Here is a 115,343-nt window from a genome sequence, read left to right on the forward strand (position 1 = left end):
GTCGATGAAGCTACACCGATGTTTATCAGTGTTACCGAACTCCTGAGCCATTTATCAGAAATGTCCCCTGAGTGGCTCCAACATATTTACTATGCCGCAGCTAGCTGTAGCGATGAACTGATTTTAGAGTTACTCAAGCAAATTCCATCAGATAATAGTCAAGTTTTCAAAGTTCTCCGGGATTTAGCGAATAACTACCAGTTTGAGAAAATCATGGAATTGACTAAAACAAACGTAGAATGAATCACGAGCATTTAGACCTTAATAAAAAAGATATTTTGATCATTGACGATATGGCGGATAACCTCCGGGTTTTATCGTCGATCTTGACAAGGGAAGGGTATAACGTTCGTAAAGCCTTGAACTGGCAAATGGCACTGACCGCAACTCAAACAGTATTACCGGATTTGATTCTACTTGATATTATGATGCCAGAAGTAGATGGCTATGAAGTTTGTCAGACCTTTAAAGCTTGGGAGCTAACAGCCGATATTCCGGTGATTTTTATTAGCGCTTTAGATGATGTTTTTGACAAAGTTAAAGCCTTTAAGGTAGGTGGTGTAGACTACATCACCAAACCTTTTGAGTTTCAAGAAGTTTTAGTGCGCGTGCAAAATCAACTGGCATTGAGGTCGGCGCGATTAGAAATATTGAAGCTAAATGTCGAACTGGAAGATCGGGTAAAACAGCGGACTGGGGAGCTAGAAAAAACTCTCCAAAAACTCCAAGAAGAAATAAATTCCCGCCAGAAATTGCAAAGTCAACTGTTAGACATAGCGCTGCATGATTCCCTGACTGGATTACCAAACCGAGTTTTGTTTATTAGGCGACTAGAAAATGCTTTAAATCGGGCAAAGCAAGAATCTAGTTATCAGTTTGCACTCCTTTTTTTGGACTGCGATCGCTTCAAAGTTATCAATGATTCCCTTGGACATCTGGTGGGAGATGAATTGCTGATAGCCATCGCTTCTCGCCTGCAAGCATGTCTGACACCTATTAATACTCTAGCACGACTGGGCGGTGACGAATTTGGAATTATCTTAGAAGATATCACACATATCAATATGGCAATCCAAGTTGCCGAACAAATTCTGCAACAGCTATCACTCGCTTTTAAGCTGTCCAGATATGAAGTATTTATGAATGCCAGTATTGGGATTAGTTGGGGCAATAAAGATTACGAGCGCCCAGAATATTTGCTGCGGGATGCTGATACGGCAATGTATCGGGCTAAGGCTCAAGGAAGAGCCAAATATCACGTTTTCAATCCAGCGATGCATCAAGAAGCTATTCAGCTTTTAGAGTTAGAAAATGATCTGCGAAGGGCTGTTGAAAGACAAGAATTCCTCGTTTATTATCAACCAATTGTTTCACTGACTACAGGCAGAATTTCTGGATTTGAAGCCTTGGTGCGCTGGCGACATCCGATTCGCGGTCTGGTTTCTCCCATAGAATTTATTCCTGTGGCAGAAGAAACAGGTTTGATTAATGCCATCAATACTTGGGTATTACAGTCAGCTTGTCATCAACTCAGCATTTGGCAACATCATCCAGTGACACCAGAACCTCTAACTATGAGTGTCAATTTGAGTGCTAGGTTATTTTCACAGCCTAATTTAGTAGATCAAATTGACCGAATAATTTATGTAAATAACATAAATCCTGCATACTTAGAATTAGAAATTACAGAAAGTGTAATTATGGAAAATTCTAATGCAATTGCAATAATTCTTCACCAACTAAAGCAGCGAAAAATAAAGTTGATTATGGATGACTTCGGTACAGGATATTCCTCTTTAAGTTACCTACACAGCTTTCCTTTGAATGCACTCAAAATTGATAAATCTTTCGTTAAACGTATGCAAGAAAACAAAGAGGATATGGGGCTAGTACCAGCAATGATTGGCATTGCTAACTCAATGGGAATGAGTGCGATCGCAGAAGGTGTCGAAACACAAGAACAGTTAGCCCAATTAAGAACTTTAAACTGTAATTTTGCTCAAGGATATTTGTTTTCTAAACCCATAGAAGAACAATTGGTTACTAAGTTACTTGCCGCAGCACCTCAATGGTAAGTAGGTGGGCGCTAAAAAATATAACTAGATTAAGAAATGTAAATCGCTTAAAAGCTGATATTAAAAGTGTTTCTGGCGCTTTACATAAATTTACACAGTTCGGTTTAATTGTGCCTACTTACTTAGCTATCAAATAACACTTGGAAAAATTTAATTTTTGACGCTCGGCTAGATAATCTGCCTGTATTATCTACTATACTACTGTAACCGGGCTATCAAGTTCGCAAAGCTCCTAATTGACTAATAGCTGTGGTAGTCGCTAAAACTCTCCAACCACTGTGGGAGTTAGACTATAAATACAAGTATTCTGGTGAAATTGATAAGAATTTTTTAGGATTATTTAAAACAAGTATTTACTATACTCAATTATTATAAATATAGCTTTTTATACATAATGCATTTAAATCAAACTAACCATTATAAAAGAAATATTTTGGTGGTCGATGATACGCCAGATAATTTGCGGCTTTTATCGGCAATGTTGACTGCACAAGGTTTTGAAGTTCGCAAAGCCTTAAACGGTAAAATGGCACTAACTGCTTGCCAAATGGTTTTGCCAGATGTGATTTTGCTGGATATCAAGATGCCAGACATGGATGGCTATCAAGTTTGTCAACAGCTGAAAGCTGACGAGAAGACTTGTGAAGTCCCAGTAATTTTTATTAGCGCCCTGGATGATATTGTAGATAAAGTAAAAGCCTTTGATGTTGGTGGTGTAGATTATATTGCAAAACCTTTTCATGGGGCAGAGGTTGTCTTGCGAATTGAAAATCAGATTAATTTACGTTTGCTTCAAGTTCAACTGCAAGAAAAAAACTTTTTACTCCAACAAGCTCTTGACGACTTGAAAGCCTCTCAAGTTAAACAGATTCAGAGCGAAAAGATGGTGGCACTGGGACAGTTAGTGGCTGGGGTTGCTCATGAGATTAATAACCCTATCAGTTTTATTTATGGGAATCTCCAATATGCTGGTCAATATGTGCAAGACCTAATTAATCTGATTGAAGCTTATCAACAGGAATATCCCAAAGCCACATCAAAAATTCAGCAAATAGCTAAAGATATAGACCTGAATTTTATGATTACGGATCTGCAAAACCTGATAGGTGCAATGTATAGAGGATCTGATCGCATTCGGGAAATTGTACTAGCGCTACAACACTTTTCTCGGCATGATGAAGCACAGATGAAGCGGGTAAATATCCATGAAGACATCGAAAACACTTTGGTGATGTTACAACATAGACTCAGGGAAACAGCAGACCATCCCGCAATTGTTGTAGTGAAAGATTATGGTAACTTGCCCCTAGTCACTTGTTATGCAAGTGAATTAAACCAAGTACTTATGCATCTGTTGAATAATGCTATTGATGCAATAGAAGAGGGAGTGGGGAGTGGGCTTGCCGTGAGCGTAGCCGAACGGGAGTGGGGAGTGAGGAACCAATCTTCAGAAAAGGAAGTGGGGAGTGGGGGGTGGGGAGTGGGGAACCAATCTTTTACTCCCTACTCCCTACTCCCTACTCCCCAAATTCGGATTCACACAGAGTTAACAGGCTTGAACATGGTCAAAATTGCGATCGCAGATAATGGCCCTGGTATTGAAGAGTCGTTGCGATCGCGTTTATTTGACCCATTTTTTACCACAAAACCTGTGGGCAAAGGTAGTGGGCTAGGGTTATCGATTAGTTATCAAATTATTGTGCAAAAACACCGAGGACAGATTACCTGTAACTCATCTGTTGGCAAAGGAGCAGAGTTTGCGATCGAAATTCCCATCGAGCAACAAGAGCGTTAGCCAACAGCAAACTCGGTAAATTGTCGTTTGAAGGGGGAATCAAAGTTTAACTGCTGATGGATACGTTGTGTCACTAATCACTCTGACAGGGTTAACGGCAATTGAACTGTGAACGTTGTCCAGCCCTGAGAACTGGTAACTTCAATTGTGCCTTGGAGATATTCTACTAACTTCTTCACTAATGCTAAACCTAATCCTGTACCGCCATGTTCCCAGCGATCGCTTTGAGGAATTCGGTAAAACGGCTCAAAGATTCGAGATTGTTCTTTTTTAGGAATTATTACCCCAGAATTGCTAATTGTGATTTGAAAGTAGGAAACTTGAAGATTATCTAATACACCAGATTCAGCATCCTCATTTATTAGACTTTTTGTGGTGTCGATTACCCGAACATTCACCATAATCTGTTCATCAGGAGGAGTATATTTACAAGCATTGTTGAGTAACTCTGAGACAATTTCGGTTAAGCTAGCCAAGTCTGAAATTAAAGGTGGTAAATTTGGAGGAACACTAACTTGCAAAGTCTGTTGCCTAGCTCCAGCCCTTTCACCAAAATACTCGGCAACGTGAGGCAGCCAGGTTTGAAGTTGAATTGAAGTTAATTCCAACGGATAGACATCTGCATCAATCATTCGCATATACAGTAAATTGTCTACTAAATCTAGTTCTTGTTCGCACTGTTCACGCAGGATAGTTAAGTAGCGGGCTACAGATTCAGATGGGGAAAGTGCGTTTGAATTTAAGATACCCTGCCGATCAAGAATATTTTCTAGCACGGAAATGGTCATTTTGATGTTTGACAAAGGCGTTCGCATTTCATGAGAAGTGGTTGCGAGAAAATCCTCTTTCAACTGGTTTAGCCGTTGGAATTCTGCCACTTGAATTTCTAGTTGTTGGGCACGTTCATCTGCGAGATTTTGTTCTTCGGTTAATCGTCGTTGCGTGTCATCCCGAAAAACTAGTACGGCTCCTGTAATTACACCATTATTATTTCTCAGAGGAGTAGCGCTATCAGCTACTGGTATACTTGTCCCGTCTCTAGCAACTAGTAAGATGCGACTGCCTAGATAGATAGTAGTTTCTTGTTGCAGAGCTGCGATAATTGGATTTTGAGCGGGGATCTGAGTTTGTTCATCAACGAGCTTGAACACCTCGGTTAACATTCGTCCCTTGGCTTCATTCCATCGCCACCCTGTCAATGCTTCAGCTACCTGATTTAGATACTTAATGGTTAACTGAAGATCGACTACGATCACCCCGTCCCCCATTCCTCGAAGCACAGAACTCAAAAATTGTTCGTGTTCATAACGATTGAGTGCTGTTTGAATGGCAACGTAGAGTTCTTGCTCTTTAATTGGTTTGAGAATATATCCAAAGGGGGATGTCAGCGTTGCCCGCTCTACAGTACTTTTATCAGAATGTCCTGTGACGTAGATAGCAGGAATTTGCAAATTCTGCCAAATTTTCTCTGCTGCCTGTATACCATCTATTTCACCCCGTAACCTGATATCCATTAAAATCAGGTTTGGGCGTAATTCGGTTGCTTTTACAATTGCCCCTTCTGCGGAATCGGCTATATCTAAAACAGTGTATCCCAGAGACTCTAAACTTTCTTGCAAATTAATCGCAAGAATATATTCGTCTTCAACAACGAGGATTCTAACTGTCTGCTTTGTATGTATGTTTGATGGGATGTCAATTGTGTTCATGCACGGCTGTTTGTAAAAGTAATTTTGAACTGTGTTCCGTGGTGAGAGTCAATTTCGAGCTTTCCCCTCAGTTGCTTGACTAAACCTTGGACAAGGGTTATGCCAAGTGTTTTAGCCTTTTTGCTATCAAAATTTTCAGGTAAACCAATGCCATTATCTCGAATAATCAGTGCCAAAGTAGACTCGGATTCTTGATAAAACTTAACCTCAATTTCCCCTCTACGATTACCAACAAAGGCGTATTTCAAAGCATTGGAAACCAGTTCATTGATAATCAAGCCACAGGGAATGGCGGTTTCGATGTCGAGGCTAGCATTATCAACTTGAATCTTCAGTTGAATTTGGCTAGAACTGACGTTATAGGAATCAAATAAATGAGTTGTTAAATCTGGGATGTATTGAGCGAAATCAATATCAGCGAGGTCTTCAGAGCGGTATAACTTTTCATGAACCAAGGCAATGGAGGCAATGCGGTTTTGGCTATCGCGCAGAATAGGTGTCACCAGAGGATCTTGTGTACGTCTGCACTGCATTTGCAGCAAACTGCTGACAATTCCTAAATTGTTTTTCACCCGATGGTGAATTTCCTTAAGTAATACCTCCTTTTCTTTCAGAGAGGCTTTGATTTTTTCCTGCGTTTGCTTATGCTCGGTGATGTCTTGTTGGACAGCCACAAGGACGCTTCCATACTCAGGATGCTCAAAAACGGAAGCTTTCGCCCTACACCAGAACGGAGTACCATCTTTTTTAACATTATAAACTTCATAAGTGGACTCACCGTGTTGCAAGACAGCAGTCCTAATCGCCTGGTAAACTTCTTCAGGTGTAGTATGTTCGTCACCGTAGTTGACAATCGACACATGCTGACCGATTAATTCACCAGGTTCATAGCCAAACATCTGCTCAAATTTAGGATTAGCGTAGACAAACACGCTATCTGTGGCATGAATTAGGCAAATTCCCTCTGCCATATTACGGGTAATCACTGCTTGTAGTTGTAACATTTGTTCAGCGCGTTTGCGATCGCTGATTTCAACTACAACAATGCCCATACTAATGGGTTGATCGGCTTCAGACTGAATCGGAAAGTAGGAAGCTAGCCAAGTTCTGATTACACCGGGCAGTTTTGGAGTTTCGCCACTGATCTCAAAATCCAGAATCGCTTCACCCGTGGTTAAAACATGTTCAAAGATCGGTTCGAGCCTTGGTGTCAAATCAGGGACAATCTCGCACAGAGTTTTGCCAATATGCTCGGCTGCGGGAATGCCATTAATTTCTGCTAATGCTTCATTAATCAATGAGAAACGCAGATCCCCATCCAGAATGGTTATACCAACGGGTGCGCTATTGATGAAGCTATCCAATAACTTTTGCTTGTGAGCCAGTTCTCGCTCCAAAATCTTACGTTCTGTGATGTCGATCGCCACCCTACCCACTAGCTTTTGTGCAGACAATCCTAGAATCGGGAACTTATATACCAAGAACTCTCCAAGGGTGCCGTCTGGTCGGGAAGCAACTTCGATCGCCTCAATTACCTGATTTGTCTGTATAACTGTCTGGATGTGATCAAAATGCTGCCGAGCAATTTCATCTGGGTAGAGATCAAAAATGGATTGTCCAATCACCTGTTCGGGTAGTAATTTAAATATCCGCAGGTATGTTTGGTTTGAGTAAAGTACACGCCCGTCCGCATCAGCGATCCAAGCTAGCACGGGGCTATTGTCCATAAATGCCTGGAACCGGGCTTCACTTTCTTGCAGGGCTGCTTCTGCTTGCTTGCGATCTTCTGCAACACGCTTAAACGCAGTGATATCCGTGACTCGTACCAGGTTCATCACATTGCCAGCGACTGTGATTTGTTTGGCTGCTATGTTTCCCCAAAAGGATTTGCCCTGCTTGGTAACATATTCAATTTCTCGACTCCAAAACCCTTGCTGGTTCATTTCTTCAGTTATGGAGGTTAACTCATCAGGGGTGAACTGTTGTTTTTGCAGAGTGTGACCTTCAATATTAGTGAGTTCAGCTTTGCTAGAGGCTGCAAATAGCTTTACTGCTTGATCGTTACAGTCAGTGGTGAGTAAAGTTTCTGCATCCACAAGAAAAAGCGCATCAGCAGATTCATTATAAACAGCTTCTAGAAGATCACGACTACGAATGATTTCTAATTCAGTTTGTTTTCGTTGTGTAATATCTAGGATAGATCCTAACAACTTAACTGCATTCCCTTGGGGATTATAAACTATCTCTGCTTTCGCCTCAAGGTAGCGGACTGAGCCATCGGGTCGGACAATTCGATACTCAATATTGAAAGGGGTTTCTTGGGCAATCGCCTGTTCAAAATTGGTCTGGAACAGTTCTCGATCCTCTGGGTGAACCATCTGGAGGAATTCTGCCTGGGTGGGTTCGCTTTGAGTTGGATTTAGACCAAAAACGCGAAAAGTTTCCATTGACCAGGAGCGTTTTTTAGTTTCTAAGTTCCATTCCCAACTGCCGATATGGGCGATCTGTTGAGTAGTGGCTAGCTGCGCTTCACTTTGTTGGAGTTTTTCCTCAGCTTGTTTGTGTTCGCTAATGTCCCCAAGTGAACCGACCAATCGAACGGGATTTCCTTGTTCATTCCAGATAGCTTTTGCCCGCGATCGCACCCAGCGATAACTGCCATCCTTGCACCGCAGACGATATTCAAGGTTATAATCGGCAACTTGCCTAAGCAAATAAGCTTTTTGTGCAGCTATGACTCTGGTATAATCATCAGGATGAATGCGAATACTCCACTCATCATCACAATTGCTAAGTTCGTTAGGTTCATATCCCAAAATTGTGAACCAACGCTCAGACCGGAAGGTTTGATTCGTAGATATGTCCCAATCCCAAATTCCTTCATCAGTACCTGCGATCGCTAATTGCCAACGTTCTTCACTTTGACGCAATATTTCTTCACTGCGCTTGAGGTCGGTGACATCTACCACCAGTCCATCCCAAGCCACACGCCCATTTTTCAACTGACGTGGTGTAGAACGGAAATGAAACCATTTGAGTTTACCACTGGGCGTTCGGATTCGCAGTTGAATATCAAACACAGACAGATTCAGGCGGGACTCTGCAACGGCTGTCCGTAGGCGGGGGATATCCTCTGGAATAAACTGGCGATAAAGCAGAGATGAATCTTTGAGTGCATCTTCTGCCTTGACTTCCATCAGTCTTTCAATTCCCTCACTCAGGTAGGAAAAGCGATCGCTACCATCCAATTCGCGGATTACCCGATAAACTGCGCCATTAGGCAGATTATCTCCAATCAAGTACAACATCACTTCACGCTCAGACAAGGCAAGTTCTGTTGCTTTGCGTTCGGTAATATCTCGTCCTTCTGGAATCAACAAAACGACTTCACCCGTCTCATTTTGCTGCGGACGCAGTGAAAAATCGATTGTTGCTACTCGGTTATTTGCGCCGAGAACATCAACTTCATAGCAGACAAACTCCCCTTGAGCTGCACGAGCGATCGCTTGTTTTAATTCTTCTTGAGTTTGAGGTGAAATCGTCCACCAGTGTGCTTCCCAAAAAGGGCGATTAATCACATCTTCAAGCTTAAGCCCGCCAAAAGTGAGCGCAGTCTGGTTCGTCTCTAGTAAAATGCCATCTGGCGTTAGCAGTCCTGTGAATTGGAAAGTGTTATAGAATACACGGAATCGGCAATCGCTTTCCTGTAGTGCAGTAGTGCGTTCCTCCACTTTGGCTTCTAACTCGGCCTTGAGGGTTTGCAGGTTGTGGTAGAGTTGGGCTTGTTGGATAGCGATCGCTAGTTGCACCGTCAGTTGGTTGAGAAATTCTACCTCAAATGTTTGCCATTGGCGGGGGGCAGAACATTGATGCACGATGAATAGTCCCCATTCAACTGCTGAAGTCCCTTGGTTATCTAACAAAATGGGGACAACTAAATTCGCCTTGATTTGAAACTGTTCCAAAAGTTGAATATGGCGATCGCTTAAACCCGCTTCGTAGATGTTCGTCGCTGCCCAGATTTTTCCTTGGTAGTATTCTTCCCCTTGGCTTTGCTGAAAATCGGTATTTTCAATCTCCAGTCCCAAGGTTGGTGTCCATTGGGATAATACCGACTCAGCTATGACTTTACCCCCCATTTGATGAGTAAATTGATACACTAACACGCGATCAGCCTTGAGTAACTGGCGGGCTTCTTTGACACTCTTAGCGAAGATATCTTGAAACTTCAAGGACTTGCGAATATCAAGAGCGATCGCTCCAATTAACTTTTGTTGTTCCTGTAGCTGTTTTAGGTGCTGCATTAGCTGTAATTGTTAGCTTTTAACCTACGTACAAGCGCCCAATCCCCCATGTCCAATGCCCAATGCCCTGAATCAAGAAATCCGGACTTTTTCTTGATCGCGGACTACTATTTTTAGTCGCATAAACGCATAATAGAATAGTGACTGATCTGTTCGCCCCTTTACAATCTCTCAAGCAAGGTGACTGGTTCAAGCTGATCTGCGGAGCCAGCTTCCAGCATTTACCGGCAGTCAGAAGTTTAACGTTAGCCTATACTTTGGCGGGCGCTGACTGCATAGATGTTGCAGCTGATCCAGCAGTGATTGCAGCGGCGCAAGCAGGGCTACAAGTAGCCAAATCTCTGGCTACGGATGCCCAAAAGCGAGGCTTTAGCTACAAAGGTAACTCACCCTTTTTGATGGTAAGCCTGAACGATGGAGAAGACCCCCATTTTCGGAAAGCAGAATTTAATCCTACTGAGTGTCCTACAGACTGCCCTAGACCCTGTGAACGGATTTGTCCGGCACAAGCAATTGTGTTTAACAAAGAAAACTTTTCCGGAGTAATATCAGAAAAGTGCTATGGCTGCGGTCGTTGTATACCAGTTTGCCCATATAGTATAATTGATACAAGTTCATATATGTCAACGCCGGGAGCGATCGCGCCATTGGTAATGTCAACGGGAGTAGATGCCGTAGAAATCCATACAAAAGTTGGGCGGTTGACAGAATTTGAGCAATTATGGCAGGCAATTTCACCGTGGGCTGATCAATTAAAGCTACTAGCTATCAGCTGTCCCGATGGCGAGGGGATGATTAACTACCTAAGAGCAGTATATGACCTGATTGCCCCACTCAAGAGTGCCTTAATTTGGCAAACCGACGGCCGTCCTATGAGTGGTGATATTGGCGATGGCACCACAATAGCCTCGGTGAAATTAGGGCAAAAAGTTTTGGCAGCTAAGTTACCGGGATATGTGCAGTTAGCAGGCGGCACTAATAGTTATACCGTTGCTAAGTTAAAGGCAATGGGACTACTGAAGAGAGCAGGGGGAGCAGGGGGAGCAGGGGGAGATGAGGGAGCAGGGGGAGCAGGGGGAGATGAGGGAGCAGGGGGAGATAGGGAAGTAAATTCTTCTTCATCCCCCTCATCCCCCTCATCCCCCTCATCCCCCTCATCCCCCTCATCCCCCTCATCCTCCATCGCCGGGGTCGCCTACGGTAGCTACGCCCGCGTACTGCTGTCACCAATTCTCGAACAGTTAGAGAATAAGGAGGTAAGTAACACCAATGTGCAAGCGAATCTTCGCCTCGAAGAAAATGACGTATTACTTTGGCAAGCTGTAAAACTTGCCCATTCTCTCGTTTCCCAGATCAAGTCACAGCAGGAGCGTTAATTGCTCGTTTCGGAAAATTACCCAAAGCGGGTTCTCCTGCACGCAAATGTCCTCGCTATCTCTAAAAACGTCACCATAGAAAGCATGACGATTACAGACGATCTCCAAAAGTTATTAGACATTTTGCCCCAAGACCTGCAACAAGTACTAGAGAGTCATCCCAAACGAGATAGTTTAGTAGAAGTGGTCTTGGATTTGGGCCGTCGCCCAGAGGCTCGGTTTCCTAATCAAGCTGAGTATCTGAGCGAAGTACCCGTTACTCAAGAACAGATAGATGATTGTATTCAAAGAGTTGGAATCTTTGGCGGAGATAATCGAGCAGGAATTGAGCAAACTTTGCATCGGATCAGCGCCATCCGCAACCGCACGGGTAAGATTATTGGCTTGACTTGTCGCGTTGGTCGAGCGGTATTCGGAACCATTGGCATGATCCGCGATTTGGTAGAAACTGGTAAATCGATTCTCATGCTGGGGCGTCCAGGCGTGGGCAAAACTACTGCCTTACGGGAAATTGCCCGTGTTTTGGCGGATGATCTGCAAAAGCGAGTGGTGATTATTGACACATCTAACGAAATAGCTGGGGATGGTGATGTTGCTCACCCCGCCATTGGTCGCGCTCGGCGGATGCAAGTGGCTCATCCAGATCAACAGCATCAGGTGATGATTGAGGCAGTGGAAAACCACATGCCAGAAGTCATTGTCATTGATGAAATTGGCACAGAACTAGAGGCTTTAGCGGCTCGTACTATTGCGGAACGGGGTGTACAGTTGGTCGGTACTGCCCACGGGAATCAGATCGAAAATCTGATTAAAAACCCCACCCTGGCTGATTTAGTTGGGGGTATCCAAGCTGTGACGCTGGGAGACGATGAAGCTAGACGGCGAGGTTCTCAAAAGACTGTTTTGGAGCGGAAAGCCCCTCCTACCTTTGAAATTGCTGTGGAAATGTTGGAGCGCCAACGCTGGACAGTACACGAAAGTGTTGCTGACACAGTAGATAATCTGCTGCGGGGGCGTCAGCCTACCCCACAAACGAGAACCGTTGATGACCACGGTAAAATCGCTGTTACAAGGCAGTTAGCTGTTGTTAACGGTCGCGGTGGACAGCTAGCGACAGTGGAAGAATCTTTCCCACCGGCGCGACCTTCTAATGGCTGGCGTTCATCTGGACAAATGGTAGCACTGCCGCAATTGCCTGTAGAGCGGGTAACTGGACGCAGTGAATTTGACCGTTTGCTGGATGAATCCTTCAATTATTCTGACAGCATTGATTTGGATGCTGCTACTAGACAGCCAGGGCCGAATGGTGAAGATTTGCCACTGCACGTTTACCCCTATGGCGTTAGTCGCCATCAACTAGAACAGGTAATTAGCGTGCTAACTTTGCCCGTGGTATTGACAAAAGATATAGATAGTGCTGATGCAATTTTAGCACTGCGATCGCACGTCAAAAACCACGCCAAATTACGCCAAATGGCCAAAGCCCGTCATGTACCGATCCACATGATTAAGTCCAGCACCATACCCCAAATTACCCGTGGTTTGCGGCGGTTGCTGAACATGGACGACCCGGAAATGGCCGATGACCTAGAATTGCAACTGTTTTTGCACAATGGTAGCGATGATGAGATGGATGCCTTGGAAGAAGCTAGACTTGCTGTTGAGCAAATTGTGATTCCAAAAGGACAGCCAGTGGACTTATTGCCGCGTTCTCCCCAAGTTCGCAAAATGCAGCATGAGTTGGTAGAACATTATCGCCTCAAGTCGCATAGTTTTGGCGAAGAACCAAACCGCCGCTTACGGATTTATCCGGCATAACCTCACCCCCAGCCCCTCTCCGTTGACGTAAGCCTGCCGTTATGCATAGCGGAGAGGAGAGTCAATACATAAAAGTTAGTTTTGCCTGTTAATAATAGAAAACTTGATAATTTCAAAATTTTTATGTATTGATGCAGCATCAAACTTAAGAGAGGAGTTTTCACCATGAAAATACAAAGCCTATTTACCGAAAATTAGGGGTCTAGCGTTCACAACGTCGAGTTTCCAGAAAGGTAAAAGGTTCAAAAAATAGGGTTAAGGCAAGACAGATTTTAGGAAAACGCCACCTCAAAATAAGTAGACAACGTAAAGACCACGCTGTAAAACTAGCGCGGTGCGTAGTTCAGTCTAACGACTTGATAGCCTACGAAGATTTGAGGATTAAAAATATGGTGAAGAATCATTGTTTGGCTAAGTCCATTAACGATGCATCCTGGTATCAGTTCCGTGTTTGGCTTGAATACTTTGGTAAAGTGTTTAAACGAGTCACGGTTGCGGTTAATCCGCAATACAGTAGTCAAGAATGCTCTAGCTGCGGTGGAATTGTTCAGAAAACTCTATCTAGCAGAACGCATGTATGTTTGTGTGGTTGCGTCATGGATAGAGACGAAAACGCAGCGAGAATAATCCTTAGTCGGGGATTGGGTACGGTAGGGCATACCGGAACCTTTGCGGCGATCGCTTGCAACGCTTGGGGAGATGAAGCCTCTACTCAATCTGGGGAAACCCTGATTCAGCAAGCTATGTCGTAGATCCAAGAATCCCCGTCCATTTATGGCGGGGAGTGTCAAAGGCTTTATCCAAGGACAAGTGATTGAGAAGGTTGCCACTTTTGAAGATATTGCCCTGTTTGAAACACCCGATTTGCTCAACTTGGTGCAGTTGACCGAAAAGGGAGTACAACGACTTCCAGAGCTTTGTCTTAGGCTGGTGACGATGTTAGAGGGAATTTTTATCTTCATTCCAGCCATACTCCTTTCGGTGTCCCTTGCTTGGTGGGTACCACTAATTTTGTTTATCTGCGTTATCCCTGCTATGTATGTAGAAAGAAAATACCGTAAGCAAGTTTGGAGAGTAGAAAAAACCCAAGCGAGTGTTCTTCGGGAAATGAACTTATATAAAACGGTTTTAACTGGGGAGACATACGCTAAAGAACTACGTTTGTTTAGCTTACAACCCTTACTTTTAGAACGTTGGCACGGACTTTACCGTACCATTTTTAAAGCAATGGAACAGATTCGCCGTCGGGGGACAACGGCGGTTATTAGTTGGTCTTTACTCAGTGGCTCAGGCTTTGCATTAACTTATGTGTACGTAGTTCAGGGAGTGCTAGGTGGAACCCATACTTTAGGGGATTTAGCACTTTACACTGGGGTAATTTTAGAAGTGCGTCGAAGTTTGGATAATTTGATGTCTGGCGGGTCAGAGTTATATAATATTGCACTGGCAACAACGCCCATTTTCCAGCTTTTAGAGTTAGAGCCGCAATTATCCCGTTCTCATTCAGAGTTGCAATCAAAGTCAGTCACAAAGGCATGGGGAGAAGTCAGGGAATCGGCTGTTAACAATGGGAACTTTGAAAGAAATGGCAAAAATTCATCTGCTCATCGGCAAGCTTTATCAGGTCTAAATGCAACTGAGTATGAAGCATCACAGACAGGTCTTGATATCAAAAATCTGTCCTTTACCTATCCGAATAGCGATAGCGCAATCTTGAAAAACATCAACCTAACGATTCACCCCAACGAAATGATTGTACTAGTGGGTGAGAATGGTGCTGGTAAGACCACATTAGCAAAGCTATTATGTCGCCTTTATGATCCTAGCCAAGGTGCGATTATTTGGAATGGGCGGGATTTACGCTCGCTCCCCTTAGAAGATTTGCGATCGCGGATTGACGTAGTTATGCAAGATTACGCTCGCTTTCCGACTACTGTACGAGAAAATGTTGCCTTTGGGAATTTACCGAAAATGCAGGATGATGACGCTATTACAGAAGCGATCGCTGAGGCTGGTTTGGCTAGAGTAATTGAGAAGCTAGATCAAGGCTTGGAAACCCTCTTAGGCAAACAGCTAGAAGGCGGTATTGATCTATCAGGGGGACAATGGCAGAGATTAGCGATTGCTCGTGCTTTATTGCGACTGTCTCCAGCCGAACTACTCATACTTGACGAGCCAACAGCGAACCTTGATCCGAAAACAGAACATGAGATTTACAACATTTTGCGTACTCTGGCGAGGGGAAGAATAGCCGTTGTAGTTAGCCATCGCCTCGCCTTGGCAAAACTAGCAGACCGAGTAGTAGTACTAGAACACGGTCAAATTATCGAGGTAGGCACTCATGACGAACTCATAGCATTAGGCGGACAGTATCACTTAATGTTTACTCGTCAAGCTAGTAGTTATAACTGAGTCGAGAATGGGGACTTGTACTGAGCGTTCGCGTAGCGTCTCGTAGAGAAGCCGAAGTAGTGGGGAGTGGGCATTGGCGTCAACTTAAGCTCAAACGCTTGTCCCACATACGCATTACCCCTCCCCTTACCAAGGGGAGGGGCGGTTTTGGCTTTAGACAAAACCGGGGTGGGGTAATGCGGATCGTAATGGTAAGTGAATGAACTCAATATTATGTCTTGACAAGGGTTTCACGTTAAGTTGACACCTATGGGGAGTGAGGGGCAGGGGGAAATATTATTGCTTCGACCTCTGAACTCGCAACTTCGACCTCTGAACTCGCAACTTCAACCTCTGAACTCGCAACTTCAACCTCTGAACTCGCAACTTCAACCTTTGAACTCGGAACTTCGAGATTGAAACTCGGAACTTCGACCTTTGAACTCGGAACTTCGACCTTTGAACTCGGAACTTCGACCTTTGAACTCGGAACTTCGAGATTGAAACTCGGAACTTCGAGATTGAAACTCGGAATTTGGCGTTACTGAGTGGAAATATGAATTTGTAAGTAGCACTTTTTTATTCAAATTCAGCAACTTGGGTTATTTAGTTATTGTTCCCCATGCCCAATGCCCAATGCCCCATGCCCAATGCCCAATGCCCAATGCCCAATTTTTATTCTGGTAACTGATATTGCCCAACAATACGCTTGGCAAACTCTGGAACGTGCGCTTCTAATTTCTCAGGATGATTTCGCTTTACATACAAATAATTCCGAGTAAAGTGAGAATCAATGGAAAACCGCGCATATTCTAAACCCTTGGGGCCGATTTTTTCGATCACCACACCCATCAGTTTTGCTGCCCACATCGGCAGGGTAACGCCTTTATCGTAAGCGGGAATACTTTGCTGTACAGCTTCCTTCCGGTTGCCTTTAGACGTTACTGGTTGGGTGTCTAACTGGTCTTTCACTAAATCCAGCATTTCCTTACCAGTGTCATTTCTAACTACAATCCACTGCCAGCCGAAGGGTGCGCCCATGTAACCAACAACTAAATCGGCTAGGGAGTTGACGTAATCAAAGCAACTCATACAGGATGGGGCAAAGACATCTTTGAGTTGGTTTGTCTTCAAGCCAAAGAAAGGTACTGTTTCTGTTGAGCCATCCTCATGTTTGAAGTGAACCCGGAAGTCTTGCATGAACTCGTAATGCACAACTGTCTCAGGCGATCGGCTGGTGGTTTCTAAGAATTTTTGCAGTCCAGCGCGGTTAACATTATCTACGCAGGGCGTACCCAAAACATACAGCTTTTCTAAACCAAGTTGTTTTTCTACGGCTCGTAGCGCCTGGATTTGGCAACCAACACCAATCACTAATAGCCGTTTCATCCCCGATTTTTCTATCTGTTCCAACACGGAAAGGTTCGGAGAAAGAGTTGGTTTATTTACCCGCGCTGCTAGTATTTCTTCTGGGGTACGGGCGATGACGGGCATGGGTTGAAAGCGGTCTTCCTTGGTATTTTGCACACAGACGACACCTTCAACTATGCCGCGATTGAGCATTTCAATGGCAATGCTGCTAACAATACCCGTCCATTGTGCGCCTTCGATGGGCTGTTGTTTCCGCGCTGCCATCATGTCTTGGTGAACACCAAAGTAGAGTTCATCAGGGTTGTCGAGATGGCGCGATCGCGTGTGCGTTTCTTCTTCAAGTTCGCCTATCTGCTGATTAATAAAAGCGCAGGCTTCCTTGACATAGTGAATATAGTATGTGTCGCATAGTCCGCACTCGCTACAAAGTTCTTTAGCAGGGCGGCGGCTGGTAGATTTTAAGGCTCTGGCTTTTTTGTGAGGAGAAACTGAGGTCATATAAATTTTTTGTTTTATCCAGGAATCGCTTTTATTACAATACCTTCACTCGCTATGAACTTAACGATAGAGATTGAACAAGAAGAGGATGGACACAATAAGCAGAAGTGATTGGTTCTCCTGGGTCAAGATCATTAGTTGAGCAAGCTATAATTTGCTTAGATTAAAGGTGATGTATCCTTATGCTGACGCTTGAGCAAATTGAGTCCGCGATTCTCCAACTGTCACCTAACGAGTATCAGAAGCTCCTTGAATGGTTTGCTGATTTAGACTATCAACGGTGGGATGAACAATTAGAGAAAGACATTGCTGATGGCAAACTGGAAGCTTTTGCACAAGAGGCGATCGCTGAGTTTGAGACAGGGAACTGTCGAGCAATTTGATGCATTACACAACTCATCGATTATAAATAAGGATGAAAATGCGATCGCCTATGCATTTTTTATTCAAGTTCGCCTATTTGATAAAAGCGCAGGCTTGCTTGACATAATGAATATAGTATGTATAGCACAGTCAGCGATCGCTACAGAGTTCTTTAGCAGGGCGGCGGCTGGTAGGTTTGAGGGCTTTAGCTTTTTTGTGCTTGTTAGAATCAACTGAGGTGATATAAATTTTTTGTTTTATCCAGGAATCGCTTTTATCAAGATTCGCGGAAAACCCCATCCGCCTATGCGGTGGGGAGGATGTCAATACAATACCTTCACTCGCTATGAACTTCACGATCGAGATTGAACAAGAAGAGGATGGACGCAATAAGCAGAAGTGATTGATTTTCCTGGTGTACTGGCTTACGGGCAGACACGAGAAGAAGCAGTTGCTATAGTTCAAGTCTAACCATTATCTTAAGGCAGTGTTCGCTCACTCTGAAAAATTACTTACGTGTAATCAATCCGAGTTAAACTAATTATTACCTAGATCCAAGAGATGAAAGAATAGTTTTTATGACAATTGCGACAAAGATATCGGTAGCTATTGCTGGAGCAGCACTAGTAACACTTTCGACATTTGATGTAGTACAAGCACAAACCGTAATATTAGAATCGGCATCGCTTGGTTCTACTGGAGTATTTGGAGGATTTGCTGTTAACGCAGATAACTTCTTAGGCTGGAGGTTTCAAGTAGATAGCACGCTTCAAGTTACAGAGATTGGGGGACACTTTTTTACATTTACAGAGCCTAATTTTGGCAACGGTAGTATTTTTGGAGCTATTGTTCCGTTAAATACCTCTAATGCACTCCCAAAAGGAACTCCATTTTTACTAGAAGAGGTTTTAAGTGCAATCACATTTAATCCGGGTTTTCCCAGTATAGATGTAGCTGTTCCACTGTCTGTGAGGCTGGCACAAGGCAATTATGCTCTTGTCTTTGGTAGCGGTCTATTTGGCGCATCTGGTCTAGGTGCGATGCCATTTAGTAATCCTGAGTTACCTGGAACAACTTTTGATTCTTACTTTTCATGGAATGGTACTGGTTGGGAAAATAACGGTACTTCTAATGCCGGCGTTTCTGGCATTCGATTTTTTCTCAAAGGTCAGTTAGTTACTCACACCAATATTCCCGAACCTTCTTCCATATTCGGGATGCTTTTACTGAGTACCTTATGCACATTTTCAGTCCTTAGGTTTAGACACAAAGCTGATAACACTGCTATCAGCATCAAGTAGTAAGCTGATTGTCATTCATTTTTCCAGGATGATTCGCTTGTAGTAATGGCTTCAACCCTGGTTTTATTTTTATACAGCAGAATTCAGGAGTCAGAATTCAGAACTAAAACACGCTTTATAGCTGGCTTTGAGACGAATCGTTGTGTACTTCACCAACTTGAAATCTGCTGTAGCTTTTTTGGTTAGATGCGATCGCATGAAATAATCTTGTAATGCAAAGTGCGAGACTAGCTCCCCGATTTATTTAATAAGTCGTCGCCAGTAGCAGCAGAGACGGTATTATCAAACTTTGGAACCTGCACACTGGGGAATTACTACAAACTCTCTCTGGGTGTAGTCCTGTTGCTTTCAGTCCTGATGGCAAGACGCTGGTAAGTGGCGATAATGGCGGAAGCATCAAGATTTGGAGTCAAATGCAAAGCTTTGATAAGTTTACTCTCGACTCTGTGCTATCTGGGGAATGGTGGGAAGTCTTGGGTGTAAATCAGAGGTATCATCCCAAAGATGTCAAACTTGCTTACCTTCGATTAGCAAGATTGTATCCATCCTGATGTCAATAGTTCTGCCGTCGTAGTAGATATCGCAAAAACCTCTATGCAAGCAATTAATCAAGCTTATAAAGAATTCCAGGAGCAGTTAAACGCTCACAAATGTCAGTAGGGTAAAATATATAACTCTTCAGAAGTATTGACATCTTGACTTTTTCAAGCATTTATCTTGCATATTTTGACAAAACGTTATAAATTATTAGAATATAGGGGAATAATCTGACTTCTTAGTGTCAAAAACTAATCCTGCTCAAGTAAATATACTGCAACCAGTTTTAACTTCATGCAAATCCTAAACAGCACTGAAGATATGTTTTTATTTGGTAAAGCAAAGATTCTGTACATGAAACGGAACAATAAATAATCTAAAAATATATCTTGTGTGACTGTTTTTAAAATCATGTTACTGCTTGCGGTGAGGAACAACAACTATAATTCACCAAAAGAGTAATCCATTATAAGCAAATTAACTAGTAATAAAGCTGCATTTTCAGCAGATTTATTTGTTCTTAGTTGATTAATTTTTCTCAAAATTATATTTGCTATTCAAAGAATCGTTTTTGTTATGCTGAGAATGGCAAAAATAATAAATGAAGACGCATCTACCACAAATTCACAATCCAAATGGAGCTATTCTGGCGATGCACGTAAACGAATTGGAAACTACTGAAAATTTAAAAGAAGTCGAAGAAGCGTGGCGAACACTAGAAAAATCAATTCTCTATTATCAGGGTCGCCCCGTTGGGACGGTAGCCGCTTATGATGCATCTGTAGAGGCTCTCAATTATGACCAGTGCTTTGTTCGGGATTTTGTCTCTTCAGCTCTAATTTTTCTAATCAAAGGTAGAACAGATATTGTTCGCAATTTCTTAGAAGAAACCTTAAAGTTACAGCCTAAAGAAAGGGCATTAGATGCCTATAAGCCTGGACGAGGATTAATCCCAGCTAGCTTTAAAGTTGTATCAGACAATGGGCAAGAATATTTAGAGGCTGATTTTGGTGAACATGCGATCGCTAGAGTTACACCCGTAGATTCTTGCCTATGGTGGATTATTTTGTTGCGTGCTTATGTAGTCGCCACAAAAGATTTTTCTCTAGCCTATCAACCTGAATTCCAAAATGGTATCAGGTTAATCATGGAAATCTGCTTGGCGAATCGTTTTGATATGTACCCAACGCTGTTGGTTCCAGATGGTGCTTGTATGATTGACCGTCGTATGGGCATTTATGGGCATCCTCTAGAACTACAAGTTCTCTTTTACACAGCATTGCGTGCATCTCGGGAACTGCTAATTTGCCAAGGGAATTCCGATATTGTTGCAGCCATTGATAACCGATTGCCTCTTTTATGCGCTCATATTCGCCAGCATTATTGGATAGATATTAATCGCCTGAATGCAATTTATCGCTTCAAAAGTGAAGAATATGGCAAGGGTGCTATTAATCTGTTCAACATATATGTAGATTCTGTTCCTTATTATGAATTAGATAAGTGGCTGCCAAAAAAAGGTGGTTATCTAGCAGGTAATGTCGGGCCGTCGCAGCTAGATACTCGCTTCTTTTCACTCGGAAACTTAATGGCAATCATTTCAGACTTAGCCACCGAAGAACAGTCACAAGCGATTATGACTCTCATTGAGGATCGATGGGATGATTTGGTGGGAGATATGCCAATGAAAATTTGTTTCCCAGCTTTAGAACATGAAGAATACAGAATTGTAACTGGATGTGACCCCAAAAATATCCCCTGGTCGTATCATAATGCTGGTAGTTGGCCAGTTTTAATGTGGATGTTAGCGGCGGCGGCGGTGAAAACTAACAGAACAAGTCTTGCACAAAAGGCTATTGAAACTGCCCAAGGACGCCTCAGTACAGATGAATGGCCAGAATATTACGACGGTAAGAAAGGGCGACTAATTGGCAAACAAGCTCGGAAATATCAAACTTGGACAATTACTGGGTTCTTATTGGCAAAAGAACTGATGGCAAACCCCACTTATTTACCATTAATCAGCTTTGGTAAATTACCAGCAGAACAGGTTTCTAGAGCATGTGAATTTGAAATCGCTAGTGTAGACCCATATATGTCTTGATAGCAAAAAATGCTGTGTCTTGCAATGGCAGACACAGCATTTTTCAAAATAGGGTAAGGAAAAATTTAGGCTTTAGCTCCAGTGTTGTTTTGCTGTTTGCGCTTCAGGACAGAAGTAGCGCCGAAAGCACTGAATGCTAATAAACTCAATATAGAAGCGGGTTCGGGAACACTTTTTCGTGTACTAGAAAAAGTACCAGCTTGAATAAACACAGCGGAATCGAAACTAGAATCCCCCGCATCTGCAATTGCAAGCTTGATTTTATGTCTTCCTGCGGCCAGTCCCTTAGCCTGAGCAGTAAATACATTGGTGAAACCGTCATATTGGATATTGAAAAATGGCCCACCATCTGACAGATCGTTGTTGTTGTAAAATACAGGATTCTGAGCGTTTGTACCTAACGGATTGCCACCATTGACATTGCTAATTGAAACTGGCGTGCCGGTTACAGGGAGCAGAGCAATGTTTTTCCCATCTAAAAAGAAACCAAACACGTCATTATACCTACTATTGGAGTATTCGTTATACTCTTCCGATGCAAAGACGTAATTGAAAAAGAGATCGCCCGTATCCGAAGTAAAATCAAATGTGAGAACACTCGCATCTTGAGTGCTAAATCCAGGATTCAAGCGGTTTAAGTCAGTATCTCCTAACAAACCATTATTACCTGTTGCGCTGTCCTGATTATTTGGCCCGGGGGCAAGAGTAGCATTGCCAGAAGTCAGAATGATACCCTTGTCAATGCCAATTCCTGAGGACAAGCCGTCTGTGAAAGTTCCAGATCCAAGTGCTGCACCGTTGTATGTTAGATTCAATACTGTGATACCAGAACTCAAAATGTTATTAACTAAAACATTGGGATCGGTGGTAGTCGTTATATTGATAGCTTGAGCAGGAGCAGTTAATAGCCCTATACCAAACAGAGTGAATACGCCTTGTTTCCAAAATTGAGTCAATGAGTTCATGATATTTTTCCTGAGAAAAAAGTAGCCTTTAACACATGAAGATACACGCGATTAAATACGTAAAAATTTCTACGTAAAATCGCCAGTAACCCGTTTAGCGGCAGATGGTGCAGTCACAGACATCTATACTGATGATCATGACTTAAGTCTTTAATTTTGCTTTTATTTTAAATGTATGATTTTTGACGCACTATTATTAAGTAACCCCTTCATATAGCTTACAGATGTTTTTTTTTATACGGTCGAATTTATATGTAGATTCACAGAATAATTACAATGTCTTCAAACAAAAAATATACTTTATTCAAAGAATATTCACATGTAAGCGTGGCTCTTCAGTAATGGTGTAGTCTCAAGTACTGAGTAGCCATGAACCTAAATAAATATTTCCATGACAAACCCCCGTCAACTAGCTTTTATCGCCCTGCGAGATGTTCACAAGGGGGCTTATGCTGATGTTGCCCTAGACAGAGTACTGCAAAAAGTTAATTTGGCTGATAACGATCGCCGCTTGCTGACAGAATTGGTTTATGGGAGTGTCAGAAGGCAGCGCACTCTTGATACTCTCATCGATCAACTCGCCAAAAAGAAATCTCACCAACAACCACAAGACCTCCGCACCATCTTACATCTGGGTTTCTACCAACTGCGCTATCAAGAACGTATTCCCGCCTCAGCTGCTGTTAATACCACCGTCCAACTCGCTAAAGAAAACGGTTTTTCTGGACTCACGGGTTTTGTTAACGGTCTATTACGACAGTATCTTAGAAAAGCAGGGGGAGCAGGGGGAGATGAGGGAGCAGGGGGAGCAGGGGGAGATGAGGGAGCAGGGGGAGCAGGGGGAGCAGGGGAAGAAAAAACTCCCTCATCCCCCTCATCCCCCTCATCTCTCCACACCGATCCGTTACAACTTCCAGAAAACCCAGTGGAACGCTTGGGTATTTTACACAGCTTTCCAGACTGGATTATTCAAGTCTGGTTAGAACAACTGGGTTTGGCTGACACAGAACAACTGTGTGAATGGATGAACCAATCACCAACAATCGACTTGCGTATCAACCCACTTCGCACTTCCATCGAAGAAGTTGAGGCGGCTTTGCAATCTGTTGGTATTTTGGTGAAACGGATTCCTGATTTACCCCAAGCTTTACGATTTATTGGTAATAGTGGGTCAATTCAAAAACTACCTGGTTTCAAAGAGGGTTGGTGGACTGTACAAGATAGTAGCGCCCAACTGGTAAGTCATTTGCTCGACCCCCAACCAGGTGAGGTGGTAATTGATGCCTGTGCTGCACCAGGGGGTAAAACAACCCACATCGCTGAGTTAATGGCAGATAAGGGTAAAATTTGGGCTTGCGATCGCACTTCTTCTCGTCTTCGCAAACTCCAAGAAAATTCTCAACGGCTGAATTTACAATCTATTCAAATTTACATTGGTGACAGCCGCCACTTCAACCAATTTCAAAACACCGCAGACCGCGTATTACTGGATGCTCCATGTTCTGGGCTAGGAACCATGCACCGTCATGCTGATGCTCGTTGGCGACAGACACCAGAATCTGTCCGGGAACTTTCGGTGCTGCAAAAAGAATTAATAACACATACATCAACTTTTGTCAAACCTGGTGGTGTACTAGTTTATGCCACCTGTACATTGCATCCAGCAGAAAACGAAGAAGTAATTTCGGCATTTTTAGCTGAGTCACCTGATTGGCAAATTGAGTTTCCAAGCGGCTTTGAGTTGCCTGCTTCTGCATATAGCACACCTCAAGGTTGGTTTAAAGTCTGGCCCCATCGACAGGACATGGATGGCTTTTTTATGGTGCGCTTAAGAAAAACCAATAATTCCGAGTGAATACTGTTTGGGATTGTACGATTTGGTGGAGGCCTGAATCTACCAGAGGAGGCAGCAATGGTTACACCTTCCAATGTCAAAAACTTAGTTAAAATCCTGATTGGAGCCGCCTGGATCGATGGCAGAATCCAACCAGAAGAACGGCAATATCTCCGCGAAATAGCTCAAGCAAAAGGTTTGGCTAACGATCCAGAAATTAAGCCTTGGCTGTACGAATTCGTTCCTGTACAGCCAAAAGAATGCTATGACTGGGTGCGTGAGTATTTAGGCGATCGCCCCAGCCTTGAAGATTGTGAAAATCTAATTGAAGCCATCAGCGGCTTAATTTATAGTGATGGCGAGGTTGCCGTCGAAGAAGCTAGACTCCTGACCCAATTGCAGGATATAGCGAAGCCGAATGATTCAACTCAACCGGCTCACACTGCACTTCTCAAACAAATTCAAAAGCTTTACCACCGTTGGGTTGACGTGCAAAACTAATCATAGTCAAAAGTCCATAGTCTAATAATTAATGACTACTGACTAATGACTAATGACTAATGACTAAATTATGACTTCGGATCACCCAGACCCGGAGTTTCTTCTTTATCAACCTTAGGCACAAAATCAGGACGTTCTTTGCTTTCCCAACCTGCGGGGCGTTTAGAGTTGTACCAAGCTATTGAACCAATGGTTACAGCAGCAACAAAACCAACGACATACACCAAGGTGAAAGCAAAAGGAAAATGACCGCCACCTGTTGCAACTGAATCTGCTGCCTGCATCAATATATGCATGAGTATATTCTCCAATGTTAAGTAACACTACTTGACACACTATAGAATGAGCGTATCACTTAACATCCCTCTGGAGTTTAGTTTGAGTAACTTCATATTGCATAGAAAAGGGCAAAAGGGGAGAGGGCAGGGGGCAGGGGGGATGAGGGGGATGAGGGAGATGAGGGGGACAAGGAGAATAACCAATGCCCAATGCCCAATGCCCAATGCCCAATGCCCAATGCCCAATGCCCAATGCCCGATGCCCGATGCCCGATGCCCAATGCCCCATGCCCAATGCCCACTCCTCATTCATTAGAAGGTCTAAGTCTATCCCGCCAGGATGGCTGTGATGATGAAGAACCTGAAGAACCAGAACTATTGGCGGGAGAGGAAGATCGCCGACTTCTTCGAGGCGGGGGAGAAGAAGAATCAGATTCTACTCTTCTAGATCGCCGCCGTGGACGTGATGATTCTGAGGAAGAGTTATTGGAACTTGATTCTTGGGTGCGATCGCGCCTTCTCCGTCTTGGGGTATAATTACTTGATTGCTGTTCTTCTTGAGAATAGCTCCTCCTCCTACGTCTCCTAGATGAACCACTCTCTTCAGAATTTCTAGCACTTTCCCTTTGTGAGTCATCATCAGAGGAAATAGAACGATTTAGCACTTGTTTGGGCTTGATTGACTGGGCTTTGATAGTGCCTTTACGACCTTCTAACTTGGGACGTTTGGGAAACTTTTCTACGGGCATCCCTTCTGCCGCTTTTTCCATAAATTCGTGCCAGGTGTAAGCCGCACTACCACTGCTGCCGTCTGTAGGGCGGTTGTCATCGTTACCTAGCCAAACCCCTGTCACCATCTGGGGAATGTAGCCAATAAACCATAAATCACGGGCTTCGTCCGAGGTGCCTGTTTTGCCAGCAACTGGTCTATTACCTAATTGAGCAGCAGCACCAGTTCCCGCTTCTACGACGTTGCGTAACATCCAAGTCATAATGGCGGCACTGTCAGCGTCAAGGGCCCGTTTTGACTTAAAATCAGCTGACCAGATCACCTTGCCTTGGCGGTTGAGGATGCGGGTAATACCATGAGGTTCTGTATGCAATCCAAGAGTTGCAAAACTGCCATAGGCGCTAGTCAATTCCAACAGATTAACTTCGTTTGAGCCAAGAGCCAAGGAGTACGTGGGCTTGAGTTCAGATTTTATCCCCATATCATGGGCAAGTTTAATCGTTGGCGTAAATCCCACATCAATCAACACCTTCACCGCAATAATATTAATAGAGCGGGTGAGGGCATCTCGGATGTTCATAGAACCCCGAAACCTTTCACTATAGTTTTTCGGTTCGTAGCCGTCTACGACAAAGGGCGCATCTTCATAGGCATCGTAGGGGCTTTTACCGCTAGCGATCGCAGTAGCATATACAAACCCTTTAAATGTCGATCCTGGCTGCCGTTGTGCCTGAGTAACCCGATTAAACTGGTTTTTACCAAAATCTTTTCCCCCAACCATTGCCTTAATTTCGCCGTTACGGGGGTCAATGGCCACCATTGATCCTTGCTTAAAGTTTTCCCAGCTTCCTTGATTTCGCAGCGTTTTGGCAACCGCCTCTTCTGCGACTTTCTGCCAAGTCGGGTTCAGCGTGGTTTCTACTACTAATCCCTCACTTTTTAGCACGTTAGCAGAAACATACTTCGGCAATTCTTTTTGGATGTAGCTGGTAAAGTAGGGTGATTCTACTTGCAGTCGCTTGGGTAAACTGGTTTTGAGAGTCAGGGGTTCTTGGACTGCTGCTTGCCTTTGTTCTGGCGTAATTATTTTATCTTCTTGCATCCGTAGCAATACCAAGTCCCGTCGCCGTTTCGCCGTTTCTGGATTCTTGTCTGGGGCGTATAAGCTAGGAGCAGGAGCTAATCCAGCAATCGTTGCCATTTGGGCTAGAGAAAGCTCGTCTGGCGTTTTACTAAAGTATACCCAGGATGCATCTGCCACACCATAAGCTCCACCTCCCAAATAAACCAGATTCAGGTAACGCTCTAAAATCTGATCTTTGGTTAATTCATTCTCCATTTTTTGTGCTAGGCGGATTTCCTTGAGTTTGCGCCAGATTGTCTGTTCTTGTTTCAAAAACAGAATCCGCGCTAGCTGTTGGGTGATGGTGCTAGCACCTTCAACCACACCTTGCGATCGCAAATTATTCAAACCCGCTCTGGCAATCCCTTGTGGATCAAATCCGTTGTGTTGCTTAAATCTTCTATCTTCTGAGGCGATGAAAGCTTTTTTTAAAGTATCTGGTATTTGTTCGAGCTTTAGCTGTTCTCTGGCCGTTTCACCTTGTTGTTGTAATATAGTTCCATCGGCGGCTTTGATGGTCAGTGTTTGCTCTCTAACTACGGCATTCAACTCTGACTGATCTGGCAAAGTCCGATCAATTAAACTGATGCCGTAGATTAAGGCAACGATACCACCACCTAAACCCAAGCCTGCCCAAAACCAGATGCGACGATAGAGTGGTTTACCGCGAGTTGCCTGATTGGCCTTCATCCTAGATGGGAAAATTTTCATTTGCTCAGTAACTGCCTCGCCTGCGCCAGATGTGCTGGTGGTGAGCTTCTCATTTGTTCCTCCTTGTCAGAGTCACTCAAATTAGTTGGTCTTTGCTTGAACCAGGAGGTAAGCTTCCCCACGTCAGTTCCTCGCTCAAAGTAGTAACTGTATAACCACCATTAATCAGCTTTGGGGTTATAGCACTACATCTGTGTTAGTATAATATCCTATAAAGAATTAACTAAATTCACCATAAAATAATGTTTTTGAGATTTGGTTAATTTAGTTTTGTAAAAACACTGCAATTTTGATATCTGAAATTATTGGCATTTTCTGGAATAGATGTATAGATGTACTGAAGTATTGGCAAAGACAGCCCGAAAACAACTTAGTTAAGGAGAGTGCGATGCTTAAGGCGAGGTACGCCGAAGCAAAGCCAAGAAGAAGCGCCGTTGCCCTTGGTAGTAATATCGGCGATTCACAAACAATTTTAGAAGCAGCTATAGAAACTTTAGCTCAAACGCCAGGTATTTTCTTAGAAGCCAGATCCAATTGGTACCAAACCAAAGCTGTGGGGCCACCACAGCCAGATTACCTAAATGGCTGCGTCACATTGCAGGTAGAAATCCTACCCCAGCAGTTATTAGAAATTTTGTTAGGAATTGAACAGCAATTTGGGCGTGTGCGTCAGGAACGCTGGGGGCCACGAATCCTGGATTTAGATTTGTTATTATTTGATGACATTATTCTGGATACACCAAATCTCCAGATTCCGCATCCACGAATGCGGGATCGGGCCTTTGTGTTAGTTCCACTGGCAGAAATTGCCCCAGATTGGATAGAACCAGTATCCGGGTATGTTATTAAAGAACTGCTGAAAGAGGTAGACTGTTCTGATGTACATTTATTGATGGGTAATTAAAAATACCATCCTTAAACGCAGAAGAACGCTGATTTCACCTCTGTATTCACAGATAATCAGATTTTATTATGCCATTAGGTAGAGAATTACCACAATTACTAAGACAACGCCTGTTTTATAAAGGACGCAAATTTGATTTTGAAGTTAATCGCTTGCGTTTGCCTAATAAATCAGAAGGAGAATGGGAATGTATTCGTCACCCTGGTGGCGCTCTAGCTGTGCCGGTGACGCCAGAGGGTAAACTTGTACTCGTGCGCCAGTATCGTTTTGCAATTCAGGGACGCATATTAGAATTTCCGGCGGGAACTGTAGAACCAAATGAAGAACCTTTAGAAACGATACAGCGTGAAATCGAAGAAGAAACTGGCTATAGTGCCAAAAAATGGGACAAATTAGGCGAATTTTTCTTAGCTCCCGGCTATTCTGATGAAATTATCTATGCTTTTCTGGCGCGAGATTTAGAAAAGCTGGAAACACCACCACCACAAGATGGAGACGAGGATATCGAAACTGTGTTTTTGACTCCCGAAGAATTAGAGAAAGCTATTCTGGAGGGAGAGCCGGTAGACGCTAAATCAGTTTCTAGCTTTTTTCTGGCGCGTCCATTTTTAATTTAATATCAATATGCTGCTAGAGTTAGCGATGCCTACGGCGGGCTACGCCTACGCAGTGGCTGCTGGTTCTTGTAGCGAGGAAATTAGACAAGACATTCCGAATCATCTTGTTACAGGCTTAGAGAATGGGGCTTACGGTAGAGATTACCTCATCGACTTGGATAAGCAGCTGATGAGTTTGGTAAACAAAAAGACGAGCTAAATGTACATGGGTTGGGAAAAGTGTGATTTGCCCTGCTGCTTTACTCAATTAAGGGCAAACTTACCTTTTCAAATACTACGCTTTTTCGATACTATTACAGTAATTTAGGTAAACATAAAGCTACCCTAACCTTCACTAGCTCAAAGTTGGGGTAGGAAATTACACATTCGGGGCTGAACTATATGCCTGATATATTCAACACATTAACTGCTCAGTGATATGAAAATTGACTTAGAGCCAAAGTTATAAGAGCATGACGAGAAGAAGCTTACAACTCCTAAATATGTGTCTCTATGCAAGACGCATACATGTTTTACACAGATGAAAAAAAATACAACTTTTAACAGTGCCGGTAAACTGACTGCTCTTTTGTTCCTAATAACTCTCTTCCTCACGCCTTGTGTAATTGTAAATGCAGGTGAACGTGGTGTATTGATGAAATTTGGCGAAGTGCAAAACCAGATATTAGGAGAAGGACTGCACTTAATTATTCCTGTAGTTAATACTGTGAAAAAGCTGAGTATTAGAGTCCAAAAGCAGGAAATTTCGGCTGAGGCTTCTTCTAAAGATTTACAAAATGTATTCACTGATGTTGCTCTAAATTGGCATATTATTCCCCAGCAAGCAAATGCCATTTTTCAAGAAATTGGAGATGAACAAGATGTAGTTATTCGGATTATTAACCCGGCGGTTGAAGAAGTGCTAAAAGCAGTAATGGCAAAATATACTGCTGAAGAAATTATTACTAAACGGGGGGAAGTCAAAGGTGCAGTAGATGATGCATTGTCTACACGACTGGGTAGCTATCACGTTGCAGTTGATGATATTTCTCTAGTTCATGTCCATTTTTCAGAAAGATTTGGTGAGGCGGTGGAGGCGAAGCAGATTGCTGAACAGGAAGCAAAACAAGCAGAGTTTATCGCACTGAAAGCAACAAAAGAGGCTGAGGCAAAAGTTAATTTAGCAAAAGGAGAGGCTGAAGCGCACAGATTATTACGTGATGGTTTAACTCCCGAAATTCTGCAAAGGCAAGCAATAGAAAAATGGAATGGGAAGCTGCCATTAATTGTCAGTAAGGAGGCTCCAAAATTGTTTAATTTAAGTGAAATTTTAAAATTTGATAAAAATTGAGATTCTTTTTAAGAAAATATCTGCTTATAGATAGGGATGCACAGATGTACATCCCTACAATCGATTCATTTGTAAAAACGTGATCAACTAAATTAACTGTTGGCGAATAAAATAGGAGAATCAAGAATCTTCAACTGGATCAATAGTATAATCAACAGGGTATAAGCTGTTGAAGAAATTAGACCGGTGATTAATTCTTTTTTAAGGTTATGCTCTTGAGGTTCTTTTTGAAAAATGTCTTTAGAACCGAATTGCATCAAGAGAATTCCCACAATATTAGAGAGCCAGTATCCTATAATTGAACAAGGTAGAAGTAATTTTGGAGAAAGTAAACTACATGCATACCCAAAACCATAAGCTATTGGCAAATTAAATAGTAAGTCATTCCACCAACATAGTGGTGACAATAAATATCCCAGTACTAGAAAGAATCCACCTCTGAGTTTTTTGAAAATGTCTTTTTTGAACTCTTTTGGAGTAAACTGTTCTAAGCCCTCCAGAGTTGTGTCTCCTGCTACATTCAACTCTTGACTGACGTTTTGGACGCTTTCCATAAAAATCCACTATTTCTATCGGCTTAGTGTAGTTTAATATAGAAACTAAACCAAAGTCTAGTACAGGAGTGATAATATTTTGGCTTTTTGATGCTGAAAGTTTTACCAGTGCATAGTTTCAGCAAAATAGAGGTTTAACTCAGATGCTACTGTGTGCTGATTTATATCAGAGATACATGAGTGCGATGCCTAGGTTGGGCTACGCCTACCCATCTTGCAAAATTTAAGTTTGTTCTTTGGTATCTAAGCTAAATAGAACGATTTCAACCTAATTGAGACAATCATCGCTATTTGTCGCTCAATAGGTTTCAAAATCAAAATATATCTTTGTAAATCATAGCATACGATCAGATCCAACACCGATACTGCAATAGCCAAAACCTCCTGATGCTGGGGTAAATCGATGTTGAATAGCAAAATTTTGATGTTTTTCTATATAGCCGGGGCAAAAATTTGAATTAATAATAGCTACAATAAAATTATTGAGGCATCTTAATAGGAAAATGACAGATTTAACTCCAAATAGCACATTTTTAATAGCAGGAATTGTTTTTGTAACGATTGCTGTAATTGGGCAATCTAAATTAGGTTTTATTGAAATTAATCCCGGTTGTTTTGGCAGATTTTTGGCTTTATTTATTGGGATTTCGAGCCTATTATATGCTTTGGGATTACTCAATTTTTCAACAGTCAGCTTTGACTTCTTAAGAAGTTCTGTTTTAGAACAAATTAAACAGAGTATAAGTTCAATAAATGACCTTTTGCAAGGCTCGTAATAGGTCTAAAAATTAATTTTATGTTAAGGGGAAAAGGTTGATTTTACCCCTTATATTTTAATATCATTACTAATAATACGCTCCTACAAGACTGTAAATCAGGCTAGCCAATACTAATAAGGTAACAATCACATAAATAAATTCTCGCTGTAGCAGGAAAGCGAATAGGGAGATAAAAACGCGGACAATTGGAGTAGCAATTAGTAGTAAAAGTCCGAGCTGAATAATGCCGCGTAGGCGTAGCCCGCCGTAGGCATCGCTACCTGATAAAACTGCTTTTACTACACCTGCTGGTGAGCGAAATTCCGATGGTTCACTCTGAAAAAAGTGATATCCAGCAGGTTCAGCACCGTGATGAATTAAGTAGAGTATACCCCCCAGGAAAACGACAGCACTAGCTATCAAAACGCCATATTTCATCAGGTTACTGAGTAAATATTCTAATTGCTGCTCACTTAATGTTTTTGTCGCATTCTTGGTAACATCAATGTCACAGCTATTAGGCAATTGTGCTACTGTGCTACTGGGCTGTTCTAATTGTTCAATATTAGAGTCTATATCTTTCTGCGGTAAGGTTAGTGTAACCACTTCAGTATCAGGTTGTGCCAGGAATGTCCAGCGAAAGCTACTATTAAATTTATACATTTTACACCCCCCCTATTAAACTGTTGTAGACCATTTTCAAAGCCATTACCACTAGCACAAGACTGAAGATAATTCTCAAAATCTGCGTTTTAGCGCCTGTCAGAATTCGTGCGCCCAAGAAAGCACCAGGTAATACCCCCAACATCACCGGCATGGATAGTCCTGGATCGATATAGCCGCGTGCTAGGTAAACTCCAGCTGATGCTGCTGCTGTGACGCCGATCATAAAATTACTAGTGGTGGTAGAAACTTTGAAGGGTAAACGCATGGCTTGATCCATCGCCAACACCTTAAATCCTCCGGAACCAATACCAAGCAACCCAGAAAGCACCCCAGCTATTAACATCACACTAAAACCCATTGGTACTGAATGAACTTGGTAAGACATTACTCCATCAGGAGTTGGATAAGTACCATTTAGTTTCAGATAATTTGCGATCGGATCTGCTACTTCATCTTCAATATGTTCTATTCTGGGTCGTTGTGAAAGGTATGCTGAATAAATGAGGACGATCGCTAGTACGATAGTTAGGGCTTTGACAGAAACTAAAGTAGCGATCATTGCTCCTGCGATCGCACCAATGGTTGTCGCTACTTCTAAAAACATTCCCAATCGCAAATTGGTATAGCCTTTTTTAATATAGGTAGATGCTGCACCCAAAGAAGTAGCGATTACAGATACCAGTGAAGCACCAACGGCATAGCGAATATCAACGCCAAATACCGAGGTTAATAAGGGAACAATTACTACTCCACCTCCTAACCCAGTTAGCGCCCCTAACAAGCCAGCGCTAAATGAACCAATCCAAATTAGTAATGAAAATTCTAAAATAGTCAGATTTACTTCCTCTTTTTTTACATGTATATCAAGATGCCAATATATTTTTTGTATCATTGAGAACTTAATTGTCAAGTGAACTAAGTAAACGCGTCAAATTAAATATAAAACCTCACCCTCAAGCCGGCTTCCCTCTCCTTAATAAGGAGAGGGATTGAGGGTGAGGTTTGATCTTATATTTAATTACGCCTACCTACTTACTGGCTTACAAAAGATTGCGCCAGTACTTCCGAGAAAGAAAGACAATGTGGTTTTGTGATTAAAGTTCCCAATGGAACTAACTTAGTTTTGAACAGGACTTACGCACAAGCAACGGAAAATCGAACCACAGAGTACGCAGAGAAGCCAGTGCGTTGGGCGGGTTCCCCGACTTGAAGCAACTGGCGCGACACGGAGGAAAAGAGTTTGAGAGGTTTTTTGCGTAAGTCCTATTGAAGACAAACCCAGATACTGGGGTGATTTAATTCAATCAAGCTGGTACTAAAATCTTGAAAAGGGGCGAAGTGAATTGGTTTATCCCGAACGGATCGCAAGAGATTGTAGACGCATGAGCGATCAATGCACCTACCAAGAAAGCCAGGGCTATTTCATTCTCATCTAGCTCGCCTCAGAATGAATTCACCAGTCTAATAGCGAAAGTCGTCTAAAGACGACTCAGAAAAGATTATAGTTTGATTTTTGTCTATGTCTGTGTGTCAGCCTAAATAATAAGTCTTTAAGTGGACATAATATTACTCCTTAGTTATCAACTCTCTTTCTTCAGGAAGTAAGGTAGTTTCATCATCAGGGGGTTCGCCATCTACCGATTTGGCTTTAGTTCTATAGGGTTTGATAATTAGACTGACGCCAATTGTCCAACCTAATGCAACCATCCAACCCGCGAGAACGTCACTGGGAAAATGTACCCCCAGATAGAGACGACACCACCCAATAGCTATTATATATAAGCTGCCGAGGATGAGAACTAACCAGCGCCGGGAGCTATCCCAAGTTAAAAATAGCAAAATTGCTACTACAGTTATACTCGCCATAGCATGACCACTGGGAAATGCAAAACTAGACTCAGGCGCAATGGACTGCCACAATTGTGGACGCACTCGATGCATTAATTCCTTTGCTGTGCGGTTGATGATCACACTTCCCACTGAGACGGTGAGTAAATAAGCTAGCGATCGCCAGCGTTTTTGAAGTAATAATATGAGTGCGATCGCACCTAAAATCGGTATCGCCGTCCAAGGCTCTCCAATTCTCGCTAGCGTCACGGCTAAAACATCAAGCTGTGGGTTTGCTGTAGAATGAACTGCTAACAAAATAGGCACATCCCACGGGAAGCCAGCTTTATTCTCCCATATCTTCACTGTCAGAATTTCAAAAACCTGCAAAGGTAAGTAAACTCCTATCAAGAGGAGTAAGAGCGATCGCCAACGGGCAATCAACAGGTTTTTGAGAAAAGAAAGAGGCGACTGAATCTCTTTATTGGCTTTTTTCACTTTTTCCATATTAAGTCCGTTGTCATCAATTAACGTAGAAGTTGTTTCTCAATGTCATCTATCAGGAGACAGCTTTAGTTACTTTGACTCATGAACACTAAATAAATTTAATCATGTTATTTTGAGCCAAGCATGTCGAAAGTTTTACGACTCACAGATTACAAAATACTAGAATTTTGAGAAGCTCCACAATGTTTACAATAGGGCAAATGTTTATAAGTAAGATTATGGCAGTTTTGACATTCAATATCTTGATAATAACCACAGTGGGGACAGTAAGTATCAAGGTGTCGAATTTTTTTGGCGCAATTTACACAGCGTGATTTTTGGACTCTGCTAGCTGCCTGGACTTTAACATTAAAGACAAATTTTTGAAAAAACTGGATAATTCCAAAACCGATAATTGGAATTAGCAAGATATAAGCATAATTTATCAGGAAAAGTAAACCACCAAAAAGGGCGCTAATAATATCAAAGAGAAATTTAAATATTGCCCCGATTTGAAGAAATTCAAATATTTTAACGATTAGTGGGATAAAAAAGATGACTAGCAAATGCCAACTAATTAGCGAGATGAGTCCATATCCTCTTCTTTGGGCAAATTTGTTAACTGATAAGGCAATGAGAATTAGGGGTAGAAGAAAGAGGGACTGAAAAGCAAGCTGGATACTTGGATACCAAAATGATGCCTGCTCATAGCCTTTGTCAACTTCCCCGAATTGATTATCATCTTTAAGAAAGGCTAGAAAACTAATGCTTTCTGGTTTGGCAAGCAGTTCATTTTTAAGAGTAGAATTTTCTTGTTTAAGGGTAGAAATTTGGCGATTATTTTGTTCTAATGTCTGTTTAGCTTTTTCAGCACTGACTTGATTAATTGATTGTTCACGACCCTGACCTGCAATTTTTTCTAAGAGGGTTGAGTCATATTGGGCTTTAATAGTGCGATTTGCTTGTTCAAGCGTACTGATTTTCGCTTGTTTCTGATCAATAGTTTTGATGATTTGCTGCTTTTGGGGATTGTTAAGTTTATCTTTGTAGGCGGCATATTGTAAGCACGTTTTAGAAACCTTACCCAGATGTCCTGCTTCGGCTTGTTGATAGTTTCGCTGAAAACTGAGTTGATTATTCAGATTATCTGGCAATGAAAGTTTAACAATTTCATAGTCTTTATCTTGAGTGGTTTTTGTCCGGTAATTTTGCCACTCTGAATAACATGGATAAGCGTCGGTTGGGCTGATATGCCATCTACTAATATCATCGAGTCCGGTAAAAACATTAATCAAAATAAAAATATCAATTAAAATAATGACAATCAAACTTACTTTATTCAATGGTTCGTTGTTGATTGTCCTTGAGTTACTAAAAAATTGGCTCAAAATTTGGCGGATTCTAGCAAACATATTGTCTTTTAAATAAAGTGGAATTCAATCCGAATCAATTTTATCGGATAAGTAGTGAATAGCTAGACAAAACTACATCTATTCATCTGAAGATTTTAGGACTTACGCACTGTACAAATGCGTCGTGATGTGCATTACCTATCTTGAGGAAGTTTTCAGGCTTTTCTTAATTATCCTGTGATCGTAAATAGACCATGCTGTAGGGGCTAAGCATTGCTTAGCCCTTACGAAAGATATGGTTTTTAACCTTAATCCATATTTGGTATTTCTTGTCAATGCGTAATATCATGTCCGCATAATTAGTTATGATTCCCACAGTCATTGCACCCCACCCCGCCAAAGCTACGCTTTGTCTCCCCTCCCCGCTTGCGGGGAGGGGATTAAGGGGTGGGGTTCTTCGGGTTTAATAAGTAATCAAACGGACATGATATAAGTCCTAGATTTGTTAATTGCTGAATAGAAACAAAATCCCCAACTTCTTTGAGAAGTCAGGGATTTGTAGCTTTCAATTTTCACAAATCAGGCTATGGTCAAAAATAGCGTGACTTTCACCTAAAGTTGATACAGGTGACGCCTGTGTGCGCCAACTGAAACCTATTTAGCAGCGAAGTAGGCTTCTAATGCCTCAGAACCACCAATTAATTTACCATCGATAAACACTTGGGGAACTGTTGTCGCACCTGTAACTGCTCGTAACGAGCGTGTAGTGATATCCTTACCCAAGGTAATTTCTTCGTAGTTGATACCATGCTCCTTGAGCATCCCCTTAGCACGGGCACAGAAGGGACAACCGATTTTGGCAAACAGAGAAACGAGTTCGGGCTTCACTGCTTGGGGGTTGATATATCTGAGCATTGTCTCAGCATCGGATACCTTAAAAGGATCTCCTGGCTCGTCTGGCTCAATAAACATTTGGTTAATTACACCATCTCTTACCAGCATCGAGTAACGCCACGATCGCTTCCCAAATCCCAAGTCTGATTTATCTACCAGCATCCCCATGCCTTCAGTAAATTCACCGTTCCCATCGGGAATGAGTGTGATATTTTCTGCTTCTTGATCCTTTGCCCATTCGTTCATTACAAAGGCATCATTGACAGAAATACAGATAATGTCATCAACTCCATTTTCTTTGAAAACCCCGGCCAATTCGTTATAACCAGGGAGATGAGTTGATGAACAAGTCGGTGTATAAGCACCTGGTAAGGAGAAGACAACCACTGTCTTATTAGCAAACAATTGATCGGTTGTCACATCCACCCACTGGTTGCCCTGGCGAGTATGAAAAGTGACATTGGGAACTCTTTCTCCTCGGCGATTGGGGAACATAATTTTGCTTGCCTTTAGTAATCAATTCCAGTCATAACCTATCATGGCAAGACTGGTATGATGTAACTATCAATCAGCTAAAAAACTTCATTAATAAAACAGAATTCAGGAGTCAGAAGTCAGAAGTCACAATGCTCTACCCATGTTCTCGCACCGTCTCGCTCTTAAGGGATGGAGTAATAACCGGAAGAATATTTGAATTTCGTTGTGCCTATAAGGGGCAAGGTTTTAAACCAATATTCATTACCCAGCGATGCACTGAGTTTCAACTGCGCTCAACTACCGCTATTCGTTGTGTCGGACTCCACCAATTCATGCTGAATTCTGACTCCTGGGTTCTGAATTCTCCTTGATAAATGGAGCGATCGCTGCGACAAATTCAGCAGTTGATTCATAGGGTAAAACATTGCGCCCATTTATTTTTATACCTCGACCTTGAGGCAAATAGGCCAGATAATGAGTCAAGCGTTCGTCTGGCGTTTCTTTTTTACCTTTTTGACTAATACTCGATGCACTCTCCCCCATAACCGCTAATGTTGGTTGCTCAATAGAGGCGATAGAACTAGTATAATCCTGTCGCCAAAACCCTGCGAGAAAAGAAAACACTGCATGACGACTAGCGGGATTTTCTGCACCTGCAAGCAATGTATTCAACCACTCTGCATCCACAGCATTATCAGAAGCAAAAAGTTGACGAGTCGAGAAAGAATGTAAAAACTTTCGGGTGCGTGCATAGCGATAAAAAGCACTCCCAAAAGGCGAATCTAACAGATTCCAAGCAAATTTTTGCCGCCATTCTGGTGATTTATTTGTCATCAAAGCCCACGTTGGAGGCCCAGAGAGTACAAGTCTGGCAATTAAGTTTGATTGCTTTTGAACTAATGCGATCGCAACTGGTAATAAAGCACCTTGTACTACTACAATGACAGGTTTTTGCACTACTGTTTGTAAAAAGTACTGCAACTGTTCTGCCCAATCACTAGGAGTGTAAGCCATATAAGGCATATCACTTTCGCCACATCCTAGTAAATCAGGGTTGTAAATTGAATTCCTCTGACCTGTATTATACCATTCCCGACAAAATCGCTGCCAAAATTGCCGCGATAATCCGACGCCAATAGGATGAATTAACAGTAAGGGAATGCCTTCAGGTGTTGTGTTAGTTGGTTGATGAACTTCATAGGCGCAACGATAATTCTGCCAACTGTAAAACTGGCTAGGAGATGCTGTCAAATTGGTTGTGTTAGTTACAGCAGATGGTTGCATAATTCTTAGTTTTTAATACTTGCTAAAAAATCATCTGTGGATGAATTAACTGGTATCCAGCCTCTTTAAGCTTTTCATTCGATACCCAAGCATTATATGGGCGGGTACTCTTAATAGAAGTATCCCATATAACTTTGGGTAAATTATGTTTTTCAAATAGGCTATCTAGCAAATCTTGACTGGTGAGATGTGCATCATCTACCAGATTATAAATCCCTTGCAAACGACGCTGACGGGCAAATTCTATCGCACCAACAATATCATCTAGGTGAATCCAATTTGTGATATCCTCGCCACCAGGACGGGTTGTACCAGAATATCTACTAAATATTTTCAACAGTTCTCTACCAGGGCCATAAATTCCTCCTAAGCGAAAGATACAAACGCGGAGATTTTCGCTAGATGCTGATAGCAGCACATCCTCTGTTTTTCGGAGAATTTGTGCATTTAAATTAGCAGGTGCAAGCGGTGTTTCTTCATCTACCCATACACCATTTCTGTCACCATACACTGCATAGCTACCTGTGTAGATTAATTGTTTTACACTCGGAACCTGCTGCAAGGATGAAACTAAGGTTTGAGCAGTTTGTAGATAAGTTTCTTCATAAACTTCTGCGCCTTTTGCACCAACACTCAAAACTACAACATCTTGATCGTGCAAAACTGATTTTAGACTATCTAAGTCATTACCACGGGTAACTACAACTCTTTGGGATACTGATTTTAGTGCCGGGACACGCTCAGAAGAAGTTGTGGTTACACTGACAACAAAATCCCCCTTTTTCTGCCAATATTCAGCAACTTTATAACCAACATAACCACAACCAATGATTGCAACGTTCATGACAAATTAGACACAAATAAATTAAACTACTCATCGAGACAATATTCTCAATTAAGGGACTGGACGTAAATAAATTTAACATTCCAGAGCTAACAGTTAATAGTCAATAGGACAGAAATTTTTACTTAATGACTAATGACTAATGACTAATGACTAATGACTATTTTGCTATATTTACTCGTGCAGAATTGCACAATCTCTTCATTGCTTCCTGGTTCCTGCGCTCCAAAATCGTTACAGGGGAACCCCAAAATACGTAACCCTGCTTCCCCATACTTCTGGTTCAATTTTTCTAACCCTTCGTATTGAGAAGTATAACCGCAGTAGGAAGCCACATTCACAATTAAGAGTACCTTCCCGGTATACTCCTTTAATTGCTTATCCTCACCGTTGATAGTCTTAACTGCGATGTCCGAAATTGTCTTACTCATCTTGAATCTGATTTATAGGGAATATTGCCAAGTCTCCCATATTACAGGTACTGTAAACCCTCTTTTTTTAAGGAAATTAGGTTTGTTAGCCTTGTTTCCTCCTACGGTTCTATTTAATTTAGCCTGTAAGCTTGTATGGGAGTTTAGATAGATGTTTCCGTCGCTGATTCGTGCTTAATGAGCAAGGCGATGTCTAACGACAAGCCAGAAGGTGGAGAGTCCTTGCTCAACTAGCGCACCCAATCAATTAAGATAGCGATCGCCTGTGAGTTTACCTGAGTCATAACTCTTATGTAAATAGCTCGATCAATCCAGTATCTCAGGATAAGCTTGGAAATCTGCGTTGCTTTTAATACAAATCTTTTCGCACGGATGAATTATGAATTATCTTAACCTTCGTGTTGAGTTTATCTCTACAACCGTCACTTTTATCAACAAGATTGCATGGTGGAGGCTGTAGGCAATTTATCGGTTATTTCACCCAATGGTAGCTTGTGGATTACACCCAGTGGTCGGTTTAAAGGAGAATTACTGGTCTTCAATGTAGCTTTTAAAGTAACAAAAAATTATTTTTTTGTATAAAAATTTAATATTATTCATACTTGTCTTATCCTGAAATCGAAAAATACCTACCTATAAAGGATATAGATGCTTGATTTGTTGCATCAGCAGCTATTTGCCATAACAAAAGCGAAAAAATGTATTGTGTGATACAGCTTTTTGGTTTGAGTAAATAGACAATCAGTCAAATTTATCCGTCTAGGCATAAATTTACCAAGGGTAAAATAGGAAGTAGTCTCATAATTTCTGTAAAGCTCCCACTATTCAGTCTTTATCTGAAACTACAACTAAACTGCAAATTTCCATTGATACTACCTGCGTACTAATCACTAGTTTTTTAGTATTCTTCATGAAATTGGCTTTGCCATGTTAGAAGCAGGTTTGATCTGCCAAAGAGGTGTAGTTAATGCCTTACTAGAAAACTCAATTGACCTCGCTGTAACCATCTTAGTGTGGGAAAAATCGGCTGTAACTGTGTTGCACCCTTTTTTCTAGACATAATATTGACAATTTCTGGCAATTTGCTGCACAAAACTTCTTTGTGAAAAATTAAAGATTAAGTAAAGAACACTTGACTGTTTCAGAAACTACACCATAATTACTTAAGAATAGCTAAAAAAAATATTTACAGATGTGCCAAGAGTTTCCTAAACTCCTACTAAGGTAATTTTGTTTTCTGGTTTTTAAACAAGTGGTCTAAAGGAAAAATATCAAAAACCACTGGATTAAACTTCGGACGGTAGTTTTTTCTGCTTAACCTGTTTTTTCCCTTTTTTAAGGATAGTTTTGAGGATGATGTTCAAATTCATGTACAAACAAAAATCGAAAACAAAAAATAGGCGTCTGTCTGCAAGAAATTACGCTGTCAATCCACAGATCAACTCAAAAGTCAAGCTATTTAATCTAGCAATTAAGCGACTCTCTCCCAGTTGGCAAGCCTGCTTACCTTTAGCTTGCCTAATTGTGTTGGGTTGGGGTTATGCCGCAGTTGCCCAAACTCCAGCCGCAGGGCCAACGACAGCAGAACTCAAAGTTGCTCTTGATACACTGTGGGTTGCGATCGCTGCCTTTTTAGTGTTCTTCATGAACGCTGGTTTTTGTATGTTAGAAACCGGCTTCTGTCGCCAGAAAAACGCTGTCAACGTCCTTTCCAAAAACTTGATTGTATTTGCTTTATCCAGCATTGCCTTTTGGGCGATCGGTTTTGGCTTAATGTTCGGTGATGGCAACGACTTCTTTGGATTGAATGGGTTTTTCTTAGGAGGAGCAGATAACAGTCCCGCCACAGGAGACGCTTATAAAGGTATCTTCGGTGCTATTAGTTGGGCTGGTGTACCTTTAGCTGCCAAGTTTTTATTCCAGCTAGTGTTTGCTGGAACAGCAGCAACAATCGTTTCTGGTGCAGTAGCCGAACGGATTAAGTTTGTTGATTTCCTAATTTTCAGCCTCTTACTTGTAGGTATTCTCTACCCCATTACCGGACACTGGATTTGGGGAACTGGTTGGCTAGCAGACAGAGGCTTTTGGGATTTTGCCGGTTCTACGGTGGTTCACTCCGTAGGTGGCTGGGCAGCTTTGATGGGAGCAGCATTTCTTGGGCCCCGCCTTGGTAGATATCAAGATAGGCAAGTTGTTGCTATGCCTGGTCACAACATGAGTATTGCCACTTTGGGCTGTCTGATCCTGTGGTTGGGCTGGTTTGGTTTCAACCCCGGTTCTGTGATGGCTGCCGATCCTAGTGCGATCAGTCACATTGCTGTAACCACTAACATGGCTGGTGCTGCCGGTGGAATTTCCGCTACAATTACAGCTTGGTTGTACTTAGGTAAACCAGACCTGTCAATGATTATCAATGGTATTTTGGCTGGCTTGGTTGGGATTACAGCGTCTTGTGCTTACGTAGGTATTCCTGCTTCTTTAGTCATTGGGTTGATTGCTGGAGTATTGGTAGTTTTCTCTGTAACATTCTTTGACAAACTTGGCATTGATGACCCAGTGGGAGCTACCTCAGTTCACCTAGTTTGCGGCATCTGGGGAACTCTAGCAGTAGGTTTGTGGGCTGTTGGCCCTGGTGTTTATTCCTGGTATGGTGATGCACTTGGCCCAGCAAAAGGTTTATTTGCAGGTGGTGGCATTGGACAATTCGGTGTTCAGTTACTGGGCGTTGTCTCAGTAGGTGGGTTCACTGTCTTACTCAGTAGTATTTTTTGGCTGGCCCTGAAAGCTACTTTAGGTATTAGAGTATCCAAAGAAGAGGAACTAGAAGGTTTGGATATCGGGGAACACGGTATGGAAGCCTACAGTGGATTTCTTAAAGAAGGTGATGCAACTGGATTTTCTGAAGAACAAAGCTCAATTGGGAGATTTTAGGGTAAATATTTTTTGGTTTACTCTCTGGCATATTCCTAATATGAGCTAGCAACACACCATTAGTAGATTGAACTGATTCCGCAAAATTCTCTATCCAAGCGAGGAAAAGTAGGAGGTATAAAACCCCCTACTTTTTTAAATTTTTACATGTAGCATCAGTTACCATGCGGGAGCTTGCTACAGTCGGAGTAACAGTCCCCTTCTGAAATGTCTTTAATTTTGAATTTTGAATTGTTAACCCCTTGTCTCTTCGTTAAGGGACTTCCAAGAAATAAATTACCCAAATAAACGTAGACGCAAAGCGGCTTGCCGCAGGCTACCACAGAGACACAGAGAACACAGAGGAATGAGGAAAAGAGAGCTTTTTCGTTAATTTTTGAGTATTTTTTTATTTGGAAGTCCCTAACGCCGACTTACTTAGACAAGTATAAAATTAAATATACCAATATCCTTGCGAGTATTAACTGAATAATGCCACCATGAATCTGCCTGATCTGAATCAAAGTTAAAACTTAATTTCAGCAAAACTTATTTTACCTTGTGAAAATTTTATGGTTAGAGGGTTGAGAGTTAGTATGCTGCTATTGGCAGTTCTGGGAAATCTGGCGTGGTCATTTAGTGCCAAGGCAAATTTTAACGGCAAGCTCACCGTAGAAATTGATGGGTTGAAGAATAAACAAGGACAAGTTTGTGTGAGTATATTTGCTAGCAGTGAAGGATTTCCTAGCGATCGCAATCGCGGCTTACAAAAGCAGTGTACCAAGATTAGTGGCACTCCCTTACCCATTACCTTTGAGAACTTGAAAGCGGGTAGTTACGCCGTTGCTGTCTTCCACGATCAAAATAACGACGGCACTCTCAATAGCAATGTTTTAGGTATACCAAGTGAAGGCTTTGGATTTTCCAGGAACCCAGAAATTCGCACAAGAGCGGCCAAGTTTAGCGAAGCAGCATTTTTAGTAGCAGGCCCGGACACTAATATCCAAATCCAATTGAAATATTTTTAGGTTTATTCTCGTGAATCGTTATGTGAATCTTCTGGTAGACTTTGTTGTTCCGGCAAACCACGCATTCGATTCATCTGAGTTAAAGCATATCGTGCTGTTGCTTGCACTTCGGCATCTGGGTCATTTAACGCATGGTGCAACATCTGACTCATTTGACCCATCATGTCATAAACGCGCGTCAGGTCACGGATCGCATTTTGCCGCACCTGTGGACTTTCATCTTGCAGTGAAATTGCTAGGCCACGGTTCATTGGTTTGAGTGTGCGGATGCCAATTTCTGCCAAAGCTGCCAAAATTAAACTGCTTTCTTGAGAATCGGCATCAATCATCAGGTCAACCAGATGCTGAATTGCCCGCGAATCTCCCTGCTGGCCCAAATCCCAAATCGCCTTGCGCCGCTTCGTTGGGTCAGAACTGCGTAAGTCTTGAATTAATTCGTCAACAATATTTAGTTTAGCTAGCCGGGAAGTTTTTTCTGGTAGCAGTAATTGTGTGGCGAGTGGTGGCGTAGCTGTTTGTGGATTAGTTACAGTCTCTGGTGAGGGTGATGTCATGGGGTTTTTGTTAGCTTCACTCAAACTTTTAGTCTCTGATATTTCGGATTGCACTTGTTTGCCCTGACGAAACCACTTCAGCAGGTAAACAAGTGCGCCAATACTTCCTAGAACTCCGATGGAAAATATTAACCACCAGACAAAACCCCTCTCGGTTGGTTTAGGTGCTGTAGTTGGTTTGAAAGTTGCAGCAGCAGAGTTAATAATTGGAGAAGTAACTATTGGAGAAGTGACAATCTGATTTTTGGCTGCCGTTGCCGCTTGCAGTCTCCCCCTAGTCGCCAGACCAGCAAGGCCATCTACTTTTAAACCCTGTGCTTTCTGGAATTTAGTTACAGCGATTTCTGTATTGGCGTTGTACTCTCCATCTACCACGCCACTGTAGTATCCCAACTGCTTTAATTGGGTTTGTAATCTCTGCACATCTGATTTTCGACTACCATATCTCAAAACAGTCGGACTAGCAGTAACTGTCGAACTAGCTTGTGCAAGTTCTAAAATTTCAGGTGCTAGGTTAGGTGTTGCTGTGCTTGCACAATTTGGGTAAAAACCCACGCAAGAAAAACAGGTAAATATCAAAATTGAGGAACGGCATAGCCTCATATTGCAAGTTTCAGCCTGAAGGTGTTTTTGAAGTATTCTTCTTCGATACCACAATAGCTTCAAGATGACCAAATTACCAAATGTTAACTGTCATTTTTTTATTGGGCATTGGGCATTGGGCATTGGGCATTGGGCATTGGGCATTGGGCATTGGGCATTAGTTATTCTCCCTCATCTCCCTACTGAATTACGAATTACGAATTACGAATTACGAATTACTAGTTAGGGTAAAATTTCTCGTTCAGATTCTCTGACTGCTAAAGTTATAGGGTTTAATTTTTTAGCGGATGTTTCTAAAACTGGTTGCTGTATATTAGCTATCTCGCCGACAGTAACTGTGTCGTTTTGCGCTGCTAAAGTATCACGTTGGTTAATGAGATAGATGCTAATTAAAGTTAGGAAAACACCGACCCACTGCAACGGACTGAGGACTTCTGAGAGAAAGAGATTGCCAAATAGTAGGGCAAAGACGGGTGTGAGGAAGGTGAGGGAACTAAGACTGGTGAGACTGCCACTAGAGGCAAAGTAGAAGAATAATCCGTAGGCGATCGCACTCCCAAATACGGTAGCATAACCCAAAGCCACTAAATCAGATGCTCCTAAATTCTCCCACTGCTGGGATTCGATAACTGATGAAACTCCCCATAGTGGCAATCCACCCAAAATCATGTGCCATCCCGTAGCGGTTACTGGGTCAGCATGTCGGCACACAAACCGAATTAACACTGTTCCCACTGCCATTGATAGCGCTGCTAACAGCATCAACCACTCGCCACTAGCAAACAAATCTTGCCAGTTGCCAATTGTAATATTTGCGCCTGAGTCGAGAAAATGTAAAATCCACTCATCAGGTAAGCCGATTAAACTAATGCCTGTGACACCCAAGCCTAGCCCCAACCATCCCCAAAAACCAATGTGTTCTTGGAATAGCCACAACGATAGTAAGGCAACAGCCAAAGGTTGCGAGTCAATCATCACAGACCCTAACCCCGCACTGGTTCTAACTAATCCCTCTGCCAAAAAGCCTTGAAACAGCGTCCCATCTACGAGGGCAAATAAGGCAATCCACAGCCATGCAGCCCAACCCTTCGGCTGGGGTTTACCCATGAATGCTGCTGCAATCAGAATTAACATCCCTGCTGGTATCAGACGCACTCCTGCCATGAATAGCGGTGTGGTATGGGGTATTACTCCTTTCATGGCTACCATTGCCGTCCCCCATAGGAAAAAGGGGGCAATTAAGAGGAGAGGGGCGAAGGGAAGTTTAGATGCACTGAGTTTCAGTTGCATGGGTTTGCTGATGCCTTTGTTTAACAAGCGCAAAAATTGCTTTACCCAATTTTACCGAAATTATGTAGTTTTGCGTAGGCATAGCCCGTCGTAGACATCGCCTCTGGCGGGTGCTTTGCACCATCGCGTAGCGTCTCGGACAGAAGGAATTAATACTCAGGCGTAGTTAAGGCTACTGTGGGCTGAAGATGCTCAATGGGCTTGTAATACAGCTTCATAAATGGTTAACGCAATTCTAGACAAAATTCCCACATCTTTTAGTAATAACAATCAAGTCATCAATTTATATAGGACTAAGTTCCAACCTCTAGTTCAATAAATTTATTATGGAGTGGCATCGTCTAACAAATGCCATAATCATCCTGTAAATCAAGATCTAGTCCAATCTTCTAAACGCAAATTAGGAACTTTTTGAAAATCCTTGCGGTTGCGGGTTACTAAAATCCCATTTACTGACAGCGTAATTGCCGCAATGCGTAAATCTTGAGTACCAATGCGAATTTTATGCTTAACTAATTCAGCATAAATATTGCCAGCATCATGACTAAATGCCAGCACATAGAGAGTATTTAAGTCTTCTAATGTATCTTTTAATTTGGCATAAGCAAAGACTAAATCATTTAATGAATCCGCCCTGTTGATAATATTGAGTCGTCCCACCAGTTGTTCTTTTGCTGTAATGATAGTGATGGCAATATTTTGAGGATTAAATTTATTTAATTGTTGGATAATAAATGGATTACCTCTTTGCATCAATGATAGGTGATCTGTATCTAGTATCCTTAAATCATTCACCTCTAAATTTACCTCGCTTCATTATGTGCATCCAATTCACGTCGATATTCTTCTATATATTCCAGCATCTCATCAAATTGTGGATCATCTTTATATTTACCAGCTATTTTCAACCAAGGGTTTTCTACTTTGGGTGCTTCAATTTCTAAAGTCACAATCTTGGCTGTTTTTAACCGAGTTTGCAAACTTTGACTGAGTTGTTCTATTGCTTCCGTTTCCGTATTGCCTAAACCTTGACAGTCTGGTAAACCTAACAATATTGCTTTTACTGTGCCATCTTGTTGATTTTCAATCAGCACATCGTAACTTAACTTAGGTACAGTTTTAGTCGGGGAAGCTGTCACAGATAAATTCATCAGGTTTTTTACCTCAAGCTTTGATATCGATCATAGCTCCCAACGCCGATGAATTATCACAATAATGGAACACAAGCTCTATGCTGAAGCCTGAGTATTCTCCAATGCATAAAACTGAGCAATTTAACCTGTTTAATTAAAATTTTATATAAGGATATCTAACCTTTCCCAGCTTAGATATCCATTAGCAACATAACCTAGAGTAAATAGACTATTAACTATACATCTAATTCTAATTCTAATTTTTGTTCTTAAACTATTTTTTAGTTTTTAAATTCATCCTTAAGTATGATGAAAGCTACATGAATTAACTGAAATTTTGAAAGCAAATGCGTAAAAAACAAATGATTTGTAGTGACGCATATATGTGCGTTTATATATTTAGTAGGTGCGTCACACTACGTTAACGCACCCTACTTTCTAAGACAATTTAGCAACGCTAGACTTTTCTAAACTCGCTACTAATTTCACTCCAAATTCTTCCTCAAATACTCCTTTTTTATAATCTAAACTCCAAAGTTCTAAGGCACAATCATCATCAGGTTGAGATGAAAAAATCAGCAAGTTTACCTGCTGAAATTGTGGATAATACTCACATTGGACTTGAGCGATCGCACCAATTTGTCGTCTATCTAATGCCACTGCTAATCTTAAAATTGCACTCAATTGACTGACCATTTGTCGCTGGTGTTTAGTCAGCAACATCTGGGAATTTTCATGTTTTTTCTTAGGCGGCGATTTGCGGTGATAACGCGCTAAATTGGCTATAATTTCAATCTCAGTTTCTGTATAACCGAGTAATTCACCATTGCGAATTAGATAGTAAGAGTGCTTGTGGTGAGACGAATGGCTGACATAATGACCGCAATTGTGTAATATTGCAGCTGCCCACAGCAGTTGTCGCTCGTCAGACCCCCAGTGGTGTAAAGTACCTTGAGTTTGGTCAAATAAACTCTTGGCAAATTTTGCGACGCGATCGCTATATTCTAAATTGACGTGGTATTTATTAGCGAGTTTTAAAACATTCCGTTCCCGAACTGAACTTTGGTAGCGCAGCTTATCTTCAATTAAACCGTGGGTCAGCATCCAGTCTACGATTACGCCTTCCCTCAGAGAACGCTCACAAACTGTTACCGATTCCCTACCCAAAAGCGTCATTGCTTCCTGTAATATTACTGCACCAGCCAGTATAACTTCAGCCCGCTTCTCTGGCATACCGGGAATCGCAGCCCTTTCTGAATAATTCAGTTTCCGCAAGCGATTTACCAACTCTTGCAAGTCTTTAAGACTGAACTTGTAGCCATTGAGAGTGGAAGGAATAACACCCGACTTTTCTCGTGCATGAATCATTGCCAGGGTTTCAATTGTGCCAGATGTACCCACCAAACGGGGAGATTCTCCAAACTCTAGGTTTGCTAGTATCTCATCCACAGAACGTTCTAACATACCGCGTGTATAGGCTTGCAGGTGTTGAAACTCAGTGTTGCTGATGGGGTCGGTGGTGATTAATTCGCTAGTGAGTCGCACTGCACCGACTTTGGTACTGGTGAGAGTGCGCGGTTCGTGACTATCACCCAAAATTAACTCTGTGGAACCACCGCCAATATCAATAATCATGTGGGGCTGGTTGTTAAATTCCATCCCCGACAGCACGCCAAGGTAGATTCGTCGCGCTTCTTCTTGACCAGAAATCAAGTCAACGCTTAAACCCAACTCCGTTTTTACTCTGTGCAAAAAATCTTTACCATTGGGGGCTTCCCGCACAGCGCTAGTTGCCACAGCAATGATTGTTTCAGCATTGATAGTTTTGGCAACTTCTTGGAAGCGTCCTAAAGCAGCGATCGCCTTTTCAATTATCTCTGGTTTTAGTTCCCCAGTCTTAAGATTGCGATCGCCTAGTCTTACAGTTTCTTTTTCTCTGGCGATAATGCTGAAAGCTGGTAGTTTGGGATCAATCTTGACTACTACCATGTGTAGAGAATTTGTTCCCAGGTCAATGGCAGCAATAATCCGATGTTGCTTAGGTGGTTGAGTTGGAACACTCTCCCAGCTAGAAACTAAATTCAGCATCTAGTTTTCTCTCTTTATAAGAAATGATGGCAAACGGTGGTATGTCGGGGTAGCTGGCACTGATATTTGTTGCAACACACTTGCTCAAACTGAGTAGTGTTAGCGGTAGCGGGGCGTTTAGCCCGTACTCAGCACTCTTCATCTTTGGTCGAGGGTAACTGAGCTAAGTATATTCACCCTACTGTTTCTAACCGTAGTGACTATCTAAAAATATTTAAAGTTGCCACTTGAGGTTATGTTTTTACAAATAACAAATAACGTTATTCTATAGATGTAAAGATGTGTGAAGTAGGGCATGGGGCATGGGGCATTGGGCATAGGAGGAGAGGAGTGGAGATCAAAGACTCATTAACGGAGTTCAAAGACTCATTCACGAGTATCAAAGACTCATTAACGGAGTTCAAAGACTCATTCACGAGTATCAAAGACTCATTAACGGAGTTCAAAGACTCATTCACGAGTATTAAAGACTCATTCACGAGTATTAAAGACTCATTCACGAGTATCAAAGACTCGTGGGCGAGTATCAAAGACTCATTCACGAGTATCAAAGACTCGTGGGCGAGTATCAAAGACTCGTGGGCGAGTATCAAAGACTCATCCCCTATTCCCAATCCCCAATCCCCAATCCCCACTCCCCACTCACCACTCCCCACTCCCCACTCCTATGTTAAGGACGCCAGAACGCCCCCAGGAACCAGTTTGGCTTGTAATTATCCGGCTTTTGCGCTGGCATAAACCGGAAGGACGGTTAATTTTAATGATTCCTGCCCTTTGGGCTGTATTTTTGGCAGCTTCTGGGAAACCGCCTTTACCTCTGGTTGGTGTGATTATCTTGGGTACTCTAGCCACAAGTGCGGCTGGGTGTGTAGTCAATGATTTGTGGGATAGAGATATTGATCCAGAAGTAGAGAGAACACGCGATCGCCCCCTCGCTTCTCGCGCCTTGTCTGTAAAAGTTGGGATTGTAGTTGCGATCGTATCGCTAGCATGTGCAGCTATCCTGGCATTTTATCTTAACCCCCTGAGTTTCTGGTTATGCGTGGCAGCAGTGCCCGTAATTCTGCTTTATCCAGGTGCAAAGCGGGTGTTTCCTGTGCCGCAACTGGTGCTTTCCATCGCTTGGGGTTTCGGCGTGTTGATTAGCTGGAGTGCAGTCACACAAACCATCTCCCAACCAACTTGGTTACTTTGGGGCGCGACTGTACTTTGGACATTGGGATTTGATACAGTTTACGCCATGAGCGATAAGGAAGACGATCGCCGCATTGGCATTAATTCTAGCGCTCTATTTTTTGGGAATTATGCCCCTGTAGCCATTGGAATTTTCTTTGCTGGCACAATCTTGTTATTGGCTTGGTTAGGTGTACTCATACATCTGCATTTAGCCTTCTGGATTAGCCTTACAATTGCTACTATAGGATGGGTTTGGCAGTCTCTGCGATTAAGACAGCGAGACTTACCTAATCCTGTTTATGGTGAGATGTTCCGGCAAAACGTGTGGATTGGTTTTATTTTACTTGCTGGGATGATTGCTGGCTCTTTTTAAATTGAAGCTTATATCAATAGTTATATCCCACCCCTAGCCTCTCCCCAAAGGCCGGGGTGGGGTTCTTGAGGTTTAATAAGTAATCAAGCGGACATGATATTACTCCTAAGTAGAAGCGAATGCGCGTCTATAGCTCAAACAAAAAATATTTATGAGTTTTTGTATGCGTACATTCTTTGATTGGTTTACTCCCTTATTTCAGTATCTCCGTACTTGGACAGCAATAGGTCTGCTACTTTTGGTTGTCACCTGGTCATTTTCTGCACAAGCTGCTAGCCGCATTGATCCGCAGTTGGAACAGCAAGTATTACAAATTATCCGCGAACATCCAGAGGTGATTATCGAATCTGTTCAAACTTATCAGCAGCAACAACAACAGAAAGTCAAGCAAGCACAGCAATCATTTTTACAGGATTTAAAGACGAATCCTCAAACAGTGATTGGTGAGTCTCCCAGCACAGGATCAACTCAAGCAAAAACTCTGCTAATAGAATTTTCAGATTTTCAATGTCCCTACTGTGCTGAGGCGCATAAAACATTGAAAGAATTGTTAGCAAAGTATCCAGATAAACTAAGATTAGTTTACAAGAATTTTCCACTGACTTCAATTCATGCTGAAGCATTGCCAGCTGCAAGAGCGGCTTGGGCGGCATATCAGCAGGGCAAATTTTGGGAATATCATGATGCGCTATTTACTAATCAAAAGCAACTAGGTGAGGCGTTATATTTAGATATTGCTAAAAAACTCAAGCTAGATTTGGGTAAATTTAAACGCGACCTTACTCTTGCTACTCCCGCACTTACAAAAGATATTCAACTAGCTGAAAAATTGGCTGTTTCTGGCACACCTTTTTTTATAATTAATAGTCCCACTTTTTCAGGAGTGGTGCAACTAGCAGATATCGAAAGTATATTGACTAGTGCTAAGTAAATTAGTGTGTTTGAAAACAGCCTCTCATTGTTTAAGTAGCTAGGCGTAAACAAATTAAAGTTTGTAGTAAGGACTTTAGTCCTGATAAACCTTGCTATGAGCGATGAATCGCTCACTACGAACTAGAATTTTATTGTATCACCTTAAAAAGGCTTGCTCTAGTTCCCTCCTTTTTAAGCTACGGTGTACACACAAATGCTGTCCACATACGTTTCAACTCTTTTACCCACATTGTTAAACTGTCACACTTACCGACATCCCGCCCAGAACTAAAGTTCAGGGCTAATAGCTGAAGTCCACGCTTTGTGGACTGAATAATCAATTTAGTCCACAAAGCGTGGACTTCAGCTATAAGACTCGGAATTTATTCCGAGGCGGGATAGAAACGCAGTACGAGATTTATTAATAAAGATATGGCTGCGACAAGACTTGTGTGTACACCGTAGCCAATTTATCGGAGGGTTAGGGAGGATCAAGTCTTAACTCAAGCGTATTATTTTATAAATGGTCTTTCAAATTCCCTTTTTGACCTTCTAAATATTTCTTCTGTAATTCCTCTGGAATGGGAATAGGACGACTATTTTGTAAACTGACAAAAGCGCCCTTCTGGATAGCCACTGCTGCTAACTCATTGTTAGATAAAATTTCAGCTTGCACAGTCCACTTCAACCGTCCTAAATTACTCAGCCATAAACGTCCAATTACTTGATCAATAATTTTTATCGGACGTTTATATTCAATTTCAGTTCCAGCTAGAACAGGCGCATATCCTTGCTCAATTTGTTGATTGAGTTGCCAGTGTTCATCTAAAAACTTTAAACGTAAATCCTCTAGCCATCTGATATACACAATATTACTCACGATTCCCATAAAATCAATGTCGTATGTTTTTACAGGAATTTCTAATACTACTTCTAATGGTCTGTACAAATTGTTATTTAGTAGCATTATTTCTCTATACCTTGATTTGTACCATATCTTCTAAGGTGAGTTTCCAAATATTGATTCAGGTGATTAATTACCCTATGCATGTGAATTGAATCTCCATAAAGCTTGCTCATCATTACTGCTCCTTCCAGTGTTGCAATTATGATGGTAGCGATTTCATCAGCACTCACTTCAGGGCGAATTTCTCCCTTTTTAATTCCTGTTTCAATAATTCGACGAATCAGATGCAGCCAAGAATTCATCGCCTGTTGGGCGCGTTCCCGCAACGCCGGATGAGCATCATCACTCTCCACAGCAGTATTCAGCAGTGGACACCCTCCCTTGATAGGTGGATTTTCTGTGAAGCTACTAAATACGCCAATGATTGCTTGCAGGCGTTCTACTGCGTGGCGTTTGCTTCGTAATGCAAATCTAGTATGCTGGTGGATGCGAGCGATCGCAAAGTCAAAAGCCTGTAACGCGAGATCATCTTTGCTTTGGAAGTGATTGTAAATTCCTCCTTTCTGCAATCCCGTAACACGCATGATGTCTGACATGGATGAGCCTGCATATCCCTGTTGGTTAAACAGTTCAGCTGCTTGGTGGAGAATTCTGCTTTTTGTTTCTTCGCCTTTGGACATTACAGCGATTTTTAGATGAATCGGCTACGGCGAGTGGGGAGAGACGCGATTAATCGCGTCTGTACTGGGGAGTAGAGTAATTTATTGAATTGAAAATTGCTGTAAATAAAATATTACCGACCGAATGGTTTGTTTTAAAATAGCGCAATAAGTGCTTTAAAGTCAAGCATTTTTCAGCGCTAAGTTCTTAACTAGGCATTGGGCATTAATATTCTCCCCCTACCTCCCCTGTTCCCTACTCCCACTCCCCATTCCCCACTCCCCACTCCCTCTTTATCCAGATAATCTAGCGAGATACAACGCGAATACGCTAGACGTTTGATCATGCTTACAAGTAAAATACGGTAAGTGCGTCGCCTTACCGGCTTTTACATGTAAAACCACAGAAAAACCAGTTAGAAGTTGAATTTAGCAGAGCAACTGACCCATAAGCAGTTATCAAAGTCTGTTTCAGCTAAATGTCAGTTGTCATGATTCCAAAAACTTCCAGACAGGTTTTAAGTTGTCCAGGAATCCTCTGCCCTAACTTTTAGCTGGATAACCTTTGTGTCACTCATCCCTTGAGAAACACAATAACTTGCCATCACTAGCTCTGTCTATCAGTGGGCTATAGTTTGGCACAGTTGCTGCTCTCTAGCAGTGAAGCTTTAGCTGATTTTCAGTTCTAGCTGCTCGTAGTTAAGTCAGTGAACAGTTATCAAGGCTTCGTTTGGGGATTTAAACCCTAACCTACACCGCTCACTTAATAGAAGTGGGAGACTCAACAGGACTTTGATAACTAATAACTGATTGTTGAAACCCCCAAAAAGTATGGAATATTTATTACTACCGTTCTTAAGCTTTTTTGTTGGCATCATCGTTGGTTTGACAGGAATTGGCGGAGCCTCTCTCATCACCCCAATGTTAATTTTTGTCTTTCAGGTTCCGCCTTCTATCGCTGTGAGTTCTGATGTTGTGGCTGCCACATTGATGAAGATTGTTGGTAGCGTCAAGCATTGGGAACAGAAAACCCTTGACACAGAAGTTGTCAAATGGCTGGCATTTGGGAGTGTTCCAGGCTCACTGTTCGGCGTGGGGATTTTGCACTTTCTTAAACGTACAGGTGAGTATAACCTGGATAACATCTTGCTCCGTTTGCTTGGTGTGATGATTTTGCTAGTCACACTATTAGCATTAGTGCAATTGTTGTTATTGACTTTTTTCCCTAAATTTCATTTACCCGAACTACCAAAGTTAGACTTAGAAACAAACTTTGGGCGCTGTGTGACAATCACTTTAGGAGCAATTTTAGGCTGTTTGGTTGGTCTAACTAGCGTATCATCAGGTTCAATGTTTGCCCTGGTGCTGATTGGGTTTTTCCGCCTTGATGCACGGAAGTTAGTAGGTACAGATATTTCACACGCAGCAATTTTACTGCTATTTACTGCCCTCGGTCACCTTAGCCTGGGAACAGTTGATTGGAGTTTGGTAATACCTATATGGCTAGGCTCTGTTCCAGGGGTGTTAGTAGGCGCTAAAATCTGCCAGGTAGCTCCGCAACGCCCACTACGGTTTATCATTTATAGCATCTTAATGATGGTGAGTTGGAAATTAGTTCATCAGGTTTGACAAAACTCGGTAATAGAGTTTGGTTGTAAAAGTTTTTCGCTGCTCACTCATTCTCCAAAAAGACGGCACCGAGATTAGGTGCGGCTAAATCTATCCCTCCGTTCGTTCCAGTATTCGTAGGAAAACAAGAATTAGCGACATTCAGCAGTGTTTTTGGAGTGCAAGTAACATCAGGGGCAAACAGCGAGTAGCCGTAGACCTTTTTTCCGTGTGACACGAGTTCGTCGGTGCGAATCAGAAGACCTCCTAAAACTTGGTTCGGTGGAATAGTGAGTGCAGGGTTTATGGGAATTCCAGGATTATTTTTGGCAGCATTGTTTAGGAAATAATATTGGGGAATCGGGTCTTGTAACGGTGTTTTACCCCAGGTGGAAGCTGCTATCACGTAAATGGGGCCGTAGGAAGTGGGATTTCCGTGTTTATCTACACTTGTAATCGCCGCAATACCGAAACCATCGTGTCCAGTTGGTAATCCACGCTCGAAGACGGTAAAGCGAATTTTATTACTTGCCTTCACAGGTCTAACAAGTACAAAGTCAAGCCGCTCGATACTAGCGTTACCGTTGTAAAGTGTGCCGCTTAAATTTGCACCTGTGTTAGTAAAAACGTTATCTGGGCCTGCCAAGATATTGTTGATACTAAACAGCGTTTTCTCTGGAAGTGGGCCCAAACTAAGAAAGTTAAAGGTATTAGAGGAAGAATCAAAACTGCCCTGGTAGTAAGCTAGCTTTCTGTCATCTGTGGCAGGGTTACGACGAATCTGCACAACAGCAGGGATGGATCTAAATGTTGTGCTGCCTCCTGTGGTTGTCAATCCTGTAATTGATTGAATTTGCCCACCGAAGTTGAGAGTAAAAGTATTGCCTGCAAATTCGCTGTCACCTGCAACTTTGGTAATAGATATAGTAGGAAACGAAGCAGTGTCAGTAGTAATTGAAGTGACATCTTGTCCAATTATCTGAGCTTGTGCTGAGGTAAAGCACAAAAATGGGGTGATCATTGAAATCAGACAAAAACCAGGTTGAATGCTTGGGCGAAAACGGATAGGATTGTACCTAATCGCAGAGATAAGGGAGTATTGCATTACACAGCTTTTAATAAGTCAGACTATTATATTGATGCTCAACCTCATATAGGTTAAGAATTGGTAAACAAAAAGTTTTTCTTTGAAGCTCGAACACTAACGATTTTGTGCATATTTCTATGACAAACTTTAGATTTCAGATTGGGGTTTTCATCGTTCAATCTCAAATTCAGCATCCAACATCCAACATTGATTAACTTCTCACCCAAGGTAGTAAAGTGAATGTACCTCGTTCATACATAATGAACATACCCAAGCCAATTAACACAAAAGGTACGACAGCTTTACCGTAGCGACTTAAAATTTCAGCAATGGTAGGTTGACGGCTTAAAAAATAAGCGATCGCACACCAAACCCCTACCATGACAAAAAATATACTTAGAATGACTCCCAAGCTGGCAAGATCGTGACCAGCGAATAAAGGAATATATATACTAATATTGTCACCACCATTAGCGATCGTTACTGCCGCTACTTTATAGGTTTGGGGGTGTAAAATACTCAAAATAAAAGACAATACAGGGTTACTAGGTGTGGACTGGCTAAAATCACTACTTACTGTCTGAACTGTTGTAGTTTCTTCTTTTCTAGATACTAATTGTTGAATTCCAATTGCTATTGGTAGCAGTCCTAGCAATCCTATCCATTCTCGCTGTACGACTAAGCCACCAAAAAATCCTGGTAAGCTAGCGATGATAATGGCTGTGAAACCTAAATATTGACCAAGTAAGATATGCCGCCGCCGAAAATTAACATCTACCTGTGAAAAAAATATTAACAATATAATGATGTCATCTATGTTAGTGGCAATGAAGGCAATTATCCCTTCACTAAAGGCTGTGCCTAGCTTACTCATGCTGGATTTTTAGAACCTACGATTTATCACCATACCAAATTCACTAATTCGTAATTCGTAATTCGTAATTCGTAATTATTGAGTTTAAGTCCCCCACCAAATTATATTTATTGGTTTTAACCTTCTGGCATAACTAAGCTTTAAAATGACAAAGTAATGATTCTTATAGAGAGGGTTTTGTCAATGCCTAGACTTACGGTTCCACCTAATTTCATAGGTACTTCCGGTATCGATACTTTAGTCGCAGCATGTCTATATTTATCTTAAAATATGAACGAGTTAGTTACTGCAATTACTACTGGGTCAATTGCGTTCATTGCCACTAACATTGATGATATTGTCATTCTATTGTTGCTTTTTTCTCAAATAAATGCTAACTTTCGCCGCAGGCATATAGTTGCTGGTCAGTTTCTAGGTTTTACAGTTTTGTTAATCCTTAGTCTTTCTGGTTTATTTGGTGGGTTAGTTTTATCAAAAAACTGGATTGGATTACTTGGTTTACTACCAATTGCCATAGGTATCAGCAGTTTAGTCAATAAGGAAGAAGATGCATTAGAGGAAGTTGTAGCTACAACAGAAGAATCTGAAGCATCAACAATTACTAGTTTACTATCTCCTCAAACTTACAGCGTGGCAGCTATTACAGTTGCAAATGGTAGTGACAATATTAGTGTCTATGTGCCATTATTTGCTAGCAGCAATTTAGAGAGTTTTGTGATAATTATCGGATTATTTTTTCTATTATTAGGAGTTTGGTGCTATGCAGCATACAAATTAATTAAATACAGAGTAATAGCTGATGTATTGACTCGCTATGGTAATAATATTGTGCCTTTTGTTCTTATAGGCTTAGGCGCTTTTATTGTATTAAAAAGTGAAGCTTTGAGCTTAATAAAGCTAGCTGCTAGTTGTTTGTGTTTGATTATTTTGGTGAAAAATAATGAAAGTACCGATGAAATTGAAGAAAATTCTAGTAGATAATCAAGCAAGTTTTAGATTTAGATTTTTCATCTAAATCTAAAAAATCGGTTTCAAGAAAAACCATTGATCCGTGGGTGACAATCTCAGGGATTTCCAATTAAAAAAAATCCAATCAATAATCGTAGGGTGCATTAGGCTTAACGCCGTAACGCACCGCCTAACAGATAATAGGTGCGTTACGCTGTCGCGTTAACACACCCTACTAGATCATTTATTTTTTAGAAGTCCCTAAAATCTAAAAATCAAACTTTGCTCAACCACTCATTCTCCTCTGGATCTTTAAACAGTGAAGTACTGAGGTAGCGTTCACCGAAGCTAGGCTGTATCATCACGATTAGGCGACCTGCATTTTCTGGCCGTTGTGCTACTTGAATAGCAGCATACAATGCAGCACCAGTAGAAATCCCCGATAGTAATCCTTCTTCTTTTGCTAGGCGACGACTGTAAGCGATCGCTTGATCATCTGCTACCTGAATCACTTCATTCACTAGTTCTGAACGGTAAATTGCTGGGACAAATCCCGCGCCGATACCTTGAATTTTGTGAGGCCCTGATTTACCGCCTGCTAATACTGGGCTGTTGCTTGGTTCAACTGCGATCGCTTGAAAACTTGGCTTCCGTTTTTTAATAACTTCTGCAACTCCCGTAATCGTCCCACCAGTACCCACTCCCGCCACGAGAATATCTACCTCTCCATCGGTATCATTCCAAATTTCTTCGGCTGTAGTTTGGACGTGAACTTTTGGGTTAGCGGGGTTGCGGAACTGCTGCAACATATAAGCATTGGGCGTTTTAGCTACAATCTCCTCTGCATGAGCGATCGCTCCTCGCATCCCTTCTACCCCTGGCGTTAACTCTAGTTGAGCGCCATAAGCTTTGAGCATGGATCGTCTTTCGTGGCTCATTGTGTCAGGCATCGTTAGAATAAGATGGTAACCCTTGGCGGCTGCTACCATCGCCAGCGCAATTCCTGTATTTCCAGAAGTCGGCTCTACTAAAACGGTTTTTCCAGGGTGAATTAAGCCTGCTTCCTCCGCCGCTTCCACCATACTCGCACCAATCCTGTCTTTGACAGAAGATGCTGGATTCATGCTTTCTAGCTTCACCACAATCTGAGCAACCGCTCCTGAAGCTTGGGGAATCTTATTTAATTGAACTAAAGGAGTTCGGCCGATTAACTCTGTGATATCTTTGGCTATCCGCATGTGTGTACTCCGTCGTGTCTAAATATAATACATCGGACTTTGCTGTGCGCGAGTCTCTCTTTCCAGGCACAAGTCTTGGAGTGTATAACGACCCAAAACTTCAATTGAGGCAGCGTTAGCTTGCTCCCAAACTTCATAAAGCAGAGTCTTTTCCAGAGTCGGAGAGTCAGAAGTATCTTTCTCTTTCCGCTCGCCTTCTACCAAAGTGACAATTTCAAGTATTGTAATCTGCCAAGGTTCACGAACTAAAACGAAACCTCCTTTAGAGCCGCGTTGACTCTGCACCACACCAGCACGCCGGAGGTTGGTCAAAATTTGTTCCAGATAGCGCTCAGGTATGGGTTGCTTGGCAGTGATCTCGCTCATGGTTAGAGGAAGCTTTTTCCCGTGGTGGCTTGCCAGTTCTAAGAGTGCCAGCAGCGCGTATTCCACTTTGGAAGACAAATCCAAGAGAGCGTAGTTTTGGCTATTCAAGACTGTACTCAACATACTACGGTGAATTGGGGGACTTATCGCAGTTTATGCGAAATTAATTTTTCTCAAAGTGTGGAATGTGATAGCATCCCACTTATTACCCACAAAACCACTATACGCTATCGACTTACCGTAGATTATTATTTTACACAATTCCTATAAATGACTTGATCTTTTTGTAGGAATTATTCTGAGTTTCTGTTTTCAGAGCCTCACCTACCAACGAAAACCTTAACAGAGTATGCTACTAACTGATTTGCGAACCATTTTTGAGCGTGACCCAGCAGCCCGTAACTGGCTAGAAGTATTGTTCTGTTACCCTGGACTCCAAGCTCTAGTGTTTCATCGATTGGCACACTGGCTGTATAAAATTGGAATTCCCTTTATACCAAGGCTTATCTCTCATATTAGTAGGTTTTTAACCGGAATTGAAATTCATCCTGGGGCATTAATTGGCCAGGGAGTGTTTATAGATCACGGGATGGGAGTTGTGATTGGCGAGACAGCGATCGTGGGCGATTACGCCCTGATTTATCAAGGTGTCACCCTTGGCGGGACTGGGAAAGAAAGCGGCAAACGCCATCCAACTTTAGGCTCTCATGTAGTTGTGGGAGCGGGTGCAAAGGTATTGGGAAATATTCAAATTGGCGATCGCGTCCGTATTGGAGCTGGTTCTGTGGTGCTGCGAGATGTTCCCAGTAACACTACTGTAGTTGGGATTCCAGGGCGCGTGACTCGTCAGAACAACTCGTCTACCAATGTTCTGGATCATGATAAAGTACGGGACGTAGAAGCTGAAGTCATCCGCGCTCTATTTGAACGCGTCAAGGCTCTAGAGAAACAGTTCGAGGAGTTGCAACAATCAAGTTTGTCCCCAACTGAGCTTGACGACGAACCAACCGACAACCCTAAGAGCAATAATTCTGATGGGATAATTGAAGATTTTCTCGATGGTGCAGGAATTTAATTTTGGGCATTGGGCATCGGGCATGGGGCATTAGGCATTAGGCATTGGTTATTAATTATTCTCCTCTGCTCCCCCTGCTCCCCCTGCTCCCCCTGCTCCTTCATCTCCCCACTCCCCTCTTTAAAATATTCATAGCCTCTTAGAACCTGATATAAATATAATACTACGGTTAATTTATCGGAGAATAGTTTTATATACTATGGTGTCTTTGTACACAAGCTTATCTAGCTCAACAAGTAATAATACTAAGGAGCTTTTTGCCCGTAGGTCATTTCTACCAGAGCATCAAAACGGACTCTGGAAGATTGAAACGGGTTTTATCAGGACTTTTACCTATCTGGAAGATGGTACAACCGTCGCTCTGGGATTGTGGGGCCCTGGAGATGTCGTTGGTAAGGCTTTGTCAAAATTAGATCCTTACCAAATGGAATGCCTAACTAAAGTAGAGGCGACGGTCTTACCTTTAGAGGAATGGAGTAAACTAACAGAAACTCTACTTACCCATATCCAACAGGCTCAAGAATTGATGGTTATTCGTAGCCATAAAAAAGTTGAAACTATGCTGCTCAAGCTGTTGGCATGGTTATCCAAAAAGTTTGGTTCGGAAGTTGAAAAAGGACGTTTAATAGATATGCGTCTGACTCACGAAGACCTGGCGGAAATGCTCGGTTCAACTCGTGTGACTATCACTCGTATTCTTGGACAGTTTGAGCAAGAGGGACTGATTGCTCGTCTTTCCTTGCATCGAATTGTGCTGCGAGAAGAAGAAATTTGGTACTACGAAATTTAAATTATTTCAGCAAAACCAGCTATCGCCGTCAGCATTCGGTTTGCCCACAATTCTCAGATTCAGGGATTCCAGGTAAGCCAGACCGCTAGAGATTTGTGGCACTGTTCCCCGCAATTCAATGTCAAAGTATCCTTCTTGATCTGTATTTGGTTGTAGCATAGCTTTAGTAATATTAACTACCAAGCCGTAACTAGAAATTAACTGCGAAATCACAGGCGCTTGCAGATAGCATTTAGGAATATATATCCGCAGACGAATCTGGGTGACTTGGCTTTTTGTGTCAACTGAAGAAACCAGTGATAATCTGGTTTGGGAATTGGTTTGATGGTTATTTAACGCTGCCATTGGATAGTGAGTATTTTATTAATTAGCGTAGGCGTAGCCCGTCGTAGACATCGCTATAAACGCTAGACAAATCCAGCCAAATTGGTAGCCCCAGTTTTTCTAAATAACTCAGGCTAGAATAGAGTTGCTTTGTCCTCCCCCACAAATCCAAATCAAACCAGCCGTCATCTTCGGTATCGGGTTGAAGTCTAGCACTGGTGATATTGACTGTTAGTCCATAACGAGAAACTAACTCGGAAATCACTGGTTCTTCGTAATAAGATTTTAAGACGCACAGTTGCAAGCGCAATCGACTGGTTTGACCGAGAGAAATCCATTGCTGGAATTGTTCTTGCCATTGATTTTTTAGCCATGCAGAGTCTTTGAGACTCCGTTTGCTAGCTGGATGTGGGAAAGTTAAAGAGTGTTGGTTGGGTTGAATCTGGGTAGCGATCGCTAATTCCAGCAAATTCACTCCCAATCCTTGCAAGTAAGATAGGCTATTTGTCAGTTTTTGAGGATTTCCCGAAAGATCCAAATCAAACCAGCCATCGCTGTCACTGTCGGATGTCAAGGATGCAGCTTTGATATTGACGGTTAAACCATAACGAGACACCAGCCGGGAAATTACAGGTTGCCTGTGATAACGCTGAGGCACGAGAATGCGGCTGTGGACTGAAGCGGGTTCTACAGATTTACTCTGAGACATCAGATTAATTCCCAATAGCGATGCCTAGGTTGGGTTGCGCCTACGCAATTTTTAGGTTCGGCAGAGGATTTTGCTGATGCCCTACCCCTACAACTCAACTGCGCTTGCTTGAATGTCAGCCTTATAGAGATTTTCATATTTTTGGCTTCTATTAAACTACGGTAACACTATCGATTTAACGCATTTACTTGTTATGTAAAGGACAATCTCACAAAATACGCAAAAAAGCAATCAGTAAATTCACGCAAATTATGGTCAATTTATGTAGAGTAATTGACGATAAACCAATTAAGAATTTATTGCATCTGTCCGTTAGATGATATTGTCATTATCTTGGAATTAAAACTGAAGGGCGATACTCATTACCAAGTGATTAAAGGGTTCCCGAAATTAGCTTAGGTGGCGTTATAAAAATTTTGTTAGATTTTATTATCTCATAGTGGGCATACTGCAAGTATCAAGTCTGACTCTTCACGGTATCTGAAAAACCTCACTTCTATTTCTCTCTCCTAACAGGAGAGAGACTTTGAATTTTCTTCCCCCTTCCCGCATCGGGAAGGGGGTTAGGGGGTTAGGTTTTTCGTGATGACGTGAAAAGTCAGATATCAAGTAAGTAGCATCGAAATAGGGAAAACAGTATGTTGACTACACTACCGCAAGAAGAAATTACATCATTGAAGCAAAATTTAAGACGTGAAATTAGTAAACTATCAGGTGTTCCAGAAAATAATATACCTAAGTATATTTGCATCAATAATCTGAATTCAAAGCTAGAAAGATTAGAAGAAATCGAGAAAATTCTTACTATAGATAAATATAAAATTGTTTTTATAGGTACTATTGTTCATTAAGGGTGTAGGGGTATAAGGGTATAAGGGTATAGGGGATATAGCGTTGTCCGAGGATTGAAACAAATAGCCCAACGCGGTCGTCCCAAGGGATGGGGCAATTACTACCAGAGGTTGTAGGGGTTGCGTCTTTTTCCCTACACCCCTACCACCATGCAACCCCTACACCCGCCCCAACGGGGCTGGTAAAGCAAAAACTACAGCTATCGTTTATATTTAGGTATGAGGACGTGCAGCTATCTGTACGCCCGTACTATGTGTTGCTATAACCCTTACCAATCAGTTGCTTTACTGTCATCCCAGACTTCCAATTCCAAGTCGCGGAGATAGGTTAACCCGCTCTGAATTTGTGCATCTGTTCCTTGTAATTCAAGGTCAAACCAACCATCACCGACAGCATTCGCTCCCAAAATCGCTGCCGTGATATTCACAGTCAGTCCATAGTTAGACACCAAGCGAGAAATGACAGGTTCCTGGTGATAATCTTTGGGAATTCTTAGTCGAATCCGTTTGTTGGTAAGTGTATTGTCAGTAGCCATATCTGAATTATTTCAATCCCTGATCGGGATTGGTACAGAACTACTCTTAACCCTAACGGTAATTTCCTGATAGGTACTAAATAGATCGTACCATGTCCCATGATTTGCTTGTATCCTATTCAAAGGATAACTATAATCTCTTGATTTTTCTATTCAACATCTTTAATGCGGGTTTTCCGTTCCAGAATCTCCTTCAGCACTAAGGTTACTACTGCTAGCAACGCTAACAGTACAGCCGCAGAGAAGGCAGCTTCTGTTTCATATTGTTTGTAAGCCTCTTCTACAAACAGTGGTAGGCTCTGGGTTTGGTCAGCAATGTTGCCAGATACGACCGAAACCGCGCCGAATTCACCCATTGCTCTGGCATTGGTCAAAATTAAACCGTAGAGTAAACCCCAACGGATACTAGGCAAGGTGACGCGCCAAAATATTTGCCAATCTTTCGCACCTAGAGTTCTAGCAGCTTCTTCTTGATCCTTACCAAATTCCTCTAAAACAGGAATTACTTCCCGCGCTACAAAGGGCATACTCACAAACGCTGTAGCCAGCACCATACCTGGAAAGGCAAAGATAATTTTGATATCATGAGCCTGGAGCCAAGGCCCAAACCAGCCATTGCGTCCGTAAAGTAGCACAATCATCAATCCTGCGACTACGGGCGAGATGGAAAAGGGCAGGTCAATAATGCTCAAAACTACGGCGCGTCCGGGAAATTTATGACGAGCGATCGCCCAAGCTGCACATAAACCAAATACCGTATTTAAAGGTAGAGAAATCACAGCCAGCAATAGCGTTAGCCAAGCTGCATGGAGAAAAGCTGGCCGCGTCAGGTTAGCCAGAAATGGCCCAACTCCTTTGCTGAAGGCTTGGACAAAAACGTTAATTGCCGGGATATATTGAACTAGGGCTAAATAGGCGATCGCTATACCAATTAAAACTATTGGCACCCAACTCTTCTGTTCTTTAGGCTTGGGCGTATGTGTATCAGATGCAGATGAGTGAAAACTTGGCTTATCTACTGTCATATCGCCTTGCCCATGCTTGTAAGAAATTAATTGCCAATAGCAGTACCAACGAAATTGATAGTAAAACTATGCCAATTACTGTTGCACCAGAATAGTCATACTGCTCTAACCGTTGGAAAATCAACACAGGTGCGATTAAATCTTGATAGGGCGTATTGGAAGAGATAATCACAGTCGAACCATATTCCCCAACTGCACGAGAGAAACCCAAGGCAACACCAGTTAAAATTGTCGGAAATAAAGGTGGCAAAATCACTTTCCAAAAGGTTTGCCATTGAGAAGCACCTAGACACCAGGAGGCTTCTTCAATTTCATGTTCCATTTCCTGAAGCACGGGTTGCACAGTTCTCACGATAAAAGGTAGTGAGATAAATATCATTGCCACCGCTACTCCCGTGCGGGTAAAAGATACCTTAATTCCCAGTGGTGCTAGTAACGAACCTAACCACCCATTATCACTGTAAACTGTTGCCAAGGTTAGCCCTGCTACGGAAGTTGGTAGTGCAAAGGGTAAATCTACTGTGGCATCAATCAAGCGTTTTAAGGGGAAGTCATAGCGAACTAGAACCCAAGCAATTAGAGTACCAAATACGCCATTAAGCAGGGCAGCAAATATTGCTGTCACAAAAGTGACATTATAAGTGGCTAATGCAATATCACTGGTTGCGATCGCCCAAAATCTCGCTGGAGGTTCTGTACTTGCTTTCAGGAACATGGCAATGATGGGGATAAACAACATCACCGTCAAGTATCCAATGGTGATTCGCCAAGTCCAAGGAACCCGCCCCAATCTCTTCCAGAATGGCGTTTTGCGTTCAACTTCCACAGAAGGAGATACAGTTGTCATAGTCAAAAATTCAAAATTTAAAAGAAGTTTTTTGTAAGTATTCGTAATTCGTAATTATTACTCCACAACTGTTCGCACAGCGTGCCATAAGCTTTGTTAGTTGCTCTGTCCTTCAATTACGAATTACGAATTACGAATTATGTTGACTAATTACCGTTTATTTTTGGGCTTGAATTTTGTCAAACACGCCCCCATCTGCGAAGAACTTCTTATCAATTGCTTCCCAACCGCCTAAGTCTGCAACTGTACCCAAAGTTTTCACCTTGGGAAATTTGTCTGTAACTTCTTTAGTTTGAGCTATAGTCTCATCCACAGGACGGAATCCCAATTTGACAAACTCTTGCTGTGCTTCTGGGGTATAGAGGTATTTCACAAAACCTTCAGCAACTTCGCGGGTTCCGTGCTTATCGACGTTCTTATCTACCACAGCGATCGGATTGTCAATGGATATATTCACATCGGGAACGACATACTCAACCTTTTCGCCCTTTTGCTGTGCCAAAATCACTTCGTTTTCGTAGTTGATTAAGACATCTCCCTGCCCTTGCTTGGCGAATGTATCAGTCGCTTCCCGCGCATCTTTAGGCAAGATTGGCACATTTTTGTAGACTTTAGTCACAAATTCAGTAGCTTTAGCCTCATCGCCACCTGTTTTAATTACAGAATCCCATAGTGCTAAGAAATTCCACTTAGCAACGCCTGACGTTTTGGGGTTAGCAGTAATCAGTTTTACACCGTCTTTAGCTAAATCTTCCCAGTTCTTGATACCTTTAGGATTGCCTGAACGAGTGACTAATGCTGCAACTGATTTGGAGACAATCCCATTGTTGGGAACTTCTTTCTCCCAACCTGGTTGAATCAATCCAGCCTTCTCAATCTTTGAGGTGTCTCCAGCTAGTGCCAAATGAACAACATCTGCTTCCAAACCATCGATAACAGCGCGAGTTTGGGAACCAGATCCCCCATAGCTTTGTTTGAAGGTGACAGTTTGGTTATGGTCTTTCTTCCACTGTTCTACAAACTTAGGAATGATGGCTTCGTGAGCTGCTTTGGTAACTGCAAAAGAAACCAGGGTTAGTTCAACATTATCCTTGCTTGCAGCAACAGGACTAGCAGTAGGGGTTTCAGAGGAAGAATTACTCCCAGTTCCACCAGAGCAGGCAGCAAGCGCCACACTCAATACAGTGCCTACCAAAAAGAGTGATACAAAGCCTTTGAGCGAATTTAGTCTGAACCGATACGTTCTATTGAACGCGATCGCTTGTAACTTTTTCAGTGGGCGTTGCCACAAACTCATTCTATTTCCTCCACTAAATCTACAAATAATTGATCGGAATACAGTTACATAGTGTTTATCATCCTGGATGATTCCATGTATCTAGTTGCAAACACCAACAAACCTCACATTCTTTATCAAGAATATGGCGATTCTACCAGTTCTGTGAGGAATTACAATGCTTTTATTTTCAACTATCAAGTTGTCATCACAATTGGCTACCTAATGGATCAGGCAAATTGCTTCATTAGTCATTAGTCCAAGAGAAACCACGCCCACTCTTTGATGTGGTTTGAATTAGTCTGATATCATTAGTTTTTTTCGCCCAGAAGGGGCCAGGTATGTACCAAAAACTCTTTATGAAAAACAAAACCCATCTAGAAAGTATCTAAATGGGAAAAATTTCTGGTTAATTTTTGAATTCGCCAACAGGATCAGATTCTTAACTGAGTGCATATTTCAGGGGTAGTCCGTCCTGAAAAACTAGTAATTCTCCCGGTTGGATTTGTGTCCAAACTTCGTTGTCAGTGAGGGGTGTGGTAGCAATGACAGCGACGCGATCGCGTTCTGTAGTCACCTCCCGAAAATCTACGGTCATGTCTTGGTCAATTAAATGGGCAGCTGCAAAGGGCGCTTGGCGGACGATGTAACTGAGATTAGTTGAGCAATAAGCAAAAAAGTGGACTCCATCTGATAATAAGTAATTAAATATACCCAGTTTTGCAATTACAGCAGTAATTTCTTGCAGCACAGGGTACAGTTCCTTTATGTCAGGCTTGCCCTGGGGAAAACGCGATCGCAGTGTCTCTAGCATCATACAGAATGCTTTTTCACTATCGGTGTCACCTACGGCTTGATAAAAGCCCAAATTTTCTGGATCAAAATTTGGTAAATTACCATTGTGGGCAAACACCCAATATTGACCCCACAATTCTCTGCGGAAAGGATGGCAGTTGTGTAAGGCAACTTCACCCTGAGTAGCTTTACGGATATGGGCAATGACATGGGTTGAGTGGATGGGATAACTCCGCACAAACTCGGCTACCGGAGAAGCAACAGAAGGCTGGGCATCTAAAAACATTCGACATCCCTTTCCTTCAAAGAAAGCAATGCCCCAACCATCGCTATGATCATCCGTTTTTCCTCCCCGTGCAGAAAACCCTTCAAAAGAAAAGCAAATATCCGTTGGAACATTGCAATTCATTCCGAGCAATTGACACATGGATGTTGCAGCTCTCAATTTTTGACTAAGGCCTCAGGATCAAGATACTTCAGAATGCTGCATTGATCTGGAGCGATCGCTTCAATCTTAGACTTTTTCAGTAGTACATGGTCAATATAAAAAACTACACAAGTCATTGAGAAAACGCAAGGGTTTGGGATTGCTTCTTTAGGAGACGCGATAGCCGTTCGCGCTAGCGTCTCCAAAGGAGAAGGCTTAAGCTTCGCTTATCACCAACACTTCCAAACAAGCAAATGGAGTCGCCCAACAAGCAAATGGAGTCGCCCAACAAGCAAATGCGATCGCCCAACAAGCAAATGCGATCGCCCAACAAGCAAATGGAGTCGCCTAACAAGCAAATGGAGTCGCCCAACAAGCAAATGGAGTCGCCAAACAAGCAAATGGAGTCGCCAAACAAGCAAATGGAGTCGCCAAACAAGCAAATGGAGTCGCCAAACAAGCAAATGGAGTCGCCAAACAAGCAAATGGAGTCGCCAAACAAGCAAATGGAGTCGCCGAAATCCCAACAAAGTAATACCAATTTAGGAAAATAATCCAACAGATAAACCATTTGTAGAGACGCGATTCATCGCGTCTTCACCGAAGGATGTGTTGCAATCATTAATTGAATTGGTATGCCCAATGCCCAATGCCCCATGCCAGGAATAATGGCAGTTGTCGAATCGTTAAACAAAAAACAAGAGGTTAAATCTATGACAAACCATAATTCAAATATGCTCCTAACACACCCTACAGTAATTTTATTTTTACTTTATAAATAGCCTCTAATTACGAATTACGAAAGCGTTGCGGTAGCGATAGCGCAGCGTTAGCGAGTCATCGAGCGTCGGAACGAGCGTCATTACGAATTACGAATTACTTAAGGCATTTGCTGTAAATATTGCTCATAGCCTAATTCTTCTAGTTTTGCTTGCTTTGCAATTACTGATTCACATAGGTTTTGGCGATATTGCTGCACTCTTTCTAACAATTCTGGTTGCTGAATTGCGAGGATTTGTACTGCTAAAAGTCCAGCATTTTTGGCATTACCGATCGCCACTGTTGCCACAGGAATACCCGCAGGCATTTGTAAAATAGAATACAAAGAATCAACACCTTGTAAGTTACGGGTGGCTACAGGAACACCAATAACAGGAAGTGGAGTTAAAGACGCTACCATTCCCGGCAGATGGGCAGCACCACCGGCACCAGCAATAATTACTTTAATACCGCGTTGATGTGCAAGTTGAGCATATTGCACCATGCGTTCTGGGGTACGATGAGCAGAAACGATCGCCACTTCGCTTTCAATGCCAAATTCTTCACAAACTGCGATCGCGTCTTTCATGGTGGGCAAATCGGAATCGCTGCCCATAATAATACCAACTAAGGGAGTCATAATAATTCAAAATTCAAAACTTGTACTGAGCTTGTCGAAGTATTCAAAATTCAAAATTATTTGAGCTAGCTTATGGAAGCTAGGTAATGCCGATCATCATCTCATCTATTGGCGTTGTTTGAATTGATTTATTGATATTGGTTGCATCTAAAATCAGATTTAGCAATATCTCGTCAGTGTGATGACCCAAGCAACACAAAATCCTGTAGATATTATCAATGCTAGAGTGCCTGGTTACAAAGATTTGCAGATGCTCTTGGTTAACCAAGAGGGCATAATTGAGGAAATCTTGCCAATGGGTACGCTAGGGACGCACAGATGTACGTCCCTACTAGATGTAGCAGGTGACTGGATTTCTCTAGGCGGCGTTGATTTGCAAATTAACGGTGCGTTGGGTTTGGCATTTCCCGAATTGACGGCCCAAAATGCTCATATACTCCAGAAAATCTCACAATTTTTGTGGGATGTTGGGGTTGATGGATTTTTACCAACACTTGTGACAACTTCAGTAGAAAATATTCAGCGATCGCTTGCTATTATTGCTGAGGTTATCCCCAGTCAACAAGCTGGTGCCAAGATTCTCGGAGTACATCTAGAAGGCCCATTTTTGAATTTCCAAAAGCGCGGCGCACACCCAGCAGAGTATTTGTTACCCCTAACAATTGATCAGATAAAGCGGGTTTTGGGTAATTATGCTCATGTTGTGAAAGTTATCACCTTAGCACCAGAGTTAGATTTAACTGGTGAAGTAATTCCATATTTGCGTTCTCTGGGGATTATTGTCAGTTTAGGGCATTCTCAAGCAACAGCGACCCAAGCGCAACGTGCCTTTGAGGAGGGTGCAACGATGGTAACTCATGCTTTCAACGCCATGCCAGCATTACATCACCGCGAACCAGGATTATTAGGGGCAGCAATTATCCATCCTGATGTGATGTGTGGTTTTATTGCTGATGGTGAACACGTTTCGCCCACGATGCTGCAAATTCTACTTCGCGCTAGCTATCAAGAAAAAGGGCTGTTCCTCGTCAGCGATGCCCTTTCACCTCTGGGGCTACCCGATGGGGTGTATCCTTGGGACAGTCGGCAAATTGAAGTAAAAAAGGGTACGGCACGACTGGCGGATGGCACTTTGTCGGGGACGACTTTACCTTTGTTGGTGGGAGTGCAGAATTTAGTGAAGTGGGGAATTTGTGACGTAGAAAGTGCAATTTTACTAGCTACTAATGCACCTAGAAAAGCGATTGGTTTAGCAGGAATTGTTAAGAGTCAACCCGCTAATTTATTACGCTGGCATTGGGATGAGACTACAAAAGAATTAACTTGGCGACGTGTTCTTACCGCAGAGATGGTGAAGAAGGCAGGAGGTTGGAATTTATCGGTTACTCTCAACTCCATCTAATTCCAAACTTGGGAAAAACTTTTTGGTTTCCTGATCTGCCCTTTGGGGGCTTGTCCAAGTTGTTAATTAGCTACTTGCAGCTTAATAACATCTTAAATATATCTTCTTTGCTTGCTGTCAACACCCCTAAGAGTGATTGCTTAAGTAGAATTAGTATTCTATTTTACTATTATTTACAAGATTTCATTGAATTACATCAAGTCATGGAGAGAAGTAGATGACAGTTCTCAACGGCAATTTTGAGGTTGGTACTTTCAGCAATTGGCGAACTATCGGTGATACCAGGATTGAGACAGCCGCTTTGGGAACTGGCACTAGCGAAGCCAATTTTCAAGCCTTACTTACCACTGATGCTAGTGCTTCTGGAGGTGCAGTTGAGCAATCAGATTTGGAAGAATTTCTCAATTTCTCATCTGGTCTGTTGGATAACTTAGGTAATGGAGATGCGACAGAAGGTTCTGCAATTAAACAGACTTTTACAGCTAATGCTGGCGATGTCTTGACTTTTGATTGGAACTTCTTGACTAATGAGGCAATTCCATCTTCTTTCAACGATTTTGCGTTTTTTGGCATCAGTCCTTTTGCTTTGGAATTAGCAGATACTAATTCGAGCGGTTTTTTGGGGACTTCATCTGTCAATTTTAGTCAAGAAACAGGTTTTCAAACTATTTCTATTGGCATTGCTCAAACTGGAACCTACACTTTAAATTTTGGGGTTGTAGATGTTGGCGATACTGCTGTTGATTCGGCACTAATAGTTGACAACATCCAAGTTCTGTCCTCCGGTAGCATTGCTTCAAACAATGATGTCCTATTCGGAGCGCAAGGTTTTGTGGGTGAGTCACCCTTGAGTAGTTCTGCAAGTACTAATGTTGAACAGTTTATTGGGAGTAACGCGATAGGCAGAGGGAACGACACGACTTTATGATATCAGGGTTGAATTATCAATTACATCCCTCAAAGAAAATCGGCGGGAATCCCACTCTTCATGGGGTGTCCGGGACAGCCGCCCGCCGATTTAGTCATTAGTCAATAGTCATTGGTCATTGATGCTAATGACTATTGACTAAGCTGTTACGCATAAAACTAGTACATTTACCTGATGACTGTTGACCGTTGACTGATGACCGATAACCGTCAACCGTCAACCGTCAACCGTCAACGTTTATAAAGAATGTTTATATAATTTAGACGCATATCAGCTTAATGATATGATGTCCGGGCAATTAAGCATAATACCCGAAACCCCACCCCGCAAAAGCTACGAAGCAGGCGATTGATTTGTTCTACTAGATTCATCTCATCACATATGCCTGCGACTATGCCGCAGTGGTCAATATCCTGTACCCTGATATCTAATGGTGATGCTGTCATGATTCTAAAATGCAGCATTTAGGTCATTTTCAAAAATACAGCATTTACGATCGCACCTGCGGAATCTGGGTTTAAGGTGTAAAAAGTCAATTTTTTTGAGTTAATTATAAATATTTTTTACTTTTATATATTTTTTGATTGACTTGTATCCATAAAACTTTATTCTGAGAAACGAAGTTTATAGCCAGTCAACTTGTATGAGTAGCGAAAAAACTACAGAATTGCCGCTCTGGGTACAAGATAGAGATATAGTCATTGCTCATGATGAAGAAGTACAGTGGCGAGAAGGAAAACGCCCGGATTATTCTTACACCAATGAATTTCTTCATCAAGAGAGTAAATTTCAGCATCCAGAAGGTTCTTTAGAAGCAATCGCACAAAACTTAGTCCGAAATTTTGAGATGGAAGCTTCTAATAAATCTAATCCTCAACAGTGGCTTTCGATTGTTACTGATAAGTTTAAGATGAGTACCAATGGAGGACAACAATACACTGCTCAGGATGTCGCAGTCGAAGGTACTTATAATCTCTTCCTGGGTGAAAGTGAGCAGTATAGCTCTGAAACAGAAACCTTTGAATCTTCATTTCAGGTTTTTCATAATGCTTTTCCTAATGGCTTCCTTTGGGAATTAACAGAAGTCCTTTCGGGGCCACCTAATGTTACTTTTAAGTGGCGACATTGGGGAACATTTAATGGTTCTTATAAAGACTATGCACCCACAGGGGAAACAGTAGAAATCGTAGGAATTAGTATTGCTCGCGTGAGTGATGATTTGAAGATTGAGTCTTTAGAGCATTATTTTGATAATAATGTTTTTCTTCAAAAATTAACCGCAGGGGGTTGTCCCTTCCATTCCCAAAATCAGTAGCCCTGGCGGCTAGAAGTCGCACTGGCTTGACTACACGAGACCAAACCTGCCTCCGCAGGTTAGCAAACCTTTGATTTTATATTAGTCCACGGAGGTGGACTTTGTTTGTGTAGTAGCGACTTCTAGTCGCCTAATACTTATTCCAGTTTATTGCCAGAAAAGAGGCGATTTGTAACTTGCTTTAACACCTTTAATGCAGTTAACGAACCTCGAATCAGCCGAGTAGCAGCAAGGGGTTGTCGAAGCATTCCTATCGCTAAAGGAAAAGGATTTAGGGAGCCATCAGAGTTAATTGCTGGTGTGAGATCGGGGATATTGTGCTGACAATCGTCGCTGACTACTCGCAGCATTGCCACTACAACTCCAGCCGCATTGAAAAACTCTAGGGCGGTAAATCCTTCCATATCAACAACATCAGCAGCCAAAGTCTCACCTAAACGGCATTTTTCGGCAGCAGACCAAATTACGCGATCGCTTGTCAGTGATTTGACTAAATTGGGTGGAGAGTCAGGAGAGACGCGATTAATCGCGTCTGTACTGGGGAGAGACGCGATTAATCGCGTCTGGAGTGCTGAGTGTAATTGTGCTGTGAAGGGGCGATCGCACTCTAGCCGCTCCCCTTGATAAACACAATCCTGATACAAAACAATATCACCAACTGTATAGCGATCGCTCAAGCTGCCACATATACCCATAATCAGCACTCTGGATGAAGCTAAAAATTGTCCTTGTTGTAGATATTTAAGTAAAGGCTTCATCCCAACAGGTATGGCTACTACCGTTGGGATAGAACCAGTAACGCCGCTTAATCCGCGACAGACAGCTTTATATTCTGCTCCCTGAGGTACCAGAATTGTGTTGATGGGCAAAAAATTAGGCACTAGCCCTCTCGACAGTTTCAAGTTTACGTTTGGGTATTAATTCAAGGATGCGGAGGGCGATACTAGCAAGTCTAGGTAGTAATTGCGGTTGGAGTAGTCGCGGATCATACTTGCTCATCCGGCGCTGATTTTCTGATAGACAAATGCTAAGAAATTTTTTGATTGTGAGGTCTTTAGTAAAGATGTCAGTACCCGTGACGGCGAAGCCAGTCTTACTGGGGTCATCATTGCCAAAGACGGCAATCAAATTGCTGAGTGCCTTGCCGTAGTGCCAGAGGGTTTTGACGCTCCGCAGAGGGGTAAATCCCTGACCACGATGAATTTGTGTATAGGTAAACCAGTTGACAAAAAAGACAATATGGCGTGTCTCTTCGTCTATGATCGGATCAAAGATTGTGAAGATTGACTCTGGAAAAACATTAGCTTCACGAGCGATCGCAAATAGCCCATAAGCAAAGAAGGTATCCAGGCACTCTTCAAAGCCAAAGCGCGTAAAGACTGGCTCAATATTTTGGGGAACTTCAATAGGTTGACGTTCTGGTATTTGGATATCGTAACGGTCAATTAATGTTTGAAGTAGGCGGGCGTGGCGTAATTCTTCTTTACCTTGGAGAGCGATCGCATTTTGTAAAATAGGATCATTCACCATCGTTGCGTAACCACTAACTACTACTCCGGCTTGTCGCTCTGTATCCAGAGCTTTATCCCAGAAGGGAATACTGCGTAGCAAAGTCAAAGCTGTATCGTCCAAATCTGGCCATGGGAGATTCTCTGGTTCGTATTCCCTGTAGCTTTCCATAAAGCTCTGGCAGAATAATTCCTTATGCTCAACAGAACCAAGTTTCATCTTTGAAGTTTCCTTTTGTATTAAAGATTGGGCCATATCTGAGTGACAATAAGTAATATTGCTGTTTAGTAGTAACCAAAACTCGCAAACCGAAGGTGATTGCTGTAGCATGACTAAATAATTGTGTCACCCACACGATAATTTTCCAAGATGGTAAAACTTCATAACTCCAAATCCGCACGAGAAGTCTTCAATATTTCTAAATTGGCGATTCAATTTTCGTGGCTGACGGTGAGTTTTTGGATTGCCGTAACAGTAGCTGGTGTTCTGGCTTTCAGTTCCCTCAAGTATGCCTTGTTTCCAGATATTACCTTTCCAGTGGTGGTTGTGAATGCTACAGCCCCCCTGACAACTGCCCTGGATACAGAGGCGAAACTCACTAAACCCCTGGAAGAACGCCTCCGCTCTCTAGAAGGACTGGAGAATATTCGCTCATCCACTTATCCTAGTCAAACAGCCGTTGCCCTTTCTTTCGCCGTTGGGACGAATTTAGAAACATCGACCAAAGAAGTTGAAACTGCCCTCAAGCAGTTGACTCTACCTCAAGGAGCGACTTCTAAGATTATTCCCCTGAATTTGAATGAGTCAGCCGCCATTAGTTATGCCATTGAGAGTCCCACGCGGAATCTTACAGATTTGACAAAGTTGGCGAAAGACGAGATTGTGAGTGCGATCGCTAAACTGCCAGGAGTCCTGAAAGTCTCACTGTTGGGTGGCGCTACTGCAACTCCTCCCCTAAATCCAGCGAATGCGAGTGCAGCTATCCCTCAAGCAGGGGCAACATTAGTCCGGTTTAATGGCCAAGATGCACTCGCATTTCAGGTAATCAAACGTGGTAGCGCTAACACCTTGGAAGTAGTGAGTCGAGTTGAAAAAGAAGTCCAAAGGCTGCGGTCTAGTCTGAAGGATGTCAAACTCACTTTAGCTGCTACTCAAGCAGAATATATCCGTCAAGCCACTCAGTCAACCATTGATGCTTTGCTGGAAGCAGTCTTGTTGTCAATAGTGGTAATTTTTCCTTTTTTGTGGAATTGGCGAGCCACCCTAATTTCTGCCTTGGCAATTCCTACGTCTTTGTTGGCGACGTTTATCGTCATGGCGATTTTCGGCTTTAACCTGGAAACAATTACCTTGCTGGCTCTAGCTTTGGTGATTGGTAGTATTGTTGATGATGCGATCGTTGATGTGGAAAACATCATGCGACACGTAGATGATGGGGAAACTCCTCGCCAAGCAGCGCTTTTAGCTACAAATGAGATTGGGTTGACAGTCACCGCCGCAACTTTGACAGCAGTAGCGGTTTTTCTGCCCATAGGTTTGATGGGTGGGGTAATCGGTCAATTCTTTAAGCCTTTCGGCATCACTGTTTCAGCAGCGATGCTCGCTTCTATGCTAGTTGCTCGGACTTTATCTCCAGTCCTAGCTATCTACTGGCTGAAACCTAAACCCTCGCTCTCCCCGCGTCGAGAAGCAAAAATATCGGTAGCGTTTACCCAATTTTACAGAAACTTGCTGAGTTGGTCATTGAATCACCGCAAGATAGTTATCGGGTTAGCTGTACTCAGCTTCATCGCAGGTATAGCACTGATTCCACTAATTCCCAAAGGCTTTATTCCTAAACTCGATCGCGGCGAATTTAATATTGCTTATACGGCTCCTTTGCCGAGTATCCCCGATTTGGCAAGTAAGGGAGCAGGGGGAGCAGGGGGAGCAGGGGGAGCAGGGGGAGCAGGGGGAGAAAGAATAAGTAATGCCCAATGCCCAATCCCCAATGCCCAATGCCCAATCCCCAATGCCCAATTCCCCATTCCCAATCCTTTAAATGATTCTCTTGAGGTTGCGAAGAAACTAGAAGAAGTTGTAAGAAAATCACCGACAGTTGAAACGGTATTTACGACTGTTGGTTCTCGTGAGGGTGAGCCGAACAAAGGGATACTATATGTAAAGCTTAAAAAAGACCGCACAATCACCACTGCGGAACTACAAGACCAATTCCGCTCCTCATTACCTACTCTTTCTGGGGTAACTACTAGTGTCGAAGATATTCAATTTGTCGATTCTGGCGGTCAAAAACCCCTCCAGGTAGCTTTACGCGGTAACGATCTCCAAGCCTTAAGCAAAGCAGTCAAGGCAATTAAAGAGAGAATTCAAAGACTACCGGGATTCGCTGATGTCACAGTCACAGGTGAAACAAATCCACAGGGTACAGTTTTTCAAATCGAGCGTCTGAATAATCAACGGGTGGCTTATGTCAGTGCTAATCTTGGCAAAGATTTATCCTTGGGTGATGCTACTGACAAAGTGGTAGCTGAAGCTAAGGCGGTGTTACCCCCTAATGTTTCTTTAAATTTAGGAGGAGACTCTGCTAGCCAAGGAGAGGTTTTTAGCAGTTTTGGCAGTACTTTAGCTCTATCTGCCCTGTGCATTGTCATTGTACTAATTTTGCTATTCAAAAGCTGGGTAGACCCTCTGGTGATTGGTGTCTCTTTGCCTTTAGCGCTAGTGGGGGCAATGTTGGCATTACTAATCACCAAAAGTGACTTTGGCATGATCTCACTCATCGGCTTCGTGTTTTTGCTGGGGCTGGCAAATAAAAATGCCATCTTGCTGGTGGATTACATCAATCAGTTACGCAACGCTGGCTTAGACCGCACCGAGGCAATCCTCAACACAGGACTAGTGCGCCTCAGACCAATTATGATGACCACGGCCTCCACTATTTTAGGGATGCTACCGATCGCTTTAGGTTTTGGCGCTGGTTCGGAATTGCGATCGCCGATGGCTGTAGCGATCGCAGGTGGACTGGTAAGTTCAACTATCCTCAGTTTGATAGTTGTGCCGGTAGTCTACGCGATTTTGGATGATTGGTTTCCCCGATTTCAGACGAGGGAGAGAAGTTGATGCAAGTTTTTGTCACCGGGGGTACGGGCTTTATTGGTGCCCACTTGGTACGGTTGTTACTCCAACAGGGTTACATAGTCAAAGCGCTGGTACGCTCAAGCAGCAATTTGGAGAATCTACGCGGTTTGGATGTGGAAATTGTCAAAGGCGATTTGAATTCACCAAATCTCTGGCAACAGATGAGAGGTTGTCAATATCTATTTCATGTGGCAGCCCATTATTCTCTGTGGCAAACAGACCGGGAGTTACTCCACCATAACAATGTTCTGGGTACGCGCAATGTGTTGGCAGCAGCACGCAAAGCTGGCATTGAGCGCACCGTTTATACCAGTTCAGTAGCCGCCATTGGGGTAGGATCATTTGGTCAAGTCGTCGATGAAACACATCAGAGTCCCTTAGAAAAGTTGGTGAGTGACTACAAAAAGTCTAAGTTTATCGCTGAACAAGAAGCCATACAAGCCGTTGCTAAAGGTCAGGAGGTAGTTATAGTCAATCCCAGCAGCCCGATCGGGTCGTTGGATATCAAACCTACCCCGACAGGTGATATAATCCTGCGGTTTTTGCGACGGCAAATGCCCTTTTACTTAGATACTGGTTTGAATTTTATCGATGTGCGGGATGTGGCATGGGGGCATTTACTGGCTTTGCAACGGGGTAAATCAGGCGATCGCTATATCTTAGGTAATCAAAACCTCAGCCTCAAGGAACTACTCGAACAACTCGCCGATATCACAGGTCTAATAGCACCTCAACGAACAGTACCGACTTGGCTGCCTCTTAGTGTTGCCTGGGTTGATGAAAAGATTCTTGCACCCTTGGGAAAATCGCCCTCAGTGCCATTGGATGGCGTGAGGATGGCGAAACAACCTATGTATTATGATGCCGCAAAGGCTGTACGAGAGTTGGGTCTACCTCAATCTCCGCTAAAGGTGGCACTCAAGGATGCTGTGGATTGGTTTGTTGCTCAGGGGTATGTCAACCCCTCTAGGGAATTCAAAATTCAAAATGACGCTCGCAGACTCGCTAACGCTGCGCTAACAAAATTCAAAATTTAAAATTAAAAACCCCACAGATAAATCTTGGGGTTAAGAACGTGGTGTTTTGATCAACAGAGGAGTAATAGAATGGCAGTTAATTTACAACAAGCTATGGATATTGGGAAGTATCTTGTTACCCAGCGTTTGAAAGGACGTAAACGCTTCCCCTTAGTATTGATGTTGGAACCTCTTTTTCGGTGTAATCTAGCCTGTACTGGTTGTGGTAAAATCCAACATCCAAAGGAAATTTTAAAGCAAAATCTCACCCCAGAACAGTGCTTTGCCGCAGTGGAAGAGTGTGGCGCACCGGTTGTCTCAATTCCTGGGGGAGAACCTCTTCTACATCCCCAGATTGATGAAATTGTTCAGGGATTAATTGAGCGCAAGAAATATATTTACTTGTGTACCAATGGCTTGTTATTAGAAAAGAGCCTGGATAAGTTTCAACCTTCCCCTTACCTAACTTTCAGCGTCCATTTAGATGGGATGCGGGAGTTGCACGATCACTGTGTTGATCGCAAAGGTGTTTTTGATATTGCTGTCAAAGCCATTCGTGCCGCTAAAGCTAAAGGCTTTCGTGTCACCACTAACACCACTATATTTGAGGGTACTGCACCCAAAGATATGCAACAGTTCTTTGACTTTCTAGACACACTTAATACTGACGGGATGATGATTTCTCCCGGTTACAGTTACGAGTGGGCACCAGATCAAAATCATTTTCTCCACCGAGAACAAACACGCACCCTCTTCCGGCAAATTCTGGCTCCCTACAAAGCTGGTGAAAAAAACTGGAACTTCAATCACAATCCGCTTTTCTTAGATTTTCTCACCGGTGAGAAGGACTATGAATGCACGCCTTGGGGTAGCCCTAGTTATAGCGTTCTCGGCTGGCAAAAACCTTGCTATCTCCTGAACGAAGGTTATTACTCTACCTTCAAGGAATTACTAGCACAAACTGACTGGAGTGAATACGGCCAGAAGAGTGGTAATCCCAAGTGTGCCGATTGCATGGTTCACTGCGGCTATGAACCCACCGCCGCAATGGATGCAATGCAACCGCAAAATATGGCGCGTGCCCTTGGCAGTGTGTTTGGCAGGAGCTAGTAAGGAGGCAGTGGGCAAAAGAAGCAGGAAAGTTGAGTTGTGAGCTTCTTATTTTGTAGGGTGCGTTACATCGTTAATGCGCCATCTTTCTAATTTGTTACGGTACGTTAAACCTCTTGCGAAAATCCTTGATCCACCTGGGACTCAAGTCCCAGGCTAATAGCAAAAGTCCGTTTAAACGGACTAAAATTATTGTTATTAGTCGGTTTAAACCGACTTGAGCTATTAGCCCGAAAATTTATTTTCGGGCGGATGTTCGACTTTTGCAAGAGGTCTGTTATACCAATTCACGAAAATCCTGATACATATAGATTTCTCGTAGGGGCATGTCTTTGCCATGCCCCAAAAGAGCGTATTTGTATCATTATTAAAGTGATATCATGTCCGCATAAATAGTTATGCTAACCACAGCCATTACACCCCACCCCCAGCCCCTCCCCGCAAGCGGGGAGGGGAGACAAAGCGACGATTGTCGGGGTGGGGTTCTTCGGGTTTAATAAGCAATCAAGCGGACATGATATGAAATGGTATTAGCCATAGGAATAACACACCCTACTGGCGTGGCACTTTAGTTTAGAGAATTAATATAGAAACATCCCTCACGAGTATAAAAGACTCGTCCACGAGTATAAAAGACTCGTCCACGAGTATCAAAGACTCGCTCACGAGTATAAAAGACTCGTCCACGAGTATCAAAGACTCGCTCACGAGTATCAAAGACTCGCTCACGAGTATCAAAGACTCGTCCACGAGTATCAAAGACTCGCTCACGAGTATCAAAGGCTCGTCCACGAGTATCAAAGGCTCGTCCACGAGTATAAAAGGCTCGTCCACGAGTATCAAAGGCTCGTCCACGAGTATAAAAGGCTCGTCCACGAGTATTAAAGACTCATTCACGAGTATTAAAGACTCGTCCGCGAGTATCAAAGACTCAATGAGGTTTACTCAGCACTCAGCACTCAGCACTCAGCACTATTTCTGAGACTCATCCGCGAGCTATCCATTACCCTTTGAATGCCATCCAACCACCTACCCAAAGCCCAGTGTAGAAGCGAATGACACGGCTAAAATCTGCTTGCTGGAGTAGTTCTAAAATTTTCGCTTCTGAGAGTGGATAAACCCCGTTGTTGAAGTTTTCCAGGAGTTGCTTCTGCTTATCTACAGGAAATCCCGTTTCTTGCCAATAGGCGTGAACTGTAGCAATAGTTTGCTCTAATTCAGGACTTCCTTTTGTACCAAAAACATCAACTAAAATAAACAGTGCCGATGTTTTTAAACGTTGAGCAATGCTTTGAAGGAAAGTAAGTTTACTATCTTCATCTGGGATGAAATGCATTACTAAAATGCTAGTGGCTGCATCGTAAACTGGTTCATTTGGTAAATCTTGAGCGTATCCTTGAATGAGTTTAATACGTTGTGATAGTTGATGTTGAGCTATTTTTTGCTGTGCGATCGCCAGCATCTTTGCTGAAGGATCAACACCCAAAAACTGCCATTGGGGATTACCTTGCCCCAAGCGAACTAACTCCATCCCTCCACCAGCACCGACAACTAATAAATTTGCTGTTTCGGGTAAATAGGAGCGCAAAGAAGCCAGCACAAAAGTATGCATTACTTCATAACCGGGCAATGCCAGGCGTGCCATTTGCTCATATTCATCTGCCGCAATAGGTGAATTGGTATCGAAATCGATGATTTGCTGTGACATGCTTCTCTAACTCTATTTAATCTAGAACATTGTATTACTTTGCAAATAGCGCTTCCATCTCTGTATAAGGTTTGAAGGGAGGAGTTATCATCCTCCGGGTGCATTTTCCTTTGGAGAGGATTTTATTGCTTAAGTCACGCATAAGTAACCACGCGATCGCTAGCCGATGGAACAAGGGTTAGCATCTTAGCTGATCTAAATTAAATGTGAGGTAGTTCACCCTAAAGTTATTCTTTGTAGCCTGCCAAAGCAAGGCTTTATTCATATTGCTTTGCAAATCTAGAGCTTCGGCCGGGCTAGTAATAATCCTAAGTCTGCGATTGCATGGTTCACTGCGGCTATGAACCCACGCCTGCAATGCAGACGTATATATAGCGCGTGCCCTTGGCAGGAGCTAGGAAGTAGCCAATACTACACAACTTAAATGTGCGATGCCTGCGGCGGGCTATGACGCTCGTTCGCCCTTGGCGTCTCCCTTTGGGAGAAGACTCGCTCTAAGCGAAGCCATGCCGAAGGCTTTACGCAACGCTTACGGCGTCGCACCCTTAAAGGGATTTCCCAGAGATGAATTATCCCATCTTTTTGATTGAAGAAAAGTCAATAGCTAAAAGAAATAAATCTGTAAAGTTATGTAAACTAAATTAACAAACATAACAATAATTTGTAATAAATAATGACGCGACAGCATTGTATAAAGATAACTTAGAGGAAAAAACAACATCTTAATCAGGTTTTCCAGTAGTTCACAGAAGTTTGAAGTTTTTTAACAAAAGTTTTAATCTGAAAGCCTGGAGATCGTAAACTTATTCCGTGGATGTCTGTTTTGAACCTTTCGTAACTCGTCAGGCAGTACTGACATCAAATAAACTGAACCATTCAGTTTTGAGTCCAATTATTCTTAACCAAGCAAACTAGGAGACAAAAGCAATGGTTTTAGATGCATTTGCAAAAGTAATCACCCAAGCTGATGCACGCGGTGAATATCTCAGCGCTGCTCAGTTGGACGCTCTAAGTGCCCTTGTTAAAGATGGCAACAAGCGTGCAGATACCGTAAACCGGATTACCAGCAACTCCTCAGCAATTGTTGCCAATGCAGCTCGCGCTCTATTCGCAGAACAACCTCAGTTGATTGCTCCTGGTGGTAATGCTTACACTAGCCGCCGAAATGCTGCTTGCTTGCGCGACATGGAAATCATCCTACGCTATGTCACATACGCAATCTTTGCTGGTGATGCAAGTGTGTTAGATGACCGTTGTTTGAACGGTCTGCGGGAAACCTACTTGGCTCTAGGAACTCCTGGTGCTTCTGTAGCAGTTGGTGTGCAAAAAATGAAGGACGCAGCTTTGGCTCTTGTTAACGACCCCAATGGTATCACTAGAGGCGATTGCAGCGCAATATCATCTGAAGTTGCTAGCTACTTTGATCGTGCAGCTGCAGCAGTAGGCTAAACTAAACCCGCTTTAAGACTATTGACTGACTACTGTCAGTTAGACAAAACGAATTTCAACAAGATTCTAAATAGGGAGATACTAAACCCATGAAGACACCTCTTACCGAAGCAGTTGCAGCAGCAGATTCTCAAGGCCGCTTTCTCTCCAGCACAGAAATTCAAACCGCTTTTGGTCGTTTCCGCCAAGCTCCTGCTAGCTTAGAAGCAGCAAAAGCTTTGAGCGCTAATGCCCAACGTTTGACAGAAGGCGCAGCTCAAGCGGTGTACAACAAGTTTCCCTACACCACTCAACAACAAGGCCCTAACTTCGCTTCTACCAACACCGGTAAAGAAAAGTGTGCGCGTGACATCGGCTACTACCTGCGGATCGTTACCTATTCCTTAGTTGTCGGTGGTACAGGCCCCTTGGATGACTTCTTGATTTCTGGTTTAGCTGAAATCAACCGCACCTTTGATCTATCTCCCAGCTGGTACGTTGAAGCTCTCAAGTACATCAAGGCTAACCACGGTCTAAGTGGCGACCCTGCTGTAGAAGCTAATTCCTATATCGACTACGCAATTAACGCTCTAAGCTAGAGTGTATTTAGCCCGGAAAGGAAAACAAGCTCTGTTAGCAAATAGCTAGGAGTTGGTTTACCTTTCTGGGCAGTTTTATTTTCAAAAGACTGTTAAAGAAGAATGCAGAATTCAGAACACAGAATTCAGAAATCTTTGAGTGTGGGATTCAGACCCGCCACTACTAAAGTTGACCACTAATGCATATTTAGTATGGTGTTTCACCCTTTATTCAGACGCTTCTGGACTCTTTTGCGCTGCGTTATCCACCAGTGGGAACTGAGCTGGCGTTGCCCTGAGCTTTGTCGTTCGCGCAGCGTCTCGTAGAGAAGGGTCGAAGTGTCGCATAGAATTCAATTCTGAATTCTGGCTTTTGACTCCTGAATTCTTTCTTGTTAAAAGACTAGAAAAAAATTTTCTAAAAATTTTTCAGTTTTCCAGTTAAAACTGAGGAGGTTTAAAAATGGCAGCTTTGGGACAAGCAACAAGGCTAGGAATTGGAGCCTTTGAAAACTCAGGACTGGCAGAACTACGTCCCGATAGAAAAGAAACGGATGTGGAAGTGATCATCCGGGCAGCTTACCGTCAGGTTTTGGGTAATGAATACCTAATGGAATCAGAGCGTCTTGTCAGTGCGGAATCACTGTTGCAGCAAGGTACGATTTCAGTTAGGGGTTTTGTGCTAGCCATTGCTCAGTCGGAACTCTATCGGGAGAAGTTTTTCCATTCAACCTCGCAAAATCGCTTTATCGAGTTGAATTATAAGCATTTATTGGGTCGCGCCCCAGAAGATGAGTCAGAGATTTCGTACCACGTTGAGCTTTACAACTCACAAGGTTACGAAGCTGAGATTAACTCATACATTGACTCGCAAGAATATCAAGAAAGCTTTGGCGAAAACATCGTACCATACTATCGTGGCTTTAATAGCCCAGTAGGGCAGAAAAACGTTGGCTATAGCCGACTGTTCCAGCTGTATCGGGGTTATGCCAATAGCGATCGCGCTCAAGGGCAAAAACAAGGACGCCTAACTTGGGAAATAGCTAAGAATCTGGCTTCACCCATCTACCCAGTCTCTACAGGAGCCTTAACAGGTCTCTCAACAGGTGAGAGAGGAAAAACATACCGAATTAGGGTACTACAAGCAGCTTCTCCAAACTCATCTGTAGTGCGGCGAAGTACTGCGGAATTGCTCGTACCCTACGAACAACTTTCTAGCAAATTGCAGCAGCTTAATCGTAAGGGCAGCAAGGTGATTAGCATCACAGCCGTATAAATTAGGGAATAGGGAATTAAGTTAGGAGTTAGGAATCAGGAGTGAGGAGTTAAGAGTTAGAAGTTATGAGTTTTCAATTCCTAACTCTAGCCCTACTCTTAACTCTTAACTCCTAACTTTTCCCAACTACCAATTACAAAAGGAAAATTACCAATGGCTATTACAACAGCAGCATCCCGTTTGGGAACAGAAGCTTTTAGTGATAATGCTCCTGTAGAATTGCGCCCAAATGCAACTAAAGAAGACATAGAGATAGTAATTACTGCCGTCTATCGTCAGCTGTTGGGCAACGATTACTTAATGAAATCTGAGCGTCTCACAAGCGCTGAATCTATTCTGCGCGATGGGAAAAGTACAGTACAAGAATTTGTGCGTCAAGTAGCTAAATCAGAACTGTACAAATCCAAGTTTTTCTACAACAGTTTTCAAACTCGCGTCATTGAACTGAACTATAAACATTTGTTGGGTCGCGCTCCCTATGATGAGTCTGAGGTGATTTATCACTTAGACTTATATCAAACCAAGGGATATGAAGCCGATATTGATTCCTATATTGATTCGGCAGAGTATCAAAGTAGCTTTGGTGAAAATATTGTGCCTTTCTATCGCGGCTTTGAAACCCAAACAGGTCAGAAAACTGTCGGATTTAGCCGGATATTCCAACTTTATCGCGGCTATGCCAGTAGCGATCGCTCCCAACTTAGAGGTAATTCCTCTCGCCTTGCCGTTGAACTAGGTCGCAACAGTGCATCTGTTGTTGTTCCTCCATCTGGTGGGCCTTCCGGCTTTTCCTACGTTGCTCCTGAAAAAGGCGTTACCCCCAACAGCACTTTCGGTGGTGCAGGAACTTTTGGTCAAGAAGGCAGACTCTACCGCATTGAAGTGGCAGGCGTTTTTGGAGCTGGGTATCCTAGCACACGCCGGGTCAATCAAGCTGTTATTGTACCCTATGAAGGACTATCTGCTTACTTCCAGAGAGTCGTAAAACAAGGTGGTAAAATCGCCAGCGTGAAACCACTTTAGTGTCATTAGTCATTGGTCATTAATTTCAGACCAAGGACTAATGAGAACTTCGATTTATAAATTTGGAATTGATTTATGCTTGGACTAATTAATGGTAGAAATAGTAACCGCTCCTTCCGCTATGAAGTAGTCGGTCTGCGCCAAAGCGAAGAAACAGAAAAAGTCGCCTATCCCATTCGTTCTAGTGGCAGTGTGTTTATCACAGTGCCTGAGAACCGGATGAATCAGGAAATGCAGCGCATTACTCGCTTGGGTGGCAAAATAGTCAGCATTCAGCCATTGAACGCTGAGACAACACATAGCGAACACAACCATGAATCCCAGTCCGGAGAAAATTAAAGATTTATCACTGACAGGTGACAATGCCGACGGTGGATCTTTAACAGTAGAGCAAGCGATCGCTAATCTTGAAAGTGCAGATTTAGGTCTGCGATTTTATGCTGCTTGGTGGTTGGGCAGGTTTCGTATAAGTGAACCAGCTGCGGTTACAGCACTGATCAAAGCCTTAGAGGATGAAGCCGACAGGACACCAGAAGGCGGATATCCTCTGCGACGAAACGCAGCTAGAGCTTTAGGAAAACTAGGCGATCGCCAGGCAGTATCACCTTTAATTAGGTGTTTAGACTGCTCAGATTTTTATGTACGGGAAGCGGCTGCACAATCTTTAGAGATGCTGGGCGATCCGGTTTGTATTCCGGCGCTAATCAAGCTATTAGCAGTAGGTTTGCAGGGAGAGCAGCTGATATCACAGCCTGATTTATCTCAACCCTACGATGCTCTTTTAGAAGCCTTGGGAACCTTGAGGGCCACTGAGTTCGCCCCTTTGATCAAGGCATTCTTAGAGCATCCAATCGAATTGGTGCAATATTCTGCCGCACGAGCCATGTATCAATTAACCCAAGAACCAGTTTATGGAGAACGGCTGGTACAAGCTCTGGCGGGGGAGAAATTGCAATTGCGTCGAGCAGTGTTGGCAGATTTGGGAGCGATTGGGTATCTACCCGCAGCAGATGCGATCGCACAGACTCTTGCTGAAAATAGCCTAAAGCTAATTTCTCTTAAAGGATTATTAGAACATCAAGTTAATCACATAACACCAAGCACTTTCTCAGAAGGTGCTATTAAAGTGATGAATTTGATGGACTCGCTGTTGTAGTCATAAATTCTAGATAATCAGTTGTCATTAATACGTTACAAAAAAATCTTTACCACACATAAACCCCCAAGCTATCTGTAAAATCAGGGCTAGGGGGTTTATGTATGATGTCAACTACGGATAACTTAAGCTACAATTGGCTGACGGCTAATTACTCAAGAAAAATTATTATGAATAACAGTGATCTTGCCCAAATATTGATCCGTGCTGTAGAAGAAGCAGATTCCTCGGATCGCTTATTAGACGCAGTTCAGGAGTTAGCAGCAGCTGGTATAGAAGAAGCTGTTCCTACACTAATTGCAGCATTGGGTTACAACAATCCAGGGGCGGCGGTGGCGGCGGTAGATGGGCTGATTGCGATCGGGGAAGCCGCAGTATCACCACTATTGCAACTAATTGATGACTACAACTATGGTGCTAGAGCCTGGGCTATTCGTGCCTTAGCGGGAATTGGCGATGTCCGGGCGCTGGATACCTTGTTAGAGGCAGCAAAGACCGATTTTTCCCTGAGTGTGCGGCGGGCAGCTGCCAGGGGATTAGGCACTTTGCGCTGGCATCAAGTACCGCCTGAAAAACTAGAATCTATTCAGACTCAGGTACTAGAGGCACTATTACTAATTTCTCAAGATCCAGAGTGGGTAGTGCGCTATGCAGCAGTGACAAGTTTAGAAACACTAGCCATTGCCATAGCAGTCACTTTACCCGATCAAGCGTCGCGGATTACAAATCAACTTCAGCAAATGCTCGATACAGATGTTGATCTCGGAGTTCGCACCCGTGTCAAGTTTGCACAGGAAAAAATTCAGCCGCAACAACATCAAGAAGTCTTTGCACCTAAAAGAAAGCTACAAGATACTGAAGTTCCTCACCGTGGCGGTGGCAGACGGTAAGCAATTCAAGATTTCTAGCTGATTTCAATTGCATAGAATACAAGTCTGTCGTAGGGGTGCATAGCTGTGCGCCCCTAGCGCGTGTTGCATCTAAATGAGAATCGCTGTAAAACTAACCAGACAATAAAGACTGAATTTCTCCCTGGATATTGCCACGGGCACATGGTTCGGCGAACTCTGACATTAAAGGCGTAAAGTAAATACGCGATCGCTGTAAAAATCGTTCTAAAACCTGCTGACGACCTGTGATATAATCTGCTTCTGACACCCAGCCATATTCTTTGCGAATGGCATGGGCATATTCTTCATACTGCACTTGGTTAGTAGCCAAAATCGCTAAATCTGCATCAAGTAAAACTTGGCTATCATAGTCATCCACCGCGGCTTGGTGGTCTTTAGTGTTCAGAATCAGACGCCTGACAATAGTTATGGTACTTTCTGGAATACCTAAATTACTCAGCAGATCAAAAGCATAGTCTACACTTCGTTCTTCATTATCTTGAGCTTGAGTGTCATATACTACATCATGAAACCAGGCAGCTAGTTGAACAGCGGCTAGGTTGTTGGTGTAGCCTTGCAAAATCTCAATTGTGCTGAGGACGCGATCGATGTGTTTGAGTGTATGGTAGTAGCGACCTGGGGTAGAGTAAGCTGCAACCAAGTCATTAAAGGCTTTCTCAGCCGCTACCTGGTCAACGCCAAAGGGTTGGAGTGTATGTTGCCAGTTAGAAAATAAAATATTCATGAAGTTTTCTGTAGGCATAGAGTGAGTATACCCATTCTGAGTATCGGAAAAATAAGTAAATCCTATTAAAACTTTGATGAGTAAATAAGTTTAGATGCGTTTGCCTTGCTATAGCAATTGATTTTTTTTTACGTATTTTTGACATTTTTTTCTTTTGTACTTGCTTGTTGAAAGAGACGTGCATATTCTAGAACTAGTATATACAAATAATTTTTCTACTTATATACAAAGGGGAAATAGTAAAATCCGCTTAAAAAAGCGACATTTTGATACCAAGTATTAGACTTTTATACTTTAAATAAAGCTGTATATTTATGCAGTAGGAATAAATAAAAAATAAAACATGATTGACTTTAGTCTCACTCAAGAACAGCAGATGTCGCAATCAAAAACGCGCAAACAGCAGTTGAGATTCTTGGGGGTTATGGGGTGACAAAAGAGTGTTTGGCTGGCAAGTTTCTTGCCGATGCAACTATCGGGTATTCCTGTGACTTTACGCGAGAAGTCTTGCGTCTGGGGATCGTAAACTTTTTGTAATGGATTGAGGGGGAGCTATTTGCTCCCGATAGCGCGGCCCTCTCTCTTCATACTCTTTTTTTTGGCGAAGGTATTGTAGTCATATCGTGTCCGGTTAAAGACTTATCATTAAGACCGCAGTTCTTGCTGTTCTTGCTGGGGGAAAGAGGGTTTTCCGGTTTTTGCACAGATGTGGAAATTATAATTAATTAGCCAGACATAATATCAGGAATTTATTCCTTGATTTCAGCGCTAAAGCGCTCACTACGAACCAAGCATTGTTGACTTGCCAGACTACTAGTAGTCTGTCAAGTGAAGTTTGAAGGGTAAAGAACGAACCTTATTAGGCACAGAGGGCACAGAGTCAGAGAAAAAAAGAGATGTTTAAGAAGTATCTCACCAAGCAAAGTTGACTTGACAGATTACTAAATATGGTGACAGCTAAATGAAAGCGTCAAAATAGAAGACACAGGCTTTGTACAAAAAGCCTTGCCTTGATTAACGGAGTTTATTATCAGTGGTATTACAAGTACAAACAAGCACCTACGAAGCTAAAACCCAAGAAATTGCTAAACAACTTCTAGCAGCAACGCAGGAAAATCGTTCGTTTTTCTCTTCCCTGCGGGATCAAATGCGTTGGGATGATAAATTACTTGCTTGGGCGATGAGTAATCCTGGGTTGCGGGTGCAACTATTTCGGTTTATAGATACGCTACCTGCTTTGCATAGTAAATCAGAAATTGCCTCACATTTACAAGAATATTTAGGCGATGAGTCTGTAGAATTGCCGGCAGCTTTGAAGGGAATGCTAAACTTTGCTAACCCCGACTCTATGCCAGGACAAGTTGCTGCTACAACCGTTGGTACAGCCGTTGAAACTCTTGCTCATAAATATATTTCTGGGGAAAATATTAAACAAGTCATCAAAACAGTTGAACGACTAAGAAAAGAAAAAATGGCTTTCACCATCGATTTACTTGGTGAGGCGGTAATTACCGAAGCCGAAGCGCAGTCTTATCTAGAACGCTATCTAGAATTAATGCAACAATTGGTGGAAGCATCGAAGAATTGGGCAGCTATTCCGGCTATTGATGAGGCTGATGGCGAAGCAATACCAAAAGTTCAGGTTTCTGTTAAGTTAACAGCGTTTTATTCCCAATTTGACCCATTAGATGCTAAAGGTAGTGAAGAGCGAGTTAGCGATCGCATTCGTATTCTCTTACGTCGTGCTAAAGAGTTGGGTGCAGCTGTCCATTTTGATATGGAACAGTATGCCTACAAGGACATAACTCTCAGCATCTTGAAAAAACTGCTACTAGAAGAAGAGTTTCGGCAACGCACAGATATTGGGATAACTATTCAAGCATATCTGCGTGATAGCGAGCAAGATACCAAAGACCTAATTTCTTGGTTGAAAGAACGTGGCTATCCCCTAACAATCCGCTTGGTGAAAGGCGCATATTGGGATCAGGAAACTATCAAAGCAGTGCAGAAGCATTGGCCACAGCCAGTTTACAACGACAAAGCGGCAACTGATGCTAACTTTGAAACCATCACTCAGTTGTTGCTAGAAAATCATCAATATGTGTATTCTGCCATTGGTAGCCATAATGTGCGATCGCACTCTCGCGCCATTGCCATAGCTGAAAGTTTAAATGTCCCTCGCCGTCGTTTTGAATTACAAGTCCTCTATGGTATGGGTGATAAAGTTGCCAAGGCTTTGGTTGACAGGGGTTATCGAGTCAGAGTTTACTGTCCCTACGGTGAATTATTACCTGGAATGGCGTATTTAATTCGTCGGTTGTTGGAAAATACAGCTAATAGTTCTTTTTTACGGCAAAATCTCGAAAATCGACCAATTGAAGAATTATTAGCGCCGCCGATTGTCAAAGAGGAAAAGAACTCTTTAACTCCTAACGTACAGACGCGATTAATCGCGTCTCCTAACGTACAGACACGATTAATCGCGTCTCCTAACTCTCATTTCCTTGGTGCTGCTGATACGGATTACGCCCAGGAAGAGGTGAGAACGAAGGCGGCGCAAGCTTTTCAAAGCGTTCGCCAACAGTTGGGTAAAACTTATTTACCCCTAATTAATGGCGAGTATGTTAATCCGCCAGAATTTGTTGATTCTCTCAATCCTTCTAATTTCAGTGAAGTAGTTGGTAAGGTTGGGTTGATTAGCGTTGAACAAGCAGAACAGGCGATGCAAGCTGCGAAAGCGGCGTTTCCTGGATGGAAAAAAACACCAGCTAAACAACGCGCTGATATTTTGCGGAAAGCGGGTGATTTGATGGAACTCCGCCGCGCTGAACTTTCCGCTTGGATAGTTTTGGAAGTTGGGAAACCAGTTAAGGAAGCTGATGGAGAGGTTTCGGAAGCGATAGACTTTTGTCGCTATTACGCTGATGAGATAGAACGGTTAGATAAAGGTGTGAATTATGACATACCTGGTGAAACTAATCATTATATCTACCAGCCACGGGGAATTGCTGTAGTGATTTCTCCCTGGAATTTTCCGCTAGCGATCGCTTGCGGAATGACGGTTGCAGCTTTGGTTTCAGGCAATTGTACTCTCCTAAAACCTGCGGAAACATCTTCTGTGATTGCAGCGAAACTCACAGAAATCTTGGTAGATGCTGGTTTTCCTAAAGGTGTATTTCAATACGTACCCGGCAAGGGTTCGCAAGTCGGTGCTTATTTGGTAAATCATCCAGATACTCATGTAATTGCTTTTACGGGTTCCCAGGAAGTCGGCTGTAGAATTTACGCAGAAGCGGCAATCTTAAAACCCGGACAAAAGCACATGAAACGGGTGATTGCTGAAATGGGTGGCAAGAATGCCATTATTGTGGATGAAAGTGCTGATTTAGACCAAGCTGTTGTGGGGATAGTGCAGTCGGCATTTGGTTACAGTGGACAAAAATGTTCTGCCGCTTCCAGGGTGATTGTGCTGCAACCGATTTATGATGCCTTTGTGCAACGATTGGTGGAAGCGACAAAATCCTTGAACATTGGGGAAGCAGAGTTACCGAGTACACAAGTTGGGCCGGTGATTGATGCTAATGCCCGCGATCGCATCCGCGAGTATATTGAAAAGGGTAGGGCAGAAGCACAAGTGGCATTAGAATTACCAGCACCCAAACAAGGATATTTTATCGGCCCAGTTATCTTTAGTGAAGTATCGCCAAATGCGATAATTTCCCAGGAAGAAATTTTTGGCCCTGTGCTGGCGGTAATTAGAGTCAAAGATTTCCAGGAAGCATTAGCAGTCGCCAACGGTACAAACTACGCTTTGACTGGAGGACTTTATTCTAGAACACCTTCGCACATTCAGCAGGCGCAGACAGAATTTGAAGTCGGGAATTTGTACATCAACCGCAATATTACAGGAGCGATCGTTGGGCGGCAACCCTTTGGTGGATTCAAACTTTCTGGAGTAGGTTCTAAAGCCGGAGGCCCTGATTACCTCTTGCAATTCCTCGAACCACGCGCGGTGACAGAAAATATTCAGCGCCAAGGTTTTGCACCAATTGAAGGGGCTGATTAAAGCTTGTAGGGTGGGCAATGCCCACCTTTTTTATATACTATATATAGAAAGAGTTGGATGAGTAATTTAGTCATAAAAGTTGCTGATTTACCTGAAGAATTTCCAGCGATCGCAGCAATTAGAAAATCAGTTTTTCAGGAAGAACAAGGGGTAAATCCCGCTTTAGAGTTTGATGGCAAAGATGAAGTATCTCAGCATTTGATTGCTTATTTAGATCAGAAAGCTGTGGGTACTACCAGAATTAGATATTTAAATGAAAAAACAGCCAAAATAGAAAGACTTGCTGTTTTGTCTACAGCTAGAGGGCAGGGTATTGGGAAGAAAATCATGGAAAATGCACTACAGATTATAGCTAGTAAAAATGTTCGAGAAGTTGTGATTCACGCCCAAGAGTCTGTAAAAGTTTTATACCAAAAATTAAACTTTGTAGAAGAAGGAGAAATATTTGAAGAAGCTGGGATTCTCCATGTGAAAATGAGAAAAATTTTCTACCTAGAATGATTTAGGATTGCTATATCGATTGCTTTGTTAACACTATTTTCATTAATAAATCGAATGCGATATGCCTATAATAGCATCTCGCATTTCCAGAATTTATTATTTTTATCTGGCTAGAAGCATGAAGCGCTCATCACGATTAAGCAATCACATAAAAATTGTTATTGGTTAGTGACACTCCACCAAATAGTTGTGCAAATTTTACCTGAGTAAACGCACCTCGACTGCCATCTTGGTCAAAGTACAATGCACCTGTAGTGTCATCATAGATAAATCGGTGAGCGATCGTTGTTGCAGATGTTCCAAGTGTAAACCGACTAGCAGAGAGGAAATATAGTGATAACCCCCCACCAAAACCAGCAGCCGATACCTCAATATCTTCATTATTTGCGTTGAAGTCATAAATACTATCAACGCCTTCATTATAACTATTGAAAGCAAAGGTATCAGCACCATTTCCTCCATAGAGGGTATCATTACCGTTCCCACCTGTTAGGGTATCATTCCCAGCGCCACCCTTGAGGGTGTTATTGCCCAAGGCGCCAGAGGCAGAGAGGAAATCATTGCCATTGCCCCCATCAAGTAGATTATCGCCTGTAGAATTGTCAACCTTCAAGATATCGTTACCAGCGCCACCGTTGAGGGTATTATTACCTGAGGCGATATTACCGTCAAGGTTGCCAGAGGCCAAGAGATAATCATTGCCATTGCCCCCAGAGAGTAGGTTATCACCCGCTGAACTGTCAACATTCAAGGTATCGTCACCAGCACCACCGTTTAGCGTGTTATTTCCAAAAGCGCCATCATCGTTGTAATAATACTGCTGGTCAGAGACAAAAAGAGAATCATTACCATCGCCCCCATTTAGAAGGTTATCGCTTTGTGGTAGGTCAACATTCAAGGTATCGTCACCAGCGCCACCGTTTAGGGTGTTATTTCCAGGAACATTATTGAATTCTTGGAAGGATTCAAAGTAGCCATAGACAGAGAGAGAATCATTGCCATCGCCCCCAAAGACTAGGTTATCGCCTGTTCCACCAACAATCAAGGTATCGTTACCATCGCCACCGTTGAGAGTGTTATTACCTGAGGAGTCAAAGAGACTGCCTCTAATTGTGTAGGCATAGGAACTGAGATAATCATTGCCATCGCCCCCAAAGACTAGGTTATCGCCTGTTGAAGATCGAACATCCAAGGTATCGTTACCATCACCACCGTTGAGTGTGTTATTGCCTGAAGTCTCATATTTCTCGTAGTAGAAGTAGTCGTAGTAACCAGAGGCAGAGAGATAATCATTGCCATCGTCCCCAAAAAGTAGGTTATCACCTGTTGAACCGTCAACATTCAAGGTATCGTCACCAGCGCCACCGTTGAGGGTGTTATTCCCTGAAGTAGAATACAAGGGGTAGCGATAGGTGTTGGAGGCAAAGAGATAATCATTGCCATTGTCCCCAGAGAGTAGGTTATCGCCTGTTGAACCCTCAACATTCAAGGTATCGTTACCAGTGCCACCGTTGAGGATGTTGTTGCCACTATCATCAATGAGAGTATCATTCCCCGTACCACCTCGCAGCAAGTCCTTATCAGTACCACCAACAAGGGTGTCATTGCCCAGATCACCAATGAGAGTATCATTCCCCGTACCACCGCGCAGCAGGTCGTTGCCACTTTTGCCGTTGATGCTGTCATTACCGCCCTGACCATTGATGACATCATTTGAGTTGTCAAAGCCGATGACATAGTTATTCAGGTCGTTAAAAAAGGTAACTCTGTTCTTGTTGAACGGGTTCTCTTGGGTGGAGTTGGCATTGACGACATCAAAGCTATCACTGATGGTGCTTTGCGCAGAAAACTGGATATTGCCCAGCGTTGATAGGTTATCTAGGTTTTCCAGGTTAAAGTTTTGCAAGATGACTTTCGTCTCAACGAAATCTGGATCCCTAGAGTAAATCAGATAGTTACCAATCAGATCACCCAGATCACCCACCTCTTCAAAGGTAATTTCCAGATTGTTACCATTTTGGACGAGTAGCAGATTTCGGGCAGTTCTATCTTGGAATATCAGGGTATCCACTTCGGCAATGACTGCTGCCGAGGGATTTGAGCCTTTACCTACGCCACCGAAATCGGTGATAATATCGATGCCGTCGTACAAGTCATAAACAAATTTATCCTTGCCGCTGCCACCAGTCAGGATGTCATTGTCTATATCACCTGTGATGGTATCGTTCCCCCTTAGACCGTCAATTGTATCCTCGTCGAAGTAGTCGCCCACTAGAGTATCATTACCGTTGGTTCCAATGATATTTGCCATAACTTTTACCTACCTGAATCGATTTTTTACTAACTTAAGTTATCAACCTACTGTTACACCATTTCACTTTAATAATGATACAAATACCCTGGTAAGGGCATGGCAATGCCCATTGGTGTCAACTTAACGTGAAACTCTTGTAAAGACGTGATATTGAGTTCACTGACTTACCATCACGATCCGCCTCACCCCACCCCAGTTTTGTCTAAAGCCAAAACTTCCCCTCCCCGCAAGCAAGGAGGGGATTGAGGGGTGGGGTAAAACGCTTGTGGATAAGCGTTTGAGCTTAAGTTGACACCTATGGGCATTGCGCCTTGCCCCTACGAGAAATCTATATGTATCAGGATTTTCGTGAATTGGTATTAGTGCTGTTTTAGGACACAATTAACTCGCAAAGAGTTGAAGCTTTTGGCAACATGATAACTAAATACAAAATATTTACTTAGATGTCTATACTTAAAGAGACATCTTTGCATAGTCTTCACATCATTGATTGATAAATGTATATAAAAATACTGAACTTTGTATAATCTTCACACTTTTATATTGATGGCAGCGATGCCTGGGTTAGGCTACGCCTAAGGGATGATGAAGGTTAGATGATCGCCTCGCATGATTTTACAATACCTCTTTAAGACTAAAAATATGAATGCGATCGCCTAGCGTCTAAATTGGTGTTTCGTTAATCTGAAAATCGCTATAACTCAAATATCGTGTCAATATTGACTCTAATTGAACTACCCGAATTGGTTTGAGAAGATAGTCGTTAGCACCAGCTTGCAGAATAGAAAGCTTCTCCTCTGGAAGGTCACTAAAGCCCATCATCACCACCTGCAAATCTGGGAAATAAGGCTCTTGTTTGAGAACATTTAGCAAATCTCGGCTATTAGCATCACCTACTAACTGGACATCCAACAAAATTAAATTTGGTCTGAGGTTTCGCACTTGTTCTAAAAAGTTATTTACGCTGTCTATCCACTTAACTTTATAGCCAATTATCTGAAGATAATCTTGCAATACTATGGCAGTATTTTCCTCTTTTTCCACAAGTAAAATGATTTTATTTTCGGGGGTAGCTGGGGAGGATGTTGCTGCTGTATCTTGCTCATCTCCTTCATCTTGTCCTGTTTGCACATCCACTAAATTTGGTAGAAATAGAGTGAACTGACTACCTTCTCCCAAAGTCGATGTAACAGTCACATCTCCACCATGCAAACGCGCTAATTTGCGTGTTAAAGCTAAACCCAAACCAGTGCCTTCATACTGCCGATTTAACCGACTGTCAAGTTGTTTAAACGGTTCAAATAGAAATTGAAACTGATTTGAGTCTATACCAATTCCAGTATCTGAAACTGTAAACGTTATTCCTTGCGATACTTTTTTGACTACCAGCGATACCTGACCGGCTGGGGTGAATTTAATCGCATTGGTGAGCAGGTTTAGTAGCATTTGCTTAATGCGCCACTCATCAGCAAAACAAAAAATATCCTCTTCTAGGTCAATTTTACAGGTGAGTTGCAATCCCTTTTCTAAGGCGCGATCGCGCACTGTCCATATAGCATAATTACATAAATCTGACACTGGCAAAGCTGAGAGTAACAGTTCCTCTTTGCCTGCTTCTACCTTAGATAAATCAAGGATATCGTTAATTAGTGCCAGCAGATGTTCACCACTACTGTATATACAATTTACATATTCGTTCTGCTTTTCATTGAGAGAGCCAACTATTTCTTGTTGCAACAACTGCGACAAACCCATAATCGCATTGAGAGGCGTCCGCAACTCATGGCTCATGGTTGCTAAAAATTCACTTTTTGCCCGACTGACAGCTTCTGCTGCTTCTTGAGAAGCACGAAGTTTCAACTCTGTTTCCTTCCGTTCAGTAATATCCTCAATCATCGCTAGAAAAAACTCAGGTTCACCATTGCTCGCTGGTATAACAGAAACAGAGATATGAGTCCAAACTAAGCTACCATTTTGATGCAGGCAGCGTCTTTCCATCTCAATCCGATGTCTTTCGACAAACTGTTCCTGATGTTTGGAAGGTTGGAAGCCTACCCTCGAAGTTCTTTTTAAGTTTGTGTGAATTCCTGACATCAGTTGTTTGTAAAGTTTTAAATCCCCCCTTTGTGTGGAAATGTAATCTGTAAAGCGCTTGCCGTATAACTCTTCTCGGCTGTATCCTAAAATCTCGCACAGTGCCAGATTAGTATCGACTATCTGCGCTTTCATATCTATAAGTCCAATGCCGATAGAAGAACGCTCAAAAATCGCCCGAAATTGCGCCTCACTCTGTCGCAATGCTTCCTGTACGACGTTTCGCTCCTTCGCTTCTATAGCCAGCGTCACGAAATCTGCAATCGAGCCAGCAAAAATCTCTTCCTCCAAAGTCCATTGGCGTTCTTCGCCTATGTGTTCGTGACAGACTATGCCCACCAAACGACCCTCTAGCCAAATCGGTGCATCCAGCAGGGATGTGATGCCCGAAACTGAAAGATAAGACTCGGATAATTCTTGGGTTCTTGTATCGTTGATGGCATCATCTGCGGCAATGGTACGTTCTTCTTCTAAAGCCTGGAAATAAGCTGGATAATTTTTTTCTGAAAGCGAGTTACCAAAACTATGCTTCTTGGTATTTACATCATATAAATCGATGCATTCAATTTTTGAACGTTCTTGATTAAATAACCATACACCAACTCGCTTCACTAAAAGCGTCCGAGCAGCAGCCTCTGTTATTTCTCTTAAAGCCGCATTGAGATCACCTTGCTGAAATGTCTTGCTTCTTGCCAGTTGCACCAGCGTCTGGCTTTGTTTTCGCCGACGATTTTCTTTGATTTGTAAAGCCTTTTGGGACTGGTTGCGCTCTGTAATATCTCTAGCTGACACCACCTGCATTAGTTGACCTCAAGAATAAATAATTTTGCCTTGCAGTTCTACAGGGAAATTAGAACCGTCTTTGTATAACTACAATTACTTGATATGGTTTTTCATAACCGGAATATATATTTTTTCTAATTAAAATTTATGATTTTGGATAAGATGTTTCAAACTAGATTTTGCTCATCGTTTCTGTTACTTCATGCCAGTGATTTTCGCCAGGGGATAATTAGCATTTCAAAGAACTCTACTATCAAGTAGTATCAGTAGTATAGTATTTTGAATTTGGGTCTATGGACTAGGAACTGGGGACTGAGGACTAGGAAAGACTCTTCTCAATACCCAACACTCAGTTTAATTTATTGCTGAGTGTTGACTACCAAAACACGCTTAATTCTCCTAGAGAAAGATGCCTAATGACTCAAATTTTGCAAGAATTGAAGTGATGGCAGCTTTTGTGGAGGTGGAGCGATGACGGATAGTAATGTGAGAATTGTTTCCCTGATTCCCGGTGGAACAGAGATTTTAGCGACACTAGGCTTGGTTGATGCTATTGTGGGGCGATCGCACGAATGCGATTACCCTCCAGAAATCCTCAATCGCCCCATTTGTACCGAAGCACGCTTAAATTCCAATGCCTCCAGCGGTCAAATTCATGATGAAGTGACCAATTTATTGCAATCTGCTCTGAGTATTTACCAAATCAAAACAGATGTTTTAGAGAAATTGCAGCCTACCCACATTCTCACTCAAGACCAGTGTGATGTTTGTGCTGTCAGCTTACACGATGTTGAAAAGGCAGTTGCTACACTCATTGACAGTAAACCGCAGATTATTTCTTTACAACCCAATCTTCTCCAGGATATTTGGGTTGACATTCAGCGAGTCGGTAACACCTTTGGCGTAGATTCTGTAAAAGTCATAGAAAACTTAGAAGCTCGCGTCAAAATTTGTCAGCAAAAAATCCAGGGACTTTCGTTAAATGAACAGCCTACAGTCGCCTGTATCGAGTGGACTGATCCTTTGATGGTAGCCGCCAATTGGATTCCAGAATTAGTTAACTTAGCAGGAGGACAGTCCTTATTTTGCACTACAGGTCAGCCTTCTCCTATCTTGCCGTGGGAAACACTATTAACAACCGATCCCGACGTAATTGTTTTTATGCCTTGTGGTTTTGATTTAAATCGCACTCGCCAAGAAGCTAATTTATTAACTCAACATTCAGACTGGGAAAAACTGCACGCTACGAAAGCTGGCAGGGTATACATCACTGATGGCAATTCTTACTTTAATCGTCCAGGGCCACGACTGGTAGATTCTCTAGAAATTTTGGCAGAAATTTTGCATCCAGAAATTTTTCAATACGGCTACAAAGGAACCGGTTGGGAACTTTTGTAAAGAAGAATTTAGAATTCAAGAGCGGAGCCGGAGACGCTCCGCCTCCGGTCAGAATTCAGTATGAATTCGAGTCCGATGGTTACTGAGCTTGTCGTTCGCGCAGCGTCTCGTAGAGAAGTACTGGGTAATATTATGTCCGCTTGATCGCTTATTAAACCCGGAGAACCCCAAAGAGCCAAAGCTATGCTTTGTCTCCCCTCCCCGCATGCGGGGAGGGGTTGGGGGTGGGGTTCTTTTATTATGGGTAATTTTGCGTAGTTACTTATTAGTTTAAAACCTTGGCCGGTTCCAATCCCCCACGAAGAGTAATTCTGATTCCTGGATTCTGAATTCTGAATTCTTCTTTAAGATGTTTGCTCAGAATCTGCCGATGGTTCATTGTTAAATAACAGCAGGCGTGCAGCGAGGATGGCAAATCCCACAGCAGCGATCGCTTTTAACAAGCGTGTAGGTAATAATTCGGCTACAGCACCCCCTGCTAATGCTCCCAACAAACTTGTCAACAGCAATGCGCCTGCTGCACCAAAAAATACTGCACGCGGAGAATTACAACGCCCTGAAAGTGCGATCGCTGCTAGCTGACTTTTGTCACCTAATTCTGATAAAAAAACTGTAATAAAGCTTAGTCCTAAAAGATGCCAATCCATATTATTAAGGGGGAGTGGGGAGTGGGGAGTGGGGAGTGTGGGAGGCAGGGGGAGAATAACAAATGACTAATGACTAATGACTAATGACTAATGACTAATGACTAATGACTAATGACTAATGACTAATAAATACATCCCAAAATAGCATTAGAGAAATTACCAACAACATCACGCCTGCTGATTTTTCTACAGTTTTTGGGCTGAGTCGGGTGGCTATCCAACTACCTAAAAGCACGCCTAATAAGCTGGTGGTTATCAGCGCCGCCGCAGATCCGATAAATACCACCCACGGCGAATGAGATTCTGCACTCATTAACAGGGTGGATAGCTGAGTCTTATCTCCAATTTCTGCTAGAAAAATGGTTATAAAAGTTGTACCAAAAACTACTAGTGCTGATTGCTGCTTCTGAGGACTATCGGCAACTACAGGCTGAACTGGTTGGGCGATCGCAGGAGTTAAGTTAAAATCATTGCTGTCTTTCAGTTCTAGCTCGATCTCAGTCTGAGATATGCCAGAAATATCCAAAGGAGCAGAATCAAGTTTCACAGGCAATAGTTTGGTTGCGAGGTTGTTTTCATATTTCTATCATATTCTCAGATTGCTGTAATAAATTGCAACTCCAGATACTAAAACGAGCAGTGGGAGTGTCACAGCCCGACAGCTTTATTGAAGCGTAGTATTTCCAGACTGCGATCGCCGTATACTCCTTCTATTTGCTGGCGACAGCAGTCAATAGCAAAATCATTGACTTCTTCTGGTTCAACCCCATACATATCTTGAAACACTTCTGATTCCACACGGCAGAAGCGAGGACGATCTGAGTAGATACGGCATTCTCGCGTGGTATGGTCGAAGTTAACGCACCATCCCCCTTCGCCTACCATGCTGAGGTAGAGTTCTAGTTCTGGTGGAGAGAGATACTCATCCAAATCTGGACGCTCTGCTGGATCAAGATTACAGCAGGCTCCACATTGTTTTACACATTGCCAAGTTGACATTTTAGATTGGGGAGTAGGGAGTAGGGAGTAGGGAGTAGGGAGTGGGGAGCAGAGAGCAGGGGAGGCAGGGGAACAAGAACTATTGATTATTGAGCCATGCCCCATGCCCTTATTTTACGTTTTTATGTCTTTTCTTATAATTTTGTTAAGTAAATTAAATCTAACAGGCCATAGCCAGATATGATCGATTGCGGGTTTTGTAATTAAGTTATTGAATTTTTTAAGGCAATTGAGAGGAGAAAAGGAAAAATGTTTGACTCTTTGTTTAACGCTTTTACCAGTATCAATTGGGAAGTTATTTTCCAATTGCTGTCCGTGGCGCTAATCGTCATTGCTGGGCCAGTGGTAATCTTTTTGCTGGCATTTCGCAACGGCAACCTATAAGAGTTATGAGTGCTGATTGAGAGTTAGGAGTGAGGAGTTAGGAGTGAGGAATTAAATTTTATTCTCAACTCATAACTCATAACTCATAAATCAGCACTCACAGTATCACAGTCACAAGTGTTAAATAATTCGTAATTCGTAATTCGTAATTCGTAATTACGTTTTGTGACGGGGATTTAGACCCCGACACAAAACGTTCTGCCTGTCTTGCTCTTTACTTAAACCCCCAAACTTGGTTAATAATTCAAAATTCAAAATCAAAGACATTTCAGACGGGGATTTAAACCCCGATGGTTCCTGAGCAGTTCGGTAAGCTCACTGTAAGACCTGTCTTAAACCTATGGGGAAGCAAGCTACACATAGCGTCCTGCTTTTTAAAGACTGAAACTGATGCTAGATGTAAATGTAGAGGTCTTAAACCCTTTAATTTACGATAAGTTAATTAAGAACTCCAAACTCCTAACTCTTGTACAGACGCGATTAATCGCGTCTGTACTCCTAACTCCTAACTGATAACGCCTGAAGGGCAGCTTGGATAATGCTGTCATACTGTGGCTGAGAGATATCAACTTCTTTGGCGTTTTGACGATTAGTGCCCAGTAAACCGATTATATGTCCTGGCTGCATGGCTAAGACTTTACCTTCAGAGTTTTTAATTCTTAATTCTGCTTCAATACCGTTTTTATAGAAACCACAAGTATACTGTCGCTGGTTGTATTCAAAAGTGGTGCTTGACGGGGTAGGTGGCGAAGCAAAAAATTGTTGAAGCTGAATTGGCAGTCTGACTCCTATTAACTCTAGCTCGATGGTGGTGTTACCGTTAAAGTAATTTTCTCGTAGTTTGTAAGCGATATCCACTCGCGGCGGTAAGCGGAAATAGTCGCCCCAACGCCAAGCGATCGCTTTAATTATATATTCCTGATTATTAACAGTTTGGGCAATTGTCAGTTTAATGTGGCCCTTACCGACAATTTTTTGCTCAACCACTTTAACATTAGGTGTCCAGAAAACCGGATCGGGGTTGTCCATACCGCAGGGGTGCAGAGCATTAAGCTGTTGATAAAGCTGCTGATTGATGTGATTAAGGTTAACTTCGGCATCAATTTTGAGCAGAGGCTTGAGATGCTGGGGTTCAAGACACTGGTTAGCAAACTCAATCAAACGCGATCGCAACACCTGTAAATTCTCTGCTGGTAGAGAGAACCCCCCGGCTGCTTTGTGTCCGCCAAATTTCCCTAGTAAATCGTGACAATATTCCAAAGCTTCAAACACATGAAACTCTGGAATTGAGCGTGCAGAACCGCGTATATCTCCCTCATCCTCATAAGTACCGATGAACACGGGAACGCCGTAGCGTTCTACCAAGCGGGAGGCGACAATCCCAATAACGCCATGATGCCAATTGGGTTGAACAACAATTAATACACGGTCTTGCTGTAGAGATGCAACAAATTCTGTCTCCACATAAGCGATCGCTTCTTGTTCAATTTGCTCACACATTAGCTGGCGAGAGGCGTTGATTTGTTCGCACTGCATTGCTCTTTCCAGCGCCACCCCCATATCATCTGTAGTCAGCAATTCAATCACAGTTTGAGGATTACCAATCCGGCCAATAGCATTAATTCGCGGCCCCAGGCGAAAACCGATATCTTCAGGCTTCAGGGATTTGGGATTTGAGGAGTTAGGAATATTGAATTTTTTCTCCCCTGCTTCCCCTGCTCCCCCTGCTCCCCCTGCTCCCCCTGCTTTCTCATCCCCCCTCGCCTGCACGCCGCCTACTTGAATTAACGCCTGTACACCAGCTAAGTTGGATTTGGGTAAATGCTGTAAACCACGTTTTACCCAACGGCGATTTACGCCAGTTAAGGGAGCTAAATCTGCGATCGTTCCCAGCGTAAACAGTGCTAGCATCGGTTGGATCAAGCCCTTAGTCTTTCCTAGCTGTTGTGCTAGAGACACTGCCAAAATGTAGGCAACACCAACACCAGCAACACCTCGATAAGGTGAAGATTCTGCTATTAGTTTAGGGTTGAGGATAGCGTTAGCTGGTGGTAATTTTTGGGGTATATCGTGGTGATCGGTGATAATAACTGCAAGGCCAAGTTCTGTAGCTCTAGCAACTGGTTCAAATGCAGAGATGCCATTATCTACAGTGAGAATTAGCCCCACACCTTCGCCGTGAAATTCTTCAACGATGCGTTTATTAATACCGTAGCCTTCATGCATCCGGCTGGGAATAGCATAATCTACCTGTGCGCCTAAAGTGCGGAGACTACGTAAAAGTAGAGCAGTGCTGGTCATACCATCAGCATCGTAATCACCACAAATAGCAATTTTTGTTTGAGAAGCGATCGCATTTTGCAACAACTCCAAACTAATCGCCAAATCTGGGAAATCTTCTAACGGCGAAGGTAAAACTAAAGATTCTGGATTTAAAAATGCTTGTACCTGTTCTGGTGTTTCCATACCCCGATTAATCAACAACTGGCTGACAATGGGTGAAATGTTTGTCAAAGCTGCCAGATTTTGGGCAAATTCTGGTTTTTGTGGATAAATTTGCCAGCGCTGATCGGGTAAGCGCCTGTGAGGCTTTGAGAGTTCAGATACAGGTCGGTCTAGCACAATACATACAAGTTAGGAGTTAGGAGTTAGGAGTAGAGACGCGATTAATCGCGTCTGTGAGTAGAGACGCGATTAATCGCGTCTGTACAGGAGTTATGAGTGTTGAATTGAAAGTTGTTTCTTAACTCATAACTAATAACATTAATTTGCGATCTAAAACACGTTTATCCTGCCATCATCCATAATATATAACGAGCGATCGCCAGGAGAGCGCCAAGTCGGACGGAGTTCCAGCCGCAATGTGCCAAAGTTAGGTTTGGAGACAATTGCTTGTAGTGATAAACCCGTTTCGCTCCAAAATATCAAAGATGTATTTGGCTCCGTACCCTCTATTTGTTCTAGATTTAATTTCTGCCCTGGACTCAAGGATATTGCATCAGTCCCGGAGGGTTTTTGAATTTTAATCAGGTTGGGTGTGCTATTTACAACTTCAACCCGGATACGTTGCCCTGGTGTAAACTGAATTGGTTGCGACCCACACTTAGAGGCACAAGTTCGAGCTAAAGTAGCAGTGGGATTATTGATTGATGCAACTAGAACGGTAGCTGCAACTAAAGCAAATGACAGAGGCTTAAACATAATACACAGTATAAGTACTAAACTGAAATATTACTTCAATTTCCTACTATTAAGCCTCAGCATATTTTCCAGAATTACTAAAGAAACGTGTGCCTCCGTTGGAGACTCAAGTTAAAGAAGGGGAAGGAGGGAAGGCAAACGGTTTGGATAAGACTTGATCCACCTTTACTACCCGTGGCAAGATTTGAGACAAATAATCTGTGTTTTGACATGAAATTTAAGGTGTGTTGACTAAGTATTTAAATAAGTCGTCAATTACTGCATTCATTGCTAAGATATCAAAAGCATACCAGTGTGAAGAGTCTACAAGATAAACCTGATTCTTCTGAACTGCTTTGAGTTGTCGCCACAAAGGTTTTTGTTGCAGCTTCTCTAAACTCTTTTTGGCAGCCTCCCCTCCAATATCCGAAATAAAAATAACATCACCATCTATATCAAACAAACGTTCCTGGGAAATATTATTGCTCACGAAGAAATCTCCACTTTGACCTGGTGGGCGTTGTAATTCAATATCATTTAGAACTCTACTAGTAGGATGTTTTTTGCCGTAAGTAAACATTCCATAGGAGGGATTTATGGTTACAACTGATACTTGAATTTGTTTTCGGCGATCGCCCAAAGCTTGTTTGAGTTTGTCAATCCGCTGCCAATATTCGTCTATTAACTGTTTACTCTCCTGTTCCTTATCTAGCAACTTGGCAACATCTTCTAAGTGTTTTTGCCAATAAGGGGGTGGAGCAGGGTAATCTAATACAACAGTAGGTGCAATATCAGTTAGCGGTTTGTAGATATTTTGCAACCGAGTATTCGATAAAATTAAATCAGGTTTCAGCAGCAAAATCTTTTCCAAGTTTGGTTCATTGAGGCTTCCAACAAATTCAACTCCATCCACTTTGTCTCGAAGATGTTTTGGAAAAGGCTCACCTGGAATCCACACGTATGCAATGGGTTTGATACCCAATGCCAAAGCACTACTAAAAGTGCTCATCCATAGAGTCACAATTCGTTGAGGATTGCGAGGGATGCACGTTTCACCCATCACATGTTGCACGACTCGGCAATTTTCTAATGGTTGTTTTAAGCTTGTCGCATTATGATCAATATTTCTGCTACAAGCCCAAACAAGTGTAAATGTCAAAACTCCCAAGAACAATAGATAAACAAGGCGGTGTAGAGAAAAGTTCATGGATATCTGATTACTCAAAACTGCCAAGAAATCGTACCCTGCACAGTGAATGGCTCACCGGGAAAAACGAAAAAGCTACCAAAGGCAGTTTCATAATAGTCCACATTGAATACATTCCTGAAATTGACCTGGGCGCGAAGTCGTTCTTTTTTGTAGAAGATGCTGGCATCAGTCCGCAGGTAACTTGGCAAAGTAAAAGTATTTTCTAAATCCCCCTGCCGGTCTCCCACAAAGAAGAAGCCTAAGCCAATCCCTAAACCTTTCAAATCACCCTGTTGAATTTCGTAAGTAGTAAACAAGTTGAAGCTGTTTTCAGGCGCATTTTCCAAACGGTTGTCAACCAGATCGGGGTTGGTGTCTTCAGAGACTTTTGCATCAGTATAGGCATAGCCCGCAAAAATGTTCCATCCTGGTAAGATTTCGCCTCCAACACTGAGTTCAATACCCTGACTGTGTTGTTCACCCGTTTGAATGGAGAAGATTGGGTCGCTGTTATTAGGGTCATCCGCCAAAACATTTGATCGCGTCAGGTCGAAGAAAGCAAGGATTGCAGAAAGTTTATTACTAATGTCTACTTTAGCCCCAATCTCATATTGCCTGCCCTCTTCGGGCTGAATACTGCCACCAGAAACAATCCCATTCACAGGGGTAAATGAGGTACTGTAGTTGGCGTAGAGTGATACTGACTCAATGGGTTGATAGACAATGCCTACACGTGGGCTGAATGCATCTCCTGATACGCTTGTTTCTGTGTTTGTAAGAAAATCTTTCTCTGTCTGGTTAAAGGTGTCAAACCGCACGCCCAACAGTAACTTCAGATTCTCTGCTAGCGTGACTTGATCTTGGACGTAAATACCCAATGCATCTGTTGAGTTGCCAAAATCATAGATGGAGAAAGGATCGCCGAGTGGCTGACCATATACTGGGTTGAATACGTCTATGGGTGCGATCGCCCTGCCAACGCCTCGAAATTTTGATATCTCAAATCTACTGAGATCAACTCCAAAGATTACCTGGTGGCCAATCGAGCCAGTTGAGAATTTGTTAACCAAGTCTACTGCAAAGTTATAACTAGCTTGATTTAATGTCCTGGTAACGAAGGTACGATTCAGGGTTCGATTATCAGGCTCAAAGCCAGTACCGAATACTTGATCTTCTGTCCCATCGAAAGCTGATACTCGAAAGGCATTTCGCAACGACAAACTGTCGCTGAATTTATGCTCCAGTGTGTAGCCAATTCGATAAAGGTCTACATCAAATGGTTCAGCAGAGGGTTCAGTAATGCTACGGTTCAACGGTATTCGACCATTAGGGTTTGGCAGCACCGTACCAACGGCTGGTAGTCCCAAATCAACTTCATTTTCTGAAGATGAGTACTCACCTTCGAGAGTCAATTTTGTGCGATCGCTAATTGCCCAACTAATGACAGGCGCAACAAACAGTCTTTCGGAATTTTTAAAGTCGGTAAAGCTGCCTATATTTTGGTAAGCTGCGTTGACTCGATATAAAACTTGCTTAGAGTCGTCTAATGGCCCAGATATATCGACTGTGCCACGGTAGTAGCTGTAGTTCCCGACGGTGGCCTTAACCTCATAGAAGGGATCACTCAGAGGCTGCTTTGTGATCAGGTTGATTGTGCCTCCTGGATTGGATCGACCAAACAGCACCGAACTTGGGCCTTTCAGGACTTCTACTTGTTCGATATGGGAAAAGTCCAATTGACGTGTGGCCAGAAAATCTGGCAAACCATTTCTAAGAATATTCCCTGAGTCATCCCTAGTGGTAAAGCCTCGAATGGCAAAAAAAGCACCATTTGAAAAGTTAGGAGGAAACGTTGTATTCACTCCAGGGACATTTCTGATGGCTTCTTCTAGACGGGTAACATTTTGGTCTTCCAGCACCTGACGTGGCACTACCTGAATCGATTGGGGAATATCGCGAAGCGGCGTGTCGGTTTTGGTCGCAGTCGTGGTATTCGGTACGTTATATCCGTCTTGCTCTCCCGTCACCACCAACTCAATCGGCTCATCTTGCTGTGCTGCTGGTTCCTCTTGCGGTGTTTCGCTCGTTGGTTTCTTTGCTTCAGGCTGCTGTGGTGGCTGCATTGCAGTTGCAGCAGGTGTCAAACCTAAAATGAAACCCTCATTACTGTCAAATAATTCAACCGTTGGCAATCCTGCATCACCCGTAACTGTCACGCGAATAATATTGGCATCTAAATTTGTGACAGTTATCTCAGTAATACCCTGAACTGGGTTTTGGGAACGGAATGTAAACCCATCGCCACTGGGTAAACGCAGTTGGGCATTAGGAATATCTGCAATAAAGTTATTGTCAGCGCTGCGATTTGTGATTTGTAACTTTTCTCCCTGAGTCGTCTGTAAAATCACCTCCACACCTTTGTCAGTGGGATTAGCTTTCACCGCAGTCACCTGTACAACTTCTGATGAGGGTGCTGCTTCTGTTGCTGGCGACTGTACTAGCATGATTGCGCTAGTACTGGGACGCTCAATTTCACTCAATTGCCGAATTTTTCGACTCAGCAGAGGTTTGAAATTTTCCTGGCTTTGGACTTCCTGCTTCTCAACCGTTGATTTAATTTCTGCCCATCCAGGCTCAATAACAACAGCACTCAAGCATCCCGATAGACTCACTAAAAACCACAGTCGCACACTACCAGACAAACACCAACACTTCATCACAACTCCTGATACACCAGCTTGCAGAACTTTGCTGAATTAATCTGCTTTGCAGTAATGACTCTCTGATTGCTTTCACTTGCTCAGGAAAGACAAAAATTAGTTCTCTCCTTGTTGAAGAAGAGTTATGGAGTCAAATCAATCCAGAGTTTCCGACTAAAACTGGATTACTGCAAATGGTTTCTAATTCAATGAAGCTGAGTATAGAGAATTATTAGCAACTGAGTCTACCCAAAAACCGCATCACTATCCCGAAACCGACTTTTTACCAATTAAACTTTGCTTTGACTCGGCGTAATCCCGAATCTGCGCTTGAAAGCAGCTGCAAAGTGTCCCAGGTGAGAATAGCCAATTTTGTTACCAACCTCAGCAATAGTCATGTTTCCCTGACGCAATAACTGCTCTGCCCATTCCATTCGTTTGTCTGTCAGGTAGCGAAATGCTGTTGTACCAAAGAGTTCCTGAAATCCACGTTGCAGAGTGCGATCGCTCACCCCCACCATTTGCGCCAACTCCAGCAATGACGGCGGATTCTCCAAATGTGCCAATAAAATTTCTCTAGCAAGATAAATCCGGGCGATAGTATCTGTATTCAATCGCGGTGATAATTGCAAGCCATCTTGAGCAGATAAGATGGGAGCTAACTGCAACGCTATTAGTTCCAACACCTTACTTTGTAAATACATTCGCTTTGTGATTCCTTGGAAAGGACAGTTGATAATTTGCTGTGCTATTCCCGCAATAGCAGTTGTAGTTTCTGGGTAGAGCAAAGTTTGCCAATCATTACCCTTTGCTAACAGACGCAATTGGTGGGGAATTTCTCCTGTATCATCGGGGAAAAAAGCTGCCAGCAAGTCAGCAGGCATCTCGATGTCAACGCCCACACGTCGAGATTTGGAGGATTTCAGAGTCATTTGGCGTTGAACACCGCTACCAGAAATACACGTATATCCTTCCCCTAACTGCCTCCCATATTCATCTATGACTTTGCCTGAAAGGTAGACACAAAATTGCAGTGGGTGATCCCACTCAGGGATTTTACAGAGGACATCATTGTGATATTCACAATCCCAAATTTCAAGCCAGAGATGAGGATGCACTTCAATATCCCGCATATAGCCTTTACCCAGTCGCTTGGGCATTGGACGGAGAATTTCAAATGGCTCTTGTCCCGGTTGTTGTGGGCTATTGTGGCTAGCTTCCGCCCACAGTTCCCAATCCTCTTTCATCGTCAGGGTGATGGTCATTACTGGTAAATATTAGAAAATTAATGCTATTAATTCTCAATAATTTTACCGCGATCGCTTCACACTATGGCATTTTCCCAAGTGAATGTTTCCACTGATCGAAAAGGTTTAGAGGAGTAAATTTATTTATAGAAAAGGTAGAAGGATTTTTTAAGGGGACATTGAGTTGAGTGACATACTCCTACACTGATTGCAAGCAATACAGTGTAGGCTTCTCAGTGACTCCCGGTATCCCGTCGGACATTAACTGAGCTTTGTTTAGACTGCACGGTATGCCCTACCGCACAGTTGAACAATACAAAAATGTTCATCACCTTTGTACTGCTGGAATTTTACCTACCCACAGAAAACGACAAAAAGTGTCCGTTACTGGGTAGAACCCCATATTCCAGGTTGTTAAGGTACAGTGTGCAGGAAGCCGTTAGCTATTAATTTGATTAAACCTGCACTATTTAAGTATATCATAGTTACGGTGAATCGTCGTAACTATGCCTAGAAGTCACAGAGTTGAAACAAGACTTAATGATAGGGAATTGGGACTTTTAAAGGAGTTTGCAGAAACTTTAGATATACCGATGTCTGAAGCGTTGAGAACTCTAGTTCAAAGTTTGGCGATTCGTCGCCCACCCCACTCACTTAACGAGTGACAGTCGTTATTGGTCGGGGGTGGGACTCCTCATCGCCCAAAAATTCATCTCATCACTCCCTTCCGGGTGAGTGAGAGGCTTCTTTTTGTTTAAGCTAAATTTAAATAAAAGGGAAAAGGAATAATAGTCACTCAATAACTGAACTTGGCTTTTACCTTTCCCCTTGCGCTTCCCCTGTAATGTCTCTTTAACCGAAACGCCCACTAATATAATCTTCAGCTTCTTTAGTTTGAGGAGAACTGAACATTTGGGCTGTAGGATTAAACTCAACTAATTTTCCGCGACGTTTACCATGCTCGTCAATTTCTGTATTGAAGAAAGCCGTGAAATCTGCGACTCTAGAAGCTTGCTGCATATTGTGAGTCACCATGATGATGGTGTATTGCTGCTTGAGTTCTAAGCAGAGTTCTTCTACTTGGCGGCTAGAAATTGGGTCGAGAGCAGAACATGGTTCATCCATTAATAATACATCTGGCTTCATGGCGATCGCACGCGCTATGCAAAGCCGTTGCTGTTGTCCGCCAGATAATGCAGTTCCCTTCTCTTTAAGTTTGTCTTTGACTTCATCCCAAATAGCAGCGCGTCTGAGGGAATCTTCCACCAATTCATCAACGTTACCTTTATAACCGTTAGCACGCGGCCCAAAGGAAATATTTTCGTATATTGATTTGGGGAAAGGATTTGGTCTTTGAAAAACCATTCCGACTTGGCGGCGTAATTTTACAGAATTTATCTTAGGATCATAAATATTGCGATCGCGATAATTCAGTCTACCCTCAACTTTAGCTCCAGGGATTAAATCATTCATCCGATTGAAGCAACGCAGTAAGGTACTTTTACCACATCCTGAAGGGCCAATAAAAGCAATAATTTGTTTTGCAGGAATCTTTAAGTAGACATCTAAAAGCGCCAAAAGTCCCCCATAATAGACCTTCACACCTTCAACATTGAAGACGTTATTCTCCTCGTCTATTGTGGCACTATCTAATTTACTTCTACTGTCGCTATAAGTCATGAAAGCGTATCTCCTAATAACCGTGAATATATCCAATTAGATATTTAATTATCTAGTGTATTGTAAAGCGTTGGCGGATATAAATTGCTACACCATTTAAAACTAAAATCAAGAGTAACAACGCAATAATTGTTGCTGCTGCTGCATTAGCAAAACCTGGTTCAGGACGAGTAATGTAACTATAAATTTGAATGGGTAATGCCATAAATCTCTGGAACAAACCAGGGTTAAAGGTGAGAAAACCCACAGCACCTACAACAATTAGAGACGCTGCATCACCAATTGCACGGGATACAGAGATAATTACCCCTGTCAAAATACCAGGAATAGCGTATGGTAAAACGTGACTCCTGATAGTTCGCCATTTAGTGACACCTAATCCATAAGAAGCATTTCTCAGGGAATCCGGGACGGCGCGAATTGCTTCTCTAGCTGTCACAATAATTACTGGTAAAGACAACAAAGATAAAGTCAACGCACCAGAAACCAAAGCGGGGCCGAACCCAAGCAGATAATTGAAAACTCCTAAACCCAGCAATCCGTAGACAATGGAAGGTACACCTGCTAGATTGCTGATATTAATCTCAATAATCACTGTCCACCAAGCTTTAGGTGCATACTCTTCTAGATATAAAGCTGCTCCAACACCAACTGGTACAGTGACTAAAATCACAATAATTCCTAAAAGAATACTACTGACAATAGCGGGACGGATACCACCTTGGTCAGGAAAACGAGAAGGGGTTTCTGTTAGAAAGCCGGGTGTTAAAAATCTGGCTAATCCATCCCGAAAAATATCGAAAAGTAGCAAAGCCAAAATAAATATACCAATCAGCAACCCTAACAAAAAAACTATTTCAAATACTTTTCCTAATGTCTCCCTACTCTCAACATTATCAGTAAATTCTGCCGCCGAATCAAAAGAATCATCTCGTTGATAACTTGTTGTCATGCTTATTACTCGTACTTTTCTTTAAAGCGATTAGCAATCCAGTAACTAACAATATTTAAAGCTAGGGTCAGTAGAAATAAAAGAGCGCCCACAGCATATAAAGTCTTGAAATTAAGACTACCACGCGGACTATCCCCACCAGAAATTTGCGCCATGTAAGCTGTCATTGTTTCTACTGATTCCGCAAAGTTAATCGTCAGTTTTGGTTGTTGACCTGCGGCAATAAGGACAGTCATCGTTTCACCCACAGCACGAGAAATACCCAAAATAATTGAGGCTATAATTCCAGAAAGCGCTGCTGGGAGGACTACTTTAAAAATGCTTTCCAATTTAGTGATACCTAAAGCATAAGCTCCTTCCCGCAAAGAACGTGGAACAGCTTGAATCGCATCTAAGCTAATAGAACCAACAGTAGGAGTAATCATTACCCCCATCATTAACCCTGCGCTCAAGGCATTAAATATTTCTAGAGGAATAATATTCCGCAGTAATGGTGTGAGGAATAAAAGTGCAAAGTAACCATATACTACTGTAGGTATTCCTGCCAAAAGTTCCACTGCGGGACGTAAAATTGCTGCTACTTGTGGTTGAGCATATTCACTCAAGTAGATTGCAGAAGATAAACCTAAAGGAATAGCAACCGCCATCGCAATAGCTGTAGTTAAGAAAGTGCCGGCTATCAAGGGCCAAACGCCAAAATGTCTATCTGCAAATAGAGGTGTCCATTTAGTATCAAGAAAGAATTGGGCAAAGGAAACTTCTTGGAAAAAACCAAATGCCTCCTGAAAGATAATTACGACAATACCAAAGGTAGTTAGAACAGAAACTAAGGCACAACTAAATAAAATTACCGCAATAATCTTTTCTGAGATATCTTCAAATGCATTTTTCTCCAATGACTGTCTGAACTGGAGATAAGGATCGTCTTGAGAATTGGGATTTTGCATAAATAAAATAAATTAGTTAAGCCTTTACTAAATTCATACTACAAAAACTGGTCTTTATTTAAATAAAGTTGGTGATTGGTTCACCTGGTTTTGCTTTTTTGAATTTTGTCCCAGTTTCACCACTAGCCAATTTTTGTTTTACCTTGACGTAAGCTTCATCAGGTAATGCTACATAACCAACGCTATCTACCCACTTCCAAGAATTTTCTAGATAAAAATCTACAAATTCTTTGACTGCTGGCTTGCTATCTAAGGATTTTTTACTAACATAGATAAACAGAGGACGAGACAATGGTGTATAGAGATTTTTAATTACATTATCTATCGGAACTGGTTTTTCACATTTCCCTGTGGGACTTTCTACAGCAACTAGATTGAGTTTATCTTGGTTTTGAATATAGTAAGATATGCCTACATAACCTAAAGCTGATGCTTCACCTGAGACTCCTTGCACTAGTAAGTTTTGATTGTGACTGGGAGTATAATCTGTACGACCATTTTTGGCTTTGCCGGTAACAGCTTGAGTCATATAATCAAAAGTTCCAGTATCAGAAGCCGGAGCATACAGTTTCAGTTTTTGGTTAGGAAATTTGGGATTAACTTGATTCCATGTCAATATTTTGCTGTCTGATTTAGCGCCCCAAATCTTACCCAATTCTTTAATAGTTAGACATTTGGCAAAGTTATTTTGACGATTAGCAATTACAGCAATGCCGTCTAAAGCTATAGGCAACTCGACAAATTCAATATTCTTACTTTTACATTTTTTAATTTCTTCATCTCTAATGGTACGGGAAGCACCAGCTATATCAATATCGCCATTACAAAATTTACTGAAACCGCCACCAGTACCACTTGAGGCAACACTAACTTTTGCTTCAGGTTTCACTTTACCATATTCTTCTGCAACTGCTAAGGAAACAGGAAAACCTACTGCTGCACCATCAATACTCACCTGACTTTTCAATTCCTGTCCACTGTTGCAAGCACTTATACTGCTGGCAATAAGCATTAAAAATGTCAGG

At 42.5% G+C, this 115,343-nt stretch carries 105 protein-coding genes and 5 pseudogenes (2 of these 110 cut by a window edge); 52 read left to right on the forward strand and 58 right to left on the reverse strand.

Annotated elements, in window-relative coordinates; translation table 11 throughout:
• From LC586_RS05670 to LC586_RS05680, 3 genes are all read left to right on the forward strand, one after another.
• Nucleotides 1-243: the 3' end of an ATP-binding protein gene (locus LC586_RS05670; protein WP_229483577.1), read on the forward strand. It extends 3,492 nt beyond the left edge of the window; only the last 243 of its 3,735 coding nucleotides appear in the window; its start codon lies beyond the left edge, outside the window; the stop codon is at nucleotides 241-243.
• Nucleotides 240-2,075, forward strand: coding sequence for a two-component system response regulator (locus LC586_RS05675; protein ID WP_229483579.1), 1,836 nt, complete (start codon nucleotides 240-242; stop codon nucleotides 2,073-2,075). The genes LC586_RS05670 and LC586_RS05675 overlap by 4 nt, the downstream gene beginning before the upstream one ends.
• A 394-nt stretch (nucleotides 2,076-2,469) precedes the next feature.
• On the forward strand, nucleotides 2,470-3,870 hold the full coding sequence (locus tag LC586_RS05680) for a hybrid sensor histidine kinase/response regulator (RefSeq protein ID WP_229483581.1): 1,401 nt from the start codon (nucleotides 2,470-2,472) through the stop codon (nucleotides 3,868-3,870).
• A gap of 77 nt (nucleotides 3,871-3,947) precedes the next feature.
• Here the strand turns inward: LC586_RS05680 and LC586_RS05685 are convergent, their stop codons facing one another.
• Complete coding sequence (locus tag LC586_RS05685; RefSeq protein WP_229483583.1) at nucleotides 3,948-5,579, reverse strand: hybrid sensor histidine kinase/response regulator; 1,632 nt, start codon at nucleotides 5,577-5,579, stop codon at nucleotides 3,948-3,950.
• The gene (locus tag LC586_RS05690) at nucleotides 5,576-9,883 is read right to left on the reverse strand and encodes a PAS domain S-box protein (RefSeq protein WP_229483585.1); all 4,308 of its coding nucleotides are present in this window, start codon (nucleotides 9,881-9,883) and stop codon (nucleotides 5,576-5,578) included. Before LC586_RS05690 ends, LC586_RS05685 begins: the two co-directional genes overlap by 4 nt.
• A 140-nt stretch (nucleotides 9,884-10,023) precedes the next feature.
• Between LC586_RS05690 and ldpA the strand changes: the two genes are divergently transcribed.
• The 5 genes and pseudogenes from ldpA (at nucleotide 10,024) to LC586_RS05715 (ending at nucleotide 15,888) form a co-directional block, all read left to right on the forward strand.
• The gene (gene ldpA, locus LC586_RS05695; RefSeq protein WP_229483587.1) at nucleotides 10,024-11,259 is read left to right on the forward strand and encodes a circadian clock protein LdpA; all 1,236 of its coding nucleotides are present in this window, start codon (nucleotides 10,024-10,026) and stop codon (nucleotides 11,257-11,259) included.
• Between the two features lie 84 nt (nucleotides 11,260-11,343).
• Entirely contained in the window at nucleotides 11,344-13,077 is a 1,734-nt protein-coding gene (locus LC586_RS05700; RefSeq protein WP_229483589.1) for a R3H domain-containing nucleic acid-binding protein, read from the forward strand.
• A gap of 206 nt (nucleotides 13,078-13,283) precedes the next feature.
• Nucleotides 13,284-13,829, forward strand: a pseudogene (locus LC586_RS05705) (RNA-guided endonuclease InsQ/TnpB family protein); the annotation flags it as partial.
• A gap of 22 nt (nucleotides 13,830-13,851) precedes the next feature.
• On the forward strand, nucleotides 13,852-15,489 hold the full coding sequence (locus LC586_RS05710) for an ABC transporter ATP-binding protein (protein WP_229483591.1): 1,638 nt from the start codon (nucleotides 13,852-13,854) through the stop codon (nucleotides 15,487-15,489).
• A gap of 249 nt (nucleotides 15,490-15,738) precedes the next feature.
• Nucleotides 15,739-15,888, forward strand: a complete 150-nt coding sequence (locus LC586_RS05715) for a hypothetical protein (RefSeq protein WP_229483593.1) — start codon at nucleotides 15,739-15,741, stop codon at nucleotides 15,886-15,888.
• A 255-nt stretch (nucleotides 15,889-16,143) separates the two neighbouring features.
• Here LC586_RS05715 and LC586_RS05720 read toward each other — a convergent pair whose 3' ends face one another.
• Nucleotides 16,144-17,337 carry a Coenzyme F420 hydrogenase/dehydrogenase, beta subunit C-terminal domain gene (locus tag LC586_RS05720; RefSeq protein WP_229483595.1) on the reverse strand — a complete coding sequence of 398 codons (1,194 nt, stop codon included), beginning with the start codon at nucleotides 17,335-17,337 and terminating at the stop codon, nucleotides 16,144-16,146.
• A gap of 182 nt (nucleotides 17,338-17,519) precedes the next feature.
• Here LC586_RS05720 and LC586_RS05725 point away from each other — a divergent pair, with 182 nt between their 5' ends.
• The 6 genes and pseudogenes from LC586_RS05725 (at nucleotide 17,520) to LC586_RS05745 (ending at nucleotide 21,642) form a co-directional block, all read left to right on the forward strand.
• The gene (locus LC586_RS05725) at nucleotides 17,520-17,720 is read left to right on the forward strand and encodes a hypothetical protein (RefSeq protein WP_229483596.1); all 201 of its coding nucleotides are present in this window, start codon (nucleotides 17,520-17,522) and stop codon (nucleotides 17,718-17,720) included.
• A complete protein-coding gene (locus LC586_RS41360; RefSeq protein ID WP_229483737.1) occupies nucleotides 17,650-17,937 on the forward strand; it encodes a hypothetical protein in 288 nt (95 codons plus the stop codon). Before LC586_RS05725 ends, LC586_RS41360 begins: the two co-directional genes overlap by 71 nt.
• 341 nt (nucleotides 17,938-18,278) lie before the next feature.
• Nucleotides 18,279-19,001 carry a PEP-CTERM sorting domain-containing protein gene (locus LC586_RS05735; protein ID WP_229483597.1) on the forward strand — a complete coding sequence of 241 codons (723 nt, stop codon included), beginning with the start codon at nucleotides 18,279-18,281 and terminating at the stop codon, nucleotides 18,999-19,001.
• 296 nt (nucleotides 19,002-19,297) lie between these two features.
• Nucleotides 19,298-19,363: pseudogene (locus tag LC586_RS41070) on the forward strand (hypothetical protein); the annotation flags it as partial.
• A 51-nt stretch (nucleotides 19,364-19,414) separates the two neighbouring features.
• A complete protein-coding gene (locus LC586_RS41075; RefSeq protein WP_306423232.1) occupies nucleotides 19,415-19,552 on the forward strand; it encodes a hypothetical protein in 138 nt (45 codons plus the stop codon).
• A gap of 638 nt (nucleotides 19,553-20,190) precedes the next feature.
• Nucleotides 20,191-21,642, forward strand: a complete 1,452-nt coding sequence (locus tag LC586_RS05745; protein ID WP_229483732.1) for a glycoside hydrolase 100 family protein — start codon at nucleotides 20,191-20,193, stop codon at nucleotides 21,640-21,642.
• A 65-nt stretch (nucleotides 21,643-21,707) separates the two neighbouring features.
• Here the strand turns inward: LC586_RS05745 and LC586_RS05750 are convergent, their stop codons facing one another.
• On the reverse strand, nucleotides 21,708-22,607 hold the full coding sequence (locus tag LC586_RS05750) for a choice-of-anchor L family PEP-CTERM protein (protein WP_229483599.1): 900 nt from the start codon (nucleotides 22,605-22,607) through the stop codon (nucleotides 21,708-21,710).
• 391 nt (nucleotides 22,608-22,998) lie between these two features.
• Between LC586_RS05750 and LC586_RS05755 the strand changes: the two genes are divergently transcribed.
• Together LC586_RS05755 and LC586_RS05760 are read left to right on the forward strand one after the other, a co-directional pair.
• Entirely contained in the window at nucleotides 22,999-24,462 is a 1,464-nt protein-coding gene (locus LC586_RS05755) for a 16S rRNA (cytosine(967)-C(5))-methyltransferase (protein ID WP_229483601.1), read from the forward strand.
• A gap of 57 nt (nucleotides 24,463-24,519) precedes the next feature.
• A complete protein-coding gene (locus LC586_RS05760; protein WP_229483603.1) occupies nucleotides 24,520-24,942 on the forward strand; it encodes a tellurite resistance TerB family protein in 423 nt (140 codons plus the stop codon).
• A 68-nt stretch (nucleotides 24,943-25,010) separates the two neighbouring features.
• On the opposite strand, the gene psb35 is transcribed toward LC586_RS05760, so the two are convergent.
• Nucleotides 25,011-25,238 (reverse strand): photosystem II assembly protein Psb35, encoded by a 228-nt coding sequence (gene psb35, locus LC586_RS05765; protein ID WP_229483604.1) that lies wholly within the window; start codon nucleotides 25,236-25,238, stop codon nucleotides 25,011-25,013.
• Between the two features lie 160 nt (nucleotides 25,239-25,398).
• Between psb35 and LC586_RS05770 the strand changes: the two genes are divergently transcribed.
• Nucleotides 25,399-25,536 (forward strand): hypothetical protein, encoded by a 138-nt coding sequence (locus LC586_RS05770; RefSeq protein ID WP_229483605.1) that lies wholly within the window; start codon nucleotides 25,399-25,401, stop codon nucleotides 25,534-25,536.
• Here LC586_RS05770 and LC586_RS05775 read toward each other — a convergent pair.
• A complete protein-coding gene (locus LC586_RS05775; protein WP_229483606.1) occupies nucleotides 25,526-27,784 on the reverse strand; it encodes a transglycosylase domain-containing protein in 2,259 nt (752 codons plus the stop codon). The two genes, LC586_RS05770 and LC586_RS05775, sit on opposite strands and share 11 nt — an antisense overlap.
• 388 nt (nucleotides 27,785-28,172) lie before the next feature.
• Here LC586_RS05775 and folK point away from each other — a divergent pair, with 388 nt between their 5' ends.
• The 4 genes from folK to LC586_RS05795 all read left to right on the forward strand — a co-directional run bounded on the left by folK (nucleotide 28,173) and on the right by LC586_RS05795 (nucleotide 30,635).
• Nucleotides 28,173-28,688 carry a 2-amino-4-hydroxy-6-hydroxymethyldihydropteridine diphosphokinase gene (gene folK / locus LC586_RS05780; protein ID WP_229483734.1) on the forward strand — a complete coding sequence of 172 codons (516 nt, stop codon included), beginning with the start codon at nucleotides 28,173-28,175 and terminating at the stop codon, nucleotides 28,686-28,688.
• Nucleotides 28,689-28,756: 68 nt separating this feature from the next.
• Complete coding sequence (locus LC586_RS05785) at nucleotides 28,757-29,305, forward strand: NUDIX hydrolase (RefSeq protein WP_229483607.1); 549 nt, start codon at nucleotides 28,757-28,759, stop codon at nucleotides 29,303-29,305.
• A 7-nt stretch (nucleotides 29,306-29,312) separates the two neighbouring features.
• The gene (locus LC586_RS05790) at nucleotides 29,313-29,504 is read left to right on the forward strand and encodes a hypothetical protein (protein ID WP_229483608.1); all 192 of its coding nucleotides are present in this window, start codon (nucleotides 29,313-29,315) and stop codon (nucleotides 29,502-29,504) included.
• Between the two features lie 321 nt (nucleotides 29,505-29,825).
• Entirely contained in the window at nucleotides 29,826-30,635 is an 810-nt protein-coding gene (locus LC586_RS05795; RefSeq protein ID WP_229483609.1) for a prohibitin family protein, read from the forward strand.
• Between the two features lie 92 nt (nucleotides 30,636-30,727).
• Here LC586_RS05795 and LC586_RS05800 read toward each other — a convergent pair whose 3' ends face one another.
• The 10 genes from LC586_RS05800 to LC586_RS05845 all read right to left on the reverse strand — a co-directional run bounded on the left by LC586_RS05800 (nucleotide 30,728) and on the right by LC586_RS05845 (nucleotide 40,208).
• On the reverse strand, nucleotides 30,728-31,189 hold the full coding sequence (locus LC586_RS05800) for a DUF7980 family protein (RefSeq protein ID WP_229483610.1): 462 nt from the start codon (nucleotides 31,187-31,189) through the stop codon (nucleotides 30,728-30,730).
• A gap of 334 nt (nucleotides 31,190-31,523) precedes the next feature.
• Nucleotides 31,524-31,868: a hypothetical protein gene (locus LC586_RS05805; RefSeq protein ID WP_229483611.1), complete on the reverse strand. Its 345-nt coding sequence runs from the start codon at nucleotides 31,866-31,868 to the stop codon at nucleotides 31,524-31,526.
• Between the two features lie 166 nt (nucleotides 31,869-32,034).
• Entirely contained in the window at nucleotides 32,035-32,610 is a 576-nt protein-coding gene (locus tag LC586_RS05810) for a DUF1634 domain-containing protein (RefSeq protein ID WP_229483612.1), read from the reverse strand.
• Between the two features lies 1 nt (nucleotide 32,611).
• On the reverse strand, nucleotides 32,612-33,448 hold the full coding sequence (locus tag LC586_RS05815) for a sulfite exporter TauE/SafE family protein (RefSeq protein ID WP_229483735.1): 837 nt from the start codon (nucleotides 33,446-33,448) through the stop codon (nucleotides 32,612-32,614).
• A gap of 731 nt (nucleotides 33,449-34,179) precedes the next feature.
• Nucleotides 34,180-34,947, reverse strand: coding sequence for a phosphatase PAP2 family protein (locus tag LC586_RS05820; RefSeq protein WP_229483613.1), 768 nt, complete (start codon nucleotides 34,945-34,947; stop codon nucleotides 34,180-34,182).
• Nucleotides 34,948-35,096: 149 nt separating this feature from the next.
• On the reverse strand, nucleotides 35,097-36,338 hold the full coding sequence (locus LC586_RS05825) for a hypothetical protein (RefSeq protein ID WP_229483614.1): 1,242 nt from the start codon (nucleotides 36,336-36,338) through the stop codon (nucleotides 35,097-35,099).
• 594 nt (nucleotides 36,339-36,932) lie between these two features.
• Nucleotides 36,933-37,667 (reverse strand): glutathione peroxidase, encoded by a 735-nt coding sequence (locus LC586_RS05830; protein WP_229483616.1) that lies wholly within the window; start codon nucleotides 37,665-37,667, stop codon nucleotides 36,933-36,935.
• Nucleotides 37,668-37,979: 312 nt separating this feature from the next.
• On the reverse strand, nucleotides 37,980-38,933 hold the full coding sequence (locus tag LC586_RS05835; RefSeq protein WP_229483618.1) for an alpha/beta fold hydrolase: 954 nt from the start codon (nucleotides 38,931-38,933) through the stop codon (nucleotides 37,980-37,982).
• A 22-nt stretch (nucleotides 38,934-38,955) separates the two neighbouring features.
• Entirely contained in the window at nucleotides 38,956-39,777 is an 822-nt protein-coding gene (locus LC586_RS05840) for an SDR family oxidoreductase (RefSeq protein WP_229483619.1), read from the reverse strand.
• Between the two features lie 146 nt (nucleotides 39,778-39,923).
• Complete coding sequence (locus tag LC586_RS05845) at nucleotides 39,924-40,208, reverse strand: glutathione peroxidase (RefSeq protein WP_306423233.1); 285 nt, start codon at nucleotides 40,206-40,208, stop codon at nucleotides 39,924-39,926.
• An 817-nt stretch (nucleotides 40,209-41,025) separates the two neighbouring features.
• On the opposite strand from LC586_RS05845, the pseudogene LC586_RS05850 reads away from it, so the two are divergent.
• The 3 genes and pseudogenes from LC586_RS05850 to LC586_RS05860 form a co-directional block, all read left to right on the forward strand.
• Nucleotides 41,026-41,225: pseudogene (locus LC586_RS05850) on the forward strand (ammonium transporter); the annotation flags it as partial.
• 351 nt (nucleotides 41,226-41,576) lie between these two features.
• Nucleotides 41,577-43,139, forward strand: a complete 1,563-nt coding sequence (locus tag LC586_RS05855) for an ammonium transporter (RefSeq protein ID WP_229483621.1) — start codon at nucleotides 41,577-41,579, stop codon at nucleotides 43,137-43,139.
• A gap of 551 nt (nucleotides 43,140-43,690) precedes the next feature.
• Entirely contained in the window at nucleotides 43,691-44,146 is a 456-nt protein-coding gene (locus LC586_RS05860) for a DUF2141 domain-containing protein (protein ID WP_229483623.1), read from the forward strand.
• 2 nt (nucleotides 44,147-44,148) lie between these two features.
• Here LC586_RS05860 and LC586_RS05865 read toward each other — a convergent pair whose 3' ends face one another.
• On the reverse strand, nucleotides 44,149-45,303 hold the full coding sequence (locus LC586_RS05865) for a peptidoglycan-binding protein (RefSeq protein ID WP_229483625.1): 1,155 nt from the start codon (nucleotides 45,301-45,303) through the stop codon (nucleotides 44,149-44,151).
• A gap of 64 nt (nucleotides 45,304-45,367) precedes the next feature.
• On the opposite strand from LC586_RS05865, the gene LC586_RS05870 reads away from it, so the two are divergent.
• Nucleotides 45,368-45,529, forward strand: coding sequence for a hypothetical protein (locus tag LC586_RS05870; RefSeq protein WP_229483627.1), 162 nt, complete (start codon nucleotides 45,368-45,370; stop codon nucleotides 45,527-45,529).
• On the opposite strand, the gene LC586_RS05875 is transcribed toward LC586_RS05870, so the two are convergent.
• The 5 genes from LC586_RS05875 to LC586_RS05895 all read right to left on the reverse strand — a co-directional run bounded on the left by LC586_RS05875 (nucleotide 45,526) and on the right by LC586_RS05895 (nucleotide 50,470).
• Nucleotides 45,526-46,593: a DMT family transporter gene (locus tag LC586_RS05875; RefSeq protein WP_229483629.1), complete on the reverse strand. Its 1,068-nt coding sequence runs from the start codon at nucleotides 46,591-46,593 to the stop codon at nucleotides 45,526-45,528. The genes LC586_RS05870 and LC586_RS05875 overlap by 4 nt on opposite strands.
• A gap of 369 nt (nucleotides 46,594-46,962) precedes the next feature.
• Nucleotides 46,963-47,388, reverse strand: a complete 426-nt coding sequence (locus tag LC586_RS05880; RefSeq protein WP_229483630.1) for a type II toxin-antitoxin system VapC family toxin — start codon at nucleotides 47,386-47,388, stop codon at nucleotides 46,963-46,965.
• Nucleotides 47,389-47,396: 8 nt separating this feature from the next.
• The gene (locus LC586_RS05885; RefSeq protein WP_229483632.1) at nucleotides 47,397-47,744 is read right to left on the reverse strand and encodes a hypothetical protein; all 348 of its coding nucleotides are present in this window, start codon (nucleotides 47,742-47,744) and stop codon (nucleotides 47,397-47,399) included.
• Nucleotides 47,745-48,164: 420 nt separating this feature from the next.
• Nucleotides 48,165-49,814, reverse strand: a complete 1,650-nt coding sequence (locus tag LC586_RS05890) for a Ppx/GppA phosphatase family protein (protein WP_229483633.1) — start codon at nucleotides 49,812-49,814, stop codon at nucleotides 48,165-48,167.
• A gap of 260 nt (nucleotides 49,815-50,074) precedes the next feature.
• On the reverse strand, nucleotides 50,075-50,470 hold the full coding sequence (locus LC586_RS05895; RefSeq protein ID WP_229483635.1) for a hypothetical protein: 396 nt from the start codon (nucleotides 50,468-50,470) through the stop codon (nucleotides 50,075-50,077).
• An 11-nt stretch (nucleotides 50,471-50,481) separates the two neighbouring features.
• Here LC586_RS05895 and LC586_RS05900 point away from each other — a divergent pair, with 11 nt between their 5' ends.
• A complete protein-coding gene (locus LC586_RS05900) occupies nucleotides 50,482-51,363 on the forward strand; it encodes a 4-hydroxybenzoate solanesyltransferase (protein WP_229483636.1) in 882 nt (293 codons plus the stop codon).
• 151 nt (nucleotides 51,364-51,514) lie between these two features.
• On the forward strand, nucleotides 51,515-52,294 hold the full coding sequence (locus tag LC586_RS05905) for a DsbA family protein (RefSeq protein WP_229483638.1): 780 nt from the start codon (nucleotides 51,515-51,517) through the stop codon (nucleotides 52,292-52,294).
• 498 nt (nucleotides 52,295-52,792) lie between these two features.
• On the opposite strand, the gene LC586_RS05910 is transcribed toward LC586_RS05905, so the two are convergent.
• Entirely contained in the window at nucleotides 52,793-53,242 is a 450-nt protein-coding gene (locus LC586_RS05910; RefSeq protein ID WP_229483640.1) for an acyl-CoA thioesterase, read from the reverse strand.
• Nucleotides 53,242-53,862, reverse strand: a complete 621-nt coding sequence (locus LC586_RS05915) for a TetR family transcriptional regulator C-terminal domain-containing protein (RefSeq protein WP_229483642.1) — start codon at nucleotides 53,860-53,862, stop codon at nucleotides 53,242-53,244. Before LC586_RS05915 ends, LC586_RS05910 begins: the two co-directional genes overlap by 1 nt.
• A gap of 810 nt (nucleotides 53,863-54,672) precedes the next feature.
• On the opposite strand from LC586_RS05915, the gene LC586_RS05920 reads away from it, so the two are divergent.
• Nucleotides 54,673-55,470: a sulfite exporter TauE/SafE family protein gene (locus tag LC586_RS05920; RefSeq protein ID WP_229483643.1), complete on the forward strand. Its 798-nt coding sequence runs from the start codon at nucleotides 54,673-54,675 to the stop codon at nucleotides 55,468-55,470.
• Between the two features lie 43 nt (nucleotides 55,471-55,513).
• Here LC586_RS05920 and LC586_RS05925 read toward each other — a convergent pair whose 3' ends face one another.
• Entirely contained in the window at nucleotides 55,514-56,470 is a 957-nt protein-coding gene (locus LC586_RS05925; protein ID WP_229483645.1) for a hypothetical protein, read from the reverse strand.
• 277 nt (nucleotides 56,471-56,747) lie between these two features.
• Nucleotides 56,748-57,410: a cadmium resistance transporter gene (locus LC586_RS05930; RefSeq protein ID WP_229483646.1), complete on the reverse strand. Its 663-nt coding sequence runs from the start codon at nucleotides 57,408-57,410 to the stop codon at nucleotides 56,748-56,750.
• A 270-nt stretch (nucleotides 57,411-57,680) separates the two neighbouring features.
• Here LC586_RS05930 and LC586_RS05935 point away from each other — a divergent pair, with 270 nt between their 5' ends.
• A complete protein-coding gene (locus LC586_RS05935; protein WP_229483648.1) occupies nucleotides 57,681-58,391 on the forward strand; it encodes a cadmium resistance transporter in 711 nt (236 codons plus the stop codon).
• Between the two features lie 242 nt (nucleotides 58,392-58,633).
• Here LC586_RS05935 and cysK read toward each other — a convergent pair whose 3' ends face one another.
• Together cysK and LC586_RS05945 are read right to left on the reverse strand one after the other, a co-directional pair.
• Complete coding sequence (gene cysK, locus LC586_RS05940) at nucleotides 58,634-59,596, reverse strand: cysteine synthase A (protein WP_229483650.1); 963 nt, start codon at nucleotides 59,594-59,596, stop codon at nucleotides 58,634-58,636.
• A gap of 18 nt (nucleotides 59,597-59,614) precedes the next feature.
• On the reverse strand, nucleotides 59,615-60,085 hold the full coding sequence (locus LC586_RS05945) for an RrF2 family transcriptional regulator (protein ID WP_229483651.1): 471 nt from the start codon (nucleotides 60,083-60,085) through the stop codon (nucleotides 59,615-59,617).
• Nucleotides 60,086-60,311: 226 nt separating this feature from the next.
• Between LC586_RS05945 and cysE the strand changes: the two genes are divergently transcribed.
• Complete coding sequence (cysE, locus tag LC586_RS05950; protein WP_229483653.1) at nucleotides 60,312-61,037, forward strand: serine O-acetyltransferase; 726 nt, start codon at nucleotides 60,312-60,314, stop codon at nucleotides 61,035-61,037.
• Here the strand turns inward: cysE and LC586_RS05955 are convergent.
• Nucleotides 61,034-61,141, reverse strand: a complete 108-nt coding sequence (locus tag LC586_RS05955; protein WP_229483655.1) for a histidine kinase — start codon at nucleotides 61,139-61,141, stop codon at nucleotides 61,034-61,036. The genes cysE and LC586_RS05955 overlap by 4 nt on opposite strands.
• 95 nt (nucleotides 61,142-61,236) lie before the next feature.
• Here LC586_RS05955 and LC586_RS05960 point away from each other — a divergent pair, with 95 nt between their 5' ends.
• On the forward strand, nucleotides 61,237-61,827 hold the full coding sequence (locus tag LC586_RS05960; RefSeq protein ID WP_229483656.1) for a Crp/Fnr family transcriptional regulator: 591 nt from the start codon (nucleotides 61,237-61,239) through the stop codon (nucleotides 61,825-61,827).
• A 6-nt stretch (nucleotides 61,828-61,833) separates the two neighbouring features.
• Here LC586_RS05960 and LC586_RS05965 read toward each other — a convergent pair whose 3' ends face one another.
• Nucleotides 61,834-62,172 carry an NIL domain-containing protein gene (locus LC586_RS05965; RefSeq protein WP_229483657.1) on the reverse strand — a complete coding sequence of 113 codons (339 nt, stop codon included), beginning with the start codon at nucleotides 62,170-62,172 and terminating at the stop codon, nucleotides 61,834-61,836.
• Between the two features lie 22 nt (nucleotides 62,173-62,194).
• The gene (locus tag LC586_RS05970; protein ID WP_229483659.1) at nucleotides 62,195-62,860 is read right to left on the reverse strand and encodes an NIL domain-containing protein; all 666 of its coding nucleotides are present in this window, start codon (nucleotides 62,858-62,860) and stop codon (nucleotides 62,195-62,197) included.
• Nucleotides 62,861-63,498: 638 nt separating this feature from the next.
• Here LC586_RS05970 and LC586_RS05975 point away from each other — a divergent pair.
• Nucleotides 63,499-63,711 carry a hypothetical protein gene (locus LC586_RS05975; protein ID WP_229483661.1) on the forward strand — a complete coding sequence of 71 codons (213 nt, stop codon included), beginning with the start codon at nucleotides 63,499-63,501 and terminating at the stop codon, nucleotides 63,709-63,711.
• Nucleotides 63,712-63,980: 269 nt separating this feature from the next.
• Here the strand turns inward: LC586_RS05975 and LC586_RS05980 are convergent, their stop codons facing one another.
• The 4 genes from LC586_RS05980 to LC586_RS05995 form a co-directional block, all read right to left on the reverse strand.
• Entirely contained in the window at nucleotides 63,981-64,247 is a 267-nt protein-coding gene (locus LC586_RS05980; RefSeq protein ID WP_229483663.1) for an NIL domain-containing protein, read from the reverse strand.
• 149 nt (nucleotides 64,248-64,396) lie between these two features.
• A complete protein-coding gene (cysW, locus tag LC586_RS05985) occupies nucleotides 64,397-65,272 on the reverse strand; it encodes a sulfate ABC transporter permease subunit CysW (RefSeq protein WP_229483665.1) in 876 nt (291 codons plus the stop codon).
• Nucleotides 65,259-66,119 carry a sulfate ABC transporter permease subunit CysT gene (gene cysT / locus LC586_RS05990; RefSeq protein WP_229483666.1) on the reverse strand — a complete coding sequence of 287 codons (861 nt, stop codon included), beginning with the start codon at nucleotides 66,117-66,119 and terminating at the stop codon, nucleotides 65,259-65,261. The genes cysW and cysT overlap by 14 nt, the downstream gene beginning before the upstream one ends.
• A gap of 157 nt (nucleotides 66,120-66,276) precedes the next feature.
• Complete coding sequence (locus LC586_RS05995) at nucleotides 66,277-67,416, reverse strand: sulfate ABC transporter substrate-binding protein (protein WP_229483667.1); 1,140 nt, start codon at nucleotides 67,414-67,416, stop codon at nucleotides 66,277-66,279.
• 75 nt (nucleotides 67,417-67,491) lie between these two features.
• On the opposite strand from LC586_RS05995, the gene LC586_RS06000 reads away from it, so the two are divergent.
• The gene (locus LC586_RS06000; protein ID WP_229483668.1) at nucleotides 67,492-67,653 is read left to right on the forward strand and encodes a hypothetical protein; all 162 of its coding nucleotides are present in this window, start codon (nucleotides 67,492-67,494) and stop codon (nucleotides 67,651-67,653) included.
• A gap of 184 nt (nucleotides 67,654-67,837) precedes the next feature.
• Here the strand turns inward: LC586_RS06000 and LC586_RS06005 are convergent, their stop codons facing one another.
• Together LC586_RS06005 and LC586_RS40520 are read right to left on the reverse strand one after the other, a co-directional pair.
• Nucleotides 67,838-68,617 (reverse strand): class II glutamine amidotransferase, encoded by a 780-nt coding sequence (locus tag LC586_RS06005; protein ID WP_229483669.1) that lies wholly within the window; start codon nucleotides 68,615-68,617, stop codon nucleotides 67,838-67,840.
• A gap of 14 nt (nucleotides 68,618-68,631) precedes the next feature.
• Nucleotides 68,632-68,754 carry a hypothetical protein gene (locus LC586_RS40520; protein ID WP_267921645.1) on the reverse strand — a complete coding sequence of 41 codons (123 nt, stop codon included), beginning with the start codon at nucleotides 68,752-68,754 and terminating at the stop codon, nucleotides 68,632-68,634.
• Between the two features lie 117 nt (nucleotides 68,755-68,871).
• Here LC586_RS40520 and LC586_RS06010 point away from each other — a divergent pair, with 117 nt between their 5' ends.
• On the forward strand, nucleotides 68,872-69,171 hold the full coding sequence (locus LC586_RS06010; RefSeq protein ID WP_229483670.1) for a hypothetical protein: 300 nt from the start codon (nucleotides 68,872-68,874) through the stop codon (nucleotides 69,169-69,171).
• Nucleotides 69,172-69,497: 326 nt separating this feature from the next.
• Here the strand turns inward: LC586_RS06010 and purE are convergent, their stop codons facing one another.
• Complete coding sequence (purE, locus tag LC586_RS06015; RefSeq protein WP_229483671.1) at nucleotides 69,498-70,016, reverse strand: 5-(carboxyamino)imidazole ribonucleotide mutase; 519 nt, start codon at nucleotides 70,014-70,016, stop codon at nucleotides 69,498-69,500.
• A 181-nt stretch (nucleotides 70,017-70,197) separates the two neighbouring features.
• Here purE and nagA point away from each other — a divergent pair, with 181 nt between their 5' ends.
• Nucleotides 70,198-71,418, forward strand: a complete 1,221-nt coding sequence (nagA, locus tag LC586_RS06020) for an N-acetylglucosamine-6-phosphate deacetylase (RefSeq protein ID WP_229483672.1) — start codon at nucleotides 70,198-70,200, stop codon at nucleotides 71,416-71,418.
• 217 nt (nucleotides 71,419-71,635) lie between these two features.
• On the forward strand, nucleotides 71,636-72,346 hold the full coding sequence (locus LC586_RS06025) for a hypothetical protein (RefSeq protein WP_229483673.1): 711 nt from the start codon (nucleotides 71,636-71,638) through the stop codon (nucleotides 72,344-72,346).
• Nucleotides 72,347-72,684: 338 nt separating this feature from the next.
• Here LC586_RS06025 and LC586_RS06030 read toward each other — a convergent pair.
• Nucleotides 72,685-72,792: pseudogene (locus LC586_RS06030) on the reverse strand (DUF4277 domain-containing protein); the annotation flags it as partial.
• Nucleotides 72,793-72,989: 197 nt separating this feature from the next.
• On the opposite strand from LC586_RS06030, the gene LC586_RS06035 reads away from it, so the two are divergent.
• Nucleotides 72,990-73,661, forward strand: a complete 672-nt coding sequence (locus tag LC586_RS06035; protein WP_229483674.1) for an ester cyclase — start codon at nucleotides 72,990-72,992, stop codon at nucleotides 73,659-73,661.
• A gap of 137 nt (nucleotides 73,662-73,798) precedes the next feature.
• Here the strand turns inward: LC586_RS06035 and LC586_RS06040 are convergent, their stop codons facing one another.
• Both LC586_RS06040 and LC586_RS06045 read right to left on the reverse strand, forming a co-directional pair.
• On the reverse strand, nucleotides 73,799-74,542 hold the full coding sequence (locus tag LC586_RS06040; RefSeq protein WP_229483675.1) for a 5'-methylthioadenosine/S-adenosylhomocysteine nucleosidase family protein: 744 nt from the start codon (nucleotides 74,540-74,542) through the stop codon (nucleotides 73,799-73,801).
• Nucleotides 74,535-75,389: a ferritin-like domain-containing protein gene (locus tag LC586_RS06045; RefSeq protein ID WP_229483677.1), complete on the reverse strand. Its 855-nt coding sequence runs from the start codon at nucleotides 75,387-75,389 to the stop codon at nucleotides 74,535-74,537. The genes LC586_RS06040 and LC586_RS06045 overlap by 8 nt, the downstream gene beginning before the upstream one ends.
• Before the next feature lie 150 nt (nucleotides 75,390-75,539).
• Here LC586_RS06045 and LC586_RS06050 point away from each other — a divergent pair, with 150 nt between their 5' ends.
• The 3 genes from LC586_RS06050 (at nucleotide 75,540) to hpnH (ending at nucleotide 80,434) form a co-directional block, all read left to right on the forward strand.
• Nucleotides 75,540-78,290: an efflux RND transporter permease subunit gene (locus LC586_RS06050; RefSeq protein ID WP_229483679.1), complete on the forward strand. Its 2,751-nt coding sequence runs from the start codon at nucleotides 75,540-75,542 to the stop codon at nucleotides 78,288-78,290.
• The gene (gene hpnA, locus LC586_RS06055) at nucleotides 78,290-79,345 is read left to right on the forward strand and encodes a hopanoid-associated sugar epimerase (protein ID WP_229483680.1); all 1,056 of its coding nucleotides are present in this window, start codon (nucleotides 78,290-78,292) and stop codon (nucleotides 79,343-79,345) included. The genes LC586_RS06050 and hpnA overlap by 1 nt, the downstream gene beginning before the upstream one ends.
• Before the next feature lie 69 nt (nucleotides 79,346-79,414).
• Entirely contained in the window at nucleotides 79,415-80,434 is a 1,020-nt protein-coding gene (gene hpnH / locus LC586_RS06060; protein WP_229483681.1) for an adenosyl-hopene transferase HpnH, read from the forward strand.
• Between the two features lie 573 nt (nucleotides 80,435-81,007).
• Here hpnH and LC586_RS06065 read toward each other — a convergent pair.
• A complete protein-coding gene (locus LC586_RS06065) occupies nucleotides 81,008-81,361 on the reverse strand; it encodes a hypothetical protein (protein WP_229483683.1) in 354 nt (117 codons plus the stop codon).
• A 76-nt stretch (nucleotides 81,362-81,437) separates the two neighbouring features.
• Entirely contained in the window at nucleotides 81,438-82,142 is a 705-nt protein-coding gene (locus LC586_RS06070; protein ID WP_229483685.1) for a class I SAM-dependent methyltransferase, read from the reverse strand.
• A 431-nt stretch (nucleotides 82,143-82,573) separates the two neighbouring features.
• Between LC586_RS06070 and LC586_RS06075 the strand changes: the two genes are divergently transcribed.
• From LC586_RS06075 to cpcF, 8 genes and pseudogenes are all read left to right on the forward strand, one after another.
• The gene (locus LC586_RS06075) at nucleotides 82,574-82,732 is read left to right on the forward strand and encodes a hypothetical protein (RefSeq protein WP_229483687.1); all 159 of its coding nucleotides are present in this window, start codon (nucleotides 82,574-82,576) and stop codon (nucleotides 82,730-82,732) included.
• 337 nt (nucleotides 82,733-83,069) lie between these two features.
• Nucleotides 83,070-83,591, forward strand: a complete 522-nt coding sequence (gene cpcB / locus LC586_RS06080; protein ID WP_100897781.1) for a C-phycocyanin subunit beta — start codon at nucleotides 83,070-83,072, stop codon at nucleotides 83,589-83,591.
• 89 nt (nucleotides 83,592-83,680) lie between these two features.
• Complete coding sequence (cpcA, locus tag LC586_RS06085; RefSeq protein ID WP_094349677.1) at nucleotides 83,681-84,169, forward strand: C-phycocyanin subunit alpha; 489 nt, start codon at nucleotides 83,681-83,683, stop codon at nucleotides 84,167-84,169.
• A 442-nt stretch (nucleotides 84,170-84,611) separates the two neighbouring features.
• Nucleotides 84,612-85,424, forward strand: coding sequence for a phycobilisome linker polypeptide (locus LC586_RS06090; RefSeq protein ID WP_229483689.1), 813 nt, complete (start codon nucleotides 84,612-84,614; stop codon nucleotides 85,422-85,424).
• Between the two features lie 153 nt (nucleotides 85,425-85,577).
• A complete protein-coding gene (locus tag LC586_RS06095; protein WP_229483691.1) occupies nucleotides 85,578-86,447 on the forward strand; it encodes a phycobilisome linker polypeptide in 870 nt (289 codons plus the stop codon).
• A 75-nt stretch (nucleotides 86,448-86,522) separates the two neighbouring features.
• Nucleotides 86,523-86,735: pseudogene (gene cpcD / locus LC586_RS06100) on the forward strand (rod-capping linker protein CpcD); the annotation flags it as partial.
• A 25-nt stretch (nucleotides 86,736-86,760) separates the two neighbouring features.
• Complete coding sequence (gene cpcE, locus LC586_RS06105; protein WP_229483692.1) at nucleotides 86,761-87,603, forward strand: C-phycocyanin alpha-cysteine-84 phycocyanobilin lyase subunit CpcE; 843 nt, start codon at nucleotides 86,761-86,763, stop codon at nucleotides 87,601-87,603.
• A gap of 170 nt (nucleotides 87,604-87,773) precedes the next feature.
• Entirely contained in the window at nucleotides 87,774-88,493 is a 720-nt protein-coding gene (cpcF, locus tag LC586_RS06110) for a C-phycocyanin alpha-cysteine-84 phycocyanobilin lyase subunit CpcF (RefSeq protein WP_229483694.1), read from the forward strand.
• A 112-nt stretch (nucleotides 88,494-88,605) separates the two neighbouring features.
• Here cpcF and LC586_RS06115 read toward each other — a convergent pair whose 3' ends face one another.
• Nucleotides 88,606-89,256, reverse strand: coding sequence for an HD domain-containing protein (locus LC586_RS06115; protein ID WP_229483696.1), 651 nt, complete (start codon nucleotides 89,254-89,256; stop codon nucleotides 88,606-88,608).
• Nucleotides 89,257-90,271: 1,015 nt separating this feature from the next.
• Between LC586_RS06115 and pruA the strand changes: the two genes are divergently transcribed.
• Complete coding sequence (gene pruA / locus LC586_RS06120; RefSeq protein WP_229483697.1) at nucleotides 90,272-93,304, forward strand: L-glutamate gamma-semialdehyde dehydrogenase; 3,033 nt, start codon at nucleotides 90,272-90,274, stop codon at nucleotides 93,302-93,304.
• Between the two features lie 57 nt (nucleotides 93,305-93,361).
• Complete coding sequence (locus LC586_RS06125; RefSeq protein ID WP_229483699.1) at nucleotides 93,362-93,805, forward strand: GNAT family N-acetyltransferase; 444 nt, start codon at nucleotides 93,362-93,364, stop codon at nucleotides 93,803-93,805.
• Nucleotides 93,806-93,941: 136 nt separating this feature from the next.
• Here LC586_RS06125 and LC586_RS06130 read toward each other — a convergent pair whose 3' ends face one another.
• Nucleotides 93,942-96,116 carry a beta strand repeat-containing protein gene (locus tag LC586_RS06130; protein WP_229483701.1) on the reverse strand — a complete coding sequence of 725 codons (2,175 nt, stop codon included), beginning with the start codon at nucleotides 96,114-96,116 and terminating at the stop codon, nucleotides 93,942-93,944.
• A gap of 666 nt (nucleotides 96,117-96,782) precedes the next feature.
• On the reverse strand, nucleotides 96,783-99,014 hold the full coding sequence (locus tag LC586_RS06135) for a hybrid sensor histidine kinase/response regulator (protein WP_229483702.1): 2,232 nt from the start codon (nucleotides 99,012-99,014) through the stop codon (nucleotides 96,783-96,785).
• Nucleotides 99,015-99,467: 453 nt separating this feature from the next.
• Between LC586_RS06135 and LC586_RS06140 the strand changes: the two genes are divergently transcribed.
• Nucleotides 99,468-100,394 carry a cobalamin-binding protein gene (locus LC586_RS06140; RefSeq protein ID WP_229483703.1) on the forward strand — a complete coding sequence of 309 codons (927 nt, stop codon included), beginning with the start codon at nucleotides 99,468-99,470 and terminating at the stop codon, nucleotides 100,392-100,394.
• A gap of 344 nt (nucleotides 100,395-100,738) precedes the next feature.
• On the opposite strand, the gene LC586_RS06145 is transcribed toward LC586_RS06140, so the two are convergent.
• The 3 genes from LC586_RS06145 to LC586_RS06155 form a co-directional block, all read right to left on the reverse strand.
• Nucleotides 100,739-101,041, reverse strand: a complete 303-nt coding sequence (locus LC586_RS06145) for a TMEM165/GDT1 family protein (protein ID WP_229483704.1) — start codon at nucleotides 101,039-101,041, stop codon at nucleotides 100,739-100,741.
• Between the two features lie 115 nt (nucleotides 101,042-101,156).
• On the reverse strand, nucleotides 101,157-101,588 hold the full coding sequence (locus tag LC586_RS06150; RefSeq protein ID WP_229483705.1) for a TMEM165/GDT1 family protein: 432 nt from the start codon (nucleotides 101,586-101,588) through the stop codon (nucleotides 101,157-101,159).
• Nucleotides 101,589-101,689: 101 nt separating this feature from the next.
• Nucleotides 101,690-102,040, reverse strand: a complete 351-nt coding sequence (locus LC586_RS06155; protein WP_229483706.1) for a YkgJ family cysteine cluster protein — start codon at nucleotides 102,038-102,040, stop codon at nucleotides 101,690-101,692.
• 249 nt (nucleotides 102,041-102,289) lie between these two features.
• On the opposite strand from LC586_RS06155, the gene psb30 reads away from it, so the two are divergent.
• On the forward strand, nucleotides 102,290-102,424 hold the full coding sequence (gene psb30 / locus LC586_RS06160; RefSeq protein ID WP_199784655.1) for a photosystem II reaction center protein Ycf12/Psb30: 135 nt from the start codon (nucleotides 102,290-102,292) through the stop codon (nucleotides 102,422-102,424).
• A 498-nt stretch (nucleotides 102,425-102,922) separates the two neighbouring features.
• Here psb30 and LC586_RS06165 read toward each other — a convergent pair whose 3' ends face one another.
• The 9 genes from LC586_RS06165 to LC586_RS06205 all read right to left on the reverse strand — a co-directional run.
• The gene (locus LC586_RS06165) at nucleotides 102,923-105,046 is read right to left on the reverse strand and encodes a single-stranded-DNA-specific exonuclease RecJ (RefSeq protein ID WP_229483707.1); all 2,124 of its coding nucleotides are present in this window, start codon (nucleotides 105,044-105,046) and stop codon (nucleotides 102,923-102,925) included.
• 153 nt (nucleotides 105,047-105,199) lie between these two features.
• Nucleotides 105,200-105,625, reverse strand: a complete 426-nt coding sequence (locus LC586_RS06170) for a hypothetical protein (RefSeq protein ID WP_229483708.1) — start codon at nucleotides 105,623-105,625, stop codon at nucleotides 105,200-105,202.
• Between the two features lie 217 nt (nucleotides 105,626-105,842).
• Nucleotides 105,843-106,811: an iron-siderophore ABC transporter substrate-binding protein gene (locus tag LC586_RS06175; protein ID WP_229483709.1), complete on the reverse strand. Its 969-nt coding sequence runs from the start codon at nucleotides 106,809-106,811 to the stop codon at nucleotides 105,843-105,845.
• 14 nt (nucleotides 106,812-106,825) lie between these two features.
• The gene (locus tag LC586_RS06180) at nucleotides 106,826-109,510 is read right to left on the reverse strand and encodes a TonB-dependent receptor (RefSeq protein ID WP_229483711.1); all 2,685 of its coding nucleotides are present in this window, start codon (nucleotides 109,508-109,510) and stop codon (nucleotides 106,826-106,828) included.
• 272 nt (nucleotides 109,511-109,782) lie between these two features.
• A complete protein-coding gene (locus LC586_RS06185; protein ID WP_306423234.1) occupies nucleotides 109,783-110,757 on the reverse strand; it encodes a helix-turn-helix domain-containing protein in 975 nt (324 codons plus the stop codon).
• A gap of 834 nt (nucleotides 110,758-111,591) precedes the next feature.
• Nucleotides 111,592-112,419 (reverse strand): phosphate ABC transporter ATP-binding protein PstB, encoded by an 828-nt coding sequence (gene pstB / locus LC586_RS06190; RefSeq protein ID WP_229483713.1) that lies wholly within the window; start codon nucleotides 112,417-112,419, stop codon nucleotides 111,592-111,594.
• A gap of 52 nt (nucleotides 112,420-112,471) precedes the next feature.
• Complete coding sequence (gene pstA / locus LC586_RS06195; RefSeq protein WP_229483714.1) at nucleotides 112,472-113,371, reverse strand: phosphate ABC transporter permease PstA; 900 nt, start codon at nucleotides 113,369-113,371, stop codon at nucleotides 112,472-112,474.
• 5 nt (nucleotides 113,372-113,376) lie between these two features.
• A complete protein-coding gene (gene pstC, locus LC586_RS06200) occupies nucleotides 113,377-114,318 on the reverse strand; it encodes a phosphate ABC transporter permease subunit PstC (protein ID WP_229483716.1) in 942 nt (313 codons plus the stop codon).
• Nucleotides 114,319-114,376: 58 nt separating this feature from the next.
• Nucleotides 114,377-115,343, reverse strand: partial view of a PstS family phosphate ABC transporter substrate-binding protein gene (locus LC586_RS06205; protein WP_229483718.1) — the 3' portion only. It continues 35 nt past the right edge of the window; 967 of the gene's 1,002 nt are visible here — the last part of the coding sequence; its start codon lies beyond the right edge, outside the window; the stop codon is at nucleotides 114,377-114,379.

This window comes from Nostoc favosum CHAB5714 (assembly GCF_020829495.1).
GTDB lineage: Bacteria > Cyanobacteriota > Cyanobacteriia > Cyanobacteriales > Nostocaceae > Nostoc > Nostoc favosum.

Coding starts and splice junctions, on each gene's coding strand:
- LC586_RS05675 (WP_229483579.1), top strand. CDS start 240: ATGAATCACGAGCATTTAGACCTTAATAAAAAAGATATTTTGATCATT.
- LC586_RS05775 (WP_229483606.1), bottom strand. CDS start 27,784: ATGAAAATTTTCCCATCTAGGATGAAGGCCAATCAGGCAACTCGCGGT.
- cpcE (WP_229483692.1), top strand. CDS start 86,761: ATGAATCCCAGTCCGGAGAAAATTAAAGATTTATCACTGACAGGTGAC.
- LC586_RS05900 (WP_229483636.1), top strand. CDS start 50,482: ATGTTAAGGACGCCAGAACGCCCCCAGGAACCAGTTTGGCTTGTAATT.
- LC586_RS05910 (WP_229483640.1), bottom strand. CDS start 53,242: ATGCTACTAAATAACAATTTGTACAGACCATTAGAAGTAGTATTAGAA.
- LC586_RS05855 (WP_229483621.1), top strand. CDS start 41,577: ATGTACAAACAAAAATCGAAAACAAAAAATAGGCGTCTGTCTGCAAGA.
- LC586_RS05840 (WP_229483619.1), bottom strand. CDS start 39,777: ATGAACGTTGCAATCATTGGTTGTGGTTATGTTGGTTATAAAGTTGCT.
- LC586_RS06095 (WP_229483691.1), top strand. CDS start 85,578: ATGGCTATTACAACAGCAGCATCCCGTTTGGGAACAGAAGCTTTTAGT.
- LC586_RS05835 (WP_229483618.1), bottom strand. CDS start 38,933: ATGCAACCATCTGCTGTAACTAACACAACCAATTTGACAGCATCTCCT.
- LC586_RS05800 (WP_229483610.1), bottom strand. CDS start 31,189: ATGGAAAGCGTCCAAAACGTCAGTCAAGAGTTGAATGTAGCAGGAGAC.
- LC586_RS06045 (WP_229483677.1), bottom strand. CDS start 75,389: ATGAAACTTGGTTCTGTTGAGCATAAGGAATTATTCTGCCAGAGCTTT.
- LC586_RS05810 (WP_229483612.1), bottom strand. CDS start 32,610: ATGTATAAATTTAATAGTAGCTTTCGCTGGACATTCCTGGCACAACCT.
- LC586_RS05760 (WP_229483603.1), top strand. CDS start 24,520: ATGGTTACACCTTCCAATGTCAAAAACTTAGTTAAAATCCTGATTGGA.
- LC586_RS05955 (WP_229483655.1), bottom strand. CDS start 61,141: ATGAAGGAGCAGGGGGAGCAGGGGGAGCAGGGGGAGCAGAGGAGAATA.
- LC586_RS41360 (WP_229483737.1), top strand. CDS start 17,650: ATGGCAAACTGGAAGCTTTTGCACAAGAGGCGATCGCTGAGTTTGAGA.
- cysT (WP_229483666.1), bottom strand. CDS start 66,119: ATGACAACTGTATCTCCTTCTGTGGAAGTTGAACGCAAAACGCCATTC.
- cpcF (WP_229483694.1), top strand. CDS start 87,774: ATGAATAACAGTGATCTTGCCCAAATATTGATCCGTGCTGTAGAAGAA.
- LC586_RS05750 (WP_229483599.1), bottom strand. CDS start 22,607: ATGAACTCATTGACTCAATTTTGGAAACAAGGCGTATTCACTCTGTTT.
- LC586_RS05720 (WP_229483595.1), bottom strand. CDS start 17,337: ATGACCTCAGTTTCTCCTCACAAAAAAGCCAGAGCCTTAAAATCTACC.
- LC586_RS05925 (WP_229483645.1), bottom strand. CDS start 56,470: ATGATCACCCCATTTTTGTGCTTTACCTCAGCACAAGCTCAGATAATT.
- LC586_RS06140 (WP_229483703.1), top strand. CDS start 99,468: ATGACGGATAGTAATGTGAGAATTGTTTCCCTGATTCCCGGTGGAACA.
- LC586_RS05885 (WP_229483632.1), bottom strand. CDS start 47,744: ATGAATTTATCTGTGACAGCTTCCCCGACTAAAACTGTACCTAAGTTA.
- LC586_RS05715 (WP_229483593.1), top strand. CDS start 15,739: ATGGGGAGTGAGGGGCAGGGGGAAATATTATTGCTTCGACCTCTGAAC.
- LC586_RS05725 (WP_229483596.1), top strand. CDS start 17,520: ATGCTGACGCTTGAGCAAATTGAGTCCGCGATTCTCCAACTGTCACCT.
- cysK (WP_229483650.1), bottom strand. CDS start 59,596: ATGCGGATAGCCAAAGATATCACAGAGTTAATCGGCCGAACTCCTTTA.
- cpcB (WP_100897781.1), top strand. CDS start 83,070: ATGGTTTTAGATGCATTTGCAAAAGTAATCACCCAAGCTGATGCACGC.
- LC586_RS05685 (WP_229483583.1), bottom strand. CDS start 5,579: ATGAACACAATTGACATCCCATCAAACATACATACAAAGCAGACAGTT.
- LC586_RS06145 (WP_229483704.1), bottom strand. CDS start 101,041: ATGGATTGGCATCTTTTAGGACTAAGCTTTATTACAGTTTTTTTATCA.
- LC586_RS06025 (WP_229483673.1), top strand. CDS start 71,636: ATGACAGTTCTCAACGGCAATTTTGAGGTTGGTACTTTCAGCAATTGG.
- LC586_RS05875 (WP_229483629.1), bottom strand. CDS start 46,593: ATGCAACTGAAACTCAGTGCATCTAAACTTCCCTTCGCCCCTCTCCTC.
- LC586_RS05735 (WP_229483597.1), top strand. CDS start 18,279: ATGACAATTGCGACAAAGATATCGGTAGCTATTGCTGGAGCAGCACTA.
- LC586_RS06005 (WP_229483669.1), bottom strand. CDS start 68,617: ATGTGTCAATTGCTCGGAATGAATTGCAATGTTCCAACGGATATTTGC.
- LC586_RS05700 (WP_229483589.1), top strand. CDS start 11,344: ATGACGATTACAGACGATCTCCAAAAGTTATTAGACATTTTGCCCCAA.
- cysE (WP_229483653.1), top strand. CDS start 60,312: ATGCTACTAACTGATTTGCGAACCATTTTTGAGCGTGACCCAGCAGCC.
- LC586_RS06155 (WP_229483706.1), bottom strand. CDS start 102,040: ATGTCAACTTGGCAATGTGTAAAACAATGTGGAGCCTGCTGTAATCTT.
- LC586_RS40520 (WP_267921645.1), bottom strand. CDS start 68,754: ATGACTTGTGTAGTTTTTTATATTGACCATGTACTACTGAAAAAGTCT.
- LC586_RS05745 (WP_229483732.1), top strand. CDS start 20,191: ATGCACGTAAACGAATTGGAAACTACTGAAAATTTAAAAGAAGTCGAA.
- LC586_RS06135 (WP_229483702.1), bottom strand. CDS start 99,014: ATGCAGGTGGTGTCAGCTAGAGATATTACAGAGCGCAACCAGTCCCAA.
- pstA (WP_229483714.1), bottom strand. CDS start 113,371: ATGACAACAAGTTATCAACGAGATGATTCTTTTGATTCGGCGGCAGAA.
- LC586_RS05920 (WP_229483643.1), top strand. CDS start 54,673: ATGGAATATTTATTACTACCGTTCTTAAGCTTTTTTGTTGGCATCATC.
- LC586_RS05945 (WP_229483651.1), bottom strand. CDS start 60,085: ATGTTGAGTACAGTCTTGAATAGCCAAAACTACGCTCTCTTGGATTTG.
- LC586_RS06070 (WP_229483685.1), bottom strand. CDS start 82,142: ATGTCACAGCAAATCATCGATTTCGATACCAATTCACCTATTGCGGCA.
- LC586_RS06075 (WP_229483687.1), top strand. CDS start 82,574: ATGCCTGCGGCGGGCTATGACGCTCGTTCGCCCTTGGCGTCTCCCTTT.
- LC586_RS06115 (WP_229483696.1), bottom strand. CDS start 89,256: ATGCCTACAGAAAACTTCATGAATATTTTATTTTCTAACTGGCAACAT.
- LC586_RS41075 (WP_306423232.1), top strand. CDS start 19,415: ATGCAAAGCTTTGATAAGTTTACTCTCGACTCTGTGCTATCTGGGGAA.
- LC586_RS05870 (WP_229483627.1), top strand. CDS start 45,368: ATGACCAAATTACCAAATGTTAACTGTCATTTTTTTATTGGGCATTGG.
- LC586_RS05820 (WP_229483613.1), bottom strand. CDS start 34,947: ATGGAAAAAGTGAAAAAAGCCAATAAAGAGATTCAGTCGCCTCTTTCT.
- psb30 (WP_199784655.1), top strand. CDS start 102,290: ATGTTTGACTCTTTGTTTAACGCTTTTACCAGTATCAATTGGGAAGTT.
- hpnH (WP_229483681.1), top strand. CDS start 79,415: ATGGCAGTTAATTTACAACAAGCTATGGATATTGGGAAGTATCTTGTT.
- psb35 (WP_229483604.1), bottom strand. CDS start 25,238: ATGCATATATTGATGCAGGCAGCAGATTCAGTTGCAACAGGTGGCGGT.
- LC586_RS05770 (WP_229483605.1), top strand. CDS start 25,399: ATGAGGGGGACAAGGAGAATAACCAATGCCCAATGCCCAATGCCCAAT.
- LC586_RS05795 (WP_229483609.1), top strand. CDS start 29,826: ATGAAAAAAAATACAACTTTTAACAGTGCCGGTAAACTGACTGCTCTT.
- LC586_RS05905 (WP_229483638.1), top strand. CDS start 51,515: ATGAGTTTTTGTATGCGTACATTCTTTGATTGGTTTACTCCCTTATTT.
- LC586_RS05690 (WP_229483585.1), bottom strand. CDS start 9,883: ATGCAGCACCTAAAACAGCTACAGGAACAACAAAAGTTAATTGGAGCG.
- LC586_RS06000 (WP_229483668.1), top strand. CDS start 67,492: ATGTATCTAGTTGCAAACACCAACAAACCTCACATTCTTTATCAAGAA.
- LC586_RS05970 (WP_229483659.1), bottom strand. CDS start 62,860: ATGTCTCAGAGTAAATCTGTAGAACCCGCTTCAGTCCACAGCCGCATT.
- LC586_RS05915 (WP_229483642.1), bottom strand. CDS start 53,862: ATGTCCAAAGGCGAAGAAACAAAAAGCAGAATTCTCCACCAAGCAGCT.
- LC586_RS06170 (WP_229483708.1), bottom strand. CDS start 105,625: ATGTTTAAGCCTCTGTCATTTGCTTTAGTTGCAGCTACCGTTCTAGTT.
- cysW (WP_229483665.1), bottom strand. CDS start 65,272: ATGACAGTAGATAAGCCAAGTTTTCACTCATCTGCATCTGATACACAT.
- LC586_RS05790 (WP_229483608.1), top strand. CDS start 29,313: ATGCTGCTAGAGTTAGCGATGCCTACGGCGGGCTACGCCTACGCAGTG.
- LC586_RS05975 (WP_229483661.1), top strand. CDS start 63,499: ATGTTGACTACACTACCGCAAGAAGAAATTACATCATTGAAGCAAAAT.
- LC586_RS05680 (WP_229483581.1), top strand. CDS start 2,470: ATGCATTTAAATCAAACTAACCATTATAAAAGAAATATTTTGGTGGTC.
- LC586_RS05965 (WP_229483657.1), bottom strand. CDS start 62,172: ATGGCAGCGTTAAATAACCATCAAACCAATTCCCAAACCAGATTATCA.
- LC586_RS06185 (WP_306423234.1), bottom strand. CDS start 110,757: ATGACCATCACCCTGACGATGAAAGAGGATTGGGAACTGTGGGCGGAA.
- LC586_RS05785 (WP_229483607.1), top strand. CDS start 28,757: ATGCCATTAGGTAGAGAATTACCACAATTACTAAGACAACGCCTGTTT.
- LC586_RS06035 (WP_229483674.1), top strand. CDS start 72,990: ATGAGTAGCGAAAAAACTACAGAATTGCCGCTCTGGGTACAAGATAGA.
- LC586_RS05755 (WP_229483601.1), top strand. CDS start 22,999: ATGACAAACCCCCGTCAACTAGCTTTTATCGCCCTGCGAGATGTTCAC.
- LC586_RS05860 (WP_229483623.1), top strand. CDS start 43,691: ATGGTTAGAGGGTTGAGAGTTAGTATGCTGCTATTGGCAGTTCTGGGA.
- purE (WP_229483671.1), bottom strand. CDS start 70,016: ATGACTCCCTTAGTTGGTATTATTATGGGCAGCGATTCCGATTTGCCC.
- LC586_RS05845 (WP_306423233.1), bottom strand. CDS start 40,208: ATGAGTAAGACAATTTCGGACATCGCAGTTAAGACTATCAACGGTGAG.
- LC586_RS06010 (WP_229483670.1), top strand. CDS start 68,872: ATGGAGTCGCCCAACAAGCAAATGGAGTCGCCCAACAAGCAAATGCGA.
- LC586_RS05995 (WP_229483667.1), bottom strand. CDS start 67,416: ATGAGTTTGTGGCAACGCCCACTGAAAAAGTTACAAGCGATCGCGTTC.
- folK (WP_229483734.1), top strand. CDS start 28,173: ATGCTTAAGGCGAGGTACGCCGAAGCAAAGCCAAGAAGAAGCGCCGTT.
- LC586_RS06130 (WP_229483701.1), bottom strand. CDS start 96,116: ATGGCAAATATCATTGGAACCAACGGTAATGATACTCTAGTGGGCGAC.
- LC586_RS05710 (WP_229483591.1), top strand. CDS start 13,852: ATGGCGGGGAGTGTCAAAGGCTTTATCCAAGGACAAGTGATTGAGAAG.
- LC586_RS05830 (WP_229483616.1), bottom strand. CDS start 37,667: ATGTTCCCCAATCGCCGAGGAGAAAGAGTTCCCAATGTCACTTTTCAT.
- LC586_RS05865 (WP_229483625.1), bottom strand. CDS start 45,303: ATGAGGCTATGCCGTTCCTCAATTTTGATATTTACCTGTTTTTCTTGC.
- cpcA (WP_094349677.1), top strand. CDS start 83,681: ATGAAGACACCTCTTACCGAAGCAGTTGCAGCAGCAGATTCTCAAGGC.
- LC586_RS06050 (WP_229483679.1), top strand. CDS start 75,540: ATGGTAAAACTTCATAACTCCAAATCCGCACGAGAAGTCTTCAATATT.
- LC586_RS06180 (WP_229483711.1), bottom strand. CDS start 109,510: ATGAAGTGTTGGTGTTTGTCTGGTAGTGTGCGACTGTGGTTTTTAGTG.
- LC586_RS06090 (WP_229483689.1), top strand. CDS start 84,612: ATGGCAGCTTTGGGACAAGCAACAAGGCTAGGAATTGGAGCCTTTGAA.
- pstC (WP_229483716.1), bottom strand. CDS start 114,318: ATGCAAAATCCCAATTCTCAAGACGATCCTTATCTCCAGTTCAGACAG.
- LC586_RS05825 (WP_229483614.1), bottom strand. CDS start 36,338: ATGTTTGCTAGAATCCGCCAAATTTTGAGCCAATTTTTTAGTAACTCA.
- LC586_RS05960 (WP_229483656.1), top strand. CDS start 61,237: ATGGTGTCTTTGTACACAAGCTTATCTAGCTCAACAAGTAATAATACT.
- pstB (WP_229483713.1), bottom strand. CDS start 112,419: ATGACTTATAGCGACAGTAGAAGTAAATTAGATAGTGCCACAATAGAC.
- LC586_RS05980 (WP_229483663.1), bottom strand. CDS start 64,247: ATGGCTACTGACAATACACTTACCAACAAACGGATTCGACTAAGAATT.
- LC586_RS06125 (WP_229483699.1), top strand. CDS start 93,362: ATGAGTAATTTAGTCATAAAAGTTGCTGATTTACCTGAAGAATTTCCA.
- LC586_RS05930 (WP_229483646.1), bottom strand. CDS start 57,410: ATGAGTAAGCTAGGCACAGCCTTTAGTGAAGGGATAATTGCCTTCATT.
- LC586_RS05890 (WP_229483633.1), bottom strand. CDS start 49,814: ATGCTGAATTTAGTTTCTAGCTGGGAGAGTGTTCCAACTCAACCACCT.
- hpnA (WP_229483680.1), top strand. CDS start 78,290: ATGCAAGTTTTTGTCACCGGGGGTACGGGCTTTATTGGTGCCCACTTG.
- nagA (WP_229483672.1), top strand. CDS start 70,198: ATGACCCAAGCAACACAAAATCCTGTAGATATTATCAATGCTAGAGTG.
- LC586_RS05935 (WP_229483648.1), top strand. CDS start 57,681: ATGAACGAGTTAGTTACTGCAATTACTACTGGGTCAATTGCGTTCATT.
- LC586_RS06175 (WP_229483709.1), bottom strand. CDS start 106,811: ATGAACTTTTCTCTACACCGCCTTGTTTATCTATTGTTCTTGGGAGTT.